Consider the following 110,832-nt stretch of genomic DNA (forward strand, 5'->3'; position numbering starts at 1 on the left):
ACCGCCCGCCGCCTCGAGGTCGGCCATCGCCTCGGTGAGGAGGGTCTGCAGGCTGCGTTCGAGATGGGAGAGGGAGAGCATCTCGACCCGGTGGACCGGGACCGGGTCGGCGTCGAAGGGGGTCCAGTCGACCCTGCGCCCGCTGGACCCGAAGGTCGAGTGCTCCGGGACGAGCAGACCGCCCACCCCCGGCACGACGAGGCACTCCCCGGCCTCGGCGACGGCGGCGAGCGCCTGCGGCGAGCACCGCGGCACCCCGCTGAGGCCGCCGGAGCCACCGAGCGCCACGAGCACGGCGCTCTCCCCGAGATCGCGCCACAGCGAGAGCGCAGGGACCAGGCCCGCGACGTGGTCGACGTCGGGCAGCGCCCGGGGCGCCACCTGCTCGACCGGGAGGTCACCGGCGAGACATCGGGTCGCCCAGAGCGCGACGCGCACGCTGCCAGGGAGCTCGAGCATCGGAGCATCGTAGACGGATAGGGTCCAGGCATGAGTGATGTCCTCGCCTTCGCCGACGTCGGGGTGCGGCGCGGCGGCACTGCACTGCTCGACGGCGTCGACTGGGAGGTCGAGGAGGGGCAACGCTGGGTCGTGCTCGGCCCGAACGGCGCGGGCAAGACGACACTGCTGCAGCTGGCCGCCGGGCGGATCCACCCCACGAGCGGGGTCGCCGGCATCCTCGGCGAGGTGCTCGGCGCGGTCGACGTCTTCGAGCTGCGCCCCCGGATCGGCCTGTCCTCCTCGGCGCTGGCCGCCCAGATCCCCGACCACGAGAGCGTGCGCGACGTCGTCGTCACCGCGTCCTACGGGGTGGTCGGGCGCTGGCGCGAGAGCTACCACGAGCTCGACCACGCCCGAGCCGATGAGCTGCTCGCCGCCCTCGGGGCCGCGCACCTGTCGGGGCGCACCTTCGGCACGCTGTCCGAGGGGGAGCGCAAGCGGGTCCAGATCGCCCGGGCGCTGATGACCGACCCCGAGCTGATGCTCCTCGACGAGCCTGCCGCCGGCCTCGATCTCGGCGGGCGCGAGGACCTCGTAACCCGGCTCGGCGAGATCGCCGCCGACCTCGCGGCGCCGGCGCTGGTCATGGTGACCCACCACGTCGAGGAGATCCCGCCGCACTTCACCGACATCCTCCTGCTGCGCGAGGGCCGGGTCGTCGCGCAGGGGCCGATCGAGATCACCCTCACCGAGGACAACCTTGCCGCCACCTTCGGCATGGAGCTCACCCTCGAGCAGCACGGGCAGCGTTTCGCAGCGCGTGCCCGGCAGGCATGATGAGGCGCGAGATGACCCTGTCCCGGTACGCGAGACGTCGGAGGTAGCACCCATGGAGTGGTTGAGCGACAACCTGTGGCTGGCCTGGATGGCCCTCGCGCTGATCTTCGTGGCGGTCGAGGCGGCGACCGTCGACTTCGTCTTCGTCATGCTCGCCGGCGGGGCCCTCGCGGCAGCTGCCGCGGCTGCGGCCGGAGCCGGCGTCATCGTTCAGGTGATCGTGGCGGTCGTCGTCTCGGTGCTCCTCATCGGGGTGGTCCGGCCGCTGGCCAAGCGCCGGTTCATGGCCGGGCAGGGAGCCGACACGATCGGCAGGGCCGGGCTCGAAGGGAGGACCGCTCGCGTCCTCGAGACCGTCACCGAGACCGACGGCCGGGTCAAGCTCGCCGGTGAGGTGTGGAGCGCGCGGGTGCCCGACGGTGAGGCGCCGTGCGAGCCCGGCGCGGAGGTGCAGGTGACCCGGCTCGACGGCGCGACGGCGATCGTCGTCGCGCGACCCGAGCACTAGCCATCACGAGGTGCCCGGCTCGCCGGGCACCGAGCAGGGGGAGCTGCCCGCCCGGGCAGCTCCAGGATCGAAGCAAGAGCAACGAACAAGGAGAGCTCATGGAGAGCCTGGCGATCTTGATCTTCCTGGCGGCACTCGTCGTCTTCGCGTTGGTCATCCTCTTCAAGACGGTGCGCATCGTGCCGCAGCAGACCACGCTGATCATCGAGCGGCTGGGCCGCTACTCGCGCACCCTCGAGGGCGGGATCCACATCCTCGTCCCCTTCGTCGACAAGGTGCGGGCGAGCATCGACCTGCGCGAGCAGGTCGTCAGCTTCCCGCCGCAGCCGGTGATCACCAGCGACAACCTCGTCGTCAACATCGACACGGTCATCTACTACACGGTCATCGACTCCAAGAGCGCGGTCTACGAGATCGCCAACTTCATCCAGGGCATCGAGCAGCTCACGGTCACCACCTTGCGTAACGTCATCGGCAGCCTCGACCTCGAGCAGACCCTCACCAGCCGCGACCAGATCAACGGACAGCTGCGCGGTGCGCTCGACGAGGCGACCGGCCGCTGGGGGATCCGGGTCAACCGGGTCGAGCTCAAGGCGATCGACCCGCCGATGTCGATCCAGGAGTCGATGGAGAAGCAGATGAAGGCCGAGCGGGACCGCCGTGCAGCCATCCTCAACGCCGAGGGCACCAAGCAGTCGGCGATCCTCACCGCCGAGGGTGAGAAGCAGAGCCAGATCCTCCGGGCGGAGGGCTCCGCCCAGGCCCGCGTCCTCGAGGCGCAGGGTCAGGCGCGCGCGATCCAGCAGGTCTTCGACGCGATCCACCGGGGCAAGCCGACCCAGAAGCTCCTCGCCTACCAGTACCTCCAGGTGCTGCCGCAGATCGCCCAGGGCGACAGCAACAAGATGTGGGTCATCCCCAGCGAGCTCACCGACGCGCTGCGCGGCATCGGCGGGGCGCTCGGCCAGAGCGGCACCCCCGACCTCGGCGGGGACGACGATGGCTGGGTCGAGCCGGAGGGGCCGGAGGACAACGCCTTCGCCGACACCGCGCTCGAAGACCCGGCAGACGCGCTGCGCGAGGCCCGCGGTCAGGCCGGTCAGGCCAGCCGTGAGGCGAGCGAGCACGCCACCCCGGCGGGCAGGGTGCAACCCAAGGGCGACCTGGCCGGGCCGGCCCCCGAGCCGCCGCAGCAGCCCGCGCCCCAGGCTCCTGAGCCCCAGGGCATGCCGGACGTGACACCCCCTTCGCCTCCCGCCGCTCCGGGCGAGGAGCCGCCTCCCGCCCGCTGATCGGGCCCGGACGAAGGGGGACACCGCCAGACGTAGGGTTGGCCGGGTGTCCCCCTTCGACGTGTTCGTGGTCATCCTCGCCGGTGTCGGCGCCGGGATGATCAACACGATCGTCGGGTCGGGGACGCTCATCACCTTCCCGACGCTGCTCGCGGTGGGCGTCCCGGCGGTCACGGCCAACATCTCGAACAGCATCGGCCTCGTCGCCGGCGGGGTCACCGGGGTGGCGGGCTACCTGCCAGAGCTGCGCGGCGCGGGGTCGATGGTCCGGCGGCTCGTCCCGATGTCGCTCCTCGGGGCGATGATCGGCGCGCTGCTGCTCCTCGTGCTCCCGGCGGCGGCCTTCGATGCGATCGTCCCGGCCCTCATCGCCCTCGGGGTGGTGCTCGTCCTCGCCGGGCCACGGGTCCAGCGGTGGGCGCGGGGGCACCACGTGGAGGGCCGCCCGGCACCGTGGTGGCACGTCGTCGCGCTCATGGCCGGTGTGCTCGTGGCGGGGGTGTACGGCGGCTACTTCGGCGCCGCGCAGGGGGTCATCCTCATCGGCCTGCTGAGCACGCTGAGCACCGAGCCGTTGCAGCGACTCAACGGGGTCAAGAACGTCCTCGGCACCATCGTCAACGGAGTCGCGGCGCTGACCTTCATCATCGTCTCGCCCGAACTCGTCGACTGGCAGGTGGCCCTGCTCGTCGGTGTCGGAGCCCTGGTGGGCGGATTCCTCGGGGCACGGGTCGGGCGCCGCCTGCCGCCGAACGCGCTGCGCGCCTTCATCGCCGTCATCGGCGTGGTTGCGATCATCGCCCTGGTCACCGGGTGAGCACCCTCCTGCTCCTCGGCCTCGTCGTCCTCGTCGGCTCCCTGGTCCAGTCCTCGATCGGCTTCGGGATCGCGGTCGTCGCCGCCCCCTTCGTCGTCCTCGTCGCTCCAGAGCTCATGCCGACCGCGCTGCTCGTCCTCGGCTTCACCCTGCCGCTGACCCAGCTCGTCGCAGGGCCCCGGGACATCGACTGGGCCCTGCTGCGCTCTGCCCTCGGGGCGCGCGTGCTGCTCACGCCGGTCGGGGTCTGGCTGGTCACCGTGCTGCCGGCCCGCGGCATCGCGCTCGTCGTCGGGGTGATGGTGCTCGTCTCGGTGGCGCTCTCGATCCGACGGGTCGATGCCGTCGCGACCCAGCGCAACGCACTGGCCGCCGGAGCCCTAACCGGCGTCTCCGGGACGGCGGCCGCGATCGGCGGACCGTTCTTCGCGATCGTGCTGCAGAACGAGCGCCCCGACCGGATCCGGGCGACCCTCGCGGCCTTCTTCGTCGCCGGCTCCACGGTCTCGATGGTCGCCCTCGCGATCGGGGGTCAGATGCACGTGGAGCAGCTTCGGGCGGCCGTGGCGTGGCTGCCCTTCCTCTTCGCCGGCTACCTGCTCAGCGGCCCGGTCAAGCGTCGGCTCGACCACGCCAGGATGCGCCGCTCCGTGCTCGCCTTCTGCGCGATCAGCAGCGTCGTCGTCATCCTGCGCGCTCTCGTCCTGTAGAGCGCTGCTCTACGCTGGCGCGCGTGCCGACCCCGATCACGACGAGCGAGGACCCCCGGCTGCGCGACTATGCGTCGCTGACCGACGTCCGGCTGCGCAAGCTGCTCGAGCCGGCCGGCGGCCTCTACCTCGCCGAGTCCGAGAAGGTGATCCGCCGCGCGCTCGCTGCCGGGCACCGCCCGAGGTCGATGCTCATGAGCCCGCGATGGCTCGAGCCGCTCGCCGACGTCGTGGAGCGCTGCGAGAGTGACGGCGTGCCGGTCTATCTCGCCGACCCCGAGGTGGTCGAGGGCATCACCGGCTACAACATGCATCGCGGCGCGATGGCCTCGATGCACCGCCCGGACCTGCCGACGGTCGCCGAGGTCTGCGCCTCGGCGCGCCGTGTGCTCGTGCTCGAGGACCTCGTCGACCACACCAACGTCGGAGCGGTTTTCCGCTCCGCGGCGGGCCTGGGCTTCGACGCCGTGCTCGTCACCCCGCGGTGCGCCGACCCGCTCTACCGCCGCTCGGTCCGGGTGTCGATGGGCACGGTCTTCCAGGTGCTGTGGACGCAGGTGTCGTCCTGGCCCGGTGACATCGCGACCTTGCGTGACCTCGGCTTCGTCGTCGCCGGGATGGCGCTCGCCGAGGACGCGACACCGTTGGAGGTGCTCGCCGCGGACCCGCCGGAGCGGCTTGCCGTGGTCGTCGGCACCGAGGGGGACGGGCTCACCCGCTCGGCCTTGGCACAGGTGGACCTCACCGTGACCATCCCCATGCGTGGGGGAGTGGACTCGCTCAACGCCGCCGCGGCGAGCGCGGTCGCGGCGTGGGCGCTGCGGGTCTGACCCGGGTCAGTCCTCACCCTCGATCTCGTAGGTGGGGGTGATCAGGGCGCGTCCGAGGGTGTGCCCGAGGTAGGTGAAGGCCGCGACCGTGCAGGTCACGGAGTCATCCACGCCGAGGTCGTCGGTGTCCAGGGCGTGCACGGCGAAGACGTAGCGGTGCGGTCCGTCGCCGGGGGGCGGTGCGGCACCGCCGTAGGCCTTGGTGCCGAAGTCAGTCGAGACCATGAAGGCGCCGTCGGGCAGCTTCGCGCCGCCCTCGGCCCCCGCGCCCTCGGCGAGCTCGGTCACGTCTGCGGGGATGCCGAGGACCGTCCAGTGCCAGAAGCCGGCCGGGGTGGGCGCGTCCGGGTCGAAGCAGGAGACCGCGTAACCCTTCGTGCCCTCCGGAGCGCCGCTCCAGGCCAGGTGCGGGGAGACGTTGCCTCCGCTGAGGCCCCAGTCGTCGAAGACCTGCTCCTGCCCCATCTCGGTGGCGTCCTGCACGGTGTCGCTGCGGACCTCGAAGGCTGCGGTATCCGGCAGGAGGGAGTACGGCTCGGGCGCAGTCGGTCGCTTCATGTCCATGCTCCCGACCCTAGGCCGCTCGGCCCCACCCGTGGGGGCGAAGGGGGGGGAGCCCGGGTCAGCGCACGAGCAGCCGAAGCAGCCGGTCGAGCTCGGCCTGGGGGTCGGTGGCGATGCCGGTGTGCACCGGTCCGGGTCGCACCACCGTCGAGCGGGGAGCGGAGATCCAGCCGAAGCGCCGACCGTCGTCGGGCAGGTCGGGTCGACCTCCGCCGGTGCGTCCGACACACACGTCGGCGATCACCTGCAGGGCGTCGCTCACGGCGCCGGTGTCCAGCTCGGGGTCGAGCGCGGCGAGCCGCCGCTCGTCGAGGTGGAAGCCGGCGAGGAGCGCGCCCGCCTGCTGCGAGCGCAGCACCACCCCGACGTTGACGAACTCCTCGCGCTCGGCCCGGGGGACGCAGCGCAGCACGACGTACTGGTAGGTGTGGCCGGCCGCCGGGCTCACCGGGCTCACTGCGCTCGCTGGGCTCACTGCGCTCACCGGGCACCCCCGGGCAGCCAGTGCTCGGGGTGGCGCAGGCGCTGCGCCAGGTGGTCGCGGTAGGCGCCTCGGACCGATTCGGCACTCTTGAGCTGCTCGCCCGGCGGAAGCCATTCGTCGGGGACGCGCTCGACCAGTGCCGCGATCGCCTCCTCGTCGAGCGCGGCCAGCGCTCGGTCGTGCACGGGCTCGACCGGCGCGGCGACATCGGCGAGCACGTGCTGGCTCGTGTCGTAGGGCGCCCGGACGAAGCGTTCGGCGTCCGGCGCCTTGCGCGCCCAGGCGTGGTGGAAGTACAGCGCCGCCCCGTGGTCGATCGCCCAGACCCGCTCGTGCCAGCGCAGCAGGTTGGGGTTGGCCCAGGTGCGGTCGACATTGGCGGTGAAGGCGTCGAGCCAGAGGATGGCGGCGGCGAGATCACGATCGGCCGGCCGCGACCCGTCGTAGCCGAAGGCGCCGGGCAGGTAGTCCATCCCGAGGTTCAGCCCGACCGAGGCGGTGAGCAGGTCCTGCACCTCCTCGTCGGCCTCCCACCGGGCGATCTCCGAGGACAGCTCGACGGTGACCAGCTCGGGCACCGGCACCCCGACCTCGGCGGCGAGCCCGGCGACGAGCACCTCGGCGGCGAGGACGCGCACACCCTGGCCGGCACCGCGCATCTTCGTGACGTACATCCCGAGGTCGTCGGCCTCGACGATCCCGGGCAGGGATCCCCCTTCGCGAAGGGGGACCGCGTACCGGGTCGCAGTGACGTGGCGGAGCATCTCGGGCACGACAGCGAGGGTACGCACCTGGGCCGTCGATTTCGTCGCCCCGGAGGACGGGTGTAGAGTCTGGCGTCGTTGCCCCGATGGCTCCCCGGCCGTCGGATCACCTGTCCGGGTGGCGGAATTGGCAGACGCGCTAGCTTGAGGTGCTAGTGCCCGTATTAGGGCATGGGGGTTCAAGTCCCCCCTCGGACACCGTGCGACCTCGTTACGGCGGGGTCGTTGCTAACGTATGACGAGTGCGACTCCTGGTTCTCGGAGCAGGTGGATCTCTTGGAGAACTCATCCATGCGCAAGCCCAGGCGCGCTTCCCCGGGACGGTGATCGCCGGGTATCGAGGACCGGGCGCAACCTCGGGGGATGTGACCTCCCGGTTTGTCGATGCGGCGAACGCCGACTCCCTTCGACGGGCGTTCCGCGGCATCGACTGCGTGATCAGCGCAGTCCCGCAGCGATCACCGGTCGTGCAACGGGTCTGTGCAGAGCAGGGCATTCCCAGCGTCGACGTGAGCGCGGACTACGACATCGCCCTTCGGGCGCGCAAGGAGGTCGCGCCCGACAGCGCCCCCCAGGTGGTCTGTGCAGGCCAGGCTCCGGGGGTGACCGGCTTGATGGCGCTCGAGCTGTACCAGGCGACGTCCGGTCCGGTGAGAGTCGGCTTCCTCATCGCCGACCGTGCACGTAGCGGTGCGACCGGGGTAGCGGACATGTTGCGGGCCGTGCAAGACGCCGAGGATGTGAGCTGGTTCTGCTACGCCGGCCTCGGCCGACGCACGGCCGCCCGACTGCGGACCGACGAGTCGGCCCTGATGCGTCAACCGCTGCCGCTGGAGGTGGTGGTCGCCTTCGAGAAGGATGCTGTCAACCGTGCCGTCATGGGGTTGCGCGCCGCACGGATGCTGTCTCTGCTAACTCGCCCGGGCGTGGCACGACGGCTGGCTCGGCCCCGGCAGCACCCGCACGATGAGGCGATTCTTCTCACCGCTGTCAGTGGTGAGGAGCGCCTGGTGGTCCGGTCGGAGTCCGACTACCTCGGGACCGCCTGCGCGGCCGTCACCTTCGCCCGGATGGCGTGCCGGACGACGGCCAGGGGAGTCCTGCACCCGGGCGACATGACCACGCTGGAGCAGGTGGTCCGTGAGATTCCCGAGGCGCTGAGCCGGGTGTCCGGCCCGGCCCCCGATCATCCGTGCGGATGACGCTGTCCCCCTCATCGTCCCGCGGCTTCGTCCGCGGTCAAGCGGTCTCGTCCGCGGGCCGCCTTCCCCGGGTCACGAGGACCCCGAAGGCGCCAGCGACGAAGAACATGACGATGCCGTAGCCCGCGGGCGGTACCGCCATCTCGGCCACCTGCAGCACCGTCACCGCCATGGCGATGGCGAGGGTGCTGTTGTGGATGCCGATCTCGAAGCCGGAGGCGATCGCCTCCGGCTGGCTCATCCCGAGCACCCGTGGCGCGAGGTGGCCGACGGTGAGGGACAGCGCGCAGAAGAGGGTCGTGACCAGCCCGACCTGGGCGATGTAGGTCCCGACGTTCTCGCGCTCGGCGAGGATGGCGCCGAGGACCACGAGAAGGAGCAGGACGGCCGAGGCGATCCGCACGGGCCGCGGTCCATCCGCTCCGCGAACGCGGGACGGGCGCGCCGGATCAGCATGCCGATCCCCACCGGGACCAGCACGATGGCGAAGACCTGGAGCACCTTGCCGACCTGCAGGCCGAGCGAGTCGTTGTCGGGCGCGAAGTGCGCGATGGCGAGGTTGGCGATGAGGGGCAGGGTGATGTCGCGAGCACCGAGTTGATCGCGGTGAGGGTGATGTTGAGCGCGACGTCGCCGCGGAAGAGGTGGCTGTACAGGTTGGCGGTCGTGCCGCCTGGTGAGGCGGCCAGCAGCATGAAGCCGACGGCGAGCAGCGGCGGGAGGGCGAAGACCGACGCCAGGCCGAAGGCCACGAGGGGGAGCAGCACCACCTGGCAGAGAAGCGCGACGACGACCGCGCGCGGTCGTCGCGCCACCGTGTGAAGTCCTCGGGCGTGAGGTCCAGCCCCAGGCCGCGCATGATGACGGCCAGGGCGATCGGGAGGCCGACCGTGAGCAGCGACGAGTCCAGGACCGGACGATAGGGCAGCGATCGACCCCGGACACGGCGTGCGCTAGCCCCACCTAGGGTGGGGACATGGATATCACCGCCCCCGAGCAGGAGGTCGTCCGGATCTGCCAGGAGCTCATCCGGATCGACACGAGCAACTACGGGCCCGACCGCGAGGGGCCGGGGGAGCGGGCCGCGGCCGACTACGTCATGCGTGAGCTCGAGGAGGTGGGCCTGAGCCCGCAGCTCTTCGAGGCCGAACCCGGACGCGCCACGGTCGTCGTTCGGATCCCCGGCGCGGACGAGAAGCGCGGCGCGCTGTGCATCCACGGCCACCTCGACGTCGTCCCGGCCAACGCTGCGGACTGGAGCGTCGACCCCTTCGCCGGGGAGATCCGGGACGGCTGCGTCTGGGGCCGCGGCGCGGTCGACATGAAGGACATGGACGCGATGATCCTCGCCTGCGTCCGGCACATGGCCCGCCGCCAGATCGTGCCGCCGCGCGACCTCGTCATCATCTTCTTCGCCGACGAGGAGGCCGGCGGCGACCTCGGCAGCCACTTCCTCGTCAACGAGCACCCCGAGGTCTTCTCCGGGGTGACCGAGGCGATCAGCGAGGTCGGCGGGTACAGCGTGACCATCTCGGGCGACGAAGGGGAGGAGCGCCGGGTCTACCTGCTGCAGACGGCCGAGAAGGGCATCGCCTGGCTGCGGCTGCGCGCCACCGGGACCGCCGGTCACGGCTCGGTGCCGACCGACGACAACGCCGTGGTGCACCTGGCCGAGGCGATCGGGCGGATCGCGGCGCACAAGTGGCCCCGGGAGTACATCGCGCCGGTGCGCCAGCTGCTCGACGGTCTCTCCGAGCTGACCGGCGTGAGCTACAACGACAAGGACCTCGACGAGCTGCTCAGCCACCTCGGGGGTGCCGAGGGGTTCGTCCGCGGCACGCTGCAGGACACCGCCAACCCGACGATGCTCGACGGCGGCTACAAGCACAACGTCATCCCGCAGGAGGCGACCGCCGCCCTCGACGCCCGCTTCCTCCCCGGGCACGAGGAGGGGCTCATGCAGACGCTGCGCCAGCTCGCGGGCGACAAGGTGAGCGTGGAGGTCGAGCACCGCGACATCTCGCTGGAGTCCCCCTTCGAGGGCCCGCTGGTAGACACGATGCGTGCCGCCCTGCAGGCCGAGGACCCGGACGCGCAGATCTTGCCCTACTGCCTCTCCGGAGGGACCGACAACAAGGCGCTCTCACTGCTCGGGATCACCGGGTACGGCTTCGCCCCGCTGCGGCTGCCGGCCGACCTCGACTTCGCGCCGATGTTCCATGGCATCGACGAGCGGGTGCCCACCGAGTCCCTGGAGTTCGGCGCGCGGGTGCTCATGCGGCTGATCGAGACCTGCTGACCCGCGGCATCCGGATGATCTTGCGGCGCAGCCACGAGCGCTGGGCGCCGCCGGTGTAGACCACGGTCCGGTGCAGCTCCCACCGCCCGTACTCGGCCTGCTCCGCGAGGGCCGCACGGATCTGCGAGCGGGTGGCGCCGCGGGGGAACGTCAGGACCTGGAACTCGTACTCGACCATCGAGACACATTCTTATCCCGGGCGGTACCGTCATGCCATGACCGCCGACGCGCGCGCCGCGCTGAACAAGCTCATCGCCACCTTCGAGCGGCACCTCGAGGCGTCATCGACCCGCAACGGGGAGGACGACCCGCGGGTCGTCGCGGCCTACGAGGACCTGGCCGACGCCTTCGAGGCGTACGACGACGCCCTCAACGACGAGTACGGCGAGATGACCCCCCTCATCGTCGTCGACGACAGCGACCTCGACGACTCTGAGGACTCGGGTGACGAGGAGTACGACGAGGACGAGGACGACACGTCCTACTCCGGGCTCGACGACGAGGACTACGACAGCGACGACGAGGACGCCGAGGACGACGAGTCGCGCTAGAGCCAGCCGGAGCGCTTGAACAGCCGGTACAGGCCGAGGCAAGCCAGCACCATGACCGCCAGCACGACGAAGTAGCCGTAGTAGACCTCGCGACCGCCGAGGTCCACGCTCGCGGTCAGCTCGGGCATGACCTCGAAGTTCATCCCGTAGATCCCGGCGATCATCGTCGGCAGCGCCGCCATCGCCACCCAGGCCGAGATCTTGCGCATGTCCCGGTTCTGCTCGACGCCGACCTGCGCGAGATGGGCCGAGAGGACGTCGCTGAGCAGCCGGTCCATCGACTCGATGTCGTCGATCACCTGGCTGAGGTGGTCGGCCACGTCGCGCAGCTGCAGCCGCAGCTCCTCGTCGAGGTCCGGGCCCTCGCCCCGCACGAGCTGGTGGAGCGGCCGCACGAGCGGCAGCGCCGCCCGCTTGAACTCGAGCACCTCGCGCTTGAGCCGGTAGATGTCCTCGGAGGTGATCGTCGACGCCGGGTTGAAGACGGCCGCCTCGATCTGCTCGAGGTCGATCTGCAGCTCGTCCTCGATCGCGAGGTAGTTGTCGACGATGCTGTCGACGATCAGATGGAGCACCCCCCACGGGCCGTGGCGCAGCTGGTCCGGGTCGGACTCCAGGCGGCGCCGCAGGTCGCCGAGTGGGCTCGCCTCACCCCGGCGGGTGGTCACGATGAAGTGGGGACCGACGAAGAGCATCAGCTCGCCGGTCTCGACATCGGAGGTCTCGTCGAGGTAGCGCAGCGGCTTGAGGACGACGAACCAGGTCTCGTCGTAGCGCTCGAACTTCGCGCGTTGGTCACCGGTGACCGCGTCCTCGATCGCCAGGTCGTGCAGGTTCATCTCATCGCTGACCACGTGCGAGAAGGTCGCCGGGCTGGGGTCCTTCAGACCCACCCAGACGAAGTCCGACGGGTCGTCGTCACGCTGCCTGATCTGCGCCAGGGTGGCGCCGAGGTCCTCGCACTGCTGGCGCTGCCCGTCGGTGTACCGGGCCTGGTCGACGATCACGGCGCCATCATGACGCACGTACCATGTCGGTGTGGCTCACTGCGTCCTCCTGCGGCATGGTCGCTCGACCGCCAACAGCGAAGGGGTCCTCGCTGGCTGGACCGACGGCGTGCACCTCGACGAGGCCGGCCGTCGGCAGGCGGCCGACGTGGCCGACCGACTGGCACACCTCCCCTTCGCCCGGGTCGTCACCAGCCCCCTGCTCCGGTGCCGGGAGACAGCCCGGCCGCTCGCAGAGGCCCTGGGCGTGACCCCGGAGGTCCATGACGGGCTGGGGGAGGCCCGGTACGGCGCGTGGACCGGTCGAGCACTGAGCGAGCTCGCGAAGGAGGACCTCTGGCAGACCGTGCAGCGGCGGCCGAGCGAGGCGGTCTTCCCGGAGTCCGAGGAGTACCCGCACGAGTCGATCCTGCAGATGGCGCAGCGGGCGGTCGCTGCCGTGAGAGCCATCGACGCCGAGGTGGAGGCGCAGAGCGGACCCGGCGCGATCTGGCTCGCGGTGAGCCACGGCGACATCATCAAGTCGGTGCTCGCCGACGCGGCGGCGACGCCCCTGGACGAGTTCCAACGCTACGTCGTCGACCCGGCCTCGGTGAGCGTTGTGCGCTACGCGCCGGAGCGAGCCTTCGTGCTGCGGGTCAACGACTCCGGGCCCCTCGCGGCGCCGAAGGAACCGCCCGCCGAGACCCCCGGCAGCGATGCCGCCGTCGGCGGGGGAGCGGGCTAGGGTCGCGACTATGAGCCTGATCGAGTACGACCCTCCGACGCGGTTCGTCGTGGGCACCGTCGGGGAGCCGGGCGCGAGGACCTTCTTCCTCCAGGCGAGCGACGAGGCCCGGCGCACCCAGGTGTCGGTCGAGAAGGTCCACGTGACCGTCCTCGCCGAGCGGATCGAGGAGCTGTTGGACCAGCTCGCCGACGCCGACGCCGGGGTCCTGGCGGCTGTCGGCTCGGCCGACAACGCGCCGCTGGACACCCCGATCGAGGAGGAGTACCGGGTCCAGGCACTCTCGCTCGCCTGGGACGAGGGCCGACGGGTCATCGTCATCGAGTGTCACGACCACGACCCCGACGAGGTCAGCGACACCGCTGCCCTCACCTCGGCGGACACCAACTCGCTGCGAGTCGTCCTCTCGCCCTCGCAGGCGCGTGCCTTCGCCCGCCGGTGCACCACTGTGGCGTCCGCGGGCCGACCGTCCTGTCCCTTCTGCGGTGGACCGCTGGACCCCTCGGGCCACATCTGCCCGCGGGCGAACGGGTACCGGCGCTGACCCCTGACGCGGCCGCGGGCCGGCTCGAGCACCACCTCCACGGTGGCGAGATTCACCTGCTCGGCGCGCACCCCGAGGCCAGCAACGTCGTGCTCGTCGCCGAGGTCGAGCAAGGCGGTGAGCGGGTCCTCGCCGCGTACAAGCCGGTTCGTGGCGAACGCCCGTTGTGGGACTTCCCGGACGGATCTCTGGCCGCGCGTGAGCGCGCGTGCTACCTGCTCTCTCGGGCCGCAGGCTTCGATAGCGTCCCGGTGACCGTGCTGCGCTCCGGCCCGCTCGGCCCCGGGTCAGTGCAGCGCTGGGTCGGGTCGGTCGAGGGTGGGCCCTCTCCGGTGGATGTCTCCGCGCCCGAGGAAGTCCCGGCCGGCCACCTCGTGGTCCTCGCCGGCGAGGACGAGCTCGGCCGCCCGGTGGTCGTGCACCACGCCGACACCGCGTCGCTGCGCTCCCTTGCGGTGCTCGACGCGGTGCTGAACAGCTCGGACCGCAAGGGCAGCCACGTCCTCCTCGAGGACGACCGCGCGGTGGCGATCGACAACGCGGTGAGCCTGCACACCGAGCCCAAGCTGCGCACGGTGCTGTGGGGGTGGGCAGGTCAGCCGCTGCAGGACCACGACCGGGAGCGGGTGATCCGCCTCGAGCGCGCGCTGGCCGAGGACCGAGCCCTGACCGACGAGCTCGACGAGCTGCTCACCGTGCCCGAGGTGGCCGCCCTGCGGGATCGGGTCGAGGCGCTCCAAAGGGACGGGGTACACCCGCTCCCGGGTGGGGACTGGCCCGCCATCCCGTGGCCCCCGGTCTGACCAGGCAGCGCGGGCGCCCGCCGTGCTCCTGCTCCCCGGCAGACCCGTAGGCTGCCGCCGTGAAGTCATGGACCGCCCCTGCCGTGCCCGACCTGCCCGGCGTCGGGCAGGTACCCGTGCTGTACGACACGGTGCGCGCCTCGCGCGAGACTGTGGTGACCGTCGACGGCGTCGCCCGGATCTACGTCTGCGGCGTCACGCCGTACGACACCACTCACATGGGTCACGCGGCCACCTACGTGACCTTCGACCTGCTGCACCGGGCCCTGCTCGATGCAGACGTGCCCGTCAGGTACGTGCAGAACGTCACCGACATCGACGACCCGCTGCTCGAGCGGGCCGCGCGCGACGGGGTCGACTGGCAGGACCTCGCCGCCGAGCAGACCAGCCTCTTCACCGAGGACATGGCGGCCCTGCGGGTCGTGCCGCCCGACGCCTACGTCGGCGTGGTCGAGTCGATGGAGCAGATCGTGGCGGTCCTCGCCTCGATCCGGGACGCCGGCCTGGCCTACACCGTCGCCGAAGGGGGCGCGGTGGACACCTATCTCGACCTCGCCCAGGTCATCGCGCCCGGGGACCTCAGCCGCTCCTGCCACCTCGACCACGACACGATGCTCACGCTCTCGGGCGAGCGCGGGGGCGACCCGGACCGGGCCGGCAAGCGCGGCCCGCTCGACCCGATGCTCTGGCGAGGGCGAAGGGAGGGTGAGCCGTCCTGGGAAGGGGGGCCTTTGGGTCCCGGTCGGCCGGGCTGGCACATCGAGTGCACGGCTATCGCCATGCACCACCTCGGCGAGCAGGTCTCGGTGCAGGCAGGTGGTTCAGACCTCGCCTTCCCCCACCACCCGATGACCGCGATCCAGGCACTGGCCGCGACCGGGCTGGAGAGCTTCGCGCACCACACGAGCCACCAGGCCATGGTGGGCCTCGACGGCGAGAAGATGAGCAAGTCCAAGGGCAACCTCGTGCGCGTGAGCGACCTGCGCCGCGAGGGAGTGGACCCGATGGCCGTGCGCCTCGTCCTGCTCGACCATCACTACCGCACCGAGTGGTCGTGGACCGACGAGGCGATGGGCGTCGCCGACGAGCGACTCCGGCGGTGGCGGTCGGCGACTGAGCGGGCCGCAGGTCCCGCCGTCGAGGAGACCCTCGCCGCGGTTCGCCTCGCCCTGGCCGACGACCTCGACAGCGCCGCAGCCTTGCGTGCCGTCGACCGGTGGTGCGACGCCGCTGGGGAGGACCCAGCGGCACCAGGAGCGGTCGCCGACCTCGTCGACGCCCTGCTCGGCATCCGCCTGCACGAGGACGCGGACGAGGCTTCTCAGCCGTCGCTCTGATCCTCGGGTCGGCGGCGCAGGTATCGCTCGAACTCCCGAGCGATGGCGTCGCCGGTCGCCTCGGGCAGGTCGGCGGTGTCCTGGGCCTCCTCGAGCACCTCGACGTACTCACGGATCTCGTCGTCCTGCTCAGCGGCCTCGTTCACCCCCCGCTCCCAGGCCTGCCCGTCCTCCTCGAGGGTGCCGTGCGGTAGTCCGCTGTCGAGGATCCGCTCCAGCCCGCGGATCAGGGCGAAGGTCGCCTTGGGCGAGGGCACGTGACCCGCGTAGTGGGGGATCCCTGCCCACAGCGAGATCGAGGCGAGACCCGCCTGCCGGGTCGCGTCGGCGACGACACCGACGATGCCCGTCGGCCCTTCGTAGGTCGAGGCCTCCAGGTCGAAGCGGGCGATCGTTCGCTCGTCGTCGCTGGTCGCCGTCACCGGGATCGGGCGGGTGTGCGCGACATCGGCGAGCAGCGCCCCGATGCTCACGACGGTCTGCACCCCGAGCTTGTCGGCGATCTGCAGGATCTCCTCGGCGAAGGAGCGCCACCGGAAGGACGGCTCGATCCCGATGACCAGCACGACGTCGCGGTCCAGCTCGTCCGGGGAGGCGATGAGCACCCGGGTGGTCCGCCAGTCGATCCGCCGTGACCCCGGTCGCCCCTGCACCACGGGGCGGGTGACCTGGAAGTCGTAGTAGTCCTCGGGGTCGAGCGCGGCCACGGTGTCGGCCTCCCACTCCTGCGCCAGGTGCAGCAGGGTCGACGTCGCCGCCTCGCCGGCGTCGTTCCACCCCTCGAAGGCCAGGACCATGACCGGGTCGTGCAGCTCCGGGATCTCCTGCAGCTCGATCACGTGGCTCCTTCCTCTTGCGTGGATCGCGCCCGCGCTGCGGCGCGGGACGTCGATCAGCCTACGGGGAGGAGGTGGCTACAGTTGGCCGACGTGACCGGCCGTCCCCTCTCTACCGATCCTCGGCTGCCCGACGCCGTCCTGTGGGACATGGACGGCACCCTCGTCGACACCGAGCCCTACTGGATCAGCGCCGAGCACGCCCTCGTGGAGCGCTTCGGCGGGACGTGGACCGACGAGCTGGCCCACCAGCTCGTCGGCAACCCGCTCCTGGTGAGCGCAGACTTCATCATCGCCAACAGCCCGGTCACCCTGACCCCGCACGAGGTGGTCCACGTGCTCATGGGGTCGGTCGTGGACCAGGTCCGCGAGCACGTGCCGTGGCGACCCGGTGCGGCGGAGCTGCTCGCCGAGGGCAGCCGGCTCGGCGTACCCGCCGTCCTGGTGACGATGTCCTGGCAGCCGCTGGCCAGGGCGGTCGTCGACGCCGCGCCTCCTGGGTCCTTCGCCCACCTCGTGACCGGCGACGAGGTCACCCACGGCAAGCCGCACCCCGAGCCCTATCTCACCGCGGCCGATCTGCTCGCCGCGCCGCCCGAGCGCTGCCTGGCGATCGAGGACAGCCCCACCGGAGTCCGCTCCGCGGTCGCCGCCGGAGTGCCCACGATCGCTGTGCCGCACGTCGTGCCGATCCCCGACGTCCCTGGCGCGGCGCGAATCCGCACCCTCGACGGGGCCTCGCTCAGCGAGCTGGCGCAACGTGCTCGCTCGGCGTCATCCCCGCCCCGGGAGAGCTGACCCGGGCCTGGGCCTCCGTCACCAGCTCCTCGTCGGACCGCCGGCCGGTCCTGCAGATCACGTTGATGCTCCTATTGGTTGTCAAGCGGCGGTGAGCCATTCGCGGTAGGCGGTGGCGAGGGTGTCGTCGCGTCGTGTGCCTCTTTCGAGGGTGGAGATGTGGGCGGGCCAGACGTTGAAGTGCTGGGCTGCTTGGGTCAGGGTGATGTTCTTGGCCTGCCGCAGGGGTCGGAGGTCGTCGATGGCGGGCACGGTGATGGTGCGGGTCAGGTACTTGAAGATTTCTCGGGCGATCGCTCGTTTGAGGCGGCGGAGGATCTCGCGGCTGGAGCGTCCTTTGTCGCGTTGGCGTTGGACGTAGGCGCGGGTGGGGTCGTGGCTGGACATGCGGACCAGGGCGATGCGGTGCAGTGCGTTGTTCGCGGCTCGGTCCCCGCCGCGTGAGAGCCGGTGGCGCTGGGTGCGCCCGGAGGATGCGGGTACGGGCGCGGTTCCGCATAGCGCGGCGAAGGATGCCTCGTTGTGGAGCCGGTCGGGGTTGGCCCCGGCGGTGATGAGCAGTTGGGCCGCGGTGTCGGGACCGACGCCGTGGGCGGCTAGGAGCCCGGGGTTGAGGGACTCGGCGACGACCTGGATGTCGTGCTCGAGGTCGCGGGCCTGCTGGTCGAGGAAGGCGTGCCGGTGCGCGAGGTCTTTCAAGGCGCGCAGCACGGCCCCGCCGACGAGATCGGTTCGGTCGGGTCGGCACCGTGCCAGGGCCTGGACCAGGCGGGGGATGCTCAGGGTCCGGTACTTCTCCCGGACATGGTCTGGGGCGGTGATCAGCAGCTGCTGGATCTGGTGGATGGTCGCAGTGCGCGCCTTGACCGCGGAACGGCGGGCAACGTGCAGGGCTCGCAGGCCGAGGATCTTCTCGTCCTTGGGCGCCGAGGTCGCTCGTCCGCTCAGGACCGCGCGGGCTGCGTGGTAGGCGTCGATCGGGTCGGACTTGCCCTGCCGGCGGCGCACGGTCTTGTCCGGTCGCAGGACCTCGAGGACCTCCAGCCCCGCCGCGGCGCAGGTACGGGCGATCCCGGCGCCGTAGGAGCTGGTGCCCTCGATCCCGACCCGGGCGATGCGACCGTGCTGATGCAAGAAGTCGGTCGCTGCTCGATACCCGGCCGGGGTCGTCGGGAACTGCTCGTCGGCGACCTCGCGGCCTAGGAGGGTGATCACGGCGACGTGGATGGTATCGGTGTGGGTGTCGATGCCCCCGACGATGTCTTCGCTGTCGATGGACTCGGGTGCTGGTGCCATGCTGGTCGTGCCCCTTTCGGCTTCGTTCGACTGGGTCGACGTCGGCCGTGGCGGACAGACAGGACACTGGTGAGGAACCGCCAAGCTCTTATCAGGTCATGACCGCCGCGGCCGGCGGCAAGCCCGAGGGGCCGGACAGATCAACTGGAAGGCAACCCAGCAGGGAGCCAGTCAGTGGGCGAGTCACGACCCCTCGGGCCCAGATTCCATCATCAGTGTCGGTGGTCGGTCGTAGCGTTGTTGTCATGACATCGACGTCCACCATCGAGACGGTTCAGCAGGGGCTCCTCGACCTGCAGTCCGGCGATGTGGATGCCTTGCGTGACCTGGCGATCGGCGACCTCGCGCTGGCACTGGACAGCATGAGCGACGAGACGCTGCAGACGATGACGCGAGAGCGGGCCGAGGTGGTCGTCGCCGCCACGCAGCGGGTGATGAACGCGATGAGCGTCATCCAGGCTGAGGCGTTGACGACCTTCGCCGACGAGACCCACCACCGGATGGAGCAGCGCGAGGCGCAGCGCCGGGCCGAATTCGAGGAGAGACGAGACGCCGCCGCAGCACGCGGGGTCAGCTTCCGCGAGCGGTGGCACCCGATCCCTGGAGCCGAGAGCTTCGCCGCCGCCGAGCTGGCACCGCTGCTGCACGTCTCGCCGCGCACCATGAGCACGCGGCTGTCCCGCGCGCGTCGCCTCGTGAGTCACCTCCCCGCCTTCCGGCGGCTGGGGCGAGCGGGCGACCTCGAGCCCTGGCGAGCCCACGCGGTCGTCCGCGCCAGCGAGCTCCTCGAGGTTGCGGACCTCGCCGAGTTCGAGGCGCGGGTCACGGCCGTCGATGTCCGCGAGCTGTCCTGCTCCGAGATCGGTCGGCGGGCGCGCCGAGCAGCGGCGGTTACCGATCCACGAGGGATCGAGGAGGTCGCCGAGCGAGCACGTGCGAGGCGGAGCGTGAGCTGCGCCCCGGACCGTGACCTGCCCGGTCTGACGACCTGGCAGGTCCGGATGCCCTCCGACATCGCGGCGAGGGCCTGGCGAGCAGTCGACGACCTCGCCCGGGAATACCACGCGGCTCGCCGAGACGCGGGAGACGCGGTGACCCTCGACCAGGCGCGTGCCGACGCCCTCGCCGATCTCGTCCTCGCCCGGGCCGACATCACCACGACGCTCGACCTCGTCGTCCCGCTCGCCGCGCTCGTCGCGGCGGGGACAGATCGCGACGGCGCCGGCGCCACTCCCGCCCACGCCACAGCTCAGGGCGAGCCGGCTGCGGGAGTCTTCCGGCCCGCCCACCAACTGGCGCCGTCCGAGATCCTCCGTCGGGACGGGTGCTCCGACCCGCTCGTCCTGAGCTGGGTCGACGGCACAGAGCTGCACGCAGCCTCGGTGGTCGAGTCGGAGGTCGCGCTTCAGCTCGGGGCACACCTCGAGGTCCTCGGCAACCCCCACCTCCGGCCGGCGCCGCCACCTGACCCGCTGCCGCCACCTGACTCGGTGGAGACCGGGTCGCCCGGCAGCGACCCACCCGAGAGCACACCCTGGTTCGTCCCGGGCCTCGTCGACGCCGGACGGATCGGCGAGCTGCTCCCGTCAGACATCTCGCGCATGCTCGCCGACCCCGATACCCGCATCCGGCTCCTGGGCTCGCATCCCACCACCGGCGCAGCAGTGGGCGACGCGACGGCCGCCTATCGTCCGGGCAAGACCCTCTCCAGACGGGTCCGCAGGCGCGACGGTACGTGCCGTTTCCCGGGCTGCGGCGCACCGGCCGCGCGCACCCAGCTCGACCATGTCGAGCCCTACCCCCGTGGCGCCACCAGCGAGCACAACCTGGTCTGCCTGTGCGCCGCCCATCACGGCTTCAAGCACCACGCCGGCTGGCGCCTCACGATGACCCCAGACGGCGTGTGCACGTGGACCTCGCCTACCGGGCGGCAGCACACCACCCACCCGGCAGTGGTGCATGACCTCGCCACCTGACCCGTCAAGGCCCGCCCGCCGACATGATCAGGGGGTGTAGCCCAGGTTGGGCGCAAGCCACCGCTCGGCCTCTGCCAGCGTCCAGCCCTTGCGCCGGGCATAGTCCTCGACCTGGTCCCGGCCGAGCCGCCCGACGACGAAGTACTGGCTCTGCGGGTGCGCGAAGTACCACCCGGACACGGACGCGCCGGGCCACATCGCCATCGACTCGGTGAGCTTGATCCCCAGGTCGTCCACCCCGAGCAGGTCCCAGATCTTGCTCTTCTCGGTGTGCTCGGGGCAGGCGGGGTAGCCCGGGGCGGGGCGGATGCCCTGGTACCGCTCGCCGATGAGATCCTCATTGGCCATCGACTCCTCAGGGGCGTACCCCCACAGCTCGGTGCGCACCAGCTCATGCAGCCGCTCGGCGAAGGCCTCGGCGAAGCGGTCGGCGAGAGACTCCAGCAGGATCGCGCTGTAGTCGTCGTGCTCGAGCTTGAAGGCGTCGATCCGGTCCTGGACGCCGAGCCCGGCGGTGACCGCGAAGGCCCCGACGTAGTCCGCCAGCCCGGTCTCCTTCGGTGCGACATAGTCCGCGAGCGACCGGTTGGGTACCCCTGGGCGGTGCTGGCCCTGCTGGCGCAGCATCGTCAAGGTCTCCCGCACCGACGCACGGCTCTCGTCGGTGTAGATCTCGATGTCGTCGCCCACCGCGTTCGCCGGGAAGAGGCCGATGACGCCGTTCGCGGTGATCCACCGCTCGTCGATGATCCGGTCGAGCATCACCTGCGCGTCCTCGTAGAGCCTGCGGGCTGCCCCGCCGGTCGCCGGGCTGTGCAGGATGTCCGGGAAGGAGCCCTTCATCTCCCAGGCGTTGAAGAACGGCTGCCAGTCGATGTACTCCCGCAGCGTCGCCAGGTCGTACTCGCGCAGCTCGATGCGCTGGGGGCGGGCGACGTCCAGGTGACCCAGAGCCGCCTGCTCGTCCCAGTCGATCGGTGTCCGGGCCGCCCGCGCGTCCTCCAGCGTGAGGAGCGGCCGGTCCCCGGACTTGGCCGCGTGACGGCGGCGCAGCCCCTCGTAGTCGCTGCTCGTCTGCTCCAGCAGCGCGGGCCGAGCGGTGTCGGACAACAGCTGGGAGACGACCGGCACCGAGCGTGAGGCATCCTTGACCCAGATGACCGGGCCGTCGTACTGCCCGTCGACCTTCACCGCGGTGTGCGCCTTGGAGGTGGTGGCACCCCCGAGGAGCAGCGGCTGGTCAAAGCCCTGACGCTGCATCTCCGAGGCCACGGTGACCATCTCGTCCAGCGACGGGGTGATCAGGCCGGAGAGCCCGATGATGTCGGCGCCCCTGCTGCGTGCCTCGTCGAGGATCTGCTGCGCCGGCACCATCACCCCGAGGTCGACCACCTCGTAGTTGTTGCACTGCAGCACCACGCCGACGATGTTCTTGCCGATGTCGTGGACGTCGCCCTTGACCGTGGCCATGACGACCAGCCCCTTGGACCGGGACGCCTCCTCGGGGCTCTTCTCGGCCTCGATGAAGGGGATGAGGTGGGCGACGGCCTTCTTCATCACCCGGGCGGACTTCACCACCTGGGGGAGGAACATCTTGCCCGAGCCGAAGAGGTCGCCGACGACGTCCATCCCCGCCATGAGAGGTCCCTCGATCACCTCGATCGGGCGACGTCCCTCCCCTTCGAGCTCGAGCCGCAGCGCCTCGGTGTCCTCGACGACGTGGTCGTCGATGCCCTTGACCAGGGCGTGCGTGATCCGCTCGCGAAGGGGGAGCGAGCGCCATTCCTCCGAGGCTGCCTCGGCCTTCTGACCGTCGGCGCGGTACTCCTCGGCGATCTCGAGCAGCCGCTCGGTGGCGTCGGCGCGGCGGTTGAGCACGACGTCCTCGATCCGCTCCCGCAGCTCTGGGTCGATCGAGTCGTAGGGCACGAGCGCTCCGGCGTTGACGATTCCCATGTCCATGCCCGCCTGGGCGGCGTGGAAGAGAAAGACCGCGTGGATCGCCTCCCGGACGGCGTTGTTGCCGCGGAAGGAGAACGAGACGTTGGAGACGCCGCCGGACACCAGGACGTGCTCAAGGTTGTCCTTGATCCACCGGGTCGCCTCGATGAAGTCGGTGCCGTAGGCGGCGTGCTCCTCGATCCCGGTCGCGACGGCGAAGATGTTGGGGTCGAAGATGATGTCCTCGGCGGGGAAGCCGACCTCCTCGCGCAGGATCCGGTAGGCGCGCTCGGCGATCTCGACCCGGCGTGCGAAGTCGTCGGCCTGCCCCTGCTCGTCGAACCCCATGATCACCACGGCAGCGCCGTACTTGCGGCACAGGCGAGCCTGCTCGACGAAGGGGGTGACCCCCTCCTTCATCGAGATCGAGTTGACGATGCACTTGCCCTGCGCGCGCTGCAGCCCGGCCTCGATGACCTCCCACTTGCTCGAGTCGATCATCAACGGCACGCGGCAGATGTCGGGCTCGGAGGAGACGAGGTTGACGAAGCGGCTCATCGCCTCGAGGCCGTCGAGCATCCCTTCGTCCATGTTGATGTCGATGACCTGGGCGCCGCTCTCGACCTGCTGTCGAGCGACGGACAGGGCGGCGGGGTAGTCGTCGGCCTCGATGAGCTTGCGGAACCGCGCGGAGCCGGTGACGTTGGTGCGCTCACCGACGTTGACGAAGAGCGAGAAGTCGGTGATGTTGAAGGGCTCGAGACCGGAGAGGCGCAGCGCCGGCTCCACGGTCGGGGGGACCCGCGGCGGGAGACCCTCGACCGCCTCGGCGATCGCCCGGATGTGCTCGGGAGTGGTCCCGCAGCAGCCGCCGAGGATGTTGACCAGCCCCGAGGAGGCGAACTCGGTGACCACCCCCGACATGTGCTCGGCTGTCTCGTCGTACTCCCCGAAGGCGTTCGGCAGGCCGGCGTTGGGGTAGACGGAGACGAAGGTGTCGGCCACCCGCGACAGCTCGGCGACGTAGGGGCGCATGTCCTCGGCGCCGAGCGCGCAGTTCAGCCCGACCGCCAAGGGGCGGGTGTGGCGCACCGAGTTCCAGAACGCCTCGGTGGTCTGCCCGGTCAGGGTCCTGCCCGACGCGTCGGTGATCGTGCCGGAGATGATGACCGGCCAGCGCCGCCCGTGCTCCTCGAAGAGGGTCTCCAGGGCGAAGATGCACGCCTTGGCGTTCAGGGTGTCGAAGATCGTCTCGACGAGGAGGAGGTCGCTGCCGCCGTCGACGAGCCCTCGCGCCTGCTCGAGGTACGCCTCGGCAAGCTCGGTGAAGGTGATGTTGCGCGCGCCGGGGTCGTTGACGTCGGGGCTGATCGACGCCGTCCGGTTCGTCGGGCCGAGGGCACCGGCGACGTAGCGGGGCCGGTCGGGGGTCGACCAGGCATCGCACGCCTGCCGTGCGACACGCGCCCCGGCGAGGTTGATCTCGTACGCGACGTCCTCAAGGTCGTAGTCGGCCATCGAGATGCGCTGGGCGCTGAAGGTGTTGGTCTCGACGATGTCGGCGCCGGCCTCCAGGTAGGCCTCGTGGATCTCCCGGATCACCTCGGGGGCGGTGAGGCACAGCAGGTCGTTGTTGCCCATGAGGTCGCTCGGCCAGTCGGCGAAGCGCTCCCCCCGGAAGTCGGCCTCGGAGAGGCCGCGGTTCTGGATGAACACCCCCATCGACCCGTCCAGCATGACCACGCGCTCCCGGAGCAGCGCGGTGAGCTCGTCGGTGGCGTCGGGCCGGTGAGCGGGCGAGGGCACGTCGGCGGTTGTCCTTGCAGATCGAGGGGGGTAGGGACCGCGCCATTATCGCCTAGGGTTCCACGCATGCCCGCACCCCCCGAGCACACCCCGTCGGGGCTGCGCCTGGCCACGATCGGCAGCATCCCGATCTACATCGGGTCCTCGTGGTTCCTCCTCGCGGCGATCATCGTCGCGCTCATCGGCCCCCAGATCGCCGCGAGCAACCCCGACCTCGGGGCCGCGGCCTACGCGGTGGCGCTCGCCCACGCCCTCGGGTTGCTCGTCGCGGTGCTCGTGCACGAGGCGTCGCACGCCGGGGTGGCCCGCCTCTTCGGGCACACCGTGCACGCCGTCGTCGCGGACCTCTGGGGCGGGCACACCACCTACGACCCGACGAAGGGCAGGCCGGGCAGCGCCGCCGCGATCGCTGGCGTCGGGCCGCTGAGCAACGGGATCCTCGGGTTCGTCGCCTTCCTCCTGCTGCCCGTGGTCCCCGCGGGTATCCCCTCAAGCCTCGTCGGCGCCTTCGCGCTGGTCAACGGCCTGCTCGCGCTCTTCAACCTCCTGCCCGGTCTACCCCTCGACGGCGGTCAGCTCGTCGAGGCGCTGGTGTGGAAGATCACCGGCACCCGCCACACCGGCCGGGTGGTCGCCGGGTGGTGCGGCCGCGTCGTCGCCGGGCTCGTCGTGCTCTGGGCCGTGCTGCCGCTGCTGTCGGGGGAGGGCCTGGACCCGTTCCGGGTCATCTGGGTGCTCCTCATCGCCGCCTTCCTCTGGCGCGGCGCCTCCGCGGCGGTGCAGGCGGGAGAGTCGCTGGGCGTGCTGGCACGGATCGACCCGGACAGCGTCATCCGCCCCGCCGTGGCGGTCCACGAGCGCTCGGTCGTGGCCGACGTCTCACGCCACGACGAGCACGCCTGGGTGCCGGTGGTGATCGACAACGGCGGTCGACCGACGGCGATGATCAGCGGCGCCGCCCTGGACTCCGTCCCCGCCGCCGAGCGGGCGCGCACGCCGGTGGCAGCGGTCATGGCGCCCCAGCCGCCCGAGTGGGTCGTGGCCCTCGACGGGGAGCGCTCGGACCAGGTGCGCGCTCTCGTCCAGGCCTTCCAGGAGCACGACCTGGCGGTGCTCGCCGTGACCCGGGGTGGCCGGATGGTCGGGGTGGTCTCGGTGCACGAGCTCGGCGACGCCCTGCGCCGGGCGCAGGGTCAGCCCGGCCGCGCCCGACCGTAGACTCCTGCCCCATGACTGCGACCGGATCTGCCTACCGCCGTGGCCCGTTCCGTGAGGGTGACCGCGTGCAGCTGACCGACCCCAAGGGTCGGATGCACACGATCACCCTCACCCCGGGCAAGCAGTTCCACACCCACCGCGGGCACATCACCCACGACGAGATCCTCGGCTCGCCCGATGGCTCGACCTTCACCAACACCGCCGGGGTGGAGTACCTCGCCCTGCGTCCGCTCCTCTCCGACTACGTCATGTCGATGCCGCGCGGCGCCGCCGTCGTCTACCCCAAGGACGCCGGTCAGATCGTCGCGATGGCCGACATCTTCCCCGGCGCCACAGTCGTCGAGGCCGGCGTCGGGTCGGGGGCGCTGTCGATGTCGCTGCTCCGCGCGGTCGGGGAGAGCGGGCGGGTCATCTCCTTCGAGCGGCGCGCCGACTTCGCCGAGATCGCCGTCGCCAACGCGCGCGCCTTCTTCGGCGAGGACCACCCCGCCTGGACCGTGGCCGTGGGAGACCTCGTCGAGGCTCTGCCGCAGGAGGTCGAGGCGGGCACCGTCGACCGGGTCGTCCTCGACATGCTCGCGCCCTGGGAGTGCCTCGAGGTCGTCGCCGACGCGCTCGCGCCCGGCGGGGTGCTCATCTGCTACGTCGCCACCGCGACGCAGCTGAGCAAGGTCGCCGAGGAGCTGCGCGTGAGCGAGCAGTTCACCGAGCCCGAGGCCTGGGAGGCCATCGTGCGCGGCTGGCACCTCGAGGGGCTCGCGGTCCGCCCGCAGCACCGGATGCACGGTCACACCGGCTTCCTCATCTCGACCCGCCGGCTCGCGCCGGGCACGACACCCCCCCTTCGCAAGCGTCGCCCGGGCCGCGGGTACGCCGAGCAGGACGGCGAAGGGGGAGCTGCCGGCGGCGTCCAGGACGCCGCCAGCGTCCTGCGCCCGGAGCACCAGGAGTGGAGCCAGGAGGCGCTCGGTGAGCGCCAGGCCTCGCCGAAGAAGATCCGCAAGCTCGTCCGAGGCGTGGTGCCCCCGCAGGAGCGCTGAGCCTCGTGGGCGAGGATGGCAGGGACCGAGCACGTGAGGAGGCGAGGATGAGCGAGTCACCGCAGGAGCGCGACGACGCCGAGCTGCGCCGCGTGCGACAGCAGCTCAGCGACAAGAGTGCCCAGCTGCGCACGGCCGGCTCCCAGAACGACCGGCTGATGCGCACCCTGAAGGAGGCGCGCGAGCAGATCGTCCAGCTGCGCGGCGAGATCGATCGCCTGGCCCAACCCCCTTCGGCCTATGCGGTGCTCGTCGCCGCACGCCCGGACGGCTCGGTCGACGTGCTGACCAACGGGCGCAAGATGCAGGTCGCGGTCTCTCCGACGGTCGAGGCCGACGAGCTCGAGGTCGGCCGCCAGGTGCTGCTCAACGAGGCGATGAACGTCGTCGCGGTCATGCCCTTCGACGACGCCGGTGACGTGGTGGTCGTCAAGGAGGTGCTCGACGACGGCCGGCTCGTCGTCCTCGCCGGCCAGGACGAGGAGCGGGTGGTACGCCCGTCCTCGCCGCTCGCCGGCGCGGTGCGCGTCGGGGACGCGGTGCTCTACGACACCCGCAGCAACGTCGCGGTCGAGGTCATCCCGCGGGCCGAGGTCGCCGACCTCGTCCTCGAGGAGGTGCCCGACCTGGCCTACGAGGACATCGGCGGGCTCTCCGGGCAGATCGAGGCGATCCGGGACTCGGTCGAGCTGCCCTACCTGCACCCCGACCTCTACGAGCGCCACCACCTGCGTCCGCCCAAGGGCGTGCTGCTCTACGGACCGCCGGGCTGCGGGAAGACGATGATCGCCAAGGCGGTCGCCGCCTCGCTCGCCCGCAAGGTGGCCGAGCGCGAAGGGGTGCCGGCCGGGTCGGGCAAGAACGCCTACTTCCTCAACATCAAGGGCCCCGAGCTGCTGAACAAGTACGTCGGGGAGACCGAGCGGCACATCCGGCTGATCTTCCACCGGGCGCGGGAGAAGAGCAGCGAGGGCACCCCGGTGGTCGTCTTCTTCGACGAGATGGACAGCCTCTTCCGCACCCGCGGGTCTGGGGTCTCCTCCGACGTCGAGACGACGATCGTCCCGCAGCTGCTCGCCGAGATCGACGGGGTCGAGGGGCTGGAGAACGTCATCGTCATCGGCGCGACGAACCGTGAGGACATGATCGACCCGGCGATCCTGCGCCCGGGCCGGCTCGACGTGAAGATCAAGATCGAGCGCCCCGACGAGGACGCCGCGCGAGACATCTTCGGCAAGTACCTCACGACCGATCTGCCGCTGCACGAGGACGACCTCGCTCGAGGCGGCGGGTCACGCGAGGCGGCCGTGCAGGACCTCATCGACAGCGTCGTCGAGCGGATGTACGCGCACTCGCGGGAGAACCAGTTCATCGAGGTGACTTACGCCGGGGGCGACCGCGAGACGCTGTACCTGGCCGACTTCACCTCGGGGGCGATGATCCAGAACGTCGTGGACCGGGCCAAGAAGCTCGCGATCAAGGACTACCTCACCGACGGCAGCGAGGGACTGCGCCGCGAGCATCTGCTGCACAGCGTCGTCGCCGAGCTGCGCGAGAACGAGGACCTGCCGAACACGACCAACCCGGACGACTGGGCCCGGGTCAGCGGCCGCAAGGGCGAGAAGATCGTCTACCTGCGCACCCTGCTCGGCGACGCCACCGGCACCCGCCCCGGCAAGACCCTCCCGACCGACTGACCTACCGAGTCGCCGCCGCCACCACGACCCGCCACCCGATCAAACCGGCCGCGAGGACGCCGGTCGCGACGAGGACGAAGGGCAGCGCCGTCCCCTGACCGCTCATGTCGCGCAGCGCCATCCCGCCGGCGAGCGTGGCGAGCCAGACCAGCACGCCGGCGATCCACGAGGCGGGGGAGCGGCGCAGCACGAGGAGGACGAGCATCCAGCCGAGTCCCAGCCCGACGACGAAGGGCCACGCCGTGTCCGCCAGACCGCGCAGGTCGAGCGCCTCGTCGTGGCTGCGCCGCCCGGCCAGGGCGAAGCCGAGCACGACGACCAGATCGATGGCTGCGGCAGCCGCCGGGCCGACCTCGCGGCGCTCAGGCACGGTCGAAGAGGGGCAGCTGCGGCGGGGCGTAGGTGGGGTCGACCCCGTCGAAGAGACTGGACACGGACTCACCGGCGTGGATCCGCGAGATCGCCTGGGCGAAGAGCTGGGAGACCGAGCGCACCTGCAGGTCGGGCCAGCCGGAGGGCGCGGGCACCGTGTCGGTCGTCACCACCTGGTCGATGAGCGGGTGCTCGCGCAGGCGCGCCACCGCCTTGCCGGCGAAGAGACCGTGGGTGCAGGCGACCGACACCCGGGGGCACCCGGTCTCCGCGAGCTTGGTGGCCAGCTCGATGATCGACCCCCCGGTGGCGATCTCGTCGTCGAGGACGATCGCCCGCTTGCCCGCGACGTCTCCGACGATGGAGTCGATGACGACCTGGTCGTCGGCCTTGCGCTGCTTGCTCCCCGCGGCGACCGGCAGACCGAGCAGGCGGGAGAACTGCGTGGCCTCCTTGGCGTTGCCGAGGTCGGGGGAGACGACGACGGAGTTCTGCAGGTCGGTGCCGCGGAAGTGCTCGGCGAGCACGCCGAGGGCGGTGAGGTGGTCGACCGGCACGGAGAAGAAACCATGCACCTGCGGCGCGTGCAGGGTCATCGTCAGCACCCGGTCCGCACCCGCGGCCGCGATCATGTCGGCGACGAGGCGGCCCCCGAGCGAGATCCGCGAGGCGTCCTTCTTGTCCGAGCGGGCGTAGGCGAAGTGGGGGATGACCGCGGTGATCTGGGCCGCCGAGGCGCCGCGGGCGGCGTCGATCATCAGCAGGAGCTCCATGAGGTGGTCCTGGGTGGGCGGCACGAGTGGCTGGACGATGTAGACGTCGCGCTGGCGGCAGTTGGCCAGCAGCTGACTCTGCAGGCAGTCGTTGCTGAAGCGGCTCGTCGTGCTCCGCGAGAGCGGGACCCCCAGCTCGCCGCAGATGCTCTCCGCCAGCGAGGGGTGGGCGCTGCCGGAGAAGACGACGATCTCGCGCATGATGCTCAGCCTCTCACCCGAGCACCTGGCGCAGGAAGGCCACGATCTCCTCGATGGCTGAGTCTGCGCCGGGGCAGGCGCCGGGCATCGAGAGGTAGCCGTGCGGGAGGCGCCGGTACTGGGTGATCCTCGCGTTGACGCCGCTGGCGCGGAGGTGCTCGGCGTAGCGCAGCCCGTCGTCGCGCAGCGGGTCGAGCTCGGCCACCTGGACGAGGGCGGGCGCGACCTCGGTGGCGTCGCAGTGGATCGGTGAGAGCAGCGGGTCGGTGCCGCGTGGGTCGTCGAGGGGGGCACCGTCGGTGCTAAATCTCCCGTCGAGATAGAGGTTGCGGAAGGTGTAGATCCCGTCACGGGTGAGGATGGGAGCGTCCGGGAACTCCTCGATCGACGGGGAGGCCATCGTGAGGTCGACCGCGGGGTAGACGAGGACCTGGCCGCGGATCGAGGGCCGGTCGTCCGGGCCGCGGCGGTGGCGCAGCTGCTGGGCGACGACCGCGGCGAGGTTGCCACCCGCGCTGTCCCCGGCGAGGGCCACCCGGGACACGTCCACGCTCTCCAGCGCCGGCGCCTGCGGGCCGTCGAGAAGGGCCGAGACGACGTCGATGCAGTCCTCGGCCGCGGTGGGGGCGAGGTGCTCGGGCGCCATCCGGTAGTCGATGCTCACGACGACCGCCTCGACCTCGCGCGCCAGGCGGGTGCAGATCGGGTCGTACATCCGGGTCGACCCCTGGACCCAGCCGCCGCCGTGGATGAAGACGATGAGGGGCATCGCTCCCGTGCTCCGCGGCTGGTAGCACCGAAGGGGGATCGCGGCGCCGTCCCGCGCGCTCACCGTGATCTCGGTGCGCCGCACGGTCGGGTCGATCGCACCGGTGAGCCAGGTGAAGGGCGCCACCCCGGGGTAGACGGTGGCCCTGCGCCGCTGCAGGTCCTCCATCGTCGAGGTTTCGATCGAGCCGCGGACCCGGTCGACGAGGCGGGTCAGCACCGCGGTCCGCAGGGCCATGCTGCCGGCTCGATCTCTCATGCGTCCTCGTTCTCGACGTGCAGGTGGTGGGCTATCTCCGCGCTCAGCTCCTCGAGCGCAGGGTATCCCGCAGCGGTGAGGCCCGGGAGGTTGAGGAAGCCGTGCGGTGAGCCCTTGTACGTGGTGTGCCGCACCTCGACACCGGCGCGACGCAGCGCCTCGACGAAGTGCAGACCGTCCAGGCGAAGGGGGTCGAGCTCGGCGGTCTGGACGAGGGTCGGCGGGAGCCCGGCGAGCTCGCCGAGCGCGGGGGAGATGATCGGGTCCGAGCCGTCGCGGTCGGGCCCGAGGTAGAGGCTGCGGAAGGCCTTGAGCATGTCGGGGGTGATCACCGGGAATCCCCGTCGGGGCGGGTCCGCCTCGTCGGCGAGGACCGCCTCGACCTCCCGGTCGGTGAGGTCCGGGGCGGGGTAGACCAGCGCGAGGTGGCGCAGCCCGGTGAAGCCGTCGGCCACGAGCACCTCGGCGACGACGGCGGCGAGGTTGCCGCCGGCGCTGTCCCCGGTGAGCGCCACGCGGGTTGGGTCGATGCCCAGCTCGGCCTCGGCGGAGATGGCCCACCGGGTCGCGTCGATGCTGTCGTGGGCCGCGGTCGGGGCGAGGTGCTCCGGGGCCATCCGGTAGCCGACGGAGACCACGACGGCCTGGGCCCGCCGGGCGATGACGGTGCAGACCGGGTCGAAGATGCTCGGGTGCCCCATGACGAAGCCGCCGCCGTGCAGGTGCACCACGAGCGGCAGCGGGCCGACGGCTCCCTCGGGGCGGTGCACCCGCACCGAGATCTGCTCTCCGTCGCGCATCGTGACCTTGCGGACCGAGGTGCTCACCCCCTTCGCCGGTGCTCCGATGACCCAGGTCACCGGACGGTGGACCGGCACGTGTCGGCGGGTCCGGGCCAGCTGGGCCGGGGTGAGCTGGTCGGCCGGGCCGCTCACGGCCCGGAGGAAGGCCGCGAGGGCACGGGTTCGCAGCGGCATCGAGGTCATGACCTCATCGAATCACCTCACTCATAGGGTGAGGCCATGACTGTGCGCCGCGTCATGGGGATCGAGACCGAGTACGGCATCTCGGTGCCGGGGCAGCCGTGGGCCGACCCCGTCCTTACCTCCGGGATGGTCGTCTCCCGCTACGCCCGCGAGCACGGCCTGCGCGCGACCCACGGCGCGTGGGACTACTCCGACGAGCAGCCCCTCGTCGACGCCCGCGGCTTCGAGATGCCCCGGGGCCAGGCCGACGTCTCCCAGCTCACCGATGCCGAGGACCCGGCGCTGGCCAACGTCGTCCTCACCAACGGCGCCCGCCTCTACGTCGACCACGCCCACCCCGAGTACTCCAGCCCCGAGGTGCGCTCGCCGCGCGACGCGGTGGTCTACGACCGGGCCGGTGAGCTGGTGATGCGCGAGGCGGTCCAGCTGCTCGCCGACCAGCCGCCAGGCATCAACCTCTACAAGAACAACACCGACGGCAAGGGCTCGAGCTACGGCACCCACGAGAACTACCTCCTCGCCCGGGACACCCCCTTCGCCCGGGTCGTGCGCGACCTCACCCCGCTCTTCGTCGCCCGCCAGGTGATCACCGGCGCCGGACGGGTGGGCCTGGGTCGCGACTCCGAGCGCCCCGGGTACCAGATCACCTCCCGCGCCGACTTCTTCGAGGCCGAGGTCGGCCTGGAGACGACCTTCAAGCGCCCGATCATCAACACCCGAGACGAGCCGCACGCCGACCCCGACCGCTACCGCCGACTGCACGTGATCATCGGCGACGCCAACCTCGCCGACGTCGCCAACCTGCTCAAGCTCGGCCTGACCTCCCTCGCCCTCACCCTCATCGAGGCCGACGAGGTCCGCGGCGCCCTCACCCTGCGCGACCCCCTGCTCGCGCTGCGGCAGGTCAGCCACGACCCGAGCTGCACCGCGACCGTCGAGCTGACCGACGGGCGACGGCTCTCCGCGGTCCAGCTGCTCTGGGAGTACCGAGAGCTCGCCGCCCGCCACCTCGACCGGGAGGGCAGCGACCCCGACACCGACGAGGTGCTCGGCCACCTCGACCGGGTGCTCGCCCTGCTCGAGGACGACCCGATGTCGGCCCGGGAGGACCTGGACTGGGTGGCCAAGCTGGCGCTGCTGCAGGGCTACCGCTCGCGCGACGGCATGGGGTGGGAGGACCCGCGGCTGCGGGCGATCGACATCCAGTACTCCGACGTGCGGGAGGCGAAGGGGGTGTTCGCCCGCCTCGAGCGGGCCGGCAGGGTCCGCCGGCTGACCACCGAGGACGAGGTGCGCCGAGCGGTGCAGGAGCCGCCGGTGGACACCCGCGCCTGGTTGCGGGGCCAGCTCGTCGCCCGGCACCCGGACTCGGTGGTCGCCGCCTCCTGGGACAGCGTCGTGCTGCGCGGCGTCGGGGGCGCCGCCCGGATCGGGATGCCCGAGCCGACCGCCCTGGGCCGCGCCGAGACGGCCGCGGCCCTCGAGCACGACGACCTGGCCGAGATCGTCGCGGCGCTCGCCGCGGACTAGGGTCTGCAGCAGGAGCGCCCGGCTCTCCCGGGCGCGCGACGAGACGAAGAAGGTGGCGTGATGGCGGGCCGGGAGCAGGTGCGACGCAGCGGCGGTGGCGGCGAGGACGAGCCCGGCGGGGAGGCCGGCTTCGGGCAGGTCGGCGCGACCAACGCCGCGCGTGACGAGTCGCTCGACGACGTGCTCGCCGACATCGACGGGGTGCTGGAGTCCAACGCCGAGGAGTTCGTCCGCGGGTTCGTCCAGAAGGGCGGCCAGTAACCGCGGTGGAGCGGCGCATCTACGGCATCGAGACCGAGTTCGGGCTCACCTGCGCCACCGACGGCAAGCGGCGGCTCACGCCCGACGAGGTCGCGCGCTACCTCTTCCGCTCCGTCGTGCGGTGGGGCCGCTCGAGCAACGTCTTCCTCGGCAACGGCTCACGCCTCTACCTCGATGTCGGCAGCCACCCCGAGTACGCCACCGCGGAGTGCGACGACCTCCTCGACCTCGTCGCCCACGACTGCGCGGGGGAGCAGATCGTCCAGGACCTCGTCGACGACGCCCAGGAGCGCCTGGCCGAGGACGAGATCGCCGGCGAGATCTTCGTCTTCAAGAACAACGTGGACTCCGCGGGCAACTCCTACGGCTGCCACGAGAACTTCCTCGTCGCCCGCAGCGACGACTTCGCCCGGGTGACCGAGCAGCTGCTGCCCTTCCTCATCACCCGCCAGCTCATCGCCGGCACCGGCAAGATCATGCGTCCGAGCACCGGGCCGGTCTTCTCGGTCAGCCAGCGCGCCGACCACATGTGGGAGGGCGTGTCCTCGGCCACCACCCGCTCCCGCCCGATCATCAACACCCGAGACGAGCCGCATGCCGACGCCGAGCGCTACCGGCGGATGCACGTCATCGTCGGGGACTCGACGATGACCGAGACGACGACCCTGCTCAAGGTCGGCTCGGCCTCGCTCGTGCTGCGGATGCTCGAGGCGGGGGTGCAGCTGCCCGACCTGGGTCTGGAGAACCCCATCCGCTCGATCCGCGACATCAGCCTGGACATCACGGGACGGGCTCCGGTCCGACTCCGGGACGGGAGCACGACGACCGGCCTGGCGATCCAGCAGCTCTACCTCGAGCAGGTGTCCGACTTCGTCGCCGCCGAGGGGATCGACGACCCCGTCACCGCGCGGATCCTCGACCTGTGGTCGCGGACCCTGCAGGCCATCGAGACCGGGCGCCTCGACCTCGTGGCGACCGAGATCGACTGGGTGGTCAAGTACCGGCTCCTGGACGCCTACGCCCAGCGCGGCGGGCTCGGGCTCGACCACCCACGACTGGCCCAGCTCGACCTCGCCTATCACGACATCGACCCGCAGCGGGGCGTGCACCGGCTGCTCCAGCGGGCGGGCAAGGTCGCCCGGGTCGTCGACGACGAGCGGGTCGCCGCGGCCGTGCAGACCCCACCGCAGAGCACTCGGGCGAAGCTGCGCGGCGACTTCGTCCGCGCCGCCCGGGAGGCCGGCCGCGACTTCACCGTCGACTGGGTGCACCTCAAGCTCAACGACGGCAACCAGCGCACGGTGCTGTGCAAGGACCCCTTCGCCGCCGTGGACTCCCGGGTGGACGCGCTCATGGATGCTGTCCGCGCCTGACCAGCCGGCGATCAGGACGCTCCCAGCCGGCCCTGGTTAGGGTGGACGCCGATCATCGCCCTTCGCACTTCGCGACCCGACGACCCCACGAGGTAACCCCGTGCTCAACTCTCGTGCCCGAGCCGCCGCCGCCCTGGCCGCCGCCGCGGCCCTGACCCTGACCGCCTGCGGTGACGACGAGGCCCCGGCCGAGGAGACCACCTCGACCGGCGCAGTCGAGCAGGTCGAGGTCGAGGCCGGCACCGACGACAAGGCGCCGACCATCTCGCTCGAGGAGCAGTCGGTCAGCGTCGAGGAGACCGAGGTCAAGACCCTCGAGGAGGGCAAGGGGGCCCCGGTCGCCAAGGACGACATCGTCACGATGGACGTCGCGCTCTTCAACGGTAAGGACGGCAAGCCGATCGAGGGAACCGAGACCTACACCGCCAAGCCGCTGGCGCTGGACATGGGCAACGAAGAGCTCTTCGCCGGCCTGCGCAACGGCGTCCTCGGCCAGAAGGTGGGCAGCTCCGCCGTCGCCGTGCTGCCGCCGAAGGAGATGTTCGGCGAGTCCGGCAACGAGCAGTTCGGGGTCGGCGCCACCGACTCGATCGTCATGGTCTACGACCTGAAGTCGGTGATGCTCAAGGAGGCCAAGGGCAAGGAGGTCAAGCCGAAGGGCGACCTGCCCACGGTCGAGTACCGCAGCGACCAGCCCGCGAAAATCACCATGCCCAAGGGCAAGGCGCCCAAGGACACCGTCGTCGAGCCGCTTATCGAGGGTGAGGGCGAGAAGATCGCGAAGGGCGACACCGCCTACGTCACGTACACCGGCGCGCTCTGGAAGGACGGCAAGGTCTTCGACTCGAGCAAGAACGACGGCCGCCGCCCCTTCGCCTTCCCGGTCGGGTCCGGACAGGTCATCACGGCCTGGGACAAGGCCGTCGAGGGGAGCTCGGTCGGCGACCGACTGCTGCTCGTCGTGCCCCCGAAGGACGGCTACGGTGACCAGGGCAGCCCGGACGGGACCATCAAGAAGAACGACACCATCGTCTTCGTCGTCGACATCCTCGGAAAGGTCTGACATGCCCTTCGACCCCAGCACCACCAAGCCGGAGATCGACTTCCCCGGTGACACCCCTCCCACAGAGCTCGTCGTCGAGGACATCACCGTCGGCGACGGCGCCGAGGCGAGCGCCGGCGACCCGATCCAGGCGCACTACGTCGGCGTCGCGCACAGCACGGGGGAGGAGTTCGACGCCTCGTGGAACCGCGGCGCGCCGCTGGCCTTCACCGTCGGCACCGGCCAGGTCATCCAGGGCTGGGACCAGGGCCTGCTCGGGATGAAGGAGGGCGGCCGGCGCAAGATCACCATCCCGCCGCACCTCGGATACGGCGACCGCGGAGCGGGCAACGTCATCAAGCCCGGCGAGACCCTGATCTTCGTCGTCGATCTCGTCAAGGTCGGCTGAGCGGGCTCGGCAGGAGCCCCGCCGCGTGCCGTCCGGCCGCGGCGGCCACGACGAAGGGGGCGGGATCGCGCAGGCGGTCCCGCCCCATCGTCGTCATCGGGACCGGCAGCTCGGCCAGGGCCTGATCCAGCCCGGCGCTCCGGACCCGCACCATGCGGGGCGCGCCGGCCGCGTCCGCGCAGAGCGCCTCGACCTGCTCGGTCAGGCCGGGCAGGACCGTCTCGTCGTCGGGGATCGCGAGGTCCGCAGCGCCGAGGAGCACCCGGGCCAGCGCGGCCCAGGCGTGGTGGGAGAGCCCGCGGTGCCGACCCCGCGGGTCGGCGCCGGAGACCCGCAGGGCTGCGATGCCCCGCCCCCGCAGGGTGTGCGCGGCGTTGAGCACCTCGCCGTGCCCGATGCCGGAGAAGCCCCACGGGGTGCCTGAGCCGGCGTTGCCCGGACCCTGGGCGACGACCGCGATGTCGGCCCCGAGGACGTGCCGGGCGGCGAGCAGCGCCGAGTGCACGGTGATCGCCTCGTGCTCACCGCCGAAGGCCTGGCCCGCGGTGATCGTCGCGTGCAGCACACCGGCCTCGCGCAGGGTGGCGACGGTGCGCGACAACGCCATCGGGAGCGCCCCGGTGTCGGTCATGACGTACACGACCCGGGCGTCGGGCCGGTGCGAGCGCACCCCGGCGAGGATCGCGGGGAGTGCCGAGTGCAGCTCGGCGGCGACGACCGGCATCCCGCCCAGGTCGCCCTCGGCGGCGGCTCCCTCGGTCATCGCCTCGTGCCAGGGCGACTCCTGCTCCTCCAGGGCGAGCACCATCGTCTGCTGCGGGGTGTAGCGCGCCTTGACGATGTGCCCGGCGGGGTCGGCACCGCCGGGACCGACGGCATCCTCGGGCAGGCGGTCAGGTAGCGCGATGACGAGGGCATGCCCGCCGGTGCCGAGGCCCTTGCGCAGGGCGGTGATGTTCAGCAGCACCGCGTCGCCGGGGCGGGGAGCGCCCGTGAGCGAGTCGTAGGCCAACGCCGGGAGCACCGCCCCGTCCTCCAGGGCGACCTCCCAGGTGCTCGCCTCGCCCCACCCGCCGGTGCGGGCCCGTACCTGCCCGCGACGCCAGTGGATCATGGCCGCCAGGCTAGCCGCCGGTGACAACGCCCTCGGGTAGCGTCGACCAGGTGGCCGTCAGCAACACTCCTCGCGCGAAGACCGAGCGTCTGATGAACCTCACCATGTGCCTGCTCTCCACCCGTCGGGCCCTGCCCAAGGCCCGGATCCGCACCATGGTCGAGTCCTACGCCGGGGTCGCCTCGGACGAGGCCTTCGAGCGGATGTTCGAGCGTGACAAGGACGAGCTGCGCGAGCTCGGCATCCCGTTGGTGACCGAGCACATCGGCGGAGCCTTCGACGACGAGGTGGGCTACCGCATCGACCAGCGCGACTACGCGCTGCCCGAGATCGACCTCGAGCCGGACGAGCTGGCCGTCGTCGGCCTGGCCACCCGGACCTGGGAGCACGCCGCCCTGGCCCCGTCGGCAGCCACCGCCTGGCGCAAGGTCTCGTCCGCCGACGGCACGGGAGAGGCGACCGAGACCCCCTTCGTCGGCATCGAGCCGAGCGTCGGTGGGGGAGAGCCGGCCTTCGCGGCGCTGAAGGACGCGACCCTCGGCGCCCGGTCGGTGACCTTCGACTATGCGAAGGGGGGAGCCGGCCGGCCCCAGACCCGCCGGGTCGACCCGTGGTCGCTCACCGCCTGGCGCGGGCGGTGGTACCTCACCGGGTACGACCACGACCGCGGCGAGCCACGAATCTTCCGCCTCTCCCGGATCACCTCCGCCGTGCAGGCCACCGGACCGCTGACCCATCCCGCCCCGGACGAGCACGACCCGCAGGCCGCGATCGAAGCGATCGCGGGCGGCGAGCGGGCGACCACCTCGGCGGTGCTGCGGGTCCGGGTCGGGGCGGGGCACTCCCTTCGCCGTCGGGCCCGCTCGACCACCACCCTGGACGACGACTGGGACCGGGTCGAGCTGGAGATCCCCTCGCCGGTCGCCTTCGCCGAGGAGGTCGTGGGCTACGGGGCCGACGTCGTCGCCGAGCAGCCGCCCGAGCTCGTCGACGCGGTGGTGGCCCGCCTGCGCGGGGTCCTCGGGCAGGGGGAGACGCGATGAGCCCCCGCCCACCTGCGGAGCCGGCGACCACCCGGGTCAAGCGGCTGCTGACGATGGTGCCCTGGCTCGTCTCGCGGCAGGGGATCGACCTCGCCGAGGCGGCCGCGGGGCTCGGGGTCACCGAGAGCCAGCTGACCGACGACCTCGACCTGCTCTTCATGTGCGGGTACGGACCGATGACCGACGAGCTGATCGACGTCAGCTACGAGGCGGGCCGGGTCTTCGTCGACAACGCCGACGCGATCAGCCGGCCGCTGCGGCTCGGGGTCGACGAGGCCGTCACCGTCATCGTCGGCCTGCGCGCCCTCGCCGCCTCCGGCGCCGCCCCGTCCGACGCGGTGGAGCGGGCGCTCACCAAGGTCGAGCAGGCCTGCGCCGCGGTCTCTGGGATCGAGCGGGTCGTCGTCATCCCCGACCACGCCGACGCCGAGGGCAAGGACCTGCTGCAGAGCGCGAGCTCCGCGGTGCAGGAGCGGCGACGCGTGCACCTGAGCTACCTCGTGCCCTCCCGCGACGAGCGCACCGAGCGCGACGTCGACCCGATGCGGGTGGTGGCCCTCGACGGGCACTGGTACCTCGAGGGGTGGTGCCACCGGGCCAGGGACACCCGGCTCTTCCGGCTCGACCGGATCGAGGCGCTGAGCGTCCTCGACGAGGACGGCACCCCGCCCGAGGGCGCCCGCAGCCGAGACCTCAGCTCCGGCGCCTACCCGTCCGACGTCGGCCACGACGCCGTCACCCTGCGGCTGCGCCCGGCGGCCCGGTGGGTGGCGGAGTACTACCCGGTGCAGGAGCTGCGCGAGGACGGTGAGGACCTCGTGGTGACCCTCGCGGCCCGCGACGAGGACTGGCTGGCCCGGCTCGTGCTGCGCGGCGGGGGAGAGATCGGTATCGAGGCGCCCGCCTCGGCCGCCGAGGCGGTCATGGCCCGCGCACAGGCCGCGCTGGGTGAGTACACCGGCTGACGCGCGTACACTCGGCGGCAGGCACGACCAGCACCGGTGCTCAACGATGCGAAAGGCCACCGCTATGCCCTCCCTGGGACCGATGGAGATCATCCTCATCCTCGTGGTGATCCTCCTGCTCTTCGGCTTCAAGAAGCTGCCTGACGCCGCCCGGAGCCTGGGCAAGTCCGCGCGGGTCTTCAAGTCAGAGGTCAACGAGATGAAGGAAGAGGACCGCCAGCGCGAGGAGGCCAGGCGCACCCGCGAGCAGGGCACCCTCTCCGGCTCGGCCCCCACGGGCTCGACGAGCACCACCCGCAGCGAGCCGGTCCGCGACACCGAGCAGCACGCCGCCGACGGCAACGCGATGATCGACGAGTCCCGGCCGCGCACGGACAACCAGTCCGGCCCGGTCTCCTGAAGCACACGCCCTTCGCCATCCGCTGACGCCACGTGGCCAGACGACGACGCCCGCCCAAGGACCCCGAGGGGCGGATGCCGCTCAAGGAGCACCTCCTCGAGCTGCGCCGCCGCCTCGTCATCGCCGCGATCGCGGTGGTCATCGGGGCGATCGTCGGGTGGATCTACTACGACCCGATCTACGAGCAGCTGTCCCAGCCGTTCCGTGACTACAAGGACCAGAACCCCGACAGCATCGTCGCGCTGAACTTCGCCAACCCGACGGCGGCGTTCAGCCAGCAGCTCTCGATCTCGATCTTCGTCGGCATCCTGCTCGCCAGCCCGGTGTGGATGTACCAGATCTGGGCGTTCATCATGCCGGGCCTGACCAAGCGCGAGAAGCGGGTCTCGCTGGCCTTCTTCGCCGCGACGGTGCCGCTCTTCGCCGCCGGATGCATCTTCGCCTACTACACCCTGCCCAAGGCCCTGCTCATCCTCTACGGCTTCACCCCGGACGAGAACACGAGCAGCAACATCCAGAGCACCACCGACTACTTCACCTTCGTCACCCGCTTCATCCTCGCCTTCGGCGCGGCCTGGCTGCTGCCGGTCGTGCTCGTCGCCCTCGCCGCGCTCGGGATCCTCAGCGCGCGGCAGATGCTCGCCGCGTGGCGGCCGGCGGTGCTGCTCATCTTCGTCGCCGCGGCGATCATCACCCCTACGCCCGACCCGTTCACGATGTTCCTCCTCGCCGGACCGCTCGTGCTGCTGTACTTCGGGGCATGCGGGATCGCGGCTCTCATCGGCAGGAAGCGCCAGGAGGCACGACCGGACTGGCTCGACACCCCCGAGGACGAGGCCTCGACCCTCGAGTGAGCCGGGTCGGCCTGCTCGTCAACCCCACCGCCGGCAAGAACGCCGGCGCCCGGGTCGGGACCACGGTCGCCGACCTGCTCGAGCGTGGCGGGGCCGAGGTCGTCGACCTCAGCGGGCTGGACGCCCACCGCGCCGAGGCGAAGGCCCGCTCTGCCGTCGAGGAGGGCGCCATCGACACCCTCGCCGTCGTCGGCGGAGACGGTGCGGTGCACCTCGGGGTCAACGTGTGCGCCCAGAGCGAGGTGCCGCTGGGCATCGTGGCGCTGGGCACCGGCAACGACAACGCCCGGGAGATCGGCCTGCCGGTCAAGGACGTCGAGACCGCCGTCGAGCGGATCCTGCATGGCGAGCCACGGCCGGTCGACCTCGGCCGCGCTCGCTCGGCGGGCGGCGAGGAAAGATGGTTCCTCGGCGTCCTCAGTGGAGGCTTCGACGCCATCGTCAACGAGCGGGCCAACCGGATGCGCTGGCCTCGGGGAGCGGCGCGCTACAACCTCGCCATCCTGCGCGAGCTGCCCGTCTTCTCGCCGATCCCGTACACCCTCGTCCTCGACGGGGAGGAGCTGCACGCCCGGGCGATGCTCACCTGCGTCGGCAACGGCCGGGCTTACGGCGGCGGGATGAAGGTCACCCCCGACGCCGACCTCACCGACGGGTTGCTCGACGTCCTCGTCGTCGACGAGATCAGCATCCCCGAGTTCCTGCGCGTCTTCCCCAGGGTCTTCTCCGGCTCGCACACCGACCACCCGCAGGTGCGCCTGCACCGGGCCCGCAGCGTGCGTCTCGAGGCGGCCGGGATCGTCGCCTACGCCGACGGCGAGCGGCTTTTCCCCCTCCCGCTCGACGTCGAGGCCGTCCCCGGAGCGCTCCGCGTCATCGTCTAGAGGTCCCGACTAGCCTGGCGAGCATGGCACCCGCCCCCCTCGACGAGTTCGCCGCGACCCTCGACTTCGCCCTGGACGACTTCCAGACGCAAGGCTGCGAGGCGATCGCCGCGGGCCACGGGGTGCTCGTCGCCGCCCCGACGGGGGCCGGCAAGACCGTGGTGGGCGAGTTCGCGGTGCACCTCGCGCTGCAGCGCGGGCAGAAGGCGTTCTACACCACCCCGATCAAGGCGCTCTCGAACCAGAAGTACCACGAGCTCGCCGCCCGCCACGGCCACGACCAGGTCGGGCTGCTCACCGGTGACACCTCGATCAACGGCGAGGCCCCGGTCGTCGTCATGACCACCGAGGTGCTGCGCAACATGATCTACGCGGGCAGCGCCACCCTCGACCAGCTCGGCTTCGTCGTCATGGACGAGGTGCACTACCTCGCCGACCGCTTCCGCGGAGCCGTCTGGGAAGAGGTGATCATCCATCTGCCGCAGTCGGTCCAGCTGGTCTCGCTCTCGGCGACGGTGAGCAACGCCGAGGAGTTCGGCGCGTGGCTGGCCGAGGTGCGCGGCGGCAACGAGATCGTCGTCTCCGAGACCCGCCCGGTCCCGCTCTGGCAGCACATGCAGGTCCAGCGCGAGGTCTACGACCTCTTCGCCGGTGGCGCGACACCGGACCCGAGCCGCGCCGCCCGGGTCAACCCGCGCCTGCTCGAGGCGATCCGCTCCGCGACCCGGTCGAGCGGCGAGGACCCGCCGGGCCGTCGCGACCGCGGCGGCCGTCAGGGTGGACGAGAGCGGGGGCGAAGGGGGGAGAGCCGCCCGGGCCGGCCGGGTGCTGGTGGCCGCTTCGGCGGAGCCGCGTCACGCACCCAGGTCATCGAGCAGCTCGACCGCGAGGGGCTGCTGCCGGCGATCACCTTCATCTTCAGCCGGGCTGGCTGCGAGGGCGCCGTCGGTCAGCTGCTCGCGAACGACGTGCGCCTCATCAGCTCGGAGGAGGGCCGCCGCAACCGGCGCACGCTCGAGGAGCGCTCGGCGGTGCTTGAGGGCGAGGACCTGAGCGTCCTCGGCTACCACCAGCTCCTGGCGGGCCTCGAGCGGGGCTACGCACCTCACCACGCCGGGATGCTCCCGATCTTCCGCGAGGTCGTCGAGGAGCTCTTCACGGCGGGCCGGGTCAAGGCGGTCTTCGCGACCGAGACCCTCGCCCTGGGGATCAACATGCCCGCCCGGACGGTCGTCATCGAGCGGCTGGTGAAGTTCAACGGCGAGGCGCACGTCGACATCACCCCCGCCGAGTACACCCAGCTGACCGGCCGAGCCGGCCGCCGGGGCATCGACGTCGAGGGGCACGCGCTCGTCGTGTGGTCGCGCGGCATGGACCCCGAGCAGGTCGCCGGGCTCGCCTCGACCCGGACCTACCCGCTCCGCTCGAGCTTCGCCCCGACGTACAACATGGCGGTCAACCTCGTCGCCACGGTCGGCCGCGCGACAGCCCGGGAGATCCTCGAGACCTCCTTCGCCCAGTTCCAGGCCGACCGCTCCGTCGTGGGACTGGCGACGACGCTGCGCTCCCAGCAGGAGTCGCTCGACGGCTACGCGGAGGCGATGCACTGCGACCTCGGCGACTTCCGTGAGTACGCGCAGATCCGGCACCGGATCACCGAGCTGGAGAAGGCCGGCCGCAAGCAACGATCCGCCGCGCGGCGGGCCGAGACCGCAGTCTCCCTCGAGGCCCTGCGCCGCGGCGACGTCATCATGATCGGGGGCCGCCGCTCGGGACGGGCGCTCGTGGTGCAGCCCGCCAAGACGTACAAGGGACGCCCCGGCGACCCTCTCGTGCTCACCGAGCACAAGCAGGTTCGACGCCTCGAGCCGCACGACCTCGACGGACCGGTCACCCCCTTCGCCACCGTCGACGTCCCCAAGGGCTTCAACCCCCGCTCGCCCAAGCATCGCTCCGACCTCGCCGCGACCTTGCGGATCAAGGCACCGCAGGAGGCGCCGCCCCCGCCGATCGAGGAGCGGGCGCGCCAGGCCGCGGCCGGCACCGACGGCAAGGTCGAGGAGCTGCGCTCGGCGCTGCGCGCCCACCCGTGCCACGCCTGCCCGGACCGCGAGGAGCACGCCCGGTGGTCCCAGCGGTGGTGGCGGCTCAAGCGCGAGCAGGCACAGGTGCAGCGCACCGTGGACTCGCGCACCGGGTCGGTCGCGGCGACCTTCGAGCGGATCTGCGGCGTGCTCACCGACCTCGGCTACCTCGACGGCGACGGTGAGACGGTGACCGCCGACGGGGCGCGCCTGCGCCGCCTGTACTCCGACAAGGACCTGCTCGCCGCGCAGTGCCTGCGCTCGGGCTCCTGGCAGCGGCTCGACCCCGCCGAGCTCGCCGCCGTGGTCTCGATGCTCGTGCACGAGCCGCGCCGGGACGAGACCGACCTCAGCCCGCGCCTGCCCACCGACGGGGTGGTCGAGGCCTGGCAGGAGATGCAGGTGCAGTGGGCCGAGATCGAGGCCCGCGAGCACACGGCCGGCCTGGACCCGACCCGTCACCCCGACGCCGGGATCGCCTGGGAGGTCCACCGCTGGGCCAGCGGACGCCGTCTCGACGAGGTGCTCGGCTCGGGCGACATGACCGCGGGCGACTTCGTGCGCCGGTGCAAGCAGCTGGTCGACCTGCTCGACCAGGTGGCCAAGGCGACCGAGGACCAGCGGCTGCGGCGCACCGCGCGCAGCGCGATCGAGAGCGTGATGCGCGGGGTCGTCGCCGCGGACCGGATCGACTGACCGCCCGGCTCAGCCCTCCGGGTAGAGCGCTGCCGCCGCACGTCCCAACGGGCCGGTGAGGCCGTGCTCGACCGCGAGCCGGCTCATCTGCGCCGGGTCGGGCAGCTCCTGCGGGATCCGCAGGTCGACCTCGGTGACCGGCACGTCGAGAGCGACCCGCACCACCCGGGGCGCCGCGTCGAGATACTCCGTGGCCGCCTCGAGCCGGGCGCGCTGAGCGCCCTTGATCGCCGGATCACCGCTGTCCACGGCCTCCCGCACGCCCGCCAACGACCCGTGCGCGGCGATGAGCTTGGCCGCCGTCTTTTCCCCGATCCCGGCGACACCGGGCAGCCCGTCGCTGGTGTCGCCGCGCAGCACGGCCATGTCGGCGTAGGCGTCGCCGGACGTCACCGCGTACTTGGCCCGCAGGAACGCCTCGTCGACGAGGTCTGGGTCACGGACGCCACCACGCGCTGTGTAGACCACACGGGTGGAGCTGGCGTCGTCGACGAGCTGGAAGAGGTCACGGTCGCCGGTCACGACGTCGACCGGCATCTGCCCGCGGTAGTGGTGGGCGAGCGTGCCGATCACGTCGTCGGCCTCGTAGTCGGCGGCGCCGACCCGGGGGACGCCTAGGGCGGCCAGGCACTCGGCGATCACCGGGACCTGAGGGCTCAGCTCGTCGGGCACCTCCTCGCCCTCGGCGGCATCCTCGGCCATCCGGTGCGTCTTGTACGTGGGGATGGCATCGACCCGCCACTGCGGGCGCCAGTCGTCGTCCCAGCAGGCAGCGAGGTGCGTGGGGGAGTAGCGACCGACCAGGGTCGCGACCATGTCGACGAAGCCGGCGACCGCGTTGGTCGGCAGGCCCGACGGACCCCCTTCGCGCGCCGGGACGCCGTAGAAGGCCCGGAAGTACAGGCTCGCGGAGTCGAGCAGGAGCAGACGGGGCGACGGCGACATGTGGCCCAGCGTAGAGCGGTCCGCCGCAGGGCCCGCTCTCGCTTAGGGTCGATGCATGGAAGACGCAGACCGGCGCATCCTCGACCTGCTCGTCGAGGACGGCAGGGCCAGCTACACCGAGCTGGGCAAGGCGGTCGGGCTCTCGACCTCCGCGGTGCACCAGCGGGTCCGCCGGATGGAGGAGCGGGGGGTGCTGCGCGGGTTCACCGCGGTCGTCGACCACGCCCAGGCGGGACGACCGCTCACTGCCTTCGTCGAGGCGACGCCGCTGGACAACAACGACCCCGACGACGTGCCGGAGCGGCTGCGCGGCATCGACGGAGTCGTCGCCTGCTACAGCGTCGCGGGAGACGCCAACTACCTGCTCATGGTGCGCGTCGCCACCCCACAGGCCCTGGAGGCCCTCATCGCGGCGCTGCGCGCCCGGGCCCACGTCTCGACCAAGACCACCGTCGTGCTCTCCACCCCGTGGGAGCGTCGCTGACCGTGCGCCCTGCAGCGTCCTTCCGGCCACCCTGGTGGGCCCGAGCCGTGCTCGCCGCAGGCGGCGGGCTGCTCGTCTGGCTCACCTTCCCCGACCACGGTCTTCACCCCCTCGGGGTGCCCGGGACCGCGCTGATCTGCCTCGCGATGTGGGGGAGCAGGGCGCGAGGCGCCTTCGCCCTCGGCCTGCTCGCCGGGCTTGCGATCTTCGCACCGACCCTGCACTGGTCCGGCATCTACGTCGGCGCCTTCCCGTGGCTGGCACTGGCCACCGTCCAGGCGCTGTACGTCGCGGTCATGGGAGCGGTCGTCGCCGCGGTGCAGCGGCCCCTGATCCTCCGGGGAAGGGAGGGGCTCGCGGCGCTCACCTTCGCCCTCGCCTGGGTGCTGCAGGAGCTGGTGCGCGGGTCCGTGCCGTTCGGCGGCTTCCCGTGGGCCCGGCTCGCCTTTGGCCAGGCCGACAGCCCGGTGGCGCGGTGGGCCTGGGTGGGCGGCGCGCCGCTGGTCAGCCTCGTCATGGTCCTCCTCGGCACCGCGCTCGCGGCCGTCGTCATCCGTCGCAGCGGGACCGATCTCGTGGCACTCGGGGCGGCCGCGGTGCTCGCGCTGGCGGGCCTGGCTCTCCCGCTCCCGGCGATGGCCGGGGACGACGCCACCCCGGCGCGGGTTGCCCTCGTCCAGGGGAACGTCCCAGCCCCCGGGCTGGACTTCAACGCCGAGCGGCGCAAGGTGCTCGACAACCACGTGACCGGCACCGAGACCCTCGCCGAGCGTGGTGAGCAGATCGACGTCGTCGTGTGGCCGGAGAACTCCAGCGACATCGACCCGTTGCGCAACGCCGACGCGGCCGCCCAGGTGCAGCGGGCGCTCGCCGCCGTCGACGTACCCCTCGTCGTCGGTGCGATCCTCGACGAGCCGGCCCCCGAGGTCTCCAACGCCAGCCTGCTCTACGCACCCGGCCAGGACGAGCCGGTGAGCCGCTACGTCAAGCAGCACCCCGTCCCCTTCGCCGAGTACGTCCCCTACCGGGACTTCTTCCGCCTCTTCTCCGACAAGGTCGACCTCGTGCGGGTCGGCTTCGCGAAGGGGGAGGGCCCCCGCTCCTTCGAGATCCAGGGGGCGCAGGCCCCCTTCGCCCTCGTCCCGACGATCTGCTTCGAGGTGGCCTATGACGGCCTGATGCGCGACGCCGTCGCCCACGCCGACGCCACCGGGACCCCGAGCGTGCTCCTCGTGCAGACCAACAACGCGACCTTCGGGTACACCGCCGAGTCCACCCAGCAGCTGGCGATCTCGCGGATCCGGGCGATCGAGCACGGCCGGCCCGTCGCCCATGTCTCCACCGTGGGGGTCTCGGCGGTGATCGGGCCCGACGGCGCCGTCGACCAACCCACCGAGCTCTTCACCCCGGCGCAGATCGTCTCGACCCTCGGCGCGCGCTCCGGTCTGACCCCCGCCGACCGCCTGGGGCCGTGGGTGGAGTGGCTCTGCGGGGTCGGCCTGCTCGGCCTGCTCCTCGCCTCACGGCGCCGACCGGGTCGGCCAGATAGGCTCGAGGGTCAGACCATCACCGAAGCGGAGATCCATGACCGTGCCTGACCCCACGCGACCCCCCATCACCAGGGTCGCCGTGCTCATCCCGACCTACAACGAGCGCGACAACCTGCCCCGGATCGTCGCCCGGGTGCGCGACGCCGTCCCCGCTGCCGACGTCGTGGTGCTCGACGACAACAGCCCGGACGGGACGGGTGAGGTGGCCGACTCTCTGGCCGAGCGCGACCCGCAGGTGCACGTCCTGCACCGAGCGGGCAAGGAGGGGCTGGGCGCCGCCTACCTCGCCGGCTTCCGCTGGGCGCTGGATCGCGGCTACGACGCGGTCGTCGAGATGGACGCCGACGGCTCGCACCGACCCGAGGACCTGCCCCGCCTGCTCGACGCAGCCGCGGATGCCGACCTCGTCATCGGGTCGCGCTACGTCCGCGGCGGCACGGTGGTGAACTGGCCGCTGAGCCGCAAGGCGATCTCGATGGGGGGCAACCTCTACATCCGCGCCATCCTCGGGATGCCGGTCAACGACGCGACCGCCGGCTACCGGGTCTACCGGGCCGAGACGCTCGAGGCGATCGGGCTGGACCAGATCGAGAGCGCCGGCTACGTCTTCCAGACCGACCTCACGGTGCGCACGGTGCGCGCCGGGATGACCGTCGTCGAGGTGCCGATCACCTTCGTCGAGCGGGAGGTCGGCGAGTCCAAGATGGACGGCGACGTCGTCAAGGAGTCGATGCGCCGGATCACCGGCTGGGGCGTCGATCACCGGCGCCGACAGGTCGGCTCGCTGCTGCACCGGGAGCGGACATGGCACCGGCTGTGAGGCAGGTGGGTGGAGGCGCGCCCCGGCGTCGCCGGTCCAGGGCGCCCTGGGTGCTCGCGCTGCTCGTCGGGCTGGTCGTCCTCGAGCTGGCGGTCATCGCGGCCGTGGGGGAGTGGATCGGGGCGCTTCGGACCGTGCTCGCGCTCGTGGCGCTGTCGCTGCTGGGCATGTGGATGCTCCGGCGCGAGGGTGCACGGACCTGGCGGGAGCTGCGGCGGGCCACCCGCAGCGGGCAGATGCCGAGCACGCAGATCGCCGACGCGATCCTCGTCCTCGTCGGTGGGGCGCTGCTCGTCGCCCCGGGCTTCGTCTCCGACGCGGTCGGGCTCGTCCTCATCCTGCCCTTCACCCGTCCGCTGGCTCGCCCGGTGCTGGCAGCGGCGATCGGGCGCAGGGTCTTCCGAGACCTCGGCGTGATCCAGGTGCGGACCACCTCGGGGTCGAGCGCCGCGGGCACCTCGGGTACCGCCGGTAGCGGTCGGCCCGGGCGAGCCGGCGGTCAGCGACGCGACGGGGAGGACGTCATCGAAGGCGAGATCATCGAGTAGCCGACGGGTTCCCCCTTCGCCGTCCTACGGCTCGGCGCCGAAGGATCAGGCGGAGCGCTTCTTGGTCTTCTCGCCGCGACGCTCGCGCAGCAGCTGCAGGCGCTCCTCGAGCAGCTCCTCGAGCTCGGGGACCGAACGACGCTCCAGCAGCATGTCCCAGTGGGTGCGGACCGGCTTGGTCGGCTTGAGTTCCGGCTCCGGGCCGTCCTCGAGCTTCGCGAGCTTGTTGCAGCGGCACTCCCACGTCGAGGGGATCTCGGCCTCGACCGAGAACGGCAGCTCGGTGCGGTGCCCGTCCTCGCAGACGTAGGCGATCATCTGACGCTCGCTGGGGACGACGTTGTCGGTCGTCTCCATGCTGAAGGACACCATGCGGGTGCCGCGGAGAGTGCGCTCTGCCATGTGTGGATGCTCCTCGTCGTGCTCGCCGTGCGCCGCCAAAGATGGGGGCACCCGCGAACAACGCTTGTCGGCCTGTCGTTTGTTCCGACGCGGCACCCTCGATCAGTTGCTGCATCGAGGAGGAAGATCACGTGGGGCGACGGCCTCGTCACCGCGCCGTGACAGGTGATCCCCTCCGCCCGCGCCGGGCAGTCCCACAGAATAGCGGAGATCGGTCGTGTCGCGCACATCCCCGGCGGTCCGCCGGTACGGTCAGCGCGTGAACCGTGAACCGGCCGCCGTCGATACCTCCCGCGAGGCGGACCTCGCCCCACCAGGCTCTGCTCTCGAGCGAGAGGGGACGGGGAGCACCAAGGGCAAGATCGTCTCGTGGGCCATGTGGGACTGGGGGAGCCAGCCGTTCAACACGGTGATCATCACCTTCGTCTTCGCCGTCTACATCACCAGCGAGAGCTTCGGCGACACCAACACCACCTCGACCGCGCTCGCGATCGCCACCGGGCTGTCCGGGCTGCTCGTGGCGGTCCTGGCGCCCGTGCTGGGACAGAACTCGGACCGCAGCGGCCGGACCGTGCGCAACCTGCGGATCCAGACCTGGCTGCTGGCCGCGCTCGCAGCGTCGCTGTACTTCGTCAAGCCCGAGCCGGGGTACCTCGTGCTCGGCCTGGTGCTCTTCAGCATCGGCTCGATCGTCTCCGAGATCGCCGGCGTGAACTACAACGCCACGATCGAGCAGGTCGCGGCGCCGCGCAACGTCGGCCGGGTCTCCGGCTTCGGGTGGGGGATGGGCTACCTCGGCGGGATCCTCGTGCTGCTCCTGCTGAACTTCGCCTTCATCGCACCGGAGCGAGGGCTGTTCGGGGTGAGCAACGACGAGGCGATCGACATCCGGGTGTCGATGATCGTGTGCGGCCTGTGGATCCTGCTCTTCACCATCCCCACCTTCGTGGTGCTGCGGGACCGCCCGCGTGAGCGCGCGCCGCGGGTCGGTCTGGTCGAGAGCTACCGGCTGCTCTTCACCTCGGTCAAGGCGCTGTGGTCCCGCTCGCGCAACACCGTGTACTTCCTCCTCGCCTCCGCGCTCTTCCGTGACGGGCTCGCCGGGGTCTTCGCGTTCGGCGCGGTGCTGGCTGCCGGCACCTTCGGCATGACCGCCGGGGAGGTGATCATCTTCGGCGCGGCGGCGAACGTCGTCGCCGGGGTCAGCACGATGGCCTTCGGGCTGCTCGACGACCGGATCGGACCGAAGGGCGTCATCGTCATCAGCCTCGTCGCGCTCGTGGCGATCGGGTTGGCAATCTTCGTCCTGCACGACGGGGGCAAGCCGGTCTTCTGGAGCCTCGGGCTGGTCATGACTGCCTTCGTGGGCCCGGCGCAGGCGGCCTCACGCAGCTTCCTCGCGCGGCTCATCCCGGAGGGCAAGTCCGGAGAGATCTTCGGTCTCTACGCCACGACCGGGCGCGCGGTGTCCTTCCTCAGCCCGCTCGCCTTCGCCGCCTTCATCGCCCTCGGCTCGGCGGTGACGGGGGAGGACAACACCCAGTACTGGGGCATCCTGGGGATCGCGCTGGTGCTGCTGGCGGGACTCGCGCTGCTGCTACCGGTGAAGGGCGAGGCACCGGCCCAGCGGACCTGAGCTGCGCCTGCTGCACCGCGGCGGGTCGGCTCGCTCAGCCGGCGTACTCCCAGTGCCACGGCTCCGGCAGGGCTCCGCCGGCCTGTGCCCAGGACGGGTGGAACCAGCCGTACAGCGGCGCGTTCTGCCGCATCCAGGCGTGAGCCGCGGAGCCGAAGTTGTTGATGCCGCCGCACAGGTCGAGGGCCTTGCCCAGACCGTGGTTGCTCGTCCCCGGCGCGGCCGCCCAGCCGCCGCGCTGGGACTTGATGATCACCTGCTCGGAGTACGACCGGTAGCTGTCGGTGATGCAGATAGGCGAGCCCATGTCGCGTGCGTACGCCTTGGTCATCGCGTTGAAGGCCGCGGCGGCCTCCGGCCGCAGGGACTCGCCGGCGGCCCCGAGCAGCGGGCAGAGGCCGTTCGGGGGGATCTGGCCGTTGGGGTAGAGCTCGTTGTTGTTCGAGCACGGCGTGCCGCCCTCGAAGGCCTTGACGTCCTGACCGGCCTGCTCCATCGCATCGGTCAGGGCCTGCTGCGCGTCCTGGGCGTCGGAGTCGACGAAGCCGAAGAGCTGCTGGGCCAGGGGGCCGGCCTTCTCCAGCTCCTCGGCGTGATCCGCACGCAGCGCCTCGATGCGGTCCTTGCGCGCCTCGACGACCGAGTCGAGCTCCTTGCGCGCCGCGTCGGCCTCGTCCTTGGCCTTCTCGGCGCGCTTCTCGGCCTTCTCGGCCTTGCGGGCCAGCTGGGCCTGCCCGATGGCCTCCAGGCGGACGAGGTCGACCGAGTGGATCCGCTCCTCGGTGAGGTAGCTGAGGTCGCCCGCGGAGTCGCCGGCGGCGCTGGGCTTCTTGGACATGATGTTGAGGAAGGCCAGGGTGTCGCTGTAGCCGCCGGCCTCGGTGTAGGTGTCGACCGCCCACTCACGCAGGTCCTCGCGTCCCGCCTCGAGGCGCTCGCGCAGTCGTCGAGCCTCCTCGCGGGCCTCGTCGGCCTCGTCCTTGGCGTCCTGGTAGCGCTCCTGAGCCTCGGAGTACTTCTGCAGCAGCTCGTTGGCCTTCTTCGAGTCCGCCTCGAGCGCCTCGACCTCGGCCGCGATCGCCTTGTTGTCCTTACGGATCTTCTCCGCCAGCTCGCGGGCTGCGGCCACCTGGTCGCTCACCTGCCCCGAGCTCAGCGACTCCGAGTGGTCGGAAGCCTGGCCAGCAGCACCCGACGTCGGATCGGCAGGGGCGACCGGCTCTGCGGAGGCGGTGCCGAGGGGAAGGGTGAAGGCCAGGGCAAGGGCGGCCGTGGCGGCCGCACGGCGGCGCGAGAAGCGGTCTGGCACGGGGTCGTGGTCCTCGGGATGTCAGGGGTCGTCAGGGATCGATCACCCATGATAGTGGGCTGAGACCGTTTTGTTACAACTTCTCCACAGTCTGCCCTCGTCGCAGGAGTGCGACGACCTCGTGATGGCGGGTCTGGGGGAACATGTCGACCAGGCGTGCCTCGAGCACGGACCAGGCCGGCATGGCCGCGATGTCGCGGGTCAGGGTGTCGACGTTGCAGCTGGAGTAGATGACCCAGCGGGCTGGGCTGGAGTCGATCCGCTCGGTGAGGTCGCCGATGCCGCGACGCGGCGGGTTGACGACGACGAGGTCGGCATCGAGCCTCGCCGTGCCGGCGTCCGCGCAGGTGAAGGTCGCGGCCCGGAGCCCGAGCTCGTCGGCGGTGGCGCGCGCCGACCGGACGGCCGCGGCGGAGACCTCCACGCCGTGCACGGGGGCGTGGGGCGCGGCGACGGCCGCCGCGAGGGCGAAGCCGCCCACGCCGCAGTAGAGGTCGAGGACCGAGGCCGGACCGACCCGGCCTACCCACCCCTTCGCCGTCTCGTACAGCGCTGCCGCCCCTGAGGTCTGGGTCTGGAAGAAGCCGCCTGGGCCGAGGCGAAGGGGGAGGCTTGCGACATCCATCACGAGGTAGCGCCGCTCGGTCAGCACGACCTCCTCCGGTCCCTCGAGGATCGCCTTGTGTTCCGGCTGGAGGTTGACGCTCACCACTGAGGCCGCAGGTAGCGCGGCCTGCAGCCGGGGGAGCGCCTCGTGCAGGCGGGGGAGATGACGGCGGGAGCGCAGGACGAAGCGGACCATCAGCTCCCCGCGGGGGCTGAGCGTGATGATCAGGTGCTTGAGCTCACCGCGTCGCCGTGGCACGTCGTAGGGCGGCACCTGCAACCTGTCCAGCATCTCCTTGAGCACCGGGAAGGACCGGGCCAGGGGAGCGGGGTAGAGGCCGCAGCCCTGCAGGTCGATCCCCGCGCCGTCGCGGCCGAGGATCCCGAGCGTGATGTCGCCGGGGACGCCGCCGACGACGAGCTTGGCCTTGTTCCGGAAGCCGGCCTCGGGTCCGACCCACGGCTCCAGCCAGCGGACGTCGGGCGCGACGAGGTCGAGCGCCGCCGCGACGGTGCCCTGCTTGTCGCGCACCTGCTCCTCGTGCGGCACCCCCATCAGCGTGCAGGAGCGGCAGAGCCCCGCGTCGAAGTAGTCGCACTGCACCGGGTCATCGTGCCAGGGGCCCTTTCATCCACAGTCCTGCGGCGCGGGTCTGGCTCGTCCACAGGCCGGCCGCGCCGGTCGTTCGGCGCACCCGAGAGGGCGCAGCATCGCCACCATGACTCCCACGGCACCCCCTTCGCCAGACCACCAGAGCGACGTCAACCGGGTCGAGCTCGCCGGCCGGGTGAGCGGCGACCCGCAACAGCGTGAGCTGCCCAGCGGCGACCCGCTCGTGACGCTGCGGCTCGTCGTGACCCGCGACGGGGGCGGACCGGTCGACACCATCGACCTTGCCTGCTGGTCGGCTCGCGCGCGTCGGACGGCCTCGCGCCTGGTCGACGGGGACCGGGTCACGGTCGACGGCCAGCTGCGCCGGCGCTTCTTCCGCACGCCGGGTGGACCGGCCAGTCGCTACGAGGTCGAGGTCGGCACCATCAGCCGCCGTCGCTAACGGGTGCCTACTCTGTCGGCATGGATGCCGCCCTGCTGACCAACATCGGCCTCGTTCTTCTCTTCGTCCTCATCGGGGGAGTCTTCGCCGCGACCGAGATGGCGATCGTGTCGCTGCGGCCGGGTCAGGTCGACGACATCGAGCAGGAGGGGGCCAAGGGGGAGAAGATCGCCGCTCTCGTCCGAGACCCCAACCGATTCCTCTCGGCGGTCCAGGTCGGGGTGACCGTCGCGGGCTTCTTCTCGTCCGCCTTCGGTGGTGCCACGATCTCGCCCTACCTGGCCGGCTGGCTCGAGAGTCTCGGCTTGGCATCCGGGGTCGCGGGGCCCCTTGCCCTGGTCCTGATGACCCTGCTCATCGCCTATCTCTCCCTGGTCCTGGGCGAGCTGGTGCCCAAGCGGCTCGCGATGCAGCGATCCGCGGGCTTCACCAAGGTCCTCGCGCCGCCGCTGGGCATCTTCGCCACGATGCTCACACCGGTCATCTGGCTGCTCTCGGTCTCGACCAACCTCGTCGTGCGGCTGCTGGGAGGCGACCCGGACGCCACGAGCGACGAGATGACGATCGAGGAGCTGCGGCGGGCGGTGATCGACAACGACGAGCTGCGCCCCTACAGCCGCGAGATCCTCGACGACGTCTTCCGCGCGAGCGAGCGCACGCTGGGCGATGTCATGCGTCCGCGACCCGATGTCGACTTCGTCGAGGCCGAGAGCACCATCGCCGAGGTCGCGGACTTCATCGCCACTTCGTCGCACAGCCGGTACCCGGTGATCGAGGACACCCTCGACGACGTGCTGGGACTGGTGCACATCCGCGACCTGCTCACCGTCCCCGCCGACGAGCGGGCGCAGACCCTGGTGCGCGAGCTCACGCGGGACATCACGGCACTGCCCGAGACCAAGCTCGTGCTGCCCACCCTGAAGCTCATGCGCGAGGACAAGACCCAGATGGCGCTCGTGATCGACGAGCACGGTGGGACCGCTGGTGTGGTCACCATCGAGGATCTCGTCGAGGAGGTCGTGGGGGAGATCTACGACGAGTACGACACCGACCCCGACCCCGAGGACGCGCTGGTGCACCAGGGGGGCAGCGCGCTCGTGCCGGGTGCCCTCATCGTCGAGGAGCTCGAGGAGGCGCTCGGGCTCTCGCTGCCGCAGGGCAGCTACGAGACCGTCGGCGGGCTCATCCTGGCGCGCCTCGGCCGGGTGGCCGAGATCGGCGACGAGGTCGAGCTCGACGGCGTGCGGCTGCAGGTCACTGCGGTGGAGGGTCGGCGGATCACCGAGGTGGAGGCCACCCGCGAGGCGCCGTCCGAGGGTGGGGTCGAGGAGGACGGCAGCGAGTGAGCACGCGGTCGGACGCCCTCTGGGCGCGGCACTGACGGGCAGTTGAAGAGTCGCACATACCTCCTTACACTCATGTAAGGAGGTGCGGGATGAGCACAGGAACGATGACGAGCAAGGGGCAGATCACCATCCCGAAGGACGTGCGTATCGCCTTGGGCCTGTCGCCGGGAGTCGTGGTGAGCTTCGTCCAGAACGGTGAGGGCGAGTACGTCATCAGCCGCGCGGGCACCTCGGCGAGCGACCTTGCAGGAGCGCTGAAGTACAGCGGCCAGCCGAAGACGCTCGACGAGATGGAGACGGCGATCGCCGAAGGCGCCACGGGACGGTGATCGGCTTCGACACCAACGTCGTCGTCCGACACCTCGTCCAGGACGACCCTGCGCAAGCACGAGCGGCGACGATCGCCTTCGAACGGCTGTCGCCGAGCAACCCGGGCTTCCTGACGACCACCGTCCTCGTGGAGACCTACTGGGTCCTGACCCGGGCGTACCGGATCGCCCCGGGCACGGTGCTGGGAACCCTGCGAGACCTGGCGGACTGCGCAGAGATCGTCATCCAGGACGAGCCGGAGGTCCGGGCAGCCTGGCGGCTGGCCGACGACGGCGCGGACTTCGCCGACGCGTTGATCAGCGCCGCCTGCAGCTCACGCGGGTGTGCCGCCGTGCTCAGCTTCGACCGCGCCGCTCAGGAGAGGCTGCGCTTCCAGCAGCCCTAGAGTGCTTGACCCGGGCTCGTCGCGCGCACGAGTAACGCCGATAAGCGACATTATGTCACTTCGGCATTGAGCACTGCACGTCTCAGCTCCGCGCATCGATGACCCAGGCATGGCCCAGCCCAAGCAGCACCGCGTCGGAGGTGAGCAGCTGGGCACCCTCCACACGTGCCTGCGCCAGGAGCATCCGGTCGAAGGGGTCGTGTCGGGCCAGCTCGACGAACCTGGACAGCGCCTCGGCGTGGGCGACGGTGAGCGGCAGCTCGGCAAGGCCGGCCCGCTCAGCGGCAACAGCGAGCGGCTCGGGGATGCTCAGACGCCCGAGCATCGTCTTGATCTCGACCTCGATCACACTCACCGCCGAGATGTACGTCGGGCCCCTCACGACTCGCTCCCGCGCCTCGGGGCCCAGCCGCGAGTCCCCCGCGAGAAGCCACAGCAGCGCGTTGGTGTCGAGGATCAGGGGCATCTCACGCACCGTGACCGTAGAAGAGCTCCTGGACCTGCGGGTCGAGCCCATCGCACACGCTCTCGTCCACGGCGTACCCCGTCCAGCCGTCGAGGCCGATGCGTACATCCGACCGCTCGTGGACAACGAGGTCGACGACGGGCTTGCCCGCCCGGGCGATCGTCACCTCCTCCCCCGCGAGCGTCGCCTCGATGAGCCGGGAGAGCTGCGACTTCGCCTCGTGGACGTTCACCTGGATCATGTCCAGTACCCTAGCTCAGCATGGCTAAGTCTGGCTAAGTCTGGCTAAGTCTGGTGCGGGCGATCCGGATCGGGCCCCTGGCCTGTCTCGGGTCGGGCACCATCTCGCCCTTCTGCTGGACCTCGACCACCCCTTCGTCGTGCAACGCGGCGGCGACCTCGCGCGCGAGGCTCATGTGCTCACGCCAGTCCTCACCGCCCACCACCCGGGCCGCGTCGCTGGGGCAGATCGTCGTGCCGTCGCGGTGAGACAGCAGCGACCGGATCGTCGCGGCCAGGCGCGTACGACGGCCATCCTCGGTCGGTGACCACCACGGCTCGCCTCGCTCTCCGAGGGCAACCTTGGCGTCCTGGACCCGTGGCCGCGCGGTCTTGGGGTCGGACTTCACGAGGCGGCGTGCGGCCATGAGCTCGGCGACAAGCTCGGCACGCAGAGACTCCGGGATCGCGGGGTCGCTCGCACGCCAGCGTCGCCCGTCGACGACGATGTACCGGCCATCGTCGGTGCGCTCCACCACCGGCTACACCCCGTAGGTCCAGCCGTCGAGCAGCCCGCGCAGGTAGGCCGCCTGACCGAGGTACTGGGCGGCGTCATCGATCACCGGCTACACCCCGTAGGTCCAGCCGTCGAGCAGCCCGCGCAGGTAGGCCGCCTGACCGAGGTGCTGGGCGGCGTCGTCGATCGCGCTGATCAGCCGCACCCCGCGGGTCACCGGCGGGTCCCACGACTCGTCGATCACCTCGCCGAGATCCTCGGGGCTCCACTGCTGCACCGCAGTCACGACCGCCGCCACGACCGACCTGACATACGCAAGCAGCTCATCGGCTGAGCTCACCCGCAGCGCGGCGATCTCCTCGGGTCCGTCACCCAGCCCGAAGGCAGCCGGTCCCGACTGGTCGCGGCGCACGCCGAGACGCTCGCTCCACCCCTCCCCCTCCCAGACCGACGTGCGACCAGCGAGGTCGGCCACCTGCGCGTCCAGCTGCGCGGCGGCGTGCCACACCAGCCAGGCAACCGAGCCCAGGTCCTGGCGTACCTGGCGGTGCAGGGTCTGGTCGTCAATACCCTCCAGCACCGCTTCGGCGCTGTGCTCGGGGCGGCGCGCCGCATCAGTCAGGAGGACGCGCAGGACGTCGCTGGAAGCACTCATGCCCACCAGTCTGCCTCCCCGTGGGCCACCATGGCGGGATGGACGCCGTCGACCACGCCTTCGCCGCCGTGGCACGGGAGAACTACCTCCTCCCGGGCACCCGCCACGGCGACCGGGATGCCCCGATCGCCATCGGCCACGGCCAGACCAACTCTCAGCCCCGCACCGTCGCGTCGATGCTGCGACTGCTCGACGTCCGGCCCGGCCAGCACGTCCTCGACGTCGGCGCCGGGTCCGGTTGGACCACGGCCCTGCTCGGGCACCTCGTGGGGCCCGCCGGTCGGGTGCGCGGGGTCGAGCTCCTCCCCCAGCTCGTGTCCTTCGGCCAGGAGAACCTCTCCCGGACCGACCGCCCCTGGGCCGACATCGTCCAGGCGGATCCCGACGTCCTCGGGCTGCCCCAGCACTCCCCCTTCGAGCGGATCCTCGTCTCGGCGGAGGCGCGACGCCTCCCGGCGCCCCTCGTCGACCAGCTGGCGCCCGGCGGGCGGATGGTCATCCCCGTCGACGGAGCGATGACCTTGGTCGAGAACGACGGTGACCGTCCGCGAGTCTCGACCCACGGTCGTTACCGGTTCGTCCCCCTCGTCACGACCGACTAGCCCACTTCTGGGCCATCGTCTCGACCACCTGAGCGCTCCGGGCAGTGGCGAGGCCAAGGTGCTTCTCCACCGCTGCGTTGCCCAGCCTGGACTCGCGCACGGTCTCGCCGAGCAGGAGGTGGACCACCTGACCCCTGACCACCGCCCTCTCCCCCGGCGCCTCGATCGCGTCGAGCAGCTCCTGAGCATCGGGCGGAGCCGGGTCGCGCAGGAAGGACACGAGGTGCTGGCCGACGTGCCCGGCGCCGATCTCCTCGGCGTCCGCGGCCACCTGGGCCAGATCGTCGGCCCGGAGCACGACGACCGGGACCTCGAACCCGCGGTCGGCCTCGAAGGCCCGCTCCAGACGGGTCGCGAGCCCCTGCGGGTCGTCCACGTCGGTGGTGAAGCAGACGTTGCCGGTCGCGAGGTGGGTGGACACCTCGGTCCCTCCGAGCCCCTCGACGACCCGGATGACCTCGGCCATCGGGAAACGGCGCTTGGCCCCGAGATTGATGGCGCGCAGCAGCGCGACGACGCGGGTCATGGCTCACATGCTCCCAGCGAGGGAGATGAGCATCCCCGCCCAGACGATGAACATGGCCCCGAAGGCGACGAAGAGGAAGGCCAGCAGCGCGGTTCCCACGATGCCGAGGACGTAGCCGATGAAGACGTGTTCGCGCCGGGAGTAGGCACCGGGGTTGGCATCGATCTCACGCAGCGCCTGCCGCCCCAGGTACCAGGCGACGGGGGCGACGACCGGGAGCCCGACGACCCCAAGGATGCCCAGGACGAGCACCACCGTCGCCTGCGGGTGCTCCGGCGGCAGAGCGAAGGGGGGTGGCGCCACCGGCTGCTGCGGCGGCCGTGAGCTGTCGTCCATGTCCGCAAGGGTAGTGAGTCAGCACGGGTAGTGAGTCAGCACGGGTAGTGAGTCAGCTCGAGGCGATCGAGCGCACCACAGATCCGAAGACCCCGGGCAGCAGGCCAGCAGCCGGGACGAGCGCAGCCCGCGGCACGCGCAGCCGTGTGGCGCCGACCAGACCGAGGGTCAGCGCCGTGTGCCGGCGCGTGAGCACCCGCCAGCGCCGGTCGTACCCTGCCGCGTCTCCGACGGACACCGACTCGACGGCCGCTGCCGCCTGCGCTACCCCGAGCATCACCCCTTCGCCGGTGAGAGCGTCGACGTACCCACCCGCGTCTCCCACGAGAAGGACGCGGCCGGCGACCCGCCGGCTGGCGCTGCGGCGCAGCGGTCCTGCTCCGAGGTCGCGACCCTCGACCTTCGCCCCAGCCAGCCGCGCGCGCAGGGTGGGAAAGGACTCCAGGTGGGCGTCCACCGACCGGCGGGCGCTGCTGAGCACCGCGACCCCGACGAGCCGCTCCCCCACCGGCGTCACGTACGCCTCCGCGTCGCGACCCCAGTGCACCTCGACATGGTCGGTCCACGGCTGCACCGCGTGATGCCGTCGCAGCCCATAGCGGGCCGGCGCGCCGACGGGGCGATCCAGTCCGAGCCCCCGCCGGGTGGCGGAGTGCAGCCCGTCGGCGGCGAGCACGTACCGGCTACGCAGCGCCCCTCGGGTGCTCAGCGGGGTGGTCGCCCCCTCGTCGTCCTGTGCGGGCAGTCCGGCGCGGGCAGCCACCACCTCGATCCCCGCCTCCGCGACCGTGTCGAGGAGCGTGCGATGCAGCGTGGTGCGGCGCACGCCGCGGCCGGTCCCCGCCGGCCCGAAACCAGCCGAGACCGATCGGTCGCCCGCCACATAGCGGACACCGGTGAGCGCATGACCGGCAGGATCGACGCCCAGCTCCCGCAGCGCCCGCAGCCCCCCGGGCATGATTCCCTCTCCGCATGCCTTGTCCAGCACACCTGAGCGTTGCTCGACGACGACGCAGCGCAGACCGAGCCGGTGGGCATGCAGGGCGGCGGCAAGCCCCACCGGGCCACCGCCGATCACCACGATGTCGAGCATCACTCCATAATGGCGGGTCGCGCGTCCGGTTGCTGGGAGCCGCGCCCGGTTAGAGTGTCCCGGTGCCTCACCCTCCCGCCCACCTGCTGCGGACGGGACACGCACTGCTGATGGCCACCCACCCGGGGCCTGCTGCTGCGGTGACCGCTCTCGCCGCAGGTCTGTGCCGCTCGGCCCACCTCCCCCGCGCCCGAGCGGTGGCGGTGGTCGGCGCCGTCGGGTCGGGCCAGCTGCTCATCGGCTGGAGCAACGACCTCATCGACGTGCGTCGCGATCGCCTCACCGATCGGCTGGACAAGCCCGTCGCTCGCGGCGAGGTGTCCCCTCGAGCCGTGGCGCGGGCCGCAGCGGGCGCGTGTGCGCTCAACCTCGTGGCGTCCCGCGCCCTCGGCGGGCGGGCCGCGCTCACCCAGCTCGCCACGGTGGCCAGCGGGTTGGCCCACAACCTCGGGGTCAAGGGGACGTGGGCATCGCCGGCCCCGTATGCGATCGCCTTCGGGTTGCTGCCGTCGGTCGTCACCCTCGCGCTCCCCCAGCCGGCCCTCGCGCCTCGGGCGACGACCGTCGGGGCCGCACTGCTCGGGGTCGGCGCTCATCTCGTCAACGCGCTGCCCGACCTCGAGGACGATCGCGCGACGGGGGTGCCCGGGCTCCCTCACCGGTTGGGCGAAGGGGTGAGCCGTCTCCTCGTCGGGTCGACCCTCGCCGCCTCGTCTTTCGTGCTCGCACTCGACCGGCGGCCTCTCGGGAGGGCCGAGCGGACGGTGCTCGCGGCCTCGCTGGCGCTCGCCGGGGCCGCAGCCCGCGACCGAGGCCGCGGGCGCGGCGCGCTCGCGGCCGTCGTCGGCATCGCCGCCATCGACCTCGCCCTCCTGGGCGCCAGCCTGACCGAGGAGACCGACGCGTGATGAGCCAGCCGGGCGCCACCAGCAGCCGGACCAGCACCCTGTGCACGGTCGGCACCGCCCTGCCCCCGCACCGCTACGAGCAGGCTGAGCTGAGCGAGATGTTCCTCGAGCTCATCGGCGACACCGGTCTCAACCCCGAGGTGGTACGGCGGGTCCACGGGAACGCGGGGGTGAGCACGCGGCATCTCGCCCTGCCCGCCGAGCAGTACCTCGCCCTGAGGACCTTCGGTGAGGCCAACGACGCCTTCATCGACGCGGCCGTCGATCTCGGCTCGAGAGCCCTGCTCGACGCGCTCGCCCAGGCCGGTCTGGCCCCGAAGGACGTCGACCTCGTTGCCTCCGCGACGGTCACGGGCATCGCCGTCCCGTCGCTGGACGCTCGGATCGCCGCCCAGGTGGGGCTGCGCCAGGACGTGCGGCGGGTGCCGCTCGTCGGGCTCGGCTGCGTCGCCGGCGCCGCGGGGATCGCCAGGGTGCACGACTACCTGCTCGGGCATCCCGAGCACGTCGCCGTCCTCGTCGCGATCGAGCTGTGCAGCCTCACCGTCCAGCGCGACGACCCCTCGATGGCCAACGTCGTCGCGAGCGGGCTCTTCGGCGACGGTGCCGCGGCCGTCGTGCTCACGGGGGCGCGGCACCCCGGAGCCGAAGGACGATCTGCTGAGGTGGTGGTCCGCGACTCGCGCAGCCGGATGTATGCCGGTACCGAGCGGGCGATGGGATGGGACGTCGGGCACACCGGTCTGCGCATCGTCTTAGGGGCAGAGGTCCCCCGCCTCGTCGAGACCCACCTGCGCGATGACGTCGACGGGTTCCTCGCCGAGCACGGACTCACCCGTGACGACATCGGGTGGTGGGTCGCCCATCCCGGCGGGCCGAAGGTCCTCGAGGCCATGCAGGCCGCCCTGGAGGTCCCCCGGGCCGCTCTCGGCCTGACGTGGACCTCCCTGGACCGGATCGGCAACCTCTCGTCGGCGTCGGTGCTGCACGTCCTCGCCGACACTCTGCGCGAGCGCCCACCGGCCCCTGGCACCCACGGGATGCTGCTCGCCATGGGCCCCGGCTTCTGCCTCGAGATGGTGCTGCTGCACTCAGGGGACCCTCGATGAGGTCACGCACCGCGTATCGCGCGCTGATCGCCGCCGTGGGCGTGGAGCGTCTTGCCGAGCTCGCCGTCGACAGGCGCAACCGTCGGTGGGCGATGGCGCAGGGCGGGGTCGAGTCCGGCCGGGGCCACTACCCGGTCATGGTCGGGCTGCACACCGCCCTCCTGGTCGGGTCCGTCGTCGAGGTCGACCGGTGCCAACGCACCTTCACCCCCGCCGTCGGGTGGCCCGCGCTCGGAGGCGTGGTCGCAGCGCAGGTGCTGCGGTGGTGGTGCATCCACAGCCTCGGGAGGCAGTGGAGCACCCGGGTCGTCGTCATCCCGGGCGCGACCCGCGTGGAGGCGGGGCCCTACCGTTGGCTGGCCCATCCGAACTACGCCGCGGTTGTCACCGAGGGCCTGGCGCTGCCGCTCGTCCATGGCGCCCGGGTGACCGCGGCCGGCTTCACCGCGGCCAACGCGATCCTGCTGCGTCATCGCATCACCGTCGAGGACGCCGCGCTGCGCTCGCTCCTCCCCCCGGCTCCGTGACCCTTCCTCGGCTCCGGCCGACCCCCCGCCGAGATGCCCGGCTCGTGCATCGTCGTGCGCGGATCGACGGGGTGGCGACCGCGTGGGTCGAGGCTTCCCCCGCGAAGGACGAAGGGGGCGCCCCCTTCGTCCTCGTCCCTGGGCTGTCGATGTCGTGGCACGCCTACCGCTGGCTCATCCCTCACCTCGCCGATACCCGATCGCTCCTCGTCGTCGACCCACCGGGTGCGGGACGCAGCCGCCGGCTGCCCGGCGACATGGGGGTCGAGGCGCAGGCCGCGCACCTCAGCCGCTGGCTCGATGTCGCGGGGGTCGACGACGCGGACCTGGCCGGTCACTCCCTCGGCGCCCTCACCGCCGCCCGGCTGGCCGCGTTGCGCCCCGGGCTCGCGCGCTCGGTCACGCTGATCTCTCCCTCGCCCGACCCCCGGCTCCCCCGGCTGCGTGACCACATCGGCGCTCTTGTCCGCGGCGTCCCCGACGAGGCGCCACGGGTCCTCGCCCAGGCGGCCGGCGACTATCTGCGTTCCTCCCCGCTGGCAGTCGCCGCTTTCCGCGCCGATATCGGACGCGGACCCGGCTCGGTGGCTCAGGGGGTGAGCGCCCCGGTCACCGTCGTGCGCGGCTCCGCCGACGAGGTCTCGAGCCAGGAGTGGTGCGCGGCCATCGCGACCGCAGCTGGCGGCCGACTCGCCGTCGTGCCCGACGGCGGCCACGGACTCCCCCAGCAGCACCCGCAGGCCGTGGCAGCGATCCTCGACCAGGCCGCGCTACGGTGACCGGGGTCTCATCATCCGGACCCCCCTTCGCCGACACCCAAGGAGCCCTCCCGCCGATGCGAGCCCTCGTCAAGACCGCGCCGGGACCCGGCCTGGAGATGACCGACGTCCCTGAGCCGACACCGGGGCCGCGCGAGGTGAAGATCCGGGTGCTCCGGGCGGGCCTGTGCGGCACCGACCTGCACCTGCACGACTGGGACGAGTGGGCCGCCTCCGTCGTGCGCACCCCCCAGATCATCGGGCACGAGTTCAGCGGCGTCGTCGCCGAGATCGGCGAGGACGTCACCGACGTCGCCGTCGGCGCGCTCGTCTCCGGCGAGGGTCACATCGTCTGCGGCCGCTGCCGGAACTGCCGGGCCGGGCGGCGCCACCTGTGCATCAACACCGAGGGGGTCGGGGTCAACCGGGACGGGGCCTTCGCCGACTACGTCGTCCTCCCGGCGAGCAACGTCTGGGTCCAGCCCGAGGGCTTCGACCCCGACCTCGCCGCGGTCTTCGACCCCCTCGGCAACGCCACCCACACCACCCTCTCCTTCCCCCTCGCCGGCGAGGACGTGCTCGTCACCGGCGCGGGCCCGATCGGGGTGATGTCGGTGGCCATCGCCCGCCACGTCGGCGCCCGCTACATCGCGGTCACCGACCTCTCCGACGAGCGGCTCGAGCTCGCCCGCGCCGCGGGCGCGGACATCGGGGTCAACCCGGCCACCGGCGACCTGCGCGAGGTGATGGGGCGGCTCGGGATGCGCGAAGGCTTCGATGTCGGCCTGGAGATGAGCGGTGCGCCACCGGCGGTCTCGGCGATGATCGACCACATGAACCACGGCGGGCGGATCGCGATGCTCGGCCTGCCCAAGGAGCCCTACCCCGTCGACTGGGGCAAGGTCATCACCCACATGATCACGATCAAGGGCATCTACGGCCGCGAGATGTACGACACCTGGTACGCGATGAGCGCGATGCTCTCGACCTCGCAGGACCTGCGGGACGCGGTGACCTCGGTCATCACCCACCGCGTGCCCGCCGAAGACTGGCAGAGCGCCTTCGACACCGCCCGCTCGGGTCGGTGCGGCAAGGTCGTCATGGATTGGAGCTGAGCACATGTACACCGTCAAGGACGCCCTCACCGATGAGCTCGTCGAGATCGAGCAGGCCGGGCTGACCAAGCACGAGCGGCTGATCACCAGCCCCCAGGCCGCGCACATCGAGACGACGAGCGGCGAGGCGCTGAACTTCTGCGCCAACAACTACCTCGGCCTGGCCGACCACCCCGACGTCGTCGCCGCCGCCCACCGAGGGCTGGACGAGTCCGGCTTCGGCATGGCCAGCGTGCGCTTCATCTGCGGCACCCAGACCGGGCACCGGGACCTCGAGCGCGCGATCGCCGACTTCGTCGGTACGCAGGACGCGATCCTCTTCCCGTCCTGCTTCGACGCCAACGGCGGAGTCTTCGAGGTGCTCCTCGGCCCCGACGACGTCATCATCTCCGACGCCCTCAACCACGCCTCGATCATCGACGGGGTCCGGCTGTGCAAGGCGCAGCGCAAGCGCTACGCGAACCGGGACATGGACGACCTGCGTGCCCAGCTCGAGGAGGCGAAGGGGGCGCGCCGGATCCTCGTCGTGACCGACGGCGCCTTCTCGATGGACGGCTACCTCGCCCCGCTGGAGCAGATCTGCGACCTCGCCGAGGAGTTCGGCGCCATGGTCATGGTCGATGACTCCCACGCCACCGGCTTCGTCGGCGAAGGCGGACGCGGGTCCCACGAGGCCTGCGGCGTGATGGACCGGGTCGACATCCTCACCGGCACCCTGGGCAAGGCCCTCGGCGGCGGCAGCGGGGGCTACGTCGCCGCTCCGCGGGAGGTGGTCGACCTGCTCAAGCAGCGCGCCCGGCCCTACCTCTTCTCCAACGCGGTCGCCCCCGCGATCGTCGCCGGCTCGCTCAAGGCCCTCGAGATCGCCCGCGACTCCGACGAGCCGCGCCAGGCGCTGCGCCGCAACGCCGCGCTCTTCCGCGAGCTGATGAGCGATGCCGGCTTCGAGCTGCTCCCCGGCGAGCACGCGATCGTGCCGGTGATGTTCCCCGGTGAGGACGGTGCCCGCACCGCCGCGCAGATCGCCGACCGGATGCTCGAGCTGGGCATCTACGTCATCGCCTTCTCCTACCCCGTCGTCCCCAAGGGGCAGGCCCGGATCCGGGTCCAGCTCTCGGCAGCGCACAGCGAGGAGGACGTCCGCCGGTGCGTCGACGCCTTCGGTCAAGCCGCCGGTGAGGTCACCGCCGCCGGCGGCTGACCTCCCTTCGCCCGGGTCGGACTCAGTCCTCGAAGGGGGAGGTGTCGCCCGCCCCGTCGCGGGCCACCTCGGCGGTACCCGAGCTGAAGTCGATGACCGTGGTCGGCTCCATCTGGACCTCACCGGCGTCGATGACGATGTCGACGACGTGGTCGAGGGCCTCCTTGACCTCCCAGCCGGTCTCCGGGGTCGCGCTCTCCCCCGGCAGCAGCAGGGTGCTGCTCAGCAGCGGCTCCCCCAGCTCGGCCAGGAGCGACTGGACGACCGCATTGTCTGGGATGCGCACCCCGACCGTCTTCTTCTTCGCGTGGAGCAGGCGCCGGGGCACCTCCTTGGTCGCGGGGAGGATGAAGGTGTACGGCCCCGGCGTCGCGGCGCGGACCGCGCGGAAGACGGGGTTGTCGACGATGACGAGCTGGCCCAGCTGGGCGAAGTCACGGCACAGCAAGGTGTAGTGGTGCTTGTCGTCCAGCCGGCGGATGTCGCGGATCCGGTCCTTGATCTGCTGGTCCTCCAGGTGCCCCCCGAGCGCGTACCCGGAGTCGGTGGGGAAGGCGACGAGCGCCCCGTCTCGGATGCGCTCGACGACCTTGCCGATCGTGCGGGGCTGGGGATTGTCCGGGTGGACCTCGACATAGGTAGCCATCACCTCACCATAAAGTGCCTGGATGAGCACCTCACCCTCACCGGGACGCCTGGTCCTGGTCCGCCACGGCCAGACCGAGTGGAGCCGCGACGGCCGGCACACCGGACGGACCGACCTCCCGCTCCTGCCCGAGGGTGAGGAAGGACGCGGCGGCGCTGCGCCCCGCGCTGGAGCGCTTTGACTTCGCCCTGGTGCTGTCCTCGCCGCTGGTCCGAGCCCGCCGGACCGCCGAGCTGGCCGGCCTCGACCCGCAGATCGAGCCCGACCTGAGCGAGTGGGACTACGGCGGGGCCGAGGGCCGGACCACCGAAGACCTGCGCACGGAGCTCGGCGGGGACTGGGACGTCTTCGACGGGGTGCCGGTGGGGCAGACCCCCGGCGAGACGGTCGAGGAGGTCGCGGCGAGGGCATCCAGGGTGATCGCCCGGGTCCGCCCGATCGTCCACGGCGAGGGCGAGCTCGGCGCCGACGTGTGCCTCGTCGGCCACGGGCACGCCTTGCGGATCCTCACGGCAGTCTGGCTGGGCCACTCGCCCCACCTGGCTGCTCAGCTCATGCTCGACGCGGGGTCGCTGAGCATGCTCGGCTTCTACCGCGAGCAGCCCTGTGTCACGGTCTGGAACGTGCCGCACGACGGGCTGCGGGAGCTCGCCGGGTGAGCGCAGGTCAGGGCAGCTCCCAGGTGTGGACCGGCTCGTTGGAGTGCATCAGCTCGACGTAGCGGCCCAGCATCTGGCGCAGCGCCTCCGCCCGGTCGGCGCCTCGCTCCTCGAGGCGAGCCACGGTCTCGGTCTGCCAGGTCGCGCCGTTCTGACCGGTGACGCACCGCCCTTCGATCACCTCGAGGTAGCGGTCGCGCACCGACGGGGCCACGCCCCAGTCCGCCAACCCCTTCGCCGCCATCGGCAGCAGGTGACGCAGCACGAGCTCGTCGGCGCCCACCTCACCCAGCCCCGGCCAGTAGATCCGGGACTCCAGGCCACCGCGGGCCGCCGCGTCGAAGTTCGCCCGCGCAGCGGCGAAGGACAGCCGAGTCCACACCGGACGGTCCTCCCGGACCAGCTGGTGGACCACGCCGTAGTAGAAGGCGGCGTTGGCCAGGACGTCGAGGATCGTCGGCCCCGCAGGAAGCACCCGGTTCTCGACCCGGACGTGCGGTTTGCCGTCGGCGATGTCGTAGATCGGGCGGTTCCACCGGTAGACCGTGCCGTTGTGCAGGTTCAGCTCGGCGAGCGTCGGGGTGCCCCCGCTGTCGAGGACGGCGATCGGGTCCTCGTCGGTGGACTCGGCCAGCAGCGAGGGGAAGTAGCGCACGTTCTCCTCGAAGAGGTCGAAGATGGAGGTGATCCATCGCTCCCCGAAGAAGACCCGGGGTCGCACGCCTTGATTCTTCAGCTCGATCGGGCGGGTGTCGGTGGCCTGCTTGAAGAGCTCGATCCGGGTCTCGGCGTGCAGGCGCCGGCCGAAGAAGAACGGCGAGTTGGCCGCCAGCGCCACCTGCGGCCCGGAGATCGCCTGTGCGGCGTTCCAGTGGTCGGCGAAGTCACCCGGGCTGACCTGCAGGTGGAGCTGGACCGAGGTGCAGGCCGACTCGGGGGCGATCGAGTCGGCGAAGGTGTGCACCCGCTCCCCCGTGGGCCCCTCGATGTCGATGACGATGTCCTCGCCGCGGGCGAAGAAGATCGAGTCGTTGAGCGCGGTGTACCGGTTGTTGCGACTGATCCACTCGCCCTCGAAGTGCTCCGGGCGGATCGTCGGGAGGATGCCCACCGGGACGATCCGTGCACCGACCGCCTGGGCCTTCTCCTCCGCCCGGTTCAGCGAGTCCCGCAGGTGCTGCTCGAGGCTCAGCGCGGAGTCGCCGGGCAGCGGTCGGGGCGCGACGTTCAGCTCGATGTTGAAGCGCGCGAGCTCGGTCTGGTAGGTCGGGTCGTCGATCGCCTCGAGGACCTCGGCGTTGGCGAAGGCGGGGTCGTTGCGTTCGTCGACCAGGTTGAGCTCGATCTCCAGGCCGGTCAGCGGGCGCTCGGCCTCGAAGTGGGCCTGGGTGAGCATCCGCTCGAAGACGTCGAGGTTCTGGTGGACCTTCTCGCGGTACCGCTGCCGCTCCTCGCGGGTGTAGCTCTGGGCCTCGACTTCCTTGCCCATGGGTCCCTCCTCGCTGCGCCGGAGGGACCAGCCAAGCACACCGGCGGCACTCGCGGCAGGGTTGTCCCACGGCCGATGAGGGCGGTCGCGGCGCGGGTCCACGACGTTGTCGGTGCCAGGTCATAGCGTCTGTGGCATGCGGATGATCCATACCTCCGACTGGCACCTGGGCCGGTCCCTGCACGGTGTGGGCCTGCTCGAGGCGCAGGCGGGGTACCTCGACCACCTTGTCGAGGTCGTCCGTGGCGAAGGGGTGGACGCGGTCGTCGTCGCGGGGGACGTCTACGACCGGGCGATCCCACCGCCGGACGCGGTCGACCTGCTCTCCCAGACCCTGCTTCGGCTCCGGGACGCCGGGGCGAGCGTCATCCTCTCCCCCGGCAACCACGACTCGGCGAGGCGGCTCGGCTTCGGCTCCCCCCTGCTCGAGGAGGCGGGGGTGCACATCCGGTCCTCGCTGGCCGACGTGGCCCGGCCGGTGGTCGTCGACGGCGTCCCGATCTATCCCCTCCCCTACCTCGACCCGCTGTCCACCCAGGTGCAGACGCACCTCGGGGTCGAGACCCGGACCCATGCCGCCGTGGTCTCCGCCGCGATGGAGCGCATCCGGGCCGACGCCGGCACGCGCGGACCCGCCGCGGTCGTCGCCGCGCACTGCTTCGCCGGCGAGGGCATGGTCACCGACTCCGAGCGAGACATCTCCGTCGGCGGGGTCTCGATGGTCCCCGCATCGGTCTTCGACGGTCTCTCCTACGCGGCGCTGGGCCATCTCCACCGACCCCAGGAGATCACGCCGTCCGTGCGCTACTGCGGCTCGCCCGTGCCGATGTCGTTCTCCGAGACGGGCGAGACCAAGGGCTCCCTGCTCGTCGAGGTGGAGCCGGACGGGGGGACTCGCGTCGAGACCGTCCCTGCGCCGGTGCACCGCCCGCTGGCGGTGCTCACCGGCACCATCGACGAGCTCCTGGCAGATCCCCGGCATGCCGAGCACGAGCGCTCCTTCGTCCAGGCCGTCCTCACCGACCCGCTGCGCCCCCGCGGTGCCATGGACCGGCTGCGCGGCCGCTTCCCGCACGTCCTCTCGCTCCAGCTACGGCCCTCCCAGGCCGATGCCACGGTCCCGCGCCGACCGGTGTCGGTGCGAGGCCGATCGGCCGCGTCGGTGTGCCGCGACTTCGTCACCGACGTCCGCGACGGCGTCGCGCCCTCCGAGGCCGAGCGGCGGGTGATCACCGACGCCGTCGACGGCGCGCGTCGTCAGCGCGACACCCGCCAGGACGAGGGCCAGGTCGAGGGCCGAGGCGAGGGCCAGGTCTCTGGCCGGGGCGACTCTCGGGGGGCGGCGTGAGGCTGCACCACCTCCAGGTCGAGGCGTTCGGCCCCTCTCGGGGGGCGGCGTGAGGCTGCACCACCTCCAGGTCGAGGCGTTCGGCCCCTTCGCCGAGCGGCAGAGGGTCGACCTTGAGGCGCTCGGCGACGCGGGGCTCTTCCTCATCTCCGGGCCGACCGGCGCGGGCAAGACGAGCCTGCTCGACGCCGTCTCCTTCGCCCTCTTCGGCCGGGTTCCCGGCCATCGGCCGGTCAAGCAGCTCAAGAGCCAGCATGCCGACGACGCCGCGGTACCTCGGGTGGTGCTGGAGGCGACCCTCGCCGGGAGGCGCTTGCGCATCGAGCGCACCGCGGCGTTCGAGCGGCCCGGGCGCAAGACACCGGTGCAGGCGTCGATCGTCCTCGACGAGAGTGTCGGCGGCGAGTGGAGCACCGTCGCTCGGCGCCTGGACGAGGCCGGACGGGTCCTCGAGGACGTGCTCGGCATGACGGCGGAGCAGTTCCACCGGGTCGTCGTCCTGCCGCAGGGCGACTTCGCGGCCTTCCTCCACGCGACCAACGACGACCGAGAGTCGCTCCTGCGGCGCCTCTTCGACGTGGCCACCTACTCCGACATCGAGGCCTGGCTGCTTGAGGAGCGCCGCCGGCTCGACGAGCTGGGTACGCAGCGAGCCGCCCGGCTGAGCTCGGTACGAGCGGCCCTGCGACGCACGCTCGAGGACTGGACCAGCACCTCCGCGCCGCCCGTCGGCGAGGCGCCGCTCACCTCGGACTGCTCGTGGGTGGACGACACGCGAGGCGCGCGCGACCTGCTGGCGAGGACCGCGCCGCTGCACGGGGCGGTGATCTCCGCGGAGAACGACGCGCTTGCCGCGGCCGATCATGCCGAGACGACACACCAGCAGGCCTCCGTCGAGCTGGCTCGCGGGCGCGCCGAGGCCGCCGACCGCAGCCGCGGCGAGCGCGCGCGGGCCACCCTCGCGGCGCTCGCGGACGATGAGCCGCTGATCGAGCAGGCGCGTCGCCGCCTCGACGCGGCGTCCCGCGCCGACCAGGTGCACGTGGCGCGCGCACCCATGCGCAGAGCCCGCGCGGAGCTCGAGACCCAGGTCAGACGTGGTGATCTCGCGGCCGAGCAGGTGCCGGCTCACCTGCGCGATCTCGACGACCTCGACGCCGTACGCGCCGTGACCGCCGAGCTCGACGCGGGCGAGGCCGGGCTCGAAGAGATGGACCGCGCCCGGGACGAGCTGGAGAGCGGTGCGCAGCGCGGTCAGGAGCTGCGCCGCCGCGCCCAGCGCACCTCCGGGAGCGTCGAGCAGACCGCCGCGCGGCTGCAGGAGCTGCGCGGGAGACGCTCGGAGCTGGGTGCCACCCTCGACCGGGCCACGCTCGCGACGACGGCGCTGCTCGACCTGCAACGCTCGCGCCCCGAGCTGGATAGACGCCTGCGCGAACGCACGCGGCTGGAGCTGCTGTGCGAGGAGCTGCTGCCCCGCGCGGAGGAGCAGGAGCGCACCGCCCACACCGCCGCACTGGACGCCCGCCACACCTACCTCGACGCGCTGCAGCGCCGCCTCGAAGGCATGGCCGCCGAGCTCGCCGCCGGGCTGGAGCTGGCACACCCCTGCCCCGTCTGCGGCTCCGCCGAGCATCCTGCCCCGGCGTCGTCCTCGCACGAGGCGGTCGACGCAGACACCCTCGCCGCGACCGACGAGCGCCGTCGCCGGACGCACGAGGAGCACACCCAGGCGACGGGTCGACGGGACGCCCTTCTGCAGGAGCGGGACCAGCTGAGCGAGGCGGTGCAGGGTGACGAGCGCACCGCAGCCGAGCTGCAGGCGGCGAGCACCGCGCTCGAGGAGGAGATCGAGGCGCGCAGCGCCGAGATCGCCCAGGCCGAGCATGCACGCGCCGAGCTGACGACCCTCGACGAGCAGGTCGAGCACACGACCCAGCAGCTGGACGCTCTCCGCGCCGAGACCGCCTCGGCAGGGGCGTTGCTCGAGCAGCACGAGGTGGAGCAGGCAGCGCGGGTCACGTCGCTCGGCTCGGCCCTGGAGGATCACGCCGGATGCCGCTGCGGTCCCCCTTCGCCGCCGGAGTGCCGTGAGGACGCGACTGACGACGAGCTGCTCAGCCAGGACGCCCCGCCCCATCGCGCGGTCGCCGAGCTCGGCACCCTGGCCCGTCGCCACCGCGAGCACCACGAGGCCGTGCGCGGACGGGTCGACGCGTTGCTCTCGGCCACGACGGCGGCCGCGGAGGCCGAGGCCATCCTGCAGACGGCGACGGCCGACCTCGAGGATGCGGCGCGGCAGCACGGCTTCGACGACGCCGGGCATGCCGAGCAGTCCCGTCTCGCCGAGCAGGAGCTCAGCGATCTGCGCACCCGGGTGCGCACCCATGACGACGCGACCGCGGCCGCCCAGCACGTGCTGGCCGAGCCCGCCGTCGAGCAGTCCCTCCAGGGTGAGGCGCCAGACCTCGCCGCAGCGCAGCGGGCCGAGGCGAGCGCTCGCGGTGAGCTGCGGCGGGCGGGCGGCCACCACGAGGCGGTGCGACAGCTGGGCACGGCGTTGCGTCGGTGCCGCGACGACCTCGCGGACCTCGCCGAGTCCGAGGCGGTCGAGGACGGGCGCCGTGACGTCGTCACCGGGCTCGCCGAGCTGGCGAGCGGCCGGGGCCCGGACAACGTCGACGGCATCTCGTTGACGACATACGTGCTGGCCGCCCGTCTGCACCGCATCACCGAGCTGGCCAACGAGCGGCTCGGGTCGATGGCAGACGCCCGCTTCGAGCTCGTCGTCGACCACGGACGATCAGATCGCCGCCGGCGCGGCGGCCTCGGGCTCGACGTGCTCGACCACTGGACCGGCGAGGCGCGACCGGCCACCACCCTCTCCGGAGGCGAGACCTTCATGGTCTCCCTCGCTCTCGCACTGGGCACCGCCGATGCCGTCCGTGAGGAGAGCGGCGGCTCGGAGGTCCACTCGCTCTTCATCGACGAAGGCTTCGGCAGCCTCGACGACGACGCCCTCGAGCAGGTCATGACGGTCCTGGACGAGCTGCGCTCCGGTGGCCGCGCCGTCGGCGTGATCTCCCATGTCGCCGACATGCGCACCCGGATCCCGGCCCAGCTGCGCATCGAGCGCACCCGGGCCGGCTCCACCGTCGAGATCGAGGCGGTCGTCGCCGCGGTGTGATCAGTCCTGCGCGAGCTCCTCCGGCGAGGGGCACGAGCAAACGAGGTTCCGGTCGCCGTACGCGCCGTCGATCCTCGCGACCGGCGGCCAGTACTTGTCGGCTGCCTCGACCCCGGCCGGGAAGACGGCCGTTGCCCGGTCGTAGGACCGCTGCCACTCCCCCGCGAGCATCTGCGCGGTGTGCGGGGCCCCCCGCAGCACCGAGCTTTCGACACCGCCTTCGGCAGCGTCGTCGATCTCCCGCCGGATCGCGATCATGGCGTCGCAGAACCGGTCGATCTCGCCCTTGTCCTCGCTCTCGGTGGGCTCGACCATGAAGGTGCCCGCCACCGGGAAGGACATCGTCGGGGCGTGGAAGCCGTAGTCGATGAGCCGCTTCGCGACGTCGTCGACGGTCACGCCGGAGTCCTTGGTCAGGCCACGCAGGTCGAGGATGCACTCGTGGGCCACCAGCTCGTCGGTCCCGCTGTACAGCACCGGGAAGTGCTCGCGCAGCCGTGCGGCGATGTAGTTGGCGTTGAGCACCGCGACCTGCGTCGCCCGGGCGAGGCCGGCCCCGCCCATGAGCCGCACGTACGCCCACGAGATGGGCAGGATGCCAGCCGAGCCGTAGGGAGCGGCGCTGATCGGTCCGACCCCGCTGTCCGGGCCGGCCTCGGGGGCCAGCGGGTGGTTGGGCAGGTACGGGGCCAGGTGCTCGCGCACCCCGACCGGGCCGACGCCGGGCCCACCCCCGCCGTGCGGGATGCAGAAGGTCTTGTGCAGGTTGAGGTGGCTCACGTCCGCGCCGAATCGGCCGGGCTTGGCCAGGCCGAGCAAGGCGTTGAGGTTCGCCCCGTCGACGTAGACCTGTCCACCGGCGTCGTGGACCATGGCGCACAGGTCGCTGATGGTGTCCTCGTAGACCCCGTGGGTCGAGGGGTAGGTCACCATGATCGCCGCCAGCTGCTCGGCGTGCTCGGTGATCTTGGACTTCAGGTCGTCCATGTCGACGTTGCCGGTGATCGTGTCGGTCTTGACCACGACCACCTTCATGCCGGCCATGACGGCCGACGCCGCGTTGGTGCCGTGGGCGCTGGAGGGGATCAGGCAGATCCTGCGCTCGTCGTCGCCGCGGTCCAGATGGTAGCTGCGGATCGCCAGCAGGCCGGCCAGCTCACCCTGCGAGCCGGCGTTCGGCTGGAGCGAGACCGCGTCGTACCCGGTGACGTCGCTGAGCCACCCGGAGAGCTGGGAGATCAGCTCGCGGATGCCCTCGGTCTGGTCCGCCGGCGCGAAGGGGTGGAGGCCGGCGAACTCCGGCCAGGTGATCGAGACCATCTCCGTGATCGCGTTGAGCTTCATCGTGCACGACCCCAGGGGGATCATCCCTCGGTCCAGGGCGAAGTCGCGGTCCGCGAGCCGGCGGAGGTAGCGCAGCATCGCCGTCTCGCTCTGGTGAGCGTGGAATACCGGGTGGGTGAGGTACTCCGAGGTCCGGCGCAGGCTCTCGGGCCAGTCCGGCTCGATCAGCGGGGCGGTCGAGTTGTCCACCGCGTCCGGGCCGGGCTCCTCTCCCTTCGTCTCACCGCCGAAGGCGGACGCCACGGCCGCGACCTCCCCGGGGTCGGTGGTCTCGTCGACGCTGATGAGGACGGTGTCGCCGTCCTGGCGCCAGATGTTCACGCCCTGCTCAAGCGCTGCCGCGACGACGGCATCGGCCCGGCCCGGCACCGAGACGCGCAGGGTGTCGAAGTAGGGGTGGTCGCCGACCTCGGCGCCGCTGGCGCGCAGCCGCCCGGCGAGGTCCACCGCGGTGCCGTGCACCCGCAGGGCGATGCGGCGCAGGCCGCCTGGCCCGTGGTAGACCGCGTACATCGAGGCCATCACCGCGAGGAGGACCTGCGCGGTGCAGATGTTGCTCGTCGCCCTGTCCCTGCGGATGTGCTGCTCGCGGGTCTGCAGGGCCAGGCGGTACGCCGCCTGACCGGTCTCGTCTAACGAGACCCCGACGAGGCGACCGGGCAGCGAACGCTCGAGCCCGCCGCGCACCGCCATGTAGCCCGCGTGGGGACCGCCGAAGCCCATCTGGACACCGAACCGCTGGCTCGTGCCCACCGCCACGTCCGCACCCCACTCCCCGGGCGGGGTGAGCAGGGTCAGGGCAAGCAGGTCGGCGGCGGCGGTCACCAGCGCCCCGACCTCGTGCGCCGCGTCGGCGACCGCACGCCAGTCCTCGATCCGTCCGTCGGCGCCGGGGTACTGCACGACGACGCCGAAGACATCGCGGTCGCCTGCCGCGGCCCGCAGCGCCTCACCGGAGGTGACGCCGGTGAGGTCGGTGACGAGCACCGAGATACCGAGCGGCATGGCGCGGGTCTCGATGACCGCCTTGGTCTGGGGGAAGACGCCCTCGTCGATGAGCAGCACGGCGCCGTCGGCGACCTTCGAGGCGCGCCGCATGAGGGTCATCGCCTCCGCTGCGGCAGTGGCCTCATCGAGCAACGAGGAGCCTGAGGTGGTCAGGCCGGTGAGGTCGGAGACCATCGTCTGGAAGTTCAGCAGCGCCTCGAGGCGGCCCTGGGAGATCTCGGGCTGGTACGGGGTGTAGGCGGTGTACCACGCGGGGTTCTCCAGGACATTGCGCTGGATCACCGCAGGGGTGATCGTCCCGTAGTAGCCCAGGCCGATCATCGAGGTGTGCACGACGTTGCGGTCGGCCAGAGCACGCAGCTCTTCGACGACGGCGAGCTCGCTCGTCGCGGCCGCCAGCGTCAGCGGCTCGTCCTGCCGGATGACGGCCGGCACCGCGACCTCGCAGAGGCGCTCCAGGGTCGGCTGCCCGACCGTCTCGAGCATCGCCTCGACGTCGGTCTCTCGCGGTCCGATGTGACGGCTGACGAACTCGGGCATCGAAGGGTCGGTCATGGTCGAGGCTCCCTGGTGTCGTGGCACGGCGGTCTGCCTCCCCTTCTGTCGCACGAGGCTTCAGAGGTGCCTGATCCACGAGGTCCTGGCGCCTGAGAGGTTCCGGGGAGTTTGCCCCTTCGGCGCCCCGACCGTCCGTTCGACGTCGGGGGCTCTCCCTCATGGGGTGAACGGCCCTCGCGAGACTACCAGCGGGCCGGTAAGGCGAGCGCTCAGGCGAGCTTGGCGCGGCGGCGCGCGCCCACCTCGTCGCCGGGCACGGACTGGTCGGCCTGGTCGGGCTCGTCGTCCCAGCGCTCGCTCGGCAGCTCCATGAGCGAGCCTTCGACCTCGCGCCACACTCGCCCGACGGCGATGCCGAAGACGCCTTGACCGCCCTGCACGAGGTCGATCACCTCGTCGGCTGACGTGCACTCGTAGACGCTCGCCCCGTCGCTCATGAGCGTGACGTTGGCGAGGTCCTCCACCCCCCGCTCGCGCAGGTGCTGGATGGCGACCCGGATCTGCTGCAGCGAGACCCCGGTGTCGAGCAGACGCTTGACCACCTTGAGCACGAGGATGTCGCGGAATCCGTACAGCCGCTGGCTGCCGGAGCCGTGCGCTCCGCGAACCGACGGCTCTACCAGGCCGGTCCGGGCCCAGTAGTCCAGCTGACGGTAGGTGATACCTGCGGCCTTGCAGGCCGCGGGCCCGCGGTAGCCGAGGTCCTCGCGCAGCTCGGGGAGGTCGTCGTCGAAGAGGACGCCCTGGGCGCGGACGGCAGGCTGCGGACCGTTACCGCCAGACGTGCTGTCCACGGTGCCTCCTGGATGTCGACGAGGCCGCGTGCGGGCCTGCTGAGCGCACCGTGGTCGCGCCCGGTGCATCAATCACGGTACGACCACCCCCGGTGGGGGTCAACGACCGTGCCCTCTCCACCGGGGCGTGTCGGTCACGATCCGGTCTCGCCACCGGTCTCGAAGTCCTCGGGGTTGATGTCCTCGAGGAACTCCTTGAACTTCTCCACCTCGTCCTCCTCCTCGGAGGACTCGACACCGGCGTCGTCGAGGAGCTGGGAGGTGGCGACCACCTCCGCCCCGGTGCGCACCGCGAGGGCGATCGCGTCAGAGGAGCGCGAGTCGATCCGCGAGTCGTCGTCCAGCACGAGGCTGGCGTAGAAGACCCCCTCGTCCAGCCGCAGCAGCTCGACCGAGGTGAGCCGGCGACCGCACGCCTGAAGGACGTCGACGAGCAGGTCGTGGGTCAGCGGGCGCGGAGGCTCGACGCCCTCCTGGGCGTAGGCGATCGCACTCGCCTCGGCCGCCCCGATCCAGATGGGGAGGTACCGCGAGCCCTCCCGCTCACGGAGGAGGACGATCGGCTGCGAGGTCGGCATCTCGACGCGGACGCCGAGGACATCGAGGGTGATCACCCCACCACGGTAGTCCGACCGGCGCCGCAGCGGGCGATCGGATCAGCGCCCGGAGTCCCCGAGACCGCGCCGGACCAGTGCGGTGTGCAGGTCCAGACAGGTGGCGACGAGCCGGCGGGTGGGGTCGCCCTCCCCCTCGGGCGGCTCCGCCTCGCCGGAGAGCGCGTGCTCCACCAGGGCGACCTCACGCTCGGCCGCGCTGCGGAAGGGCCGAAGGTGGCGCACCTCGACGCCGTGCGCCACGAGTCGGCCGGCTGCCACGGCGACGTCGAGGTCGCTCTGGTCGTGGTGGGTGCCCTCCGAGCTCACCAGGCCGAAGCTGATCAGCTCGCGCAGCGTCGCGGCAGAGATGTCGGCGGCCTCGCGCAGCTCGGCCGCGGTGAGGCGAAGGGCGGGCCTCGGGGCGAGCGTGGTCTCCGGCAGCCCGGTGGGGCCGGCCGGCGGCGGCGAAGGGCGAACCGGCACGGCGTCGACCTCGGCGGTGACCAGGCCCCGGTCGAGGGCATCGAGGTGCTCGCGGATCACCCTCAGCGGGAGGAAGCGGTCGCGCTGAGCAGTGAGGACGAAGCGGGTCCGCTCGATGTCCTCGTCGGTGAACCGGCGAGACCCCTTCGGGGTGCGTCCGGGGGTGATGAGTCCCTGCGCCTCGAGGTAGCGGATCTTCGAGATGGAGATGTCGGGGAAGTCCGGCTGGAGCTGCTCGAGGACAGCCCCGATCCCGACGCTCCGCTGAGCCGCCACCGCCTACTTGGTACCGGCGTAGAAGACGAGCCGGAACTTGCCGATCTGCACCTCGTCGCCGGTGCGCAGCACCGCGCTGTCGATGCGTTCCCGGTTGACGTAGGTGCCGTTGAGCGAGCCCACGTCCCGCACGGTGAACCCCTCCTCGCCGCGGCTGAAGACAACATGCTTGCGCGAGACCGTCACGTCGTCGAGGAAGATGTCGCTGTTCGGCCCTCGACCGGACGTCACCTCGGCGTCGTCGAGGAGGAAGCGGGCTCCGGTGTTGGGTCCTCGCAGGACGATGAGCAGCGCGGTGCCCTCGCGAAGGGCGTCTACCGTCGCCTGCTCCTCACGGCTGAGGAGGTGGTCGATCACCTCGTGGTGCTCGGGCGCGGGCGAGCCGGTGAAGTGCTGGGTCGCGTGGTCCTGCCGCTGGACGGGTTCTTCCTGGCCAGTCATCCCAGACCTCCTCCTGCTCGTTTAGGTGAATACAGCGTAGATGACGCCGGGCCAGCTCGGGGCTGGACCCGGCGTCCTCGGGTCGGGTCAGGAGAGCTCTGCCTGGTAGGCCTCGGCGTCGAGCAGGGCGCTGGTGTCGGCGTCCTCGGAGAGGGAGATCTCGTACATCCAGCCGTCGCCGTAGGGGTCGGAGTTGACCAGCTCGGGCGTCGCCTCGAGCGCGTCGTTGACCGCGGTGACCGTGCCGGAGAGCGGGGCGTAGAGGTCCGAGACGGACTTGGTGGACTCGACCTCGCCGCACGAGTCACCCGTGCTCACCTCGTCGCCGACCTGCGGCAGGGTGACGAAGACGACGTCGCCGAGCGCCTCCTGGGCGTAGCTGGTGATGCCGATCCGCACCCCCTCGGCCGTCTCCCGGACCCACTCGTGGTCGGTGGTGTAGCGAAGGTCATCGGGGTAGTCGCTCATGATGCTCCTTGGTTCATCGTCTTAACCGCGAGGCGGCTTCGGCCCGACCCTACTCGGAAGCCTCCTCCTCCGGCACCGGGCGGGCGTACTCCCCCTTCGTCACCTCGTGGACCGCGTCGATGGACACGCTGTCCAGCTCGGCGACGCTCACCGTGCCACCGCGTCCGCGGACCGACTCCGAGATCCCTCCCGGGATCTCCAGCGCCGAGCTGAGGGTTTGAGGGTCGCCGATGACCTTGAAGGTGTACGGGCGCGTCAGGGGTACTCCGTCCGCGCTGATGGTGCCCCCGCTCCCGGTGAAGTGGGTGCTCGCGACGACGCGGACGTCGTCGACCTGCATCGCTTCGGCACCGGCGTCGCGCAGCTCCTGCATCGTGTCGATGAGGGTCGCGGCCGAGACCGCCTCCTCGCTGCCGTCCAGCGACACGGTGATCCCCGGACCGGTCGCCCGGACGGTCCCGGCCAGGATCCCCAGGGTGTCGAGCCGCTCCTGTGCTGCGGCGATCGCCTCCTCGGAGCCGCTAGCCGAGCGCAGCTGGTCTCGCGTCTGCTCGAGCTCGGCGATCTCGTCCTCGAGGCGCTCACCGTTCTGGGTCACGTCGTCGAGGATGCGGACCAGCTCTTCCTCCCGCAGGGTCTCCAGGCTCTGGTCCGCTGTCTCGGTGACCTGGGTCGCGATGGCGAAGCCGAGGAGCGCGGCCAGGGCGAGGGCGAAGAAGTTGGTCCGGGTGGCCCGAGGCCGGGCCATCCGGTAGAGCCGGCTCCAGGCGCTCGGGGTCGCGCCCCCTTCGCGGTCCGGGGTCGGCGTCTTCGGCCCGGTGCTGCGCTCACTCATGCCGAGAAGAGGTGACGACGGATGGAGGCCACGTTGGAGAAGATCCGGACGCCCAGCACGACGACCACCCCGGTGGAGAGCTGGGACCCTACCCCGAGCTGGTCACCGAGGAAGACGATGAAGGCGGCGACGAGGACGTTGGAGAGGAAGGAGACGACGAAGACCTTGTCGTTGAAGATCCCGTCGAGCGTCGCCCGGACGGCGCCGAACACCGCGTCCAGCGCCGCGATGACCGCGATCGGCAGGTAGGGCTGCAGCGCGACCGGGACGTCGGGCTGCAGTACCAGCCCGATGACCAGGCCGACGATGAGGCCGAGGGCGGGAATCATGAGGTCTCCTCCGTGGACGCCGTGTCCGCAGGCCGTGCCCTGCGCAGGGTGGTCGAGGCCACGCTCGGCAGGCTCAGCGAGTCCGAGGTCGTGATGGCCACCGTGATCTGGAAGTTCTGCTGCAGGCTCGTCGCGTACGCCCCCGCTGTGCCCGAGGCGAAGGCGGTCTCCATCGCCGTCGGGTCCCCGACGGCCTGGACGACGTACGGCCGGGTGAGCGGGCGGAAGTTCACCAGGATCGCGTCGCCGGCGAAGCGGATCGCCGACTGCGACGTGAGCCGCTGCCCGTTGATCGCGACCGCCTCGGCCCCGGCTGCCCACAGCCCGTTGACGATGATCTGCAGGTCGCGGCTCTGGACCCGCCCGTCCGTGGCGTCGGAGGTGCGCGGGTCCCCGTCCCCGTCGACGCTCGCGGTCTCGGCGTCGTCGAGCGTCAGCTGCAGCCCCGGCCCGGTGACGGCGACGGCACCGCTGGCGAGACGCAGTCGGTCGAGCTCCTCGGCACCGCCGGAGGCGAGCCGTCGGTCCAGCGCGGTCGCCGCATCGTCGACCTCGGCGCGCAGCTGCTGCAGGGCTGCGGTGCGCTCGTCGACCACCTCGTCGGCGGCCTGCACCCGCTCGACGAGGTCGGCCCGGGTGGCGGCCCTGGCCCCCTCCCTCGAGCGCAGATCGGCGCCGGCCACCCCGAGGAGCAGCCCGAGAAGCAGCAGGTACACGACGAGAACCGGGGTGCCCCAGCCCGTGCTCGGGGGCAGGCCCGCCGACTTCCTCGCGTCGGCCGCCGCCTGGTAGCCCGGGTCGAGGGGGCGCTCCAGCATCGAGGTGATGAGGGTCATCGAGGCGTCCGGGCGGCGGGGCGCGGCCTCGTCGCGCGGCTCTGGCTCGGTGTCACGCGGCACGGGTCCTCCCTTCGCCGGCGGCGCCGAGAGCGGCCAGGTCCCGCAGGTAGACGGCGCCGGAGAGGAGGTACAGCCCGACACCCCACCAGGTGAAGGCCCAGCCCACCGGGCGAGCGACGTCGGCGACCCACCCGGTGCCGTCGGCCATGAGCAGCAGCGGGAAGGCGTAGAGCAGGTTGAACGTCGCCGCCTTGCCGACGAAGTGCACGGGCAGCCCGCGGTGGGCCTTGTCCCGCACCGCGAGGAGAGCGAGCGAGAGGACGAGGTCTCGCCCGACGAGCAGGGCGACCAGCCACCACGGGATGATGCCCCGGTAGGCGAGCCCGAGGACGGTCGTGAAGATGTAGAGGCGATCGGCGATCGGGTCCAGCGATGCCCCGAGGGTCGAGGACAGCCCGAAGGAGCGGGCGATCTTGCCGTCGAGGTAGTCAGTCACCCCCGACGCCATGAGCGTGGCCAGGGCGATCCCGTCACGCTCGGTGACGATGGCCCAGACGAAGAGCGGAACCCCCAGCAGGCGCAGCATCGAGAGCAGGTTCGGCACGGTCCAGACCCGGCTCGCCAGCCTCGGCGCGTCCGTCACGGGGTCCCTGCTCACGGCGCCAGCGTAGGCGCTTGGCCTGGTGGCACAGTGGAGGCATGACGCGCGAGGTCCTTACCATCCCGCTGGAGCAGCTGCGCGAGCGCACCTCGGTGAAGTGGCGCCACCACGGCCCGGACGTCCTGCCGCTATGGGTGGCGGAGATGGATGCCCGACCCGCTCCCCCGGTCGTCGAGGAGCTCGAGCGGGTCGCTCGCACCGGAGACCTCGGGTACCCCGTCCCTGGGGACTACGCCGACGCGATCAGCCGTTGGTACCTCGCCGAAGCGGGCGTAGAGGTCGATCCGACGCGGGTGCGGCTCACCGTCGACGTGCTTACCGGCATCCGGCACGCGCTGCGCGCGGTGAGCCCGGACACTGCGCCGGTCATCATCACCACGCCGGTCTACCCGCCGTTCTTCACCCTCGTCGAGGAGATGGGGCGGCCCCTGGTGACCGCGCCGCTCGGCGAGGACGGGCGACTCGACCCGGCCGCGCTGGCCGAAGCCTTCGCGACTGCCGGCCGAGGCAGCGCGCTCCTCCTGGCCAACCCGCACAACCCGACCGGCACGGTGCCCACCGCGCAGGAGCTGGGCGAGGTCCTCCGCCTGGCCGAGGAGCACGGGGTGTCGGTGGTGTCCGACGAGATCCACGCGCCGTTGGTGCTGAGCGGCGCCGACTTCGTCTCGGTGCTGGCGGTGCCGGAGAGGTCCCGGGCGGTGGCGGTCATGTCAGCGGCGAAGGGGTGGAACCTCGCCGCGCTGAAGGCGGCGGCGATCGTGCCGGGACCTGCCGCGGACGAGGCGGTCTCGCGCATCCCCGCGACGACCTGGATGCAGGCGAGTCACATCGCCGCCCAGGGGCACATCGCTGCCTTCGACCGCGGCCAGGAATGGCAGGCCGCGCTGCTGCGCGACCTCGAGGCCAACCGGCGCCTCCTCGGCGAGCTTCTCGAGGAGCACCTGCCCGCCGTGCGGTGGCAGCCGATGGAGGGCACCTACCTCGCCTGGCTCGACTGCCGCAGTCTGGACCTAGGCGAGAACCCCGCTGCCCACTTCCTCCACGAGGCCAAGGTGGCGCTCAACCCGGGCCACACCTTCGGCAGCGAAGGCGCCGGGCACGCCCGGCTCAACATCGCGACCTCCCCCGAGATCCTCACCGAGGCGATCGAGCGGATGGCCCGCTCACTCCCCCGCTGAGCACCGCCCGTGGGGGGCAGCAGAAGAGGCCGTCTCCGGTTCCCGGAAACGGCCTCTGACCTGGGCTCTCGCCCTGGTCGGGATGACAGGATTTGAACCTGCGACCCCTTGACCCCCAGTCAAGTGCGCTACCAAGCTGCGCCACATCCCGTTGTGCTGTTGTCGACCCCGCCACCTTCCGTTGACCGGCCTCGGGCCGGCCCCCTTCGCGCGGAGCCAGGACACTCTAACTCAGCGGCGCGGGCGGCTCGTAATCGGCTTCAGCGCCCCCGGCGGCGGCGCTCGCGGACGCGGACCGAGATCTCGACGGGGCTGCCCTCGAAGCCGAACTCCTCGCGCAGCCGGCGCTCGAGGAAGCGCCGGTAGCCCGCCTCGATGAAGCCCGAGGCGAAGACGACGAAGCGCGGCGGCCGGGTCGAGGCCTGGGTGACGAAGAGGATGCGCGGCTGCTTGCCACCGCGGACCGGGTGCGGGTGCCCCGAGACGATCTCGCCGACCACCGAGTTCAGCCGCGAGGTCGGCACCCGGGTGTCCCAGGACTCCAGCGCGGTCTCCAGCGCCGGGACGAGCTTGTCGACGTGCCGTCCGGTGCGCGCCGAGATGTTCACCCGCGGCGCCCACTGCACCTGGACCAGCTCGCGCTCGATCTCCCGCTCGAGGTAGTAGCGCCGCTCCTCGTCAAGCAGGTCCCACTTGTTGAAGGCGACGACGAGAGCCCGGCCGGACTCGACGACCTGGGTGATCACCCGCAGATCCTGCTCGGCGACCGACTCCTCGGCGTCGATGAGCACCACCGCGACCTCGGCCTTCTCCAGCGCGGTCTGGGTGCGCAGCGAGGCGTAGAAGTCGGCGCCTCGGGTCTGGTGCACCCGGCGCCGGATCCCGGCGGTGTCGACGAAGCGCCACCACCGCCCGCCGAGCTCGATCAGCTCGTCGACCGGGTCGCGGGTGGTCCCGGCGACGTCGTCGACGACGACGCGCTCCTCGCGAGCCAGCTTGTTCAGCAGAGAGGACTTGCCGACGTTGGGGCGACCGAGCAAGGCCACCCGCCGCAGCCCGTCCGAGGGCCCCTGGGAGGCGACGGCGGAGACCTCCGGCAGGACGTCGAGCATCGCGTCGAGGACATCACCGCTCCCCCGCCCGTGCAGCGCCGAGACCGGCCAGGGCTGTCCGAGGCCGAGGTTCCACAGGGCCGCGGCCTCGGCCTCCTGGTGCAGGTCGTCCACCTTGTTGGCGACGAGCACGACGGGCTTGCCGGATCGCCGCAGCAGCCGGACGACGGCCTCGTCGTCGTCGGTGGCGCCGACCATGGCGTCGACGACGAAGAGCACGGCGTCGGCCATCTCGATCGCGACCTCGGCCTGCTCGGCGACCTTGAGGAAGACCCCCTCGGGGGTGGCCTCCCAGCCGCCGGTGTCGAGCAGGGTGAAGCGCCTACCGGCCCACTCCGCCTCGTAGGCCACCCGGTCCCGGGTCACCCCGGGGACGTCCTCGACGACCGCCTCGCGCCGCCGGAGCACCCGGTTGACCAGGGTGGACTTGCCGACGTTGGGTCGGCCGACGATCGCGACGACCGGGAGCGGGCCGTCGAGCGGCTCCTCGTCTCGCTCCTGGAACCCTTCGATGAGGGCCCGGTCCTCGGGCGTGAGCTCGAAGTCCTCCAGCCCTGCCCGCAGGACACGCTCCACCCCTTCGCCGTCCTCCACGGACGAGGTCGAGGCGTCGGGCTCCGGAGCGGAGTTGTCGGGGTGCACGGGGCTGCTCCTGGGTGAGGGTGAGGGGGCGCCGTCCGGCGCCGGTAGCCATTGTCGCAGCACGGCCTGCCGCCGCGCCGCGCGAAGGGGGTGACCTCAGCCCTCCCGCGCGGCGTCGACGAGCGCGACGGCAGCCGCGACCGACTCCTCGAAGGTGAGGTCGGAGGTGTCGAGGGTGCTCACGCCGTCTGCTGCGGTGAGGAAGGAGGAGACCGTGGAGTCGTCGCGGTCGCGCCGCACGACCTCGTCGCGGGTGCGCTCCACGGACTCGGCATCGGTGCCGCCGTGCAGCTCCTGCGTGCGCCGCCGGAGGCGGGCGTCCTCGCTGGCGGTGAGCAGCAGGCGGACGTCGGCGTCGGGTGCCACCACCGTGGTGATGTCGCGTCCCTCGGCGACGACGCTGCCGAGCTCGTCGCCGATGACGGTGATGAGGTCACGTTGCTGCAGCTGCAGCTCGCTGCGCACCGCGGGGATCGTCGCCACCGTCGAGACGCGCCCGCTGATCTGGGAGCTGCGGATCGCCTCGGTGACGTCGACGTCGCCGACGTGCACCCCCGGCTCGTCCGGGTCGGCGCCCATCGCCAGGGGCAGCTCACGGGCTGCGGCGACGACCGCGTCGGCGTCGCCGAGGTCGACGCCGGACTCCAGGCACCACCAGGTCAGCGCCCGGTACATCGCGCCGGTGTCGAGGTAGCCGGCCCCGAGGTGGCGGGCCACCGCGCGGGAGACGCTGGACTTGCCCGAGCCGGAGGGCCCGTCGACGGCGACGACGAAGGGGGTGCTCATGGCCGACGATCCTAGTGGCCCGCGGGAGCGGCGCCGTCGCGGCCGGGACGGGCCGGCTCGCCCTCAGTCGTGCAGCTGCCAGCCGCCCTCGGTGAGCGACTCGCGCAGGTGTCCGGCGGCGCCGGGGAGGACCGAGACCTCGGCGATGCCGAACGGCAGGCCGAGACCGTGGTCGAGCCGGATCTCCTCGAGGTTGACCCCGGCCTCGCCCATGTCGGCGAGCAGCCGGCCCAGCTCGCCAGGGCGGTCGCCGACGACGACGCTCACCACGGTGTACGCCGTCGGCGCCGCGCCGTGCTTGCCCGGGACCCGGGCGTGCCCAGCGTTGCCATCGGCGATGACCCGGGCGAGGACCGCCCGGGCACCCGGGGCGTCGGCGTCCACCCCGGTCCCCAGCTCCCCCAGGGCGGTGATCAGCGCGTCGAGGTCGTCCCGGAGCTCGTGCAGGACCGCGCTCACTGCCCCGGCGTTGCCGGCGAGGATCTGGGTCCACAGCCCGGGGTCGCTCGCCGCGATCCGGGTGACGTCACGCACGCCGGGACCGGAGAGCCCTACCGCGTCCTCGCTCAGGTGCTCCAGGCGGGCGGCGACGAGGCTGGCCGCGACCTGCGGCACGTGCGAGACCGCCGCGACCGCCTCGTCGTGCTCGGTGGGGCTGAGCGGGACGACGACCGAGCCGACCGCGGCGGCCACCCGCTCGACCAGCCGGACCGACCGCGGCTCCGTCGCCTCGTCGGCGCACACCACCCAGGCACGCCCCTCGAAGAGGTCGGCCCGCCCGGCCACGGCCCCGCTGCGCTCCCGTCCGGCCATCGGGTGCGATCCGACGTAGCGCTGCAACGGGACCCCGAGGCGCTCGAGGTCGTCGCGGATGGCGCCCTTGACCGAGGCGACGTCGGTCACGGTGGCGGCGGGGAACCTGGCGATGGCGTCGGCGACGAGCGAAGGGGTGACGTCGGGCGGCGCGGCGACGACCACGAGGTCAGGGGCCGGCTCACTCCCTTCGCCCTCGTGACCGGGCCGAGGACCGAGCCGGCCCGCCCCGAGGTCCCGGGCCAGGGTCATCGCGGTCACCGACTGGTCCGTCAGGACCGGGTCGGCGCCGGCGCGGACCAGGGCCAGCCCCAGGCTCGTGCCGATCAGCCCGGTCCCGATGATGAGGACCTCGGGCAGGTCGCTCACCACCCGACCGCCGCGTAGAGCGCGCCGATCTCCTGGCGGGTGAGGTTGCGCCAGCGTCCCGTCCTCGTCTGGCCCAGCTCGATCGGGCCGACCTGGGTGCGGGTGAGGGTGATGACCGGGTGGCCGACCTCCTCCATGAGCCGGCGCACGATGTGGTTGCGGCCCTCGTGCAGCACGATCTCGACGACCGCCTTGCCCGGCGAGGAGGCGACCACGGCGAAGGAGTCGACGACGACCGGGCCGTCCTCCAGCTCGATACCGGCACGCAGGCGTCGGCCGAGGTCCTTCGGCAGGGGCGCCGGCACCTGGGCGACGTAGGTCTTCAGCACGCCGAAGGCGGGGTGCTGGAGGCGGTGCGCGAGGTCGCCGTCGTTGGTGAGCAGGAGCAGGCCCTCGGTGTCGGCGTCGAGCCGGCCGACGTGGAAGAGGCGCTCCGGGCGCTCGGCGACGTAGTCACCGACGCAGGGGCGACCCAGCTCGTCGTTCATCGTCGTGACGACACCGAGCGGCTTGTTGAAGGCGAGGTAGACCCGGCTCTCGTCGAGCTGGACGCGCTCACCGTCGACGTGCACCACCTGGCGGCGCGAGTCGACCCGCGTGCCCAGCTCGGTGACCACCTGGCCGTCGACCTGCACCCGGCCCTCGGCGATGAGCTGCTCGCAGGCCCGCCGCGAGCCGACCCCGGCCCCCGCGAGGAGCTTCTGCAGCCGGACGCCGTCCGGGTCGTGCACGTCACCGGTCTCGGCCGACGGGGGCGTGCCCGCCGGCTGGGCGGCGCCACGGGGCTGGGCGGCTGCCCCCCGACCACGCCCGCGACCGCCACCCTGCGGGCGCCCACCGCGGCGGCTCATGCCCGCCCCTCGGCGGCCAGCTCGTCGAGCAGGTCCGCGTCCGGGAGGTACGGGGCGATCGGTGGCAGGTCGTCGAGCGACTCCAGCCCCATCCGCTCGAGGAAGAGCCCCGTCGTGCCGTAGAGGATCGCGCCGGAGTCACCGTCGTGGCTCACCTCCGTGATCAGGCCCCGGGTCAGCAGGGTGCGCACCACCCCGTCGACGTTCACCCCACGGACCGCGCCGATCCGCGCCCGTGAGATCGGCTGCCGGTAGGCCACGACCGCGAGGGTCTCCAGCGAGGCCTGGGTGAGCCGGGCCTGCTGCCCGTCGAGGACGAAGCGCTCGACGACGGACGAGTACGCCTCGTGGGAGTAGAAGCGCCATCCCCCGGCGACGGAGCGCACGGTGTACCCGTGCCGACCGTCCCGCAGGTCGTCCTCGATCTCGCGCAACGCCTCCTGCACGGCCTCCACTGTCACCTCCAGCGCCGAGGCGAGGGCGACCTCGCTCACCGGCTCCTCGACCACCATGAGCACCGCCTCCACCGCGCCACGCACCCCACCGGGGAGGTCGTCGACGTCGAGGGCCAGCTGGCCCCCTTCGTCGTCGGTGGTCCGCTGCTCGTCACTGACCGTCATCGCTGCTCTCTCCACTCTCCTGCTCGTCCTCGGCGTCGAACTCGTCGCTCACCGTGACCTCGGTGTCCTGCTCCCCGACCCACCGCACGGTCAGCTCCCCCAGCGCCTGGGCCTGCTCGAACGCGACGGCCTTCTCCCGGAAGAGCTCGAGCAGGGCGAGGAACCGCGCGACGACGACGAGGGTGCTGTCGGCGTCACGGACCAGGCTGCGGAAGGAGGCGACCCGCTCGCCGCGAAGCCGGTCGGCGATGATCCCCGCCTGCTCGACGACGCTGACCGTCGGTGCGTGCAGGTGGGTCAGCCCGACCGTCGGCTCCTCCTTCGGCGTGAGCGCCCGCGCGGCGATCATCGCCAGCTGCTCCGGGGTGACCGTGATGACCAGCTCGGGCAGCAGGCTCGCGAGGTGCGGCTCCAGACCCGCCTGGCGGGCGGTCATCCGAGAGCTGCGGTGCAGCTCGTCGGCGAAGCGGCTCGCGACCTCCTTGAAGGCGCGGTACTGCAGCAGCCGGGCGAAGAGGAGATCGCGCGCCTCGATCAGCGCAAGGTCCTCCTCGTCGTCGTCGCGGGTGATCGGCAGCAGCCGCGCGGCCTTGAGGTCCAGCAGCGTCGCGGCCACGAGGAGGAACTCCGAGGTCTGGCCGAGGTCGAGCTCGGTGTCGGAGTCCTGGAGGGTGCGCAGGTGCGCCATGAACTCGTCGGTGACCTTGGCCAGGGAGATCTCGGTGATGTCCAGCTGATGCTTGCTGATCAGCCCGAGGAGCAGGTCGAAGGGCCCCTCGAAGTTGTCGAGGTGGACGGTGAAGGCCTGCGCCGCGGCCCGGCGGGTGATGACCCCGCCCGGGACCTGCTCGTCGGGGGCCTCGGTCGGAGCGGCGACCGACGGCTCGGTCGTGCCAGTCATGCCGCTCAGGCTGCCCCGCCGCGCGCGATGAGCTCCCGCGCGAGCTGGCGGTAGGCGTTGGCCGCGTTGTGCCCGGTCGCGTAGGTGGTGATCGGCTCGGCCGCGAGGGTGGCGTCGGGGAACTTCACCGTGCGGGAGATGACGGTGTGGAAGACCCGGTCGCCGAAGTGGTCGACGACGCTGCTCACCACCTCTCGGCTGTGCAGCGTGCGACCGTCGAACATCGTCGCGAGGATGCCGTCGATCTCCAGCCGCGGGTTGAGCCGGTCCTGGATCTTCTCGATGGTCTCCACGAGGAGGGCCACCCCGCGCATGGCGAAGTACTCGGTCTCCAGCGGGATGATCACGCCGTGCGCCGCGGTGAGCGCGTTGACCGTGAGCAGCCCGAGGCTGGGCTGGCAGTCGATGAGGATGACGTCGTAGTCGTCGAGCACCGGCCGCAGCACCCGCGCGAGCACCTGCTCACGGGCGACCTCGCCGACGAGCTGGACCTCGGCGGCGGAGAGGTCGATGTTGGCCGGGACGACGTCGAGCCCGTCGACCGAGGTGCCCTGGATGACCTCCCGGACGTCGTGCCCGCGCTCGACGAGGAGGTTGTAGATCGTGACGTCGAGCTCGAGGGTCGGGACGCCAAGCCCGACGCTGAGCGCCCCCTGCGGATCGAAGTCGACGAGCAGCACCTTGCGGCCCACCTCGGCCAGGGCCGCGCCGAGGTTGATCGTCGTGGTCGTCTTGCCGACCCCGCCCTTCTGGTTGCACATGGCGATCACCCGGGCCGGGCCGTGCGAGGTCAGCTCCGGGGGCTCGGGAAAGCTCGGCAGCGGGCGTCCCGTGGGGCCGATCGGCTGCTCGCCGTGCTCGAAGCTGAGCGGCGGGGTTACCTCGGGTGCCACGTGCAGATCACTCCATCGCTGTCGTCGGTCAGCCTCACGCTGATCGCGCCGACCCTATCAAGCACGGCCGCGCCGTACCCGGGCGTCAACGAGCCCGCGGGTGGCTCTGCGCGTACACCTCGCGGAGCTGCTGCGCGGTGACCATCGTGTAGATCTGCGTCGTCGTCACCGACGCGTGACCGAGGAGCTCCTGGACCACCCGCACGTCCGCACCTCCCTCGAGGAGGTGGGTGGCGAAGGAGTGCCGCAGCGTGTGCGGCGAGACGTGCCCCGCGAGGTGCGCCCGCTGCGCCGCCGCCCGGATCACCGCCCATGCGCTCTGCCGGCTCAGGCGCGCCCCCCGCTGACCCAGGAAGAGCGCCGGCCCCGCCGCGCCCTTCGCGGCGAGCGACGGGCGCCCGCGGACGAGCCAGGCCTGGACGGCCTCGCGGGCGTACCGGCCGAGGGGGACGATCCGCTCCTTGCCGCCCTTGCCGAGGAGACGGACCGCGCCCGCGTCGAGGTCGACGTCGTCGAGGTCGAGGCCGACGGCCTCGGAGATCCGTGCCCCGGTCCCGTAGAGCACCTCGAGCAGCGCCCGGTCGCGAAGGGAGGTCGTCGTCTCCCCCGGTCCGCTCGCCTCCAGCAGCCGCGTGACCTCGTCGACGGAGATGGCCTTGGGGAGGCGGGCGGGGGGACGCGGCGGCGCGACGTCGGCGGCCGGGTCGTCCGAGGTGATCCCCTCGAGCGCGAGGAAGCGGTGCAGGCTGCGGACCGCGACCAGGGTCCGCGCGGCCGAGGTGGCCGCGAGCGGAGGGCGGTCCTCGGTGCCGGTCCGGAGGTCGACGAGGAAGCCGCTGACGTGCTCGCCCCGGACCTGCCCGGGGTCGTCCACGCCACGGGTCCCGAGGTAGTCCACGTAGCGCCGCACGTCGCGGCGGTATGCCGCGAGGGTGTGCCGGCTCGCGCCCCGCTCGACGTCGAGGTGGGTCAGCCAGGTCGACGCGGCCCGCTCGATCGCGCTCGGCGCGCGGCCGCGGTCGACGCTCAGGCGAGGACCTCCTCGACCGCGGTGTTGTCCATGTCGAAGGCGTCCGCGACCGCCTGGTAGGTCAGCGAGCCGTCGTGGGTGTTCAGGCCGCCGGCGAGGGACGGGTCGTCCACCATGGCCGCCCGCCACCCCTTGTCGGCGAGGACGGTGGCGTACTGCAGCGTCGCGTTGGTCAGCGCCCAGGTCGAGGTCTGGGGCACGGCGCCGGGCATGTTGGCCACGCAGTAGTAGACCGAGTCGTGCACGGCGAAGGTGGGGTCGTCGTGCGTGGTCGGGCGGCTCCCCTCGAAGCAGCCGCCCTGGTCGATGGCGACGTCGACGAGCACCGAGCCCGGCTTCATCTCGGCCACCATGGCGTCGGTGACGAGCTTGGGCGCCTTGGCGCCCGGGATGAGCACGGTGCCGATCACGAGGTCCGCATCGAGGACCTGCTCGCGGACCGACAGCGCGGACGACGCGATCTGGTGCACCCGGTTGTCGTAGCGCCAGAAGCTCATCCGCAGCTTGTCGAGGTCGGTGTCGAGCAGGGTGACGTCGGCGCCCATCCCGAGGGCGATGTTCGCGGCGTTCTGGCCCGCCACCCCTGCCCCGAGCACGACCACCTTGGCCGAGGCGACACCGCCGACACCACCCATGAGCAGCCCGGCACCACCCTGCGCGCGCATGAGGGTCTGCGCACCGACCTGCGGGGCGAGGCAGCCCGCGACCTCGGACATCGGGTAGAGGAGCGGGAGCATGCCCGAGGGCAGCTGCACTGTCTCGTAGGCGATCGAGGTGACCTTCTTGCTCACCAGCTCCTCGGTGAGCGGCTGGTCGGCGGCGAGGTGCAGGTAGGTGAAGAGGACCAGGCCCTCGCGCAGGCGGTGGTACTCCTCCTGGACCGGCTCCTTGACCTTCATCACCATGTCCGCGTCGCCCCAGACGTCGTCCGCCTGGTCGATGATCGTCGCGCCCTGCGAGGTGTAGTCCTCGTCCTGGATCGAGGAGCCGAGGCCCGCGCCCTTCTCGATGAGCACCTCGTGGCCGGCGTCGACCAGCTCGCGGACGCCGACGGGGGTGATGCCCACCCGGTACTCGTGGTTCTTGACCTCGCGGGGGATGCCGACCTTCACAGCTCGTCCTTCGTCGTCGTAGGACCGGGGACGCCGTTGTCGCCCGGTACGGCCGTCAGGCCGCAAGATGGAGTCTGCCATGCGGCGTCCGGCCGCCACGGCCCGACCAAGGAGTGCGCTCCATGAAGTTCTACGCCGATCTACCCGCCCGCCGGTTCGGTCAGGTCCTCGCCGACCTCGGGGTGCTCGGATGGGTGGTGCTGTGGGTGCTTGCCGGGCGCGCCGTGCACGCGGCCACGCTCAACCTGGCCGAGCCCGGACGGGCCCTCCAGGGCGCGGGAACGGGCTTCCAGGACCGGATGAACGGCGCCGGCGACCAGGTCGACGACCTGCCGCTGCTCGACGACCGGGTGGCGACGCCGTTCCGAGAGGCCGCGGGCGCCGGGCAGGACATCGAGTCGGCCGGGCGAGACCTCGTCACCGCGGTCGGCCGGCTCGCGACCGTGCTCGGGGTCGTCACGGCGCTCGTCCCGATCCTCATCGTCGGCGTCACCTGGCTGGCGCTGCGCTCCCGCTTCGTCCGGCAGGCCACCGCCGCCCAGCGGCTCATCGACGCCGACGCCGACCTCGACCTCTTCGCGCTCCGGGCGATGGCTCATCAGCCGATGACCCGGATCGCGGCGATCTCCCCCGACCCGGCCGGCGCCTGGCGGCGACGCGACCCCGACGTGGTGCACCGGCTGGCGCTCCTCGAGCTCCGCGCGAGCGGGCTGCGCCCGCCCCGACCGACGCCGGCGCTGGCCGAGACCGACCCGCCCGCACCACCGGCTTCGCGGCAGCGCGGCTGGACGCCCTGATCCGGCGCCCTTCGCTCCCCCTTCGTCCGCCGGCTCAGGTCGTGCGGACCACCCGCGGGCGCAGGTCCTCGGCCGGGCACTGCCAGCTGCCGGCCTGCGCGTCGACCTGCTCACCCGAGCGGATGTCCTTGACCTGGTCGCCGCCCTCCCCCGCGCCGGGGAACCAGACGAAGGGGATGCCGCGGCGCTCGGCGTAGCGGATCTGCTTGCCGAACTTGGCCGCCGACGGCGCGACCTCGCAGGCGATGCCGCGCCCGCGCAGCGAGGTCGCGACCCGCACCGAGACCGGACGCGAGTCCTCGTCGATGACCGCGACGAGCACCGCAGCCGGGGTCTTGCGGGTCGCGCGGACGAGGTCCTTGGCGAAGAGCAGCGCGAGCAGCCGCGAGAGGCCGATGGAGATCCCGACGCCCGGGTAGGTCGTGCGGCCGTCGCTGGCGAGGGAGTCGTAGCGCCCGCCGGAGCAGAAGGATCCCCACTCCTCGTACCCGATCAGCTGGGTCTCGTAGACGGTGCCGGTGTAGTAGTCCAGGCCGCGGGCGATCTTCAGGTCGGCGACGAGCGCACCGGGCGCGTTGGTCATGCCCGTGTCGATCACCGCGGCGAGAGCAGCCAGCCCCTCGTCGAGCACCGGGTGCTCGACGCCCAGGGCCCGGACCCGCTCGACGAAGGAGGTGTCCTCGGTCCGGATCGACGCCAGGCGCAGCACCTGCTCTGCCTGCTCGGCGCGCAGCCCCTGCCCGGTGAGCAGCTCGGTGACCGCCTCGGGCCCGATCTTGTCGAGCTTGTCGACGACGCGCAGCGTGCCGGCCACGTCCTCGATGCCCAGGCCGGCGTAGAAGCCCTCGGGGATCTTGCGGTTGTTCACCTGGATGACCATCGGCGGCAGCGGCAACTGGGCGAAGATCTCGGCCATCACCAGCGGCATCTCCGCCTCGAAGTGGGGGGCGAGCTCGCCGACGTCGACGACGTCGATGTCGCACTGGGTGAACTCGCGGAAGCGTCCCTCCTGGGGCCGCTCACCGCGCCACACCTTCTGGATCTGGTGGCGGCGGAAGGGGAAGCTCAACCGGCCGGCGTGCTCGACGACGTACCGGGCGAAGGGGACGGTGAGGTCGAAGTGGAGCCCAAGCTCGGCGTCACCGCCGGCCTCGAGATCGGCGGCGAGCCGGCTCACCGCGTAGATCTCCTTGTCGGCGTCCCCACCCTTGCCCAGCAGCCGCTCGACCGGCTCGACCGCCCGGGTCTCGATCGAGGGGAACCCGTGCAGCTCGAAGGTCGAGCGGATCACGTCGAGGAAGTGCTGCTCGACGACGCGCTGCTCGGGCAGGTACTCCGGGAAGCCGGAGAGGGGCGTGACCTTGGTGGGCCGGGGCTGGCTGCTCTGACTCACGTCACGTCCTTGAGGTAGGGGTTGCTCGCCTTCTCCCGGGCCAGGGTGGTGGCCGGGCCATGGCCGGGCAGGACGAGGCTGGAGTCGGGCCGGGGTGCGACGACGTCGCGAAGGGAGCGCAGCATGGCCTCGTGGTCTCCGCCGGGGAGGTCGGTGCGGCCGATGGAGCCGGCGAAGAGGACGTCGCCGGTAAGGAGGGTGCGATCGACCTGCGCCTCGTCCGGCACACCGTCGGGCACGGCGTCGACGGCGAACATCACCGACCCCTCCGTGTGCCCGGGGGCGTGCAGGACCTCCAGGTCGATCCCGGCGACCGAGAGGGTCTCGCCGTCGCGGACCTCGACCACCCGCTCCGGCTCCCGCCAGGTCGCCTGCGTGCCGAACTGCTGCTCGAGCATGCCGACCAACGCCTCACCGAGTGAGCTGGAGCCGAGCGGGTCCTCGAGGCGATACCGGTCGTCGGTGTGGATGTAGGCGGCCAGCTCGCCGCCGCACACCGGCGTCACCGAGTAGACGTGGTCGACGTGGCCGTGCGAGAGCAGGACCGCCGCCGGACGGAGACGATGCTCGGTGAGCACCTCCCGGAGGGTCTCCTCGACCCCGATGCCGGGATCGAGCACGAGACACTCCTCCCCCGGGCCGGGAGCGATGACGTAGCAGTTGGTCCCAAAGGCTGCTGCGGGGAAGGTCACGGTGAGCACGGCAGGTCAGCCTACCGACCGGAGCACGGACGTTAGGCTCGGCTCTCGTGAGCGACAACACCCCTTCGCCGAGCGACGACACCGTCGACCAGGCCACGCCGTCCCCCCAGCCGACACCCCGCCCCGCGGCACCCTCCCCTGCCGCGATGGCGAAGATGGCGCCGCGCCGTCCCACGCCGGCTGCGGCGCCGGCGCCGGTGACGTCCGACCACTCCGCCTCCGCGGAGTTCGGCCGCGTCGGCGAGGACGGGACGGTCTACGTGCGCGAGGGTGACGGCGAGCGTGCCGTCGGCTCCTACCCCGGCGCCGACGCCGCGGAGGCGCTGCAGTACTTCGCCCGCAAGTACGACGAGCTGTACGCCTCCGCCGTGCTGCTGCGGCGACGCCTGGACGCCCCCGAGGTCTCCGCCAAGGAGGTCGCCGACGGTCTCTCCTCGCTCAAGGCCCACACCGAGAAGCCCGACGTCGTCGGTGACCTCGCCGCCCTCTCCGCGCTCGTGACCGAGGTCGAGACCGGTGTCGCCGCCCACCGTGAGCGTGAGCGCGCCGAGCGAGCCGAGGCCAAGAAGGTCGCCGCCGCCGAGCGTGAGGGGATCGTCGAGCAGGCCGAGGCGGTCGCCGCCCAGCCCGAGGACCAGATCCGGTGGAAGGACTCCACCGCGCGGATGCGCGAGCTGCTCGAGCAGTGGAAGACCCACCAGAAGGCCGGGGTCCGGCTGGACAAGGACGTCGAGAACGCGCTGTGGCAGCGCTTCAGCAAGGCGCGCAACTCCTTCGACAAGGGCCGCCGGGCTCACTTCTCCGAGCTCGAGGCCACCCGCGGCGAGAGCAAGGGCCGCAAGGAGGAGCTCGTCGCCGAGGCCGAGCGCCTCGCCACGAGCACCGACTGGGGGCCGACGGCCGGGGCGTTCAAGCGGCTGATGCAGGAGTGGCGCCGCGCGGGGCGGGCCGGGCGCAAGGACGACGACGCCCTGTGGGAGCGCTTCCGCACCGCCCAGGACTCCTTCTTCTCGGCCAAGGACGCCGAGCAGGAGCGTGAGGACGAGAGCTACCGGCCCAATCTCGAGGTCAAGGAGAAGCTCTTGACCGAGGCCAAGGCGCTCCTGCCGATCAAGGACCTCGACGCGACCAAGGCCGCGCTGCGCAGCATCCAGCAGCGCTGGGAGGACGCGGGCAAGGTGCCGCGCGGCGACGTGGACCGGATGGAGAAGGGCCTGCGCTCGGTCGAGCAGGCCGTGCGCGACGCCGAGGACACCCGGTGGACCCGCAGCGACCCGGAGAAGTCAGCGCGCGCCAACAGCCTCGTCGCGCAGCTCGAGGCCAAGGTCACCGAGCTCGAGGCACAGATCGAGGCCGCGACCGACGACCGGCGCAGGGCTCGGTTGCAGGAGCAGCTCGACTCCACCCAGGGGCTGCTCGCGATGGCCCGCGCCGGCGCGGACGACCTCGGCGGCTGAGACCTTGGCGGCCGACCCGCTCAGCCGGTGATCCGGTAGGCGTCGAACACCCCGTCGACGTCCTGGACCTGCCGCAGCACGTGGGTGAGATGACCGGTGTCGGCCATCTCGAAGACGAAGCGCAGCTTCGCGGTGCGGTTGCTCGAGGTCTGCACCGTTGCGGAGAGGATGTTGACCGCGCTGTCCGAGAGCACCCGGGTGACGTCGGAGAGCAACCCGGAGCGGTCGAGCGCCTCGACCTGGATCTGGACCATGAAGAGGTTGTCGCTGCTGCCGGACCACGCCACGTCGATGAGGCGCTCCGCCTCGCGCTCGAGTGACCCGGCGTTGGTGCAGTCCCGCCGGTGCACGGACACGCCGTTGCCGCGGGTGATGAAGCCCATGATGTCGTCGCCGGGCACCGGGGTGCAGCACCGGGCGATCTTGACCCAGACGTCGTCCATGCCCTTGACGATGACGCCGGGGTCGCCGGTGCGCCGTCTGGACACCGGGGTGGGCACGGTGGCCTCGGCGAGGTCCTCGGACGCCCCATCCCGCCCGCCCGCGGCCGCGAGCAGCCGGCTGACGACGTGCTGCGCCGAGACGTGCCCCTCCCCGACCGCGGCGTAGAGCCCGTCGACGTCGGGGTGGCGCAGCTCGTCGGTGACGCTGGCGAGGATGTCGTGGGTGAGCAGGCGCTGCAGCGGGAGGTTCTGCTTACGGATCGCCTTGGCGATCGCGTCTCGGCCGGCGTCGGCCATCTCCTCGCGTCGCTCCCTGGAGAACCAGTGCCGGATCTTGTTCCGTGCCCGGGGCGAACGGACGAAGCCGAGCCAGTCGCGCGAGGGCCCGGCACCCTCGGCCTTGCTCGTGAGGATCTCGACCACGTCGCCCGTCTCCAGCGGTGAGTCCAGCGGCAGGAGGCGGCCGTTGACCCGGCTGCCGATGGTCCGGTGCCCCACCTCGGTGTGCACGGCGTAGGCGAAGTCGACCGGTGTCGACCCGGCGGGCAGGGCCATCACCTGCCCCTTCGGGGTGAAGACGTAGACCTCGGCGGCGTTGATCTCGTAGCGCAGCGAGTCGAGGAACTCCCCCGGGTCCTCGGTCTCTCGCTGCCAGTCCAGCAGCTGACGCAGCCAGGCCATCTCTCCGACCTGCCCGGACTCCTCGGCGCCTCCCCGCGCCGAGGGGTCGTCCTTGTACTTCCAGTGGGCCGCGACCCCGTACTCGGCGCGGCGGTGCATCGCGTGGGTGCGGATCTGGATCTCGACCGGCTTGCCGGCGGGGCCGATGACCGTCGTGTGCAACGACTGGTACATGTTGAACTTCGGCATCGAGATGTAGTCCTTGAAGCGCCCCGGCAGCGGGTTCCACCGGGCGTGCAGGGCGCCGAGCGCCGCGTAGCAGTCCCGCACGGTGTCCACGAGCACCCGGACCGCGACGAGGTCGTAGATCTCCCCGAACTCCCGTCCGCCGACGATCATCTTCTGGTAGACGGAGTAGTAGTGCTTCGGGCGCCCGGTGACGGTGGCGTTGATCCGCGCTTCCTTGAGGTCCTGGACCACCTGCGAGCGGACAGTGGCGAGGTAGTCCTCCCGCGCGGGGGCGCGCTCGGCGACGAGGCGGACGATCTCGTCGTAGACCTTGGGGTAGAGCGTGGCGAAGGAGAGGTCCTCCAGCTCCCACTTGATCGTGTTCATCCCGAGGCGGTGCGCCAGCGGGGCGTAGATCTCGAGGGTCTCCTGGGCCTTGCGCTGGGCCGAGGCCTGCGAGACGTACTTCCAGGTCCGGGCGTTGTGCAGCCGGTCGGCGAGCTTGATCACGAGGACCCGGATGTCGCGGGCCATCGCGACGACCATCTTGCGCACCGTCTCGGCCTGGGCAGCGTCGCCGTAGGTGACCTTGTCGAGCTTGGTGACGCCGTCGACGAGCTTGGCCACCTCGGCCCCGAAGTCCTCCTCGAGGTGCTCCAGGGAGTAGTCGGTGTCCTCGACCGTGTCGTGCAGCAGCGCAGCAGCAAGGGTCACCGGGGTCATGCCCAGCTCGGCGAGGATCGTCGCGACGGCGACGGGGTGGGTGATGTACGGGTCACCGCTCTTGCGTTGCTGGCCCTCGTGAGCCTGCGCGGCGACCCGGTAGGCCTCCTCGATGACCGAGAGGTCGGCCTTGGGGTGGGTGGCGCGGACCACCTGGAGCATCGGCTCGAGCTCGGGGACGGCCGAGGGCTGCGATCGGGAGCCGAGGCGCGCGAGCGAGGCCCGCGCGAGCTGGCGCGGGGAGAAGCCTCCGGCGCTGCCGGCGCCCTGCCTCGACTCCGTCATGCACAGAGCCTAGACGCTGACCAGCGCACCCACGGAACGGCCGGGGAGCTCCCCCCGCCCGCCGAGGTCACGAAGCTCGAGCACGACGTCCAGACCGACGATCTGCGCTCCCTGGGACTCGACGAGCTCGGCGGCGGCCCGCGCGGTCCCGCCGGTGGCGAGGATGTCGTCGATGACGAGGACCCGATCGCCCGGGCGAAGGGAGTCCTCGCGCAGCTCGATCGTGGCGCTGCCGTACTCGAGCTCGTAGTCGAGGGAGACCGTGCGCGGTGGCAGCTTGCCCTTCTTGCGGATCGGGACGAAGCCCGCGCCGAGGGCGAGCGCCACCCCGGTGCCGAAGATGAAGCCTCGCGCCTCGAGCCCGATGACGTGGTCGACCCCTCGGTCCTGGTACGGCGCGGCCAGGGCATCGACGACCAGGCGAAGGGAGTCGCCGTGGGCGATGAGCGGGGTGATGTCCTTGTACGTCACCCCCGCCTTCGGGAAGTCCGGGACGTCCCGGACCAGCTCGCTCACCCGCCGCCCCGCGGTCGCGCGCAGCGACACGGCGTCTGGCGCGCTCATCGCTTGGAGCGCGGTGTGCGTCGCGGCTGGTTGCGCGGGCCCGCCTGGGCGTACTTGTGCACGGTGCGGCCGGTCACGGTCTGGGGTGCGTCCGGGTCGGCCGGCGCTTCCTCTCGCGGCCGGGTCGGCGTGCTCTGCCTCTCAGACCCGGTGGCGGCGTGGGACCCGGTGCCGGCCCCCACCGTCGCGGGCGCGGACTGCTGGGCCGGGTGGCGCTCGTGGTAGCGCGCGGCCTCCTCGTCGAGCTCGACGACCGCACGGTCCCTGCTGCGCAGCTGGGCGAGCAGCGGGGTGGCGATGAAGACCGACGAGAAGGCGCCCACGGTCATCCCGACGAAGAGTGCGAGGGAGAGGTCGACGAGGGTGCCGGGGCCGAGCCGGGCGAAGCCGATGACCAGCACCGCGATGATCGGCAGCACCGCGATGACGGTGGTGTTGATCGAGCGCACCAGGGTCTGGTTCACCGCGAGGTTCGCGGCCTCGGCGAAGGTCTGCCGCCGGGTCTCGAAGGCGTCGGCGGTGTTCTCCCGCACCTTGTCGAAGACGACGACGGTGTCGTAGAGGGAGTAGCCGAGGACGGTGAGGAAGCCGATCACCGTGGCAGGCGAGATCTCGAAGCCGGACCAGGTGTAGATGCCGACCGTGATGAGCATGTCGTGAGCCAGGGCGATCAGCGCCGCCAGGGCCATCTTCCACGCCCGGAAGTACAGCGCGAGGAGGACAGCGGTGAGCGCGAGGAAGACGACGAGCGCCCGCAGCGCTTGCTGGCTCACCGACTCACCCCAGGACGGGCCGATGAGGCTGGCACTGACCTCGGCCGGCTGGACGTCGAACTGGCCGGCCAGGTCCTCGGTCACCGCGCGGACCTCGTCGCTGGTCAGCTCCTCGGTCTGTACCCGGACCGTGCTGCCGCCGATGACCGAGACGTTGGCCGACGCACCCGCTCCCGCCGTCTCGCGCACCGCGTCGGTCGCCCGGGTGGTGTAGTCCGAGGGGGCGCCGGCGGTCGCTACCCGGAACTCCGAGCCTCCGGTGAACTCCAGCCCGAGGTTCATGCCGCGGACCACGAAGCCGAGGAGCGCCACGACGAGGATCACCGCGCTGATCGCGTACCACGTCTTGGCGCGCCCGACGAAGTCGATGGAGCGTCGCCCCGTGTACAGGTCGTTGCCGAACGTCGCGATACGGCTCACAGGACTGCACCTCCGTCACTGGTGACCCCGGCTCTGGGCTTGCGCTCCGAGGGCAGGTCGAACTGGGCACGGCCCCGGTAGCGCACCCCGGCCTGCTGCAGGGTCTCGACCTCGAAGCCGGACCACGGGCTGCCGGACGCGAAGAACTTCCGGCGCGCCAGAAGGGTGAGCAGCGGGTGGGTGAAGAACCAGAAGACGGCGAGGTCGATGAGCGTGGTCAGCCCGAGGGTGAAGGCGAAGCCGCGCACCCCGGAGCTGGCGAGCACGTAGAGCACGGCGGCGGCGATGAAGTTCACCCCGTCCGCGACGAGGATCGTGCGCTTGGCCCGTTCCCAGCCGGCCTCGACCGCGGCCCGCAGGTTCCTCCCTTCGCGCAGCTCGTCACGCACCCGCTCGAAGTAGACGATGAAGCTGTCGGCGGTCACGCCGATCGCGATGATCAGGCCGGTGACCCCCGCCATGTCGAGGCGGTAGTTGTACCCCCAGGACAGGAGGGCGATCGCGAGGTAGGTCAGGCCGAACGCCACCGTCATCGAGCCGATCGTCACCAGGGCGAGCGCCCGGTACTGGAAGATCGAGTAGCCGACGACGAGGAGCAGGCCGACGATGCCCGCGATGATGCCGAAGCGCAGCTGCTCCGAGCCGAGGGTGGGGCTGATGTCGGCCTTGGACTGGACCTCGAAGGAGAGCGGCAGCGCGCCGAACTTCAGCGACTGGGCGAGGGCCCGCGCCTCCTCGATGGTGAAGCTGCCGGTGATCGAGGCGGTGCCGTTCGGGATCGCCTCGCGGAAGCCGGGCGCGACGAGCACGGTGCCGTCGAGGACGGTCGCGAGGGCGTTGTACGACGAAGGGGGGTTGGCCGGGGTCTGCCCGAGGTTGGGGAGCGCGACGAGGTCGCTGGAGACCTCGGAGTAGGTCTTCGTCGCCTCGCTGTCGAAGCTCAGGCTGATCTCAGGGGTGTTCGTGATCTGCCCCTGCGGGGTGGTCTGGTAGCCCGCGGCGGCATCGGTGATGCTCGAGCCGGCGACGACCTGCGGGCCGAGCAGGTACTTCAGCGAGCCGTCCTCGCTGCACGCGGTGATCGCCTCGTCCGGGTTGGTCTCGGGGACCTGAGAGGACTGCGCGGAGCAGTCCAGGTCGACGAACTTCTCGTAGGTCTCCTTCGAGATGTTGTTGGGGTCGGTCGGCGAGGTGGGTTCGCCCGAGGGCTCCCAGCCGAAGGGGTCGGCACCGGCCTGCCCGCCCTGGGGCGCCGAGGAGGTCGCGGAGTCACCGGCCCCCTCCTCACCCTCGGTCGGCGTCGCGGACGAGGACGCGCTCTCGGCAGGCTCGGACCCCTCGGACCCCTCGGACTGAGGCGGGGAGCTCTGCTCCGCCGGCGCCACCCGCGCGCGGTCGCGGGAGGCCGACGTCGGCGAGCTGGAGCCCGGGCTTGCCGAGGGGCTCTCAGAGGATCCCTCGCCGGACGACTCCGGCTCGCCGCCCTCGCTCGCCCCGGACTCGGTCGCGGTGGGCTCGGGCTGGGGTGAGCCGACGAACGTCGCAAGGACGGGTCGGAACTGCATCTGCGAGGAGGCGCGGATCGCGTCCTCCTGCTCGGCGCTGGGTCGTCCCGCCATAGCGACGACGATGTTCTCGTTGCCCTGGGTGGTCACCTCGGCGCCGCTCGTGCCCTGGGAGTCGATGCGCTGGACGATGATGTCCCGCGCCTGCTCGAGCTGCTCGGAGCTGACCCCCTGGCCGCCCTCGGTCACCGGCCGGAGCACGAACTGGGTCCCGCCCTCGAGGTCGAGCCCGAGCCGCGGCGACCAGTTGGCGTCGGAGAAGGTCACCCCCGCGCCGAGGGCACCGATGAGGGCGGTGACGGCGACGAGGAGGGCGATGAGCACGCGCCGGGCCCGCCGGGCGATGGGGTCACGGCGCTCCGTGGACATCACTCGGTGGCCTCGGGCGCCGACTCCTCGGCGGTGCCGGGTGCCCGCATGCCGATCGCTCGCCGGTCTACGGTGATCACCGTCCGAGGCGCGATCTCGAGCTCGGCCGTGCTCTCGGAGAGCTCGACGAGCCGCCCATAGATGCCCGAGGTGGTCACGACCTCCTCACCGACGGCCAGCGAGGCGTTGAACTCCTCCATCACCCGCTGACGTCGCCGTCCGGAGACGATCATGAAGATGATGAGGAGCAGCGGGAGGAGCAGGATCAGCAGGCTGCCGAGCGAGCCTTCGTTCATCGGGGAGAGCCTCGTGGGTACGTGGTGCGGGTCGGTCTGCGCCGCAACGGCGCGGTGGCCCGGTGAGGTCCGGGCCACCTGCGGAGTCTAGGCCAGGCGGACCTGCGTCCCCAGACGGCACTGCTCGCGGGCGCGCCGGGGTCAGCCCAGACGGCCGACGTCGCCCATGGGAAGGGTGGGCTGGGCGCCCTCCGGGGCGCGCAGGCCGAGATGCTCCCAGGCCAGCCGGGTGGCCACCCGGCCGCGCGGGGTACGGGCGAGATAGCCGGTGCGCACGAGGTACGGCTCGGCCACCGTCTCGACCGTGTCGGTCTCCTCCCCCACCGCGACCGCCAGCGTGGACAGCCCCACCGGTCCTCCGCCGAAGCGCCGGCACAGGGCGTCGAGCACTGACCGGTCGAGGCGGTCCAGGCCCGCCTCGTCGACGTCGAAGAGGGCCAGCGCGTCGTGCGCCGCCTGCTCGTCGACCGCTCCGTGGCCGTGGACCTGCGCCCAGTCCCGCACCCGGCGCAGCAGTCGGTTGGCGATCCGCGGCGTGCCCCTCGAACGGCCGGCGATCTCGGCGATGCCGGCGGGGTCCGCCGAGACCTGCAGCAGCCCGGCCGAGCGGCGCAGGATGGTCTCGAGGTCGCTCACCTCGTAGTAGTCGAGATGGCCGGTGAAGCCGAAGCGGTCACGCAGGGGCGCGGGCAGCAGGCCCGCGCGCGTGGTCGCGCCGACGACGGTGAAGGGCGCCAGCTCGAGCGGGATTGCGGTTGCCCCGGGGCCCTTGCCGACGATGACGTCGACCCGGAAGTCCTCCATCGCGAGGTAGAGCATCTCCTCGGCGGCCCGGGACATGCGGTGGATCTCGTCGAGGAAGAGGACCTCTCCCTCCGCGAGCGAGGAGAGGATCGCGGCGAGGTCACCGGCGTGCTGGATCGCCGGGCCCGAGGTGACCCGGACCGGCTGGCCCAGCTCGGCACCGACGATCATCGCCAACGTCGTCTTGCCCAGCCCCGGAGGCCCCGAGAGCAGGACGTGGTCCGGGGGCGCGGAGCGTCGCCGGGCGGCCTCGAGGACCAGGCCGAGCTGGTCGCGGACCTTGCTCTGCCCGGGGAAGTCGGCCAGCCGCTTGGGCCGCAGCGCGGCCTCGATCGCGGTGTCCTCCTCCTGACCCGGGTCACTGGGGTCGACGATGCGGGCCGTCGCGTCGTACGAGCCGTCGGCACCCCCTTCGGCCAGGTCGTGCGCCGACCGGTCCGGCGCCTCCCGCATCTCCGAGGAGAACCCCTTGTGCCGACTCATCCAGCGAGCTCTCGCAGGGAGGCACGCAGCGCCTCGGAGACCTCCGGGTCCTCGCCGAGCTGGTCGCTCGCGCGCTCCAGCGCTGCTTCGGCCTGCGAGACGGAGTAGCCGAGCCCCACGAGCGCCTCGACCACCTGCCGCTGCCAGGACTCCCGAGCGGGTGCCGCGACGGCATCTCCCTGGCTTGTCCCGGAAGGGATCTTGTCGCGGAGCTCGAGGACGAGGCGCTCGGCGCCCTTCTTGCCGATCCCCGGCACCCTGGTCAGGGCGCGGACGTCGTCGGCGCTGATCGCGCTGGCCAGCTCGTCCGGGCTGAGGACGGAGACGACGGCGAGGGCGACGCGCGGGCCGACGCCCGACACGCTCTGCAGCAGCTCGAAGGTGTCACGCACCCCCGCCGCGTCGAAGCCGTAGAGGGTGAGCGAGTCCTCGCGCACGACGAGGCTGGTGGCCAGCTCGACGGCCGCACCGGTGCGGCAACCCGCCGCGACCGCGGGTGGGGTGTAGACGAGCATGCCGACGCCGTGCACGTCGAGCACCAGGCGGTCGAGCCCGACGTGCCGGACGGTCCCGGTGAGCGAGGCGATCATCGCGCTGCTCCCGCTGCCGCGAGGCGGGCCCGCTCGGACGCCGCCGCCGCGGCGCGACGGTGCGCTCCGACTCCCCGCCAGGCGTGGCAGACCCCCACGGCGAGGGCATCGGCGGCATCGGCCGGTCGTGGCGCCTGGTCCAGGCCGAGGACGCGAGTCACCATGCTCGTCACCTGCGCCTTGTCGGCGCGCCCGGTCCCGGTCACCGACGCCTTGACCTCGGTCGGGGTGTACTCGTGCACCTCCAGGCCGGACCGGGCGGCGGCGAGGTGGACCAGCCCGCTGACCATCGCGGTCGTCATGACGGTGGGCACGTGGTCGGCGACGTAGAGCCGCTCGAGGGAGATGACGTCCGGGTCGAAGCGGTCGAGCCACACGTCCAGCTCGTCCTGGAGGTAGGCCAGCCGATCACCGGTCGTGCGCGCGCTCGTCGTGCGCACCACGCCCACCGCCACCATCGCCACCCGACCGGGTCCGGAGCCGCTGTCGACGACGGCCAGGCCGCACCGGGTCAGGCCCGGGTCGACACCGAGGACTCGCATGGCCGCTCCCTTCGTCCGAACATCTGTTCGTACGTCAACCTACGCACTACGCCGCGCGCCGCGCCACAGCGACACGCGAGGCTCAGCCCTCGTCGAGGTCGGCGAGCACCTCGTCGGGGATGTCGCCGTTGGCGTAGACGTTCTGCACGTCGTCGCTGTCCTCGAGCGCCTCGACGACGCGGATCATCTTCCGGGCCCCGTCGAGGTCGAGCGGGACCTGGAGGTTCGGCACCCAGGAGGCCTCGGCGGAGTCGTAGTCGACGCCGGCCTCCTGCAGCGCGGTCCGCACGGCGACGAAGTCGGTGGCCTCGGAGACGAGCTGGAAGGAGTCGCCGTGGTCGTTGATCTCGTCGGCGCCGGCCTCGAGGACGATCTCGAGCAGACCGTCCTCGCTGACGTCCTCCTTGCCCTCGCCCTGAGCCTTGGGGACCATGACGACGCCCTTGCGGTCGAAGACGTACTGGACCGAGCCGGGGTCGGCGAGGTTGCCGCCGTTGCGGGACAGCGCGGTGCGCACCTCGGCCGCCGCGCGGTTGCGGTTGTCGGTGAGGCACTCGATGAGCACCGCGACGCCGCCGGGGGCGTAGCCCTCGTAGGTGATCGGCTCGTACTCGGCCGCTCCGGCCTCGGCGCCCGAGCCGCGCTTGACGGCGCGGTCGATGTTGTCGTTGGGGACCGAGCTCTTCTTCGCCTTCTGGATCGCGTCGTAGAGGGTGGGGTTGCCCGCCGGGTCACCGCCGCCGGTACGCGCGGCCACCTCGATGTTCTTGATGAGCTTGGCGAAGAGCTTGCCCCGCTTGGCGTCGATCGCCGCCTTCTTGTGCTTGGTCGTCGCCCACTTGGAGTGACCGCTCACGAATTGTCTCCCTCGAGGTCCTGCGTGCTGGTTCGACGGACAACTCTAGTCGCCCCCTCGCTCTCGGGGGCCCGCGCCGCCCGTAACCTCGGTCGGGTGAGCTTGTCTTCACCGACCATCCGTCATCGGCGCACGGAGGACGTCGCGGCGGTGTGCGCGCTGCTCGCGAGGCAGCAGCCGAGCAGTCGGTACCCCTTCCAGTGGCCGCTGCCTTATCCCGTCGAGGACTTCGTCGTCCGACCCGGCGAGCTCGCCGCCGCCGTCGCCGAGCACGATGGCGAGATCGTCGGCCACGTCTCGGTGACCTCGCTCATCGCGTCGACCGCGTCCGGCGACGTCGCGACCGCGTTCGAGAGGGCGACCGGACGCCCCGCCGCGGAGCTCGCGGCGGTCTCGGTCCTCTTCGTCGATCCCGGGGTCAGGGGCGAAGGGGTGGGACGTCGCCTCCTCGAGACCGCCGCCCGGCACATCCGCGCGCTCGGTCGCCAACCGGTCCTCGACGTCGTCCCGACCCACCTCAACGCCGTCCGGCTCTACCGTCACCTCGGCTGGATCGACATCGGCACGATGCGTCCTGGCTGGCTGGACGAGGAGGAGCCCGAAGTGCTGCTCATGACCCTGCCGGCGGTGCCCCCTGCACCTGCTGAACCCGCCCAGTCTCGGGCCGCCGAGCAGAGCAGGAGCGCCTAAGTGGGGCGGCGCACGGCCCGGCGGCTCGTGACGAGGGTGCGCGGGGCCGAGGTGGATCGTCGGCCGGACACCCTCGCGGTTGAGGAGCCGCTGGAGATCCGGGTCGACGGCGAGCCCTTCACCGTCACGATGCGCACCCCGGGCGAGGACGTCGAGCTCGCGCACGGGCTGCTCCGCTCCGAAGGGGTGATCCGCACGCGCGAGGACGTGCGCACCGCCCGCTTCTGCTCCGACACCGGTGAGCTCAACGTGCTCGACATCGCGCTGACCGTCGCGGGGGGTCCGGCGCTCAGCTCGCAGCGCACGCTCGCGGCCTACGGCGGGTGCGGCCTGTGCGGGTCGAGCACGATCGATGCGGTGACCGACCGGCTCGGGGGGACGCCCGTCCCGGTGGCCACGTCGGTCACGCCGACGGCCGTGCACCGCGCCCTCGACGGCCTGCGCGAGGCCCAGTCGGTCTTCGAGCGCACCGGGGGCACCCACGGCGCGGCGCTGGCCGGTGCCGCGGGCGAGGTCGTCCACGTGCGAGAGGACGTCGGACGGCACAACGCGGTCGACAAGGTGCTCGGCGCGGTGATCATCGACGGCGCGGAGTCGCCGCCGCCGTTGCTCGTCGTGAGCTCGCGGGCGAGCTTCGAGATCGTCGCCAAGGCCGCCATGTCGGGGGTCGAGGTCCTCGCCTGCGTCTCCGCCGCGTCCAGCCTGGCCGTCGACGCCGCCGAGCAGCTCGGGCTGACCCTCGTCGCCTTCGCCCGCGGCGACCGCCTCACCGTCTGCAGCCACCCCGAGCGCATCGACGACATCTAAGGCCCCCGAATTTCCCTAGGTTCCTGCCAGACGCTCAGGAATGTTCCTGAGCGTCTTGGCAGGAACCTAGGGAAATTCGGATCTGGGGCGTGGTCAGCTGCCGTCGCGGGCGCGCGGGAAGCTGTCGTCGAGCTCGACGGTCTGCGGCAGGTCGGCATGGCCGGCGAGGCGGAAGAGCTGGACCACTCGCTTGCCGCGCACCCGCTGGACCTCCTTGACCGCATCGTTGTGGAAGCGCCGCGCGAGCTGCACCCTCAGGCCGGCCGCCTCCACCCGCTCCAGGGCGGCGGCGCCCAGCCCGCCGTCGTCGCGGGTCCGAGCGATGACGTCGTCGGGCAGGGCCGCGAGGAGCACCTCGGTCAGCTCGGACTCCACCCCTTCGCTCCCCGCGAAGTGCTGCCCCTCGAGCAGGTCACTCTCGAATGCTCGCTCGGTCGTGCGCTCCAGGGACTGGCTCGCCGCCCCGGCGATGAGGAAGCCCGAGGCCGGGTCGAGAGCGCCGGAGTTGGCCAGCTCGAGGGATGCCTCCGCGCGGCGCACCAGGGCCGCGTCGAGCGCGGAGAGCGCGCCCTCGACCTTGGCGTGCAGCCGGTCGAGCCGGGCAGCGGAGTAGCTGAGATACCAGGCGATGAGGATGACCAGCGCCAGGACGAGGGCGCTCCACTCCAGCGCGCTCATCTCGAACCGCCCCCCTGGCGCAGCGAAGCCACCCCACGGGGTCGCGGACGCGCATCGAGCACCGTCTCGTAGACGGCAGTGACCTGCCGGGTCACGACGTCCCAGTCGAAGACCTCGGCCCGGCGCCGACCGCGCGCGGCGAGCTCGTCGCGCCGCTCGCGGTCATGCAAGAGGCCGGTCAGCTGGGTCGCGAGGTCGCCGGCCTGCCCGGTGCGGAAGGTCGCCCCTGCCCGGGCGCCGTCGAGCACCCGGACGAAGGCGGGCAGGTCGCTCGCGAGGACCGGCGCACCGGCCGCCATCGCCTCGACGAGGACGATGCCGAAGCTCTCTCCCCCGGTGTGCGGGGCGACATAGATGTCGGCCGACGCGAGCAGGGCGGCCTTGTCCTCCTCGCTCACCGCGCCGAGGAACTCGGTGGCAGCGGCCACCTCCGCCGGCATCCGCGACCGCGCCGCCTCGCTCGAGCCCGGGCCGACGACGAGCAGGCGAGCGCCGGGGAGGGCACGCAGCACCTCGGGCATTGCCTCGGCCAGCACCGGCAGGCCCTTGCGCGGCTCGTCGATCCGCCCGAGGAAGGCGATCGTCGGCCGGCCCGGCGCCCCGCACCACTGCGGCCGCCGCCGCGCCGCCCCGAAGTAGCTGGTCCGCACGCCGTTCGGGATGACGACGGCATCGCCGCCGAGGTGGGTGGTGACGGTGCGCCGGGCGTCCTCGGACACGGCGATGCGGCCGTTGATCTTCTCCAGCGAGGGCCGCAGCAGCGGGTAGGCGGCCTGCATCGCCCGCGAGCGCAGGTTGGAGGTGTGGAAGGTCGCGACGACCGGGGAGGTGGCCGCCCACAGGGCGAGCACGGCGACGCTCGGGGTGACCGGCTCGTGGATGTGCAGCAGGTCGAAGTCGCCGTCGCTCACCCACCGGCCCACCCGGGCGGCCGCGATCGGACCGAAGTTCAGCCGGGCCACCGACCCGTTGTAGCGGATCGGCACCGCCCGGCCCGCCGAGACCACGTACGGGGGCAGCACGGTGCCCTCGTCGGCCGGGGCGAGCACGGACGCCTCGTGGCCCTGGTCGATGAGCTGCTCGGCGAGATCACGGATGTGGAACTGCACCCCGCCCGGCACGTCGAAGGAGTACGGGCTGACCAGGCCGACCCTCATGCCGCCTCCCCGCGGGCCCGCGCCAGCCGGTCGGCGTCGAGGTCGCTGAGGAACACCCGCTGCATCATGTGCCAGTCCGCGGGCCGCTCGGCGATCGCGCGGCCGAGCTGGTCGACGGACCGCTGGGTCACCCCGACCACCGCCTCCTCGCGGGTCTCCCCAGGTGCGGGGCGTACCGGCTCCCCCACCTCGATGTCCATCCCCCAGCGCCGACCGCGACGCTCGTGCCACATCGACACGACGTAGACCGGCAGACCGGTCTCGACGGCGAGGATCGCCGGGCCGGCGGCCACCCGGGCTCGGTGCCCGCACAGGTCGACCTCCACCCCCTTCGCCGAAAGATCTCGGTCGGCAAGGAGCGGCATGACCACCGGCTCGCCGCTGGCCAGCTGCTCCCGGAGACGGTCCAGGGTCCCCGGCGCGGCCGGGTAGATCGTCATCCCGAGCTCACCCTCGCGGAACGCGAGGAACGCCTCGAACATCTCTTCCGGGCGCAGCCGCTCCGCCACGGTGACCACGTGCCCGAGGTGCCGGGCGCACCACGCGCCCGCCAGGTCCCAGTTGCCCAGGTGCCCGAGGAAGCACAGCACCGGCCTGCCCTGGTCCAGGTCGGCGCGAAGGGAGGCCGCCCCCGGCCCGCCGAACCGCACCTGCTCGTCGATGTCGGCTCCGGTCAGAGCCGGGAGGCGGAACGCCTCCGCGTAGTAGCGGAAGGCCGAGCGCACCCCTTCGCCGGTCACCCGGTCCAGCTCCTCCTCGCCCAGGTCGGGGCGCACCCGGGCGTAGTTGCGCCGCAGCTGCTCGACCCCTTCGCCGCCACGCCGGTGCACGACCCGCGCCGCACGGTCGACGGCCGCGTACATGAGGCGCTCGGGCACGTAGCGCACGAGCGCCCAGCCCAGGCGGAAGGCGAGGACGACGAGCCGGTCGCGCACGTCAGCCCCGGGTCGCCGGCAGCGAGCCGTCGACGGCGGCGAAGGCCTGGCGCCGGACCGTGCCCATTCGCTGCACCACGGTGATCGCGCTCGCGACGGCGAGCAGCGCCAGCACGACGGTGAGCACGACCTGGGGCAGGCCGAGGCCGACCAGGCCGGTCGTGACCAGGGTGGAGACGAGCCGGTCGGCACGCTCGGCGATACCGACGTCGGCACTGAGCCCCACCCCTTCGGCGCGGGCCTTGGCATACGACACCAGGCTGCCCAGCACGAGGCAGGCCAGCGCCAGGCAGGCGGTCACGACGTGGTCGCCCCCGCGGAAGAACCAGATCGTCAGGCCCGCGAAGACCGCCGCGTCGCCGAAGCGGTCCAGCGTCGAGTCGAGGTAGGCCCCCCAGACGCCCTGGCGCCCCTGGAGGCGGGCCATCACGCCGTCGATCGTGTCGGAGAAGACGAACGCGGTGATGACGATGACGCCCCAGAAGAGCTCACCGCGGGGGAAGAAGAAGAGCGCACCGAAGCACACCCCGAGCGTCCCGACGACGGTGACGACGTCGGGACTGATCCCCAGCCGCAGCAGCAGCCGGGCGAGGGGGGTGA

116 protein-coding genes, 2 tRNA genes, 1 pseudogene and 1 riboswitch (1 of these 120 only partly in view) are annotated in these 110,832 nt (G+C 71.9%); of the genes and pseudogenes, 55 read left to right on the top strand and 64 right to left on the bottom strand.

Going from position 1 to position 110,832, the window contains the following annotated elements; genetic code table 11:
- Window positions 1-459: pseudogene (locus FB557_RS12730) on the bottom strand (hypothetical protein); the annotation flags it as partial.
- Window positions 460-489: 30 nt separating this feature from the next.
- On the opposite strand from FB557_RS12730, the gene FB557_RS12735 reads away from it, so the two are divergent.
- The 6 genes from FB557_RS12735 (at window position 490) to FB557_RS12760 (ending at window position 5,435) form a co-directional block, all read left to right on the top strand.
- Entirely contained in the window at window positions 490-1,278 is a 789-nt protein-coding gene (locus FB557_RS12735) for an ABC transporter ATP-binding protein (protein WP_144858018.1), read from the top strand.
- A gap of 52 nt (window positions 1,279-1,330) precedes the next feature.
- Window positions 1,331-1,786, top strand: a complete 456-nt coding sequence (locus FB557_RS12740; RefSeq protein WP_144858019.1) for an NfeD family protein — start codon at window positions 1,331-1,333, stop codon at window positions 1,784-1,786.
- 98 nt (window positions 1,787-1,884) lie between these two features.
- On the top strand, window positions 1,885-3,078 hold the full coding sequence (locus tag FB557_RS12745) for an SPFH domain-containing protein (RefSeq protein ID WP_144858020.1): 1,194 nt from the start codon (window positions 1,885-1,887) through the stop codon (window positions 3,076-3,078).
- Window positions 3,079-3,124: 46 nt separating this feature from the next.
- A complete protein-coding gene (locus FB557_RS12750; protein WP_144858021.1) occupies window positions 3,125-3,895 on the top strand; it encodes a sulfite exporter TauE/SafE family protein in 771 nt (256 codons plus the stop codon).
- A complete protein-coding gene (locus FB557_RS12755; protein WP_170236297.1) occupies window positions 3,892-4,605 on the top strand; it encodes a sulfite exporter TauE/SafE family protein in 714 nt (237 codons plus the stop codon). The genes FB557_RS12750 and FB557_RS12755 overlap by 4 nt, the downstream gene beginning before the upstream one ends.
- Window positions 4,606-4,628: 23 nt before the next feature.
- Complete coding sequence (locus tag FB557_RS12760; RefSeq protein ID WP_144858023.1) at window positions 4,629-5,435, top strand: TrmH family RNA methyltransferase; 807 nt, start codon at window positions 4,629-4,631, stop codon at window positions 5,433-5,435.
- A gap of 6 nt (window positions 5,436-5,441) precedes the next feature.
- On the opposite strand, the gene FB557_RS12765 is transcribed toward FB557_RS12760, so the two are convergent.
- From FB557_RS12765 to FB557_RS12775, 3 genes are read right to left on the bottom strand one after another with little or no spacing between them, the layout of a single operon-like run.
- Window positions 5,442-5,999, bottom strand: coding sequence for a YbhB/YbcL family Raf kinase inhibitor-like protein (locus tag FB557_RS12765; RefSeq protein WP_211356580.1), 558 nt, complete (start codon window positions 5,997-5,999; stop codon window positions 5,442-5,444).
- 58 nt (window positions 6,000-6,057) lie between these two features.
- Complete coding sequence (locus FB557_RS12770) at window positions 6,058-6,483, bottom strand: DUF3037 domain-containing protein (RefSeq protein ID WP_246074801.1); 426 nt, start codon at window positions 6,481-6,483, stop codon at window positions 6,058-6,060.
- The gene (locus FB557_RS12775; protein WP_144858205.1) at window positions 6,480-7,247 is read right to left on the bottom strand and encodes a HipA family kinase; all 768 of its coding nucleotides are present in this window, start codon (window positions 7,245-7,247) and stop codon (window positions 6,480-6,482) included. Before FB557_RS12775 ends, FB557_RS12770 begins: the two co-directional genes overlap by 4 nt.
- 112 nt (window positions 7,248-7,359) lie before the next feature.
- Here FB557_RS12775 and FB557_RS12780 point away from each other — a divergent pair.
- Together FB557_RS12780 and FB557_RS12785 are read left to right on the top strand one after the other, a co-directional pair.
- Window positions 7,360-7,445: transfer RNA gene (locus FB557_RS12780), tRNA-Leu, on the top strand.
- Between the two features lie 167 nt (window positions 7,446-7,612).
- On the top strand, window positions 7,613-8,449 hold the full coding sequence (locus FB557_RS12785) for a saccharopine dehydrogenase family protein (protein WP_144858024.1): 837 nt from the start codon (window positions 7,613-7,615) through the stop codon (window positions 8,447-8,449).
- 37 nt (window positions 8,450-8,486) lie between these two features.
- Here the strand turns inward: FB557_RS12785 and FB557_RS14645 are convergent, their stop codons facing one another.
- Together FB557_RS14645 and FB557_RS14650 are read right to left on the bottom strand one after the other, a co-directional pair.
- Complete coding sequence (locus tag FB557_RS14645) at window positions 8,487-8,852, bottom strand: hypothetical protein (RefSeq protein WP_246074802.1); 366 nt, start codon at window positions 8,850-8,852, stop codon at window positions 8,487-8,489.
- 46 nt (window positions 8,853-8,898) lie between these two features.
- The gene (locus FB557_RS14650) at window positions 8,899-9,264 is read right to left on the bottom strand and encodes a bile acid:sodium symporter family protein (protein ID WP_246074804.1); all 366 of its coding nucleotides are present in this window, start codon (window positions 9,262-9,264) and stop codon (window positions 8,899-8,901) included.
- A gap of 161 nt (window positions 9,265-9,425) precedes the next feature.
- Between FB557_RS14650 and FB557_RS12795 the strand changes: the two genes are divergently transcribed.
- Window positions 9,426-10,748: a M20/M25/M40 family metallo-hydrolase gene (locus FB557_RS12795; protein ID WP_144858025.1), complete on the top strand. Its 1,323-nt coding sequence runs from the start codon at window positions 9,426-9,428 to the stop codon at window positions 10,746-10,748.
- On the opposite strand, the gene FB557_RS12800 is transcribed toward FB557_RS12795, so the two are convergent.
- The gene (locus FB557_RS12800) at window positions 10,723-10,926 is read right to left on the bottom strand and encodes a DUF5703 family protein (RefSeq protein WP_144858026.1); all 204 of its coding nucleotides are present in this window, start codon (window positions 10,924-10,926) and stop codon (window positions 10,723-10,725) included. The two genes, FB557_RS12795 and FB557_RS12800, sit on opposite strands and share 26 nt — an antisense overlap.
- Before the next feature lie 37 nt (window positions 10,927-10,963).
- Here FB557_RS12800 and FB557_RS12805 point away from each other — a divergent pair, with 37 nt between their 5' ends.
- Window positions 10,964-11,299, top strand: a complete 336-nt coding sequence (locus FB557_RS12805) for a primosomal protein (protein WP_144858027.1) — start codon at window positions 10,964-10,966, stop codon at window positions 11,297-11,299.
- On the opposite strand, the gene FB557_RS12810 is transcribed toward FB557_RS12805, so the two are convergent.
- On the bottom strand, window positions 11,296-12,306 hold the full coding sequence (locus FB557_RS12810) for a magnesium and cobalt transport protein CorA (RefSeq protein WP_144858028.1): 1,011 nt from the start codon (window positions 12,304-12,306) through the stop codon (window positions 11,296-11,298). The genes FB557_RS12805 and FB557_RS12810 overlap by 4 nt on opposite strands.
- Window positions 12,307-12,337: 31 nt before the next feature.
- Here FB557_RS12810 and FB557_RS12815 point away from each other — a divergent pair, with 31 nt between their 5' ends.
- From FB557_RS12815 to mshC, 4 genes are read left to right on the top strand one after another with little or no spacing between them, the layout of a single operon-like run.
- On the top strand, window positions 12,338-13,033 hold the full coding sequence (locus tag FB557_RS12815) for an MSMEG_4193 family putative phosphomutase (RefSeq protein ID WP_144858029.1): 696 nt from the start codon (window positions 12,338-12,340) through the stop codon (window positions 13,031-13,033).
- 10 nt (window positions 13,034-13,043) lie between these two features.
- The gene (locus FB557_RS12820) at window positions 13,044-13,577 is read left to right on the top strand and encodes a DUF3090 domain-containing protein (RefSeq protein ID WP_144858030.1); all 534 of its coding nucleotides are present in this window, start codon (window positions 13,044-13,046) and stop codon (window positions 13,575-13,577) included.
- Window positions 13,574-14,380: an SCO1664 family protein gene (locus tag FB557_RS12825; protein WP_144858206.1), complete on the top strand. Its 807-nt coding sequence runs from the start codon at window positions 13,574-13,576 to the stop codon at window positions 14,378-14,380. Before FB557_RS12820 ends, FB557_RS12825 begins: the two co-directional genes overlap by 4 nt.
- Window positions 14,381-14,439: 59 nt before the next feature.
- The gene (gene mshC, locus FB557_RS12830; RefSeq protein ID WP_144858031.1) at window positions 14,440-15,717 is read left to right on the top strand and encodes a cysteine--1-D-myo-inosityl 2-amino-2-deoxy-alpha-D-glucopyranoside ligase; all 1,278 of its coding nucleotides are present in this window, start codon (window positions 14,440-14,442) and stop codon (window positions 15,715-15,717) included.
- Here mshC and FB557_RS12835 read toward each other — a convergent pair.
- Entirely contained in the window at window positions 15,702-16,556 is an 855-nt protein-coding gene (locus tag FB557_RS12835) for a PAC2 family protein (protein WP_144858032.1), read from the bottom strand. The genes mshC and FB557_RS12835 overlap by 16 nt on opposite strands.
- A 90-nt stretch (window positions 16,557-16,646) precedes the next feature.
- On the opposite strand from FB557_RS12835, the gene FB557_RS12840 reads away from it, so the two are divergent.
- Window positions 16,647-17,351, top strand: a complete 705-nt coding sequence (locus FB557_RS12840) for an HAD family hydrolase (RefSeq protein WP_281290070.1) — start codon at window positions 16,647-16,649, stop codon at window positions 17,349-17,351.
- A gap of 81 nt (window positions 17,352-17,432) precedes the next feature.
- On the opposite strand, the gene FB557_RS12845 is transcribed toward FB557_RS12840, so the two are convergent.
- The gene (locus tag FB557_RS12845; protein ID WP_144858033.1) at window positions 17,433-18,647 is read right to left on the bottom strand and encodes an IS110 family RNA-guided transposase; all 1,215 of its coding nucleotides are present in this window, start codon (window positions 18,645-18,647) and stop codon (window positions 17,433-17,435) included.
- A 245-nt stretch (window positions 18,648-18,892) separates the two neighbouring features.
- Between FB557_RS12845 and FB557_RS12850 the strand changes: the two genes are divergently transcribed.
- Window positions 18,893-20,623 carry an HNH endonuclease signature motif containing protein gene (locus FB557_RS12850; RefSeq protein ID WP_144858034.1) on the top strand — a complete coding sequence of 577 codons (1,731 nt, stop codon included), beginning with the start codon at window positions 18,893-18,895 and terminating at the stop codon, window positions 20,621-20,623.
- A gap of 27 nt (window positions 20,624-20,650) precedes the next feature.
- On the opposite strand, the gene metH is transcribed toward FB557_RS12850, so the two are convergent.
- Window positions 20,651-24,370, bottom strand: coding sequence for a methionine synthase (gene metH / locus FB557_RS12855; protein ID WP_425462989.1), 3,720 nt, complete (start codon window positions 24,368-24,370; stop codon window positions 20,651-20,653).
- Window positions 24,371-24,436: 66 nt separating this feature from the next.
- On the opposite strand from metH, the gene FB557_RS12860 reads away from it, so the two are divergent.
- Genes FB557_RS12860 through arc form a run of 3 tightly spaced genes read left to right on the top strand, consistent with a single transcriptional unit; the run spans window position 24,437 to window position 28,325 of the window.
- Entirely contained in the window at window positions 24,437-25,588 is a 1,152-nt protein-coding gene (locus FB557_RS12860) for a site-2 protease family protein (RefSeq protein ID WP_144858035.1), read from the top strand.
- A gap of 11 nt (window positions 25,589-25,599) precedes the next feature.
- Complete coding sequence (locus FB557_RS12865) at window positions 25,600-26,628, top strand: tRNA (adenine-N1)-methyltransferase (RefSeq protein ID WP_144858036.1); 1,029 nt, start codon at window positions 25,600-25,602, stop codon at window positions 26,626-26,628.
- 47 nt (window positions 26,629-26,675) lie between these two features.
- Window positions 26,676-28,325 carry a proteasome ATPase gene (gene arc, locus FB557_RS12870; protein WP_144858037.1) on the top strand — a complete coding sequence of 550 codons (1,650 nt, stop codon included), beginning with the start codon at window positions 26,676-26,678 and terminating at the stop codon, window positions 28,323-28,325.
- Window position 28,326: 1 nt separating this feature from the next.
- Here the strand turns inward: arc and FB557_RS12875 are convergent, their stop codons facing one another.
- From FB557_RS12875 to FB557_RS12890, 4 genes are read right to left on the bottom strand one after another with little or no spacing between them, the layout of a single operon-like run.
- Window positions 28,327-28,695, bottom strand: a complete 369-nt coding sequence (locus FB557_RS12875) for a DUF3054 domain-containing protein (RefSeq protein ID WP_144858038.1) — start codon at window positions 28,693-28,695, stop codon at window positions 28,327-28,329.
- Window positions 28,688-29,671, bottom strand: a complete 984-nt coding sequence (locus FB557_RS12880; protein WP_144858039.1) for a ribose-phosphate diphosphokinase — start codon at window positions 29,669-29,671, stop codon at window positions 28,688-28,690. Before FB557_RS12880 ends, FB557_RS12875 begins: the two co-directional genes overlap by 8 nt.
- Before the next feature lie 13 nt (window positions 29,672-29,684).
- The gene (locus FB557_RS12885; RefSeq protein WP_144858040.1) at window positions 29,685-30,698 is read right to left on the bottom strand and encodes an alpha/beta hydrolase; all 1,014 of its coding nucleotides are present in this window, start codon (window positions 30,696-30,698) and stop codon (window positions 29,685-29,687) included.
- The gene (locus FB557_RS12890) at window positions 30,695-31,684 is read right to left on the bottom strand and encodes an alpha/beta hydrolase (protein WP_144858041.1); all 990 of its coding nucleotides are present in this window, start codon (window positions 31,682-31,684) and stop codon (window positions 30,695-30,697) included. Before FB557_RS12890 ends, FB557_RS12885 begins: the two co-directional genes overlap by 4 nt.
- 36 nt (window positions 31,685-31,720) lie before the next feature.
- Between FB557_RS12890 and dop the strand changes: the two genes are divergently transcribed.
- The 5 genes from dop to FB557_RS12915 all read left to right on the top strand — a co-directional run bounded on the left by dop (window position 31,721) and on the right by FB557_RS12915 (window position 36,299).
- Window positions 31,721-33,214, top strand: a complete 1,494-nt coding sequence (gene dop, locus FB557_RS12895) for a depupylase/deamidase Dop (RefSeq protein ID WP_211356581.1) — start codon at window positions 31,721-31,723, stop codon at window positions 33,212-33,214.
- 60 nt (window positions 33,215-33,274) lie between these two features.
- A complete protein-coding gene (locus FB557_RS12900) occupies window positions 33,275-33,475 on the top strand; it encodes a ubiquitin-like protein Pup (protein WP_144858042.1) in 201 nt (66 codons plus the stop codon).
- Between the two features lie 5 nt (window positions 33,476-33,480).
- A complete protein-coding gene (pafA, locus tag FB557_RS12905) occupies window positions 33,481-34,848 on the top strand; it encodes a Pup--protein ligase (protein WP_144858043.1) in 1,368 nt (455 codons plus the stop codon).
- Between the two features lie 100 nt (window positions 34,849-34,948).
- Window positions 34,949-35,911: an FKBP-type peptidyl-prolyl cis-trans isomerase gene (locus FB557_RS12910; RefSeq protein WP_144858044.1), complete on the top strand. Its 963-nt coding sequence runs from the start codon at window positions 34,949-34,951 to the stop codon at window positions 35,909-35,911.
- Window position 35,912: 1 nt separating this feature from the next.
- On the top strand, window positions 35,913-36,299 hold the full coding sequence (locus FB557_RS12915) for an FKBP-type peptidyl-prolyl cis-trans isomerase (protein WP_144858045.1): 387 nt from the start codon (window positions 35,913-35,915) through the stop codon (window positions 36,297-36,299).
- Here FB557_RS12915 and FB557_RS12920 read toward each other — a convergent pair.
- Window positions 36,286-37,413: a DUF3866 family protein gene (locus tag FB557_RS12920; RefSeq protein ID WP_144858046.1), complete on the bottom strand. Its 1,128-nt coding sequence runs from the start codon at window positions 37,411-37,413 to the stop codon at window positions 36,286-36,288. The genes FB557_RS12915 and FB557_RS12920 overlap by 14 nt on opposite strands.
- A gap of 50 nt (window positions 37,414-37,463) precedes the next feature.
- Between FB557_RS12920 and FB557_RS12925 the strand changes: the two genes are divergently transcribed.
- From FB557_RS12925 to FB557_RS12950, 6 genes are all read left to right on the top strand, one after another.
- Window positions 37,464-38,456 (top strand): helix-turn-helix transcriptional regulator, encoded by a 993-nt coding sequence (locus FB557_RS12925; RefSeq protein WP_144858047.1) that lies wholly within the window; start codon window positions 37,464-37,466, stop codon window positions 38,454-38,456.
- Window positions 38,453-39,421, top strand: a complete 969-nt coding sequence (locus FB557_RS12930; RefSeq protein WP_144858048.1) for a helix-turn-helix transcriptional regulator — start codon at window positions 38,453-38,455, stop codon at window positions 39,419-39,421. Before FB557_RS12925 ends, FB557_RS12930 begins: the two co-directional genes overlap by 4 nt.
- A 64-nt stretch (window positions 39,422-39,485) precedes the next feature.
- Window positions 39,486-39,821: a Sec-independent protein translocase subunit TatA gene (gene tatA, locus FB557_RS12935; RefSeq protein ID WP_144858049.1), complete on the top strand. Its 336-nt coding sequence runs from the start codon at window positions 39,486-39,488 to the stop codon at window positions 39,819-39,821.
- A 32-nt stretch (window positions 39,822-39,853) separates the two neighbouring features.
- Complete coding sequence (gene tatC / locus FB557_RS12940) at window positions 39,854-40,675, top strand: twin-arginine translocase subunit TatC (RefSeq protein WP_342778938.1); 822 nt, start codon at window positions 39,854-39,856, stop codon at window positions 40,673-40,675.
- Entirely contained in the window at window positions 40,672-41,559 is an 888-nt protein-coding gene (locus tag FB557_RS12945; RefSeq protein ID WP_246074807.1) for a diacylglycerol kinase, read from the top strand. The genes tatC and FB557_RS12945 overlap by 4 nt, the downstream gene beginning before the upstream one ends.
- A 23-nt stretch (window positions 41,560-41,582) precedes the next feature.
- On the top strand, window positions 41,583-44,339 hold the full coding sequence (locus tag FB557_RS12950) for a DEAD/DEAH box helicase (RefSeq protein ID WP_144858051.1): 2,757 nt from the start codon (window positions 41,583-41,585) through the stop codon (window positions 44,337-44,339).
- 9 nt (window positions 44,340-44,348) lie between these two features.
- On the opposite strand, the gene FB557_RS12955 is transcribed toward FB557_RS12950, so the two are convergent.
- Window positions 44,349-45,284: a 5'-3' exonuclease gene (locus FB557_RS12955; protein ID WP_144858052.1), complete on the bottom strand. Its 936-nt coding sequence runs from the start codon at window positions 45,282-45,284 to the stop codon at window positions 44,349-44,351.
- A 55-nt stretch (window positions 45,285-45,339) separates the two neighbouring features.
- Here FB557_RS12955 and FB557_RS12960 point away from each other — a divergent pair, with 55 nt between their 5' ends.
- From FB557_RS12960 to FB557_RS12975, 4 genes are read left to right on the top strand one after another with little or no spacing between them, the layout of a single operon-like run.
- Window positions 45,340-45,768 carry an Lrp/AsnC family transcriptional regulator gene (locus FB557_RS12960; RefSeq protein WP_144858053.1) on the top strand — a complete coding sequence of 143 codons (429 nt, stop codon included), beginning with the start codon at window positions 45,340-45,342 and terminating at the stop codon, window positions 45,766-45,768.
- 2 nt (window positions 45,769-45,770) lie between these two features.
- Entirely contained in the window at window positions 45,771-47,366 is a 1,596-nt protein-coding gene (gene lnt, locus FB557_RS12965; protein WP_144858054.1) for an apolipoprotein N-acyltransferase, read from the top strand.
- Window positions 47,353-48,138, top strand: a complete 786-nt coding sequence (locus FB557_RS12970; protein WP_144858055.1) for a polyprenol monophosphomannose synthase — start codon at window positions 47,353-47,355, stop codon at window positions 48,136-48,138. The genes lnt and FB557_RS12970 overlap by 14 nt, the downstream gene beginning before the upstream one ends.
- Window positions 48,123-48,686: an FxsA family protein gene (locus FB557_RS12975; RefSeq protein WP_144858056.1), complete on the top strand. Its 564-nt coding sequence runs from the start codon at window positions 48,123-48,125 to the stop codon at window positions 48,684-48,686. The genes FB557_RS12970 and FB557_RS12975 overlap by 16 nt, the downstream gene beginning before the upstream one ends.
- A gap of 45 nt (window positions 48,687-48,731) precedes the next feature.
- On the opposite strand, the gene FB557_RS12980 is transcribed toward FB557_RS12975, so the two are convergent.
- Window positions 48,732-49,088 (bottom strand): RNA polymerase-binding protein RbpA, encoded by a 357-nt coding sequence (locus FB557_RS12980; protein WP_144858057.1) that lies wholly within the window; start codon window positions 49,086-49,088, stop codon window positions 48,732-48,734.
- 259 nt (window positions 49,089-49,347) lie between these two features.
- Here FB557_RS12980 and FB557_RS12985 point away from each other — a divergent pair, with 259 nt between their 5' ends.
- Window positions 49,348-50,724, top strand: coding sequence for an MFS transporter (locus FB557_RS12985; RefSeq protein WP_246074809.1), 1,377 nt, complete (start codon window positions 49,348-49,350; stop codon window positions 50,722-50,724).
- A gap of 34 nt (window positions 50,725-50,758) precedes the next feature.
- Here FB557_RS12985 and FB557_RS12990 read toward each other — a convergent pair whose 3' ends face one another.
- Both FB557_RS12990 and FB557_RS12995 read right to left on the bottom strand, forming a co-directional pair.
- Complete coding sequence (locus FB557_RS12990) at window positions 50,759-52,033, bottom strand: M15 family metallopeptidase (protein WP_144858058.1); 1,275 nt, start codon at window positions 52,031-52,033, stop codon at window positions 50,759-50,761.
- 73 nt (window positions 52,034-52,106) lie between these two features.
- Window positions 52,107-53,243, bottom strand: a complete 1,137-nt coding sequence (locus FB557_RS12995) for a methyltransferase (RefSeq protein WP_144858059.1) — start codon at window positions 53,241-53,243, stop codon at window positions 52,107-52,109.
- A 115-nt stretch (window positions 53,244-53,358) separates the two neighbouring features.
- On the opposite strand from FB557_RS12995, the gene FB557_RS13000 reads away from it, so the two are divergent.
- The 4 genes from FB557_RS13000 to FB557_RS13015 all read left to right on the top strand — a co-directional run bounded on the left by FB557_RS13000 (window position 53,359) and on the right by FB557_RS13015 (window position 55,755).
- Entirely contained in the window at window positions 53,359-53,694 is a 336-nt protein-coding gene (locus tag FB557_RS13000) for a single-stranded DNA-binding protein (RefSeq protein WP_144858060.1), read from the top strand.
- 20 nt (window positions 53,695-53,714) lie between these two features.
- A complete protein-coding gene (locus FB557_RS13005) occupies window positions 53,715-55,040 on the top strand; it encodes a hemolysin family protein (RefSeq protein ID WP_144858061.1) in 1,326 nt (441 codons plus the stop codon).
- 89 nt (window positions 55,041-55,129) lie between these two features.
- Window positions 55,130-55,369, top strand: a complete 240-nt coding sequence (locus tag FB557_RS13010; RefSeq protein WP_170236298.1) for an AbrB/MazE/SpoVT family DNA-binding domain-containing protein — start codon at window positions 55,130-55,132, stop codon at window positions 55,367-55,369.
- Window positions 55,366-55,755 carry a type II toxin-antitoxin system VapC family toxin gene (locus FB557_RS13015; protein ID WP_144858062.1) on the top strand — a complete coding sequence of 130 codons (390 nt, stop codon included), beginning with the start codon at window positions 55,366-55,368 and terminating at the stop codon, window positions 55,753-55,755. Before FB557_RS13010 ends, FB557_RS13015 begins: the two co-directional genes overlap by 4 nt.
- A gap of 82 nt (window positions 55,756-55,837) precedes the next feature.
- Here FB557_RS13015 and FB557_RS13020 read toward each other — a convergent pair whose 3' ends face one another.
- From FB557_RS13020 to FB557_RS13035, 4 genes are all read right to left on the bottom strand, one after another.
- Entirely contained in the window at window positions 55,838-56,221 is a 384-nt protein-coding gene (locus FB557_RS13020; protein WP_170236299.1) for a type II toxin-antitoxin system VapC family toxin, read from the bottom strand.
- Between the two features lies 1 nt (window position 56,222).
- Window positions 56,223-56,462: a type II toxin-antitoxin system Phd/YefM family antitoxin gene (locus FB557_RS13025; protein ID WP_144858064.1), complete on the bottom strand. Its 240-nt coding sequence runs from the start codon at window positions 56,460-56,462 to the stop codon at window positions 56,223-56,225.
- Between the two features lie 34 nt (window positions 56,463-56,496).
- The gene (locus tag FB557_RS13030; protein WP_211356582.1) at window positions 56,497-56,979 is read right to left on the bottom strand and encodes a DUF3253 domain-containing protein; all 483 of its coding nucleotides are present in this window, start codon (window positions 56,977-56,979) and stop codon (window positions 56,497-56,499) included.
- A gap of 87 nt (window positions 56,980-57,066) precedes the next feature.
- Window positions 57,067-57,612, bottom strand: a complete 546-nt coding sequence (locus FB557_RS13035) for a mycothiol transferase (protein ID WP_144858065.1) — start codon at window positions 57,610-57,612, stop codon at window positions 57,067-57,069.
- 38 nt (window positions 57,613-57,650) lie between these two features.
- Here FB557_RS13035 and FB557_RS13040 point away from each other — a divergent pair, with 38 nt between their 5' ends.
- Window positions 57,651-58,214: a protein-L-isoaspartate O-methyltransferase family protein gene (locus FB557_RS13040; protein ID WP_144858066.1), complete on the top strand. Its 564-nt coding sequence runs from the start codon at window positions 57,651-57,653 to the stop codon at window positions 58,212-58,214.
- Here the strand turns inward: FB557_RS13040 and FB557_RS13045 are convergent.
- From FB557_RS13045 to FB557_RS13055, 3 genes are read right to left on the bottom strand one after another with little or no spacing between them, the layout of a single operon-like run.
- Window positions 58,201-58,740 carry a DUF1697 domain-containing protein gene (locus tag FB557_RS13045; protein WP_144858067.1) on the bottom strand — a complete coding sequence of 180 codons (540 nt, stop codon included), beginning with the start codon at window positions 58,738-58,740 and terminating at the stop codon, window positions 58,201-58,203. The genes FB557_RS13040 and FB557_RS13045 overlap by 14 nt on opposite strands.
- A gap of 3 nt (window positions 58,741-58,743) precedes the next feature.
- The gene (locus FB557_RS13050; protein ID WP_144858068.1) at window positions 58,744-59,076 is read right to left on the bottom strand and encodes a DUF4190 domain-containing protein; all 333 of its coding nucleotides are present in this window, start codon (window positions 59,074-59,076) and stop codon (window positions 58,744-58,746) included.
- A 52-nt stretch (window positions 59,077-59,128) separates the two neighbouring features.
- Window positions 59,129-60,274, bottom strand: a complete 1,146-nt coding sequence (locus FB557_RS13055) for an NAD(P)/FAD-dependent oxidoreductase (protein ID WP_246074811.1) — start codon at window positions 60,272-60,274, stop codon at window positions 59,129-59,131.
- On the opposite strand from FB557_RS13055, the gene FB557_RS13060 reads away from it, so the two are divergent.
- From FB557_RS13060 to FB557_RS13085, 6 genes are read left to right on the top strand one after another with little or no spacing between them, the layout of a single operon-like run.
- Window positions 60,232-61,077, top strand: coding sequence for a UbiA family prenyltransferase (locus FB557_RS13060; protein WP_246074812.1), 846 nt, complete (start codon window positions 60,232-60,234; stop codon window positions 61,075-61,077). The two genes, FB557_RS13055 and FB557_RS13060, sit on opposite strands and share 43 nt — an antisense overlap.
- Entirely contained in the window at window positions 61,077-62,186 is a 1,110-nt protein-coding gene (locus tag FB557_RS13065) for a type III polyketide synthase (RefSeq protein WP_144858070.1), read from the top strand. Before FB557_RS13060 ends, FB557_RS13065 begins: the two co-directional genes overlap by 1 nt.
- Window positions 62,183-62,713, top strand: coding sequence for an isoprenylcysteine carboxyl methyltransferase family protein (locus tag FB557_RS13070; RefSeq protein WP_144858071.1), 531 nt, complete (start codon window positions 62,183-62,185; stop codon window positions 62,711-62,713). The genes FB557_RS13065 and FB557_RS13070 overlap by 4 nt, the downstream gene beginning before the upstream one ends.
- A 44-nt stretch (window positions 62,714-62,757) precedes the next feature.
- Complete coding sequence (locus tag FB557_RS13075) at window positions 62,758-63,492, top strand: alpha/beta fold hydrolase (RefSeq protein ID WP_144858072.1); 735 nt, start codon at window positions 62,758-62,760, stop codon at window positions 63,490-63,492.
- 56 nt (window positions 63,493-63,548) lie between these two features.
- The gene (gene tdh / locus FB557_RS13080) at window positions 63,549-64,586 is read left to right on the top strand and encodes an L-threonine 3-dehydrogenase (RefSeq protein WP_144858073.1); all 1,038 of its coding nucleotides are present in this window, start codon (window positions 63,549-63,551) and stop codon (window positions 64,584-64,586) included.
- Between the two features lie 4 nt (window positions 64,587-64,590).
- On the top strand, window positions 64,591-65,787 hold the full coding sequence (locus tag FB557_RS13085; protein ID WP_144858074.1) for a glycine C-acetyltransferase: 1,197 nt from the start codon (window positions 64,591-64,593) through the stop codon (window positions 65,785-65,787).
- 22 nt (window positions 65,788-65,809) lie between these two features.
- Here the strand turns inward: FB557_RS13085 and FB557_RS13090 are convergent, their stop codons facing one another.
- Entirely contained in the window at window positions 65,810-66,433 is a 624-nt protein-coding gene (locus tag FB557_RS13090; RefSeq protein WP_144858075.1) for an L-threonylcarbamoyladenylate synthase, read from the bottom strand.
- A gap of 22 nt (window positions 66,434-66,455) precedes the next feature.
- Between FB557_RS13090 and FB557_RS14830 the strand changes: the two genes are divergently transcribed.
- Together FB557_RS14830 and FB557_RS13095 are read left to right on the top strand one after the other, a co-directional pair.
- Entirely contained in the window at window positions 66,456-66,614 is a 159-nt protein-coding gene (locus FB557_RS14830) for a phosphoglycerate mutase family protein (protein ID WP_342778939.1), read from the top strand.
- Window positions 66,568-67,092, top strand: coding sequence for a histidine phosphatase family protein (locus FB557_RS13095; RefSeq protein ID WP_342778940.1), 525 nt, complete (start codon window positions 66,568-66,570; stop codon window positions 67,090-67,092). The genes FB557_RS14830 and FB557_RS13095 overlap by 47 nt, the downstream gene beginning before the upstream one ends.
- A gap of 7 nt (window positions 67,093-67,099) precedes the next feature.
- On the opposite strand, the gene FB557_RS13100 is transcribed toward FB557_RS13095, so the two are convergent.
- Complete coding sequence (locus FB557_RS13100) at window positions 67,100-68,581, bottom strand: glutamate-cysteine ligase family protein (RefSeq protein WP_144858076.1); 1,482 nt, start codon at window positions 68,579-68,581, stop codon at window positions 67,100-67,102.
- Between the two features lie 136 nt (window positions 68,582-68,717).
- Here FB557_RS13100 and FB557_RS13105 point away from each other — a divergent pair, with 136 nt between their 5' ends.
- Both FB557_RS13105 and FB557_RS13110 read left to right on the top strand, forming a co-directional pair.
- Window positions 68,718-69,929 carry an exonuclease SbcCD subunit D gene (locus FB557_RS13105; RefSeq protein WP_144858077.1) on the top strand — a complete coding sequence of 404 codons (1,212 nt, stop codon included), beginning with the start codon at window positions 68,718-68,720 and terminating at the stop codon, window positions 69,927-69,929.
- Window positions 69,930-69,978: 49 nt separating this feature from the next.
- Entirely contained in the window at window positions 69,979-73,116 is a 3,138-nt protein-coding gene (locus FB557_RS13110; protein WP_144858078.1) for an AAA family ATPase, read from the top strand.
- Here FB557_RS13110 and gcvP read toward each other — a convergent pair whose 3' ends face one another.
- The 10 genes from gcvP to clsA form a co-directional block, all read right to left on the bottom strand.
- Window positions 73,117-76,023, bottom strand: a complete 2,907-nt coding sequence (gcvP, locus tag FB557_RS13115; protein WP_144858079.1) for an aminomethyl-transferring glycine dehydrogenase — start codon at window positions 76,021-76,023, stop codon at window positions 73,117-73,119.
- A 70-nt stretch (window positions 76,024-76,093) separates the two neighbouring features.
- Window positions 76,094-76,193, bottom strand: a riboswitch (glycine riboswitch).
- A 42-nt stretch (window positions 76,194-76,235) separates the two neighbouring features.
- Complete coding sequence (locus tag FB557_RS13120; protein ID WP_246074814.1) at window positions 76,236-76,820, bottom strand: MerR family transcriptional regulator; 585 nt, start codon at window positions 76,818-76,820, stop codon at window positions 76,236-76,238.
- Between the two features lie 134 nt (window positions 76,821-76,954).
- The gene (locus FB557_RS13125) at window positions 76,955-77,434 is read right to left on the bottom strand and encodes a bifunctional nuclease family protein (RefSeq protein WP_144858081.1); all 480 of its coding nucleotides are present in this window, start codon (window positions 77,432-77,434) and stop codon (window positions 76,955-76,957) included.
- A 42-nt stretch (window positions 77,435-77,476) separates the two neighbouring features.
- Entirely contained in the window at window positions 77,477-78,175 is a 699-nt protein-coding gene (gene ftsR, locus FB557_RS13130; protein ID WP_144858082.1) for a transcriptional regulator FtsR, read from the bottom strand.
- Between the two features lie 3 nt (window positions 78,176-78,178).
- Entirely contained in the window at window positions 78,179-78,616 is a 438-nt protein-coding gene (locus FB557_RS13135) for an FHA domain-containing protein (protein WP_144858083.1), read from the bottom strand.
- Window positions 78,617-78,703: 87 nt separating this feature from the next.
- Window positions 78,704-79,084 (bottom strand): glycine cleavage system protein GcvH, encoded by a 381-nt coding sequence (gcvH, locus tag FB557_RS13140; RefSeq protein ID WP_144858084.1) that lies wholly within the window; start codon window positions 79,082-79,084, stop codon window positions 78,704-78,706.
- A gap of 49 nt (window positions 79,085-79,133) precedes the next feature.
- Complete coding sequence (locus tag FB557_RS13145) at window positions 79,134-79,919, bottom strand: DUF881 domain-containing protein (RefSeq protein ID WP_144858085.1); 786 nt, start codon at window positions 79,917-79,919, stop codon at window positions 79,134-79,136.
- Entirely contained in the window at window positions 79,916-80,248 is a 333-nt protein-coding gene (locus FB557_RS13150; RefSeq protein ID WP_144858086.1) for a small basic family protein, read from the bottom strand. Before FB557_RS13150 ends, FB557_RS13145 begins: the two co-directional genes overlap by 4 nt.
- Complete coding sequence (locus FB557_RS13155; RefSeq protein WP_246074816.1) at window positions 80,245-81,147, bottom strand: DUF881 domain-containing protein; 903 nt, start codon at window positions 81,145-81,147, stop codon at window positions 80,245-80,247. Before FB557_RS13155 ends, FB557_RS13150 begins: the two co-directional genes overlap by 4 nt.
- The gene (clsA, locus tag FB557_RS13160) at window positions 81,137-81,745 is read right to left on the bottom strand and encodes a cardiolipin synthase ClsA (protein WP_246074818.1); all 609 of its coding nucleotides are present in this window, start codon (window positions 81,743-81,745) and stop codon (window positions 81,137-81,139) included. The genes FB557_RS13155 and clsA overlap by 11 nt, the downstream gene beginning before the upstream one ends.
- Before the next feature lie 41 nt (window positions 81,746-81,786).
- On the opposite strand from clsA, the gene FB557_RS13165 reads away from it, so the two are divergent.
- Window positions 81,787-82,926, top strand: a complete 1,140-nt coding sequence (locus FB557_RS13165) for a MalY/PatB family protein (protein ID WP_144858087.1) — start codon at window positions 81,787-81,789, stop codon at window positions 82,924-82,926.
- A 74-nt stretch (window positions 82,927-83,000) separates the two neighbouring features.
- On the opposite strand, the gene FB557_RS13170 is transcribed toward FB557_RS13165, so the two are convergent.
- The 10 genes from FB557_RS13170 to ald all read right to left on the bottom strand — a co-directional run bounded on the left by FB557_RS13170 (window position 83,001) and on the right by ald (window position 92,055).
- Window positions 83,001-83,077: transfer RNA gene (locus tag FB557_RS13170), tRNA-Pro, on the bottom strand.
- A gap of 109 nt (window positions 83,078-83,186) precedes the next feature.
- Complete coding sequence (gene der, locus FB557_RS13175; RefSeq protein WP_425462991.1) at window positions 83,187-84,632, bottom strand: ribosome biogenesis GTPase Der; 1,446 nt, start codon at window positions 84,630-84,632, stop codon at window positions 83,187-83,189.
- A gap of 144 nt (window positions 84,633-84,776) precedes the next feature.
- Entirely contained in the window at window positions 84,777-85,466 is a 690-nt protein-coding gene (cmk, locus tag FB557_RS14655) for a (d)CMP kinase (RefSeq protein WP_144858089.1), read from the bottom strand.
- 63 nt (window positions 85,467-85,529) lie between these two features.
- Entirely contained in the window at window positions 85,530-86,648 is a 1,119-nt protein-coding gene (locus tag FB557_RS13185) for a prephenate dehydrogenase (RefSeq protein ID WP_144858090.1), read from the bottom strand.
- Window positions 86,645-87,499 (bottom strand): pseudouridine synthase, encoded by an 855-nt coding sequence (locus FB557_RS13190; protein WP_144858091.1) that lies wholly within the window; start codon window positions 87,497-87,499, stop codon window positions 86,645-86,647. The genes FB557_RS13185 and FB557_RS13190 overlap by 4 nt, the downstream gene beginning before the upstream one ends.
- The gene (scpB, locus tag FB557_RS13195; RefSeq protein WP_144858092.1) at window positions 87,496-88,119 is read right to left on the bottom strand and encodes an SMC-Scp complex subunit ScpB; all 624 of its coding nucleotides are present in this window, start codon (window positions 88,117-88,119) and stop codon (window positions 87,496-87,498) included. Before scpB ends, FB557_RS13190 begins: the two co-directional genes overlap by 4 nt.
- Window positions 88,106-89,020, bottom strand: coding sequence for a segregation and condensation protein A (locus tag FB557_RS13200; RefSeq protein ID WP_144858093.1), 915 nt, complete (start codon window positions 89,018-89,020; stop codon window positions 88,106-88,108). The genes scpB and FB557_RS13200 overlap by 14 nt, the downstream gene beginning before the upstream one ends.
- Before the next feature lie 5 nt (window positions 89,021-89,025).
- The gene (locus FB557_RS13205) at window positions 89,026-89,913 is read right to left on the bottom strand and encodes a ParA family protein (RefSeq protein ID WP_246074820.1); all 888 of its coding nucleotides are present in this window, start codon (window positions 89,911-89,913) and stop codon (window positions 89,026-89,028) included.
- A gap of 85 nt (window positions 89,914-89,998) precedes the next feature.
- On the bottom strand, window positions 89,999-90,943 hold the full coding sequence (gene xerD / locus FB557_RS13210; RefSeq protein ID WP_144858217.1) for a site-specific tyrosine recombinase XerD: 945 nt from the start codon (window positions 90,941-90,943) through the stop codon (window positions 89,999-90,001).
- The gene (ald, locus tag FB557_RS13215; RefSeq protein WP_144858095.1) at window positions 90,940-92,055 is read right to left on the bottom strand and encodes an alanine dehydrogenase; all 1,116 of its coding nucleotides are present in this window, start codon (window positions 92,053-92,055) and stop codon (window positions 90,940-90,942) included. Before ald ends, xerD begins: the two co-directional genes overlap by 4 nt.
- 122 nt (window positions 92,056-92,177) lie before the next feature.
- On the opposite strand from ald, the gene FB557_RS13220 reads away from it, so the two are divergent.
- The gene (locus tag FB557_RS13220) at window positions 92,178-92,852 is read left to right on the top strand and encodes a hypothetical protein (protein ID WP_211356583.1); all 675 of its coding nucleotides are present in this window, start codon (window positions 92,178-92,180) and stop codon (window positions 92,850-92,852) included.
- A gap of 34 nt (window positions 92,853-92,886) precedes the next feature.
- Here the strand turns inward: FB557_RS13220 and hisS are convergent, their stop codons facing one another.
- The gene (gene hisS / locus FB557_RS13225; protein ID WP_144858096.1) at window positions 92,887-94,245 is read right to left on the bottom strand and encodes a histidine--tRNA ligase; all 1,359 of its coding nucleotides are present in this window, start codon (window positions 94,243-94,245) and stop codon (window positions 92,887-92,889) included.
- Window positions 94,242-94,946 carry an MBL fold metallo-hydrolase gene (locus FB557_RS13230; protein WP_144858097.1) on the bottom strand — a complete coding sequence of 235 codons (705 nt, stop codon included), beginning with the start codon at window positions 94,944-94,946 and terminating at the stop codon, window positions 94,242-94,244. Before FB557_RS13230 ends, hisS begins: the two co-directional genes overlap by 4 nt.
- A gap of 47 nt (window positions 94,947-94,993) precedes the next feature.
- On the opposite strand from FB557_RS13230, the gene FB557_RS13235 reads away from it, so the two are divergent.
- Window positions 94,994-96,403, top strand: a complete 1,410-nt coding sequence (locus FB557_RS13235; RefSeq protein WP_246074821.1) for a DUF349 domain-containing protein — start codon at window positions 94,994-94,996, stop codon at window positions 96,401-96,403.
- Between the two features lie 20 nt (window positions 96,404-96,423).
- Here FB557_RS13235 and FB557_RS13240 read toward each other — a convergent pair whose 3' ends face one another.
- The 9 genes from FB557_RS13240 to FB557_RS13280 all read right to left on the bottom strand — a co-directional run bounded on the left by FB557_RS13240 (window position 96,424) and on the right by FB557_RS13280 (window position 105,965).
- Window positions 96,424-98,703: a RelA/SpoT family protein gene (locus FB557_RS13240; protein WP_144858098.1), complete on the bottom strand. Its 2,280-nt coding sequence runs from the start codon at window positions 98,701-98,703 to the stop codon at window positions 96,424-96,426.
- 9 nt (window positions 98,704-98,712) lie between these two features.
- Window positions 98,713-99,267: an adenine phosphoribosyltransferase gene (locus FB557_RS13245; RefSeq protein WP_144858099.1), complete on the bottom strand. Its 555-nt coding sequence runs from the start codon at window positions 99,265-99,267 to the stop codon at window positions 98,713-98,715.
- Window positions 99,264-100,460 carry a protein translocase subunit SecF gene (gene secF / locus FB557_RS13250; protein WP_246074823.1) on the bottom strand — a complete coding sequence of 399 codons (1,197 nt, stop codon included), beginning with the start codon at window positions 100,458-100,460 and terminating at the stop codon, window positions 99,264-99,266. Before secF ends, FB557_RS13245 begins: the two co-directional genes overlap by 4 nt.
- Window positions 100,457-102,394 (bottom strand): protein translocase subunit SecD, encoded by a 1,938-nt coding sequence (gene secD / locus FB557_RS13255; protein WP_144858100.1) that lies wholly within the window; start codon window positions 102,392-102,394, stop codon window positions 100,457-100,459. Before secD ends, secF begins: the two co-directional genes overlap by 4 nt.
- A complete protein-coding gene (gene yajC, locus FB557_RS13260) occupies window positions 102,394-102,768 on the bottom strand; it encodes a preprotein translocase subunit YajC (RefSeq protein ID WP_246074825.1) in 375 nt (124 codons plus the stop codon). The genes secD and yajC overlap by 1 nt, the downstream gene beginning before the upstream one ends.
- Before the next feature lie 63 nt (window positions 102,769-102,831).
- Window positions 102,832-103,947, bottom strand: a complete 1,116-nt coding sequence (gene ruvB, locus FB557_RS13265) for a Holliday junction branch migration DNA helicase RuvB (protein WP_144858221.1) — start codon at window positions 103,945-103,947, stop codon at window positions 102,832-102,834.
- 26 nt (window positions 103,948-103,973) lie between these two features.
- Window positions 103,974-104,567 carry a Holliday junction branch migration protein RuvA gene (gene ruvA / locus FB557_RS13270; RefSeq protein ID WP_144858101.1) on the bottom strand — a complete coding sequence of 198 codons (594 nt, stop codon included), beginning with the start codon at window positions 104,565-104,567 and terminating at the stop codon, window positions 103,974-103,976.
- Entirely contained in the window at window positions 104,564-105,109 is a 546-nt protein-coding gene (ruvC, locus tag FB557_RS13275; RefSeq protein ID WP_144858102.1) for a crossover junction endodeoxyribonuclease RuvC, read from the bottom strand. Before ruvC ends, ruvA begins: the two co-directional genes overlap by 4 nt.
- Before the next feature lie 82 nt (window positions 105,110-105,191).
- A complete protein-coding gene (locus FB557_RS13280; RefSeq protein ID WP_144858103.1) occupies window positions 105,192-105,965 on the bottom strand; it encodes a YebC/PmpR family DNA-binding transcriptional regulator in 774 nt (257 codons plus the stop codon).
- A gap of 96 nt (window positions 105,966-106,061) precedes the next feature.
- Between FB557_RS13280 and FB557_RS13285 the strand changes: the two genes are divergently transcribed.
- Together FB557_RS13285 and fdhD are read left to right on the top strand one after the other, a co-directional pair.
- Window positions 106,062-106,655: a GNAT family N-acetyltransferase gene (locus FB557_RS13285; RefSeq protein ID WP_246074827.1), complete on the top strand. Its 594-nt coding sequence runs from the start codon at window positions 106,062-106,064 to the stop codon at window positions 106,653-106,655.
- The gene (fdhD, locus tag FB557_RS13290; RefSeq protein WP_144858104.1) at window positions 106,656-107,462 is read left to right on the top strand and encodes a formate dehydrogenase accessory sulfurtransferase FdhD; all 807 of its coding nucleotides are present in this window, start codon (window positions 106,656-106,658) and stop codon (window positions 107,460-107,462) included.
- Window positions 107,463-107,555: 93 nt separating this feature from the next.
- Here the strand turns inward: fdhD and FB557_RS13295 are convergent, their stop codons facing one another.
- The 4 genes in view from FB557_RS13295 to pgsA are tightly spaced (at most 1 nt apart) and all read right to left on the bottom strand, a layout consistent with a single transcriptional unit that may run on beyond the window.
- Window positions 107,556-108,140, bottom strand: coding sequence for a hypothetical protein (locus FB557_RS13295; RefSeq protein WP_144858105.1), 585 nt, complete (start codon window positions 108,138-108,140; stop codon window positions 107,556-107,558).
- On the bottom strand, window positions 108,137-109,297 hold the full coding sequence (locus tag FB557_RS13300; protein ID WP_144858106.1) for a glycosyltransferase family 4 protein: 1,161 nt from the start codon (window positions 109,295-109,297) through the stop codon (window positions 108,137-108,139). Before FB557_RS13300 ends, FB557_RS13295 begins: the two co-directional genes overlap by 4 nt.
- A complete protein-coding gene (locus FB557_RS13305) occupies window positions 109,294-110,232 on the bottom strand; it encodes a phosphatidylinositol mannoside acyltransferase (protein WP_144858107.1) in 939 nt (312 codons plus the stop codon). Before FB557_RS13305 ends, FB557_RS13300 begins: the two co-directional genes overlap by 4 nt.
- A gap of 1 nt (window position 110,233) precedes the next feature.
- Window positions 110,234-110,832: the 3' portion of a phosphatidylinositol phosphate synthase gene (pgsA, locus tag FB557_RS13310; protein WP_144858223.1), read on the bottom strand. It continues 40 nt past the right edge of the window; 599 of the gene's 639 nt are visible here — the last part of the coding sequence; its start codon lies beyond the right edge, outside the window; the stop codon is at window positions 110,234-110,236.

This window comes from Marihabitans asiaticum, assembly GCF_007828725.1.
In the GTDB taxonomy this organism is placed as follows: domain Bacteria; phylum Actinomycetota; class Actinomycetes; order Actinomycetales; family Dermatophilaceae; genus Marihabitans; species Marihabitans asiaticum.

Excerpts from the sequence above, each read along its gene's own strand:
- FB557_RS12735 (WP_144858018.1), top strand. The coding sequence starts at position 490 with ATGAGTGATGTCCTCGCCTTCGCCGACGTCGGGGTGCGGCGCGGCGGC.
- FB557_RS12740 (WP_144858019.1), top strand. The coding sequence starts at position 1,331 with ATGGAGTGGTTGAGCGACAACCTGTGGCTGGCCTGGATGGCCCTCGCG.
- FB557_RS12745 (WP_144858020.1), top strand. The coding sequence starts at position 1,885 with ATGGAGAGCCTGGCGATCTTGATCTTCCTGGCGGCACTCGTCGTCTTC.
- FB557_RS12765 (WP_211356580.1), bottom strand. The coding sequence starts at position 5,999 with ATGGACATGAAGCGACCGACTGCGCCCGAGCCGTACTCCCTCCTGCCG.
- FB557_RS12775 (WP_144858205.1), bottom strand. The coding sequence starts at position 7,247 with ATGCTCCGCCACGTCACTGCGACCCGGTACGCGGTCCCCCTTCGCGAA.
- FB557_RS12795 (WP_144858025.1), top strand. The coding sequence starts at position 9,426 with ATGGATATCACCGCCCCCGAGCAGGAGGTCGTCCGGATCTGCCAGGAG.
- FB557_RS12800 (WP_144858026.1), bottom strand. The coding sequence starts at position 10,926 with ATGGTCGAGTACGAGTTCCAGGTCCTGACGTTCCCCCGCGGCGCCACC.
- FB557_RS12805 (WP_144858027.1), top strand. The coding sequence starts at position 10,964 with ATGACCGCCGACGCGCGCGCCGCGCTGAACAAGCTCATCGCCACCTTC.
- FB557_RS12820 (WP_144858030.1), top strand. The coding sequence starts at position 13,044 with ATGAGCCTGATCGAGTACGACCCTCCGACGCGGTTCGTCGTGGGCACC.
- FB557_RS12845 (WP_144858033.1), bottom strand. The coding sequence starts at position 18,647 with ATGGCACCAGCACCCGAGTCCATCGACAGCGAAGACATCGTCGGGGGC.
- FB557_RS12850 (WP_144858034.1), top strand. The coding sequence starts at position 18,893 with ATGACATCGACGTCCACCATCGAGACGGTTCAGCAGGGGCTCCTCGAC.
- FB557_RS12860 (WP_144858035.1), top strand. The coding sequence starts at position 24,437 with ATGCCCGCACCCCCCGAGCACACCCCGTCGGGGCTGCGCCTGGCCACG.
- FB557_RS12865 (WP_144858036.1), top strand. The coding sequence starts at position 25,600 with ATGACTGCGACCGGATCTGCCTACCGCCGTGGCCCGTTCCGTGAGGGT.
- arc (WP_144858037.1), top strand. The coding sequence starts at position 26,676 with ATGAGCGAGTCACCGCAGGAGCGCGACGACGCCGAGCTGCGCCGCGTG.
- FB557_RS12880 (WP_144858039.1), bottom strand. The coding sequence starts at position 29,671 with ATGCGCGAGATCGTCGTCTTCTCCGGCAGCGCCCACCCCTCGCTGGCG.
- FB557_RS12885 (WP_144858040.1), bottom strand. The coding sequence starts at position 30,698 with ATGAGAGATCGAGCCGGCAGCATGGCCCTGCGGACCGCGGTGCTGACC.
- FB557_RS12890 (WP_144858041.1), bottom strand. The coding sequence starts at position 31,684 with ATGACCTCGATGCCGCTGCGAACCCGTGCCCTCGCGGCCTTCCTCCGG.
- dop (WP_211356581.1), top strand. The coding sequence starts at position 31,721 with ATGACTGTGCGCCGCGTCATGGGGATCGAGACCGAGTACGGCATCTCG.
- FB557_RS12900 (WP_144858042.1), top strand. The coding sequence starts at position 33,275 with ATGGCGGGCCGGGAGCAGGTGCGACGCAGCGGCGGTGGCGGCGAGGAC.
- FB557_RS12915 (WP_144858045.1), top strand. The coding sequence starts at position 35,913 with ATGCCCTTCGACCCCAGCACCACCAAGCCGGAGATCGACTTCCCCGGT.
- FB557_RS12920 (WP_144858046.1), bottom strand. The coding sequence starts at position 37,413 with ATGATCCACTGGCGTCGCGGGCAGGTACGGGCCCGCACCGGCGGGTGG.
- FB557_RS12930 (WP_144858048.1), top strand. The coding sequence starts at position 38,453 with ATGAGCCCCCGCCCACCTGCGGAGCCGGCGACCACCCGGGTCAAGCGG.
- tatA (WP_144858049.1), top strand. The coding sequence starts at position 39,486 with ATGCCCTCCCTGGGACCGATGGAGATCATCCTCATCCTCGTGGTGATC.
- FB557_RS12950 (WP_144858051.1), top strand. The coding sequence starts at position 41,583 with ATGGCACCCGCCCCCCTCGACGAGTTCGCCGCGACCCTCGACTTCGCC.
- FB557_RS12955 (WP_144858052.1), bottom strand. The coding sequence starts at position 45,284 with ATGTCGCCGTCGCCCCGTCTGCTCCTGCTCGACTCCGCGAGCCTGTAC.
- FB557_RS12960 (WP_144858053.1), top strand. The coding sequence starts at position 45,340 with ATGGAAGACGCAGACCGGCGCATCCTCGACCTGCTCGTCGAGGACGGC.
- FB557_RS12970 (WP_144858055.1), top strand. The coding sequence starts at position 47,353 with ATGACCGTGCCTGACCCCACGCGACCCCCCATCACCAGGGTCGCCGTG.
- FB557_RS12975 (WP_144858056.1), top strand. The coding sequence starts at position 48,123 with ATGGCACCGGCTGTGAGGCAGGTGGGTGGAGGCGCGCCCCGGCGTCGC.
- FB557_RS12980 (WP_144858057.1), bottom strand. The coding sequence starts at position 49,088 with ATGGCAGAGCGCACTCTCCGCGGCACCCGCATGGTGTCCTTCAGCATG.
- FB557_RS13000 (WP_144858060.1), top strand. The coding sequence starts at position 53,359 with ATGACTCCCACGGCACCCCCTTCGCCAGACCACCAGAGCGACGTCAAC.
- FB557_RS13005 (WP_144858061.1), top strand. The coding sequence starts at position 53,715 with ATGGATGCCGCCCTGCTGACCAACATCGGCCTCGTTCTTCTCTTCGTC.
- FB557_RS13010 (WP_170236298.1), top strand. The coding sequence starts at position 55,130 with ATGAGCACAGGAACGATGACGAGCAAGGGGCAGATCACCATCCCGAAG.
- FB557_RS13020 (WP_170236299.1), bottom strand. The coding sequence starts at position 56,221 with ATGCCCCTGATCCTCGACACCAACGCGCTGCTGTGGCTTCTCGCGGGG.
- FB557_RS13025 (WP_144858064.1), bottom strand. The coding sequence starts at position 56,462 with ATGATCCAGGTGAACGTCCACGAGGCGAAGTCGCAGCTCTCCCGGCTC.
- FB557_RS13035 (WP_144858065.1), bottom strand. The coding sequence starts at position 57,612 with ATGAGTGCTTCCAGCGACGTCCTGCGCGTCCTCCTGACTGATGCGGCG.
- FB557_RS13040 (WP_144858066.1), top strand. The coding sequence starts at position 57,651 with ATGGACGCCGTCGACCACGCCTTCGCCGCCGTGGCACGGGAGAACTAC.
- FB557_RS13045 (WP_144858067.1), bottom strand. The coding sequence starts at position 58,740 with ATGACCCGCGTCGTCGCGCTGCTGCGCGCCATCAATCTCGGGGCCAAG.
- FB557_RS13050 (WP_144858068.1), bottom strand. The coding sequence starts at position 59,076 with ATGGACGACAGCTCACGGCCGCCGCAGCAGCCGGTGGCGCCACCCCCC.
- FB557_RS13065 (WP_144858070.1), top strand. The coding sequence starts at position 61,077 with ATGAGCCAGCCGGGCGCCACCAGCAGCCGGACCAGCACCCTGTGCACG.
- FB557_RS13070 (WP_144858071.1), top strand. The coding sequence starts at position 62,183 with ATGAGGTCACGCACCGCGTATCGCGCGCTGATCGCCGCCGTGGGCGTG.
- tdh (WP_144858073.1), top strand. The coding sequence starts at position 63,549 with ATGCGAGCCCTCGTCAAGACCGCGCCGGGACCCGGCCTGGAGATGACC.
- FB557_RS13085 (WP_144858074.1), top strand. The coding sequence starts at position 64,591 with ATGTACACCGTCAAGGACGCCCTCACCGATGAGCTCGTCGAGATCGAG.
- FB557_RS13090 (WP_144858075.1), bottom strand. The coding sequence starts at position 66,433 with ATGGCTACCTATGTCGAGGTCCACCCGGACAATCCCCAGCCCCGCACG.
- FB557_RS14830 (WP_342778939.1), top strand. The coding sequence starts at position 66,456 with ATGAGCACCTCACCCTCACCGGGACGCCTGGTCCTGGTCCGCCACGGC.
- FB557_RS13100 (WP_144858076.1), bottom strand. The coding sequence starts at position 68,581 with ATGGGCAAGGAAGTCGAGGCCCAGAGCTACACCCGCGAGGAGCGGCAG.
- FB557_RS13105 (WP_144858077.1), top strand. The coding sequence starts at position 68,718 with ATGCGGATGATCCATACCTCCGACTGGCACCTGGGCCGGTCCCTGCAC.
- gcvP (WP_144858079.1), bottom strand. The coding sequence starts at position 76,023 with ATGACCGACCCTTCGATGCCCGAGTTCGTCAGCCGTCACATCGGACCG.
- FB557_RS13135 (WP_144858083.1), bottom strand. The coding sequence starts at position 78,616 with ATGACTGGCCAGGAAGAACCCGTCCAGCGGCAGGACCACGCGACCCAG.
- gcvH (WP_144858084.1), bottom strand. The coding sequence starts at position 79,084 with ATGAGCGACTACCCCGATGACCTTCGCTACACCACCGACCACGAGTGG.
- FB557_RS13145 (WP_144858085.1), bottom strand. The coding sequence starts at position 79,919 with ATGAGTGAGCGCAGCACCGGGCCGAAGACGCCGACCCCGGACCGCGAA.
- FB557_RS13150 (WP_144858086.1), bottom strand. The coding sequence starts at position 80,248 with ATGATTCCCGCCCTCGGCCTCATCGTCGGCCTGGTCATCGGGCTGGTA.
- FB557_RS13165 (WP_144858087.1), top strand. The coding sequence starts at position 81,787 with ATGACGCGCGAGGTCCTTACCATCCCGCTGGAGCAGCTGCGCGAGCGC.
- cmk (WP_144858089.1), bottom strand. The coding sequence starts at position 85,466 with ATGAGCACCCCCTTCGTCGTCGCCGTCGACGGGCCCTCCGGCTCGGGC.
- FB557_RS13190 (WP_144858091.1), bottom strand. The coding sequence starts at position 87,499 with ATGAGCCGCCGCGGTGGGCGCCCGCAGGGTGGCGGTCGCGGGCGTGGT.
- scpB (WP_144858092.1), bottom strand. The coding sequence starts at position 88,119 with ATGACGGTCAGTGACGAGCAGCGGACCACCGACGACGAAGGGGGCCAG.
- FB557_RS13200 (WP_144858093.1), bottom strand. The coding sequence starts at position 89,020 with ATGACTGGCACGACCGAGCCGTCGGTCGCCGCTCCGACCGAGGCCCCC.
- FB557_RS13220 (WP_211356583.1), top strand. The coding sequence starts at position 92,178 with ATGAAGTTCTACGCCGATCTACCCGCCCGCCGGTTCGGTCAGGTCCTC.
- FB557_RS13240 (WP_144858098.1), bottom strand. The coding sequence starts at position 98,703 with ATGACGGAGTCGAGGCAGGGCGCCGGCAGCGCCGGAGGCTTCTCCCCG.
- FB557_RS13245 (WP_144858099.1), bottom strand. The coding sequence starts at position 99,267 with ATGAGCGCGCCAGACGCCGTGTCGCTGCGCGCGACCGCGGGGCGGCGG.
- secD (WP_144858100.1), bottom strand. The coding sequence starts at position 102,394 with ATGTCCACGGAGCGCCGTGACCCCATCGCCCGGCGGGCCCGGCGCGTG.
- ruvB (WP_144858221.1), bottom strand. The coding sequence starts at position 103,947 with ATGCGGGAGGCGCCGGACCGGTCGGCGCACGACCTGGCCGAAGGGGGT.
- ruvA (WP_144858101.1), bottom strand. The coding sequence starts at position 104,567 with ATGATCGCCTCGCTCACCGGGACCGTCCGGCACGTCGGGCTCGACCGC.
- ruvC (WP_144858102.1), bottom strand. The coding sequence starts at position 105,109 with ATGCGAGTCCTCGGTGTCGACCCGGGCCTGACCCGGTGCGGCCTGGCC.
- FB557_RS13295 (WP_144858105.1), bottom strand. The coding sequence starts at position 108,140 with ATGAGCGCGCTGGAGTGGAGCGCCCTCGTCCTGGCGCTGGTCATCCTC.
- FB557_RS13300 (WP_144858106.1), bottom strand. The coding sequence starts at position 109,297 with ATGAGGGTCGGCCTGGTCAGCCCGTACTCCTTCGACGTGCCGGGCGGG.